The 113,912-nt window shown below is 59.7% G+C and carries 99 protein-coding genes, 1 tRNA gene and 6 pseudogenes (2 of these 106 running past the window's edge); 61 read left to right on the top strand and 45 right to left on the bottom strand.

Annotated features, from left to right (window positions below):
- From urtA to urtE, 5 genes are all read left to right on the top strand, one after another.
- Nucleotides 1–1,252 carry the 3' portion of an urea ABC transporter substrate-binding protein gene (urtA, locus tag LG409_RS17425; protein WP_096921849.1) on the top strand. 101 nt of this gene lie to the left of the window's left edge, so only the last 1,252 of its 1,353 coding nucleotides appear in the window; its start codon lies beyond the left edge, outside the window; its stop codon occupies nt 1,250–1,252.
- 80 nt (nt 1,253–1,332) lie between these two features.
- Nucleotides 1,333–2,940: an urea ABC transporter permease subunit UrtB gene (gene urtB / locus LG409_RS17420; protein WP_227407267.1), complete on the top strand. Its 1,608-nt coding sequence runs from the start codon at nt 1,333–1,335 to the stop codon at nt 2,938–2,940.
- A 6-nt stretch (nt 2,941–2,946) separates the two neighbouring features.
- A complete protein-coding gene (gene urtC, locus LG409_RS17415) occupies nt 2,947–4,089 on the top strand; it encodes an urea ABC transporter permease subunit UrtC (protein WP_016915369.1) in 1,143 nt (380 codons plus the stop codon).
- Complete coding sequence (urtD, locus tag LG409_RS17410; protein WP_016915368.1) at nt 4,086–4,922, top strand: urea ABC transporter ATP-binding protein UrtD; 837 nt, start codon at nt 4,086–4,088, stop codon at nt 4,920–4,922. The genes urtC and urtD overlap by 4 nt, the downstream gene beginning before the upstream one ends.
- Nucleotides 4,922–5,629 (top strand): urea ABC transporter ATP-binding subunit UrtE, encoded by a 708-nt coding sequence (gene urtE / locus LG409_RS17405; protein WP_227407266.1) that lies wholly within the window; start codon nt 4,922–4,924, stop codon nt 5,627–5,629. The genes urtD and urtE overlap by 1 nt, the downstream gene beginning before the upstream one ends.
- A 16-nt stretch (nt 5,630–5,645) precedes the next feature.
- Here urtE and LG409_RS17400 read toward each other — a convergent pair whose 3' ends face one another.
- Both LG409_RS17400 and parS read right to left on the bottom strand, forming a co-directional pair.
- Nucleotides 5,646–6,110: an RES family NAD+ phosphorylase gene (locus LG409_RS17400; RefSeq protein ID WP_227407265.1), complete on the bottom strand. Its 465-nt coding sequence runs from the start codon at nt 6,108–6,110 to the stop codon at nt 5,646–5,648.
- Complete coding sequence (gene parS, locus LG409_RS17395; RefSeq protein WP_039178599.1) at nt 6,107–6,556, bottom strand: type II RES/Xre toxin-antitoxin system antitoxin; 450 nt, start codon at nt 6,554–6,556, stop codon at nt 6,107–6,109. The genes LG409_RS17400 and parS overlap by 4 nt, the downstream gene beginning before the upstream one ends.
- 211 nt (nt 6,557–6,767) lie before the next feature.
- Between parS and LG409_RS17390 the strand changes: the two genes are divergently transcribed.
- Nucleotides 6,768–8,132, top strand: a complete 1,365-nt coding sequence (locus tag LG409_RS17390) for a diguanylate cyclase (protein WP_039178596.1) — start codon at nt 6,768–6,770, stop codon at nt 8,130–8,132.
- Between the two features lie 18 nt (nt 8,133–8,150).
- Complete coding sequence (locus tag LG409_RS17385; RefSeq protein WP_081193388.1) at nt 8,151–8,696, top strand: copper chaperone PCu(A)C; 546 nt, start codon at nt 8,151–8,153, stop codon at nt 8,694–8,696.
- 21 nt (nt 8,697–8,717) lie between these two features.
- On the opposite strand, the gene LG409_RS17380 is transcribed toward LG409_RS17385, so the two are convergent.
- The 3 genes from LG409_RS17380 to LG409_RS17370 form a co-directional block, all read right to left on the bottom strand.
- Entirely contained in the window at nt 8,718–10,082 is a 1,365-nt protein-coding gene (locus LG409_RS17380) for a PepSY-associated TM helix domain-containing protein (protein ID WP_227407264.1), read from the bottom strand.
- Between the two features lie 260 nt (nt 10,083–10,342).
- A complete protein-coding gene (locus tag LG409_RS17375; protein WP_227407263.1) occupies nt 10,343–10,738 on the bottom strand; it encodes a DUF2946 domain-containing protein in 396 nt (131 codons plus the stop codon).
- 192 nt (nt 10,739–10,930) lie between these two features.
- Complete coding sequence (locus LG409_RS17370) at nt 10,931–11,269, bottom strand: hypothetical protein (protein WP_096921856.1); 339 nt, start codon at nt 11,267–11,269, stop codon at nt 10,931–10,933.
- 326 nt (nt 11,270–11,595) lie between these two features.
- Between LG409_RS17370 and LG409_RS17365 the strand changes: the two genes are divergently transcribed.
- The 8 genes from LG409_RS17365 to LG409_RS17330 all read left to right on the top strand — a co-directional run bounded on the left by LG409_RS17365 (nt 11,596) and on the right by LG409_RS17330 (nt 19,110).
- On the top strand, nt 11,596–12,480 hold the full coding sequence (locus LG409_RS17365; RefSeq protein WP_189463599.1) for an urease accessory protein UreD: 885 nt from the start codon (nt 11,596–11,598) through the stop codon (nt 12,478–12,480).
- Nucleotides 12,481–12,513: 33 nt separating this feature from the next.
- A complete protein-coding gene (gene ureA / locus LG409_RS17360; protein WP_016915359.1) occupies nt 12,514–12,816 on the top strand; it encodes an urease subunit gamma in 303 nt (100 codons plus the stop codon).
- A gap of 23 nt (nt 12,817–12,839) precedes the next feature.
- Nucleotides 12,840–13,148: an urease subunit beta gene (locus tag LG409_RS17355; protein WP_189463598.1), complete on the top strand. Its 309-nt coding sequence runs from the start codon at nt 12,840–12,842 to the stop codon at nt 13,146–13,148.
- A gap of 112 nt (nt 13,149–13,260) precedes the next feature.
- A complete protein-coding gene (ureC, locus tag LG409_RS17350; protein ID WP_144981253.1) occupies nt 13,261–14,976 on the top strand; it encodes an urease subunit alpha in 1,716 nt (571 codons plus the stop codon).
- A 158-nt stretch (nt 14,977–15,134) separates the two neighbouring features.
- On the top strand, nt 15,135–15,698 hold the full coding sequence (ureE, locus tag LG409_RS17345; protein WP_227407262.1) for an urease accessory protein UreE: 564 nt from the start codon (nt 15,135–15,137) through the stop codon (nt 15,696–15,698).
- Nucleotides 15,688–16,407 carry an urease accessory protein UreF gene (locus LG409_RS17340; protein ID WP_227407261.1) on the top strand — a complete coding sequence of 240 codons (720 nt, stop codon included), beginning with the start codon at nt 15,688–15,690 and terminating at the stop codon, nt 16,405–16,407. Before ureE ends, LG409_RS17340 begins: the two co-directional genes overlap by 11 nt.
- 23 nt (nt 16,408–16,430) lie before the next feature.
- Nucleotides 16,431–17,063, top strand: coding sequence for an urease accessory protein UreG (ureG, locus tag LG409_RS17335; RefSeq protein WP_227407260.1), 633 nt, complete (start codon nt 16,431–16,433; stop codon nt 17,061–17,063).
- 274 nt (nt 17,064–17,337) lie between these two features.
- The gene (locus LG409_RS17330) at nt 17,338–19,110 is read left to right on the top strand and encodes a methyl-accepting chemotaxis protein (RefSeq protein ID WP_227407259.1); all 1,773 of its coding nucleotides are present in this window, start codon (nt 17,338–17,340) and stop codon (nt 19,108–19,110) included.
- On the opposite strand, the gene LG409_RS17325 is transcribed toward LG409_RS17330, so the two are convergent.
- From LG409_RS17325 to LG409_RS17315, 3 genes are read right to left on the bottom strand one after another with little or no spacing between them, the layout of a single operon-like run.
- The gene (locus LG409_RS17325; RefSeq protein WP_227407258.1) at nt 19,107–21,071 is read right to left on the bottom strand and encodes an aconitate hydratase; all 1,965 of its coding nucleotides are present in this window, start codon (nt 21,069–21,071) and stop codon (nt 19,107–19,109) included. The genes LG409_RS17330 and LG409_RS17325 overlap by 4 nt on opposite strands.
- A gap of 60 nt (nt 21,072–21,131) precedes the next feature.
- Nucleotides 21,132–22,040 (bottom strand): hydroxymethylglutaryl-CoA lyase, encoded by a 909-nt coding sequence (locus LG409_RS17320; protein WP_189463596.1) that lies wholly within the window; start codon nt 22,038–22,040, stop codon nt 21,132–21,134.
- A gap of 12 nt (nt 22,041–22,052) precedes the next feature.
- Nucleotides 22,053–23,249, bottom strand: coding sequence for a CaiB/BaiF CoA transferase family protein (locus tag LG409_RS17315; protein ID WP_016915351.1), 1,197 nt, complete (start codon nt 23,247–23,249; stop codon nt 22,053–22,055).
- A gap of 212 nt (nt 23,250–23,461) precedes the next feature.
- Here LG409_RS17315 and LG409_RS17310 point away from each other — a divergent pair, with 212 nt between their 5' ends.
- The 7 genes from LG409_RS17310 (at nt 23,462) to LG409_RS17280 (ending at nt 30,593) form a co-directional block, all read left to right on the top strand.
- The gene (locus LG409_RS17310; RefSeq protein WP_039178548.1) at nt 23,462–24,370 is read left to right on the top strand and encodes a LysR substrate-binding domain-containing protein; all 909 of its coding nucleotides are present in this window, start codon (nt 23,462–23,464) and stop codon (nt 24,368–24,370) included.
- Nucleotides 24,360–25,094: a haloacid dehalogenase type II gene (locus LG409_RS17305; RefSeq protein WP_227407257.1), complete on the top strand. Its 735-nt coding sequence runs from the start codon at nt 24,360–24,362 to the stop codon at nt 25,092–25,094. Before LG409_RS17310 ends, LG409_RS17305 begins: the two co-directional genes overlap by 11 nt.
- Nucleotides 25,087–25,881, top strand: a complete 795-nt coding sequence (locus LG409_RS17300) for a TAXI family TRAP transporter solute-binding subunit (RefSeq protein WP_227407256.1) — start codon at nt 25,087–25,089, stop codon at nt 25,879–25,881. The genes LG409_RS17305 and LG409_RS17300 overlap by 8 nt, the downstream gene beginning before the upstream one ends.
- A gap of 97 nt (nt 25,882–25,978) precedes the next feature.
- A complete protein-coding gene (locus LG409_RS17295) occupies nt 25,979–27,931 on the top strand; it encodes a TRAP transporter permease (protein WP_227407255.1) in 1,953 nt (650 codons plus the stop codon).
- Nucleotides 27,931–28,332, top strand: coding sequence for a carboxymuconolactone decarboxylase family protein (locus LG409_RS17290; protein WP_227407254.1), 402 nt, complete (start codon nt 27,931–27,933; stop codon nt 28,330–28,332). Before LG409_RS17295 ends, LG409_RS17290 begins: the two co-directional genes overlap by 1 nt.
- 67 nt (nt 28,333–28,399) lie before the next feature.
- The gene (locus tag LG409_RS17285; protein WP_227407253.1) at nt 28,400–29,389 is read left to right on the top strand and encodes a TAXI family TRAP transporter solute-binding subunit; all 990 of its coding nucleotides are present in this window, start codon (nt 28,400–28,402) and stop codon (nt 29,387–29,389) included.
- Nucleotides 29,390–29,639: 250 nt separating this feature from the next.
- Nucleotides 29,640–30,593, top strand: a complete 954-nt coding sequence (locus LG409_RS17280; protein WP_227407252.1) for a D-2-hydroxyacid dehydrogenase family protein — start codon at nt 29,640–29,642, stop codon at nt 30,591–30,593.
- Nucleotides 30,594–30,663: 70 nt separating this feature from the next.
- On the opposite strand, the gene LG409_RS17275 is transcribed toward LG409_RS17280, so the two are convergent.
- From LG409_RS17275 to LG409_RS17265, 3 genes are read right to left on the bottom strand one after another with little or no spacing between them, the layout of a single operon-like run.
- Complete coding sequence (locus LG409_RS17275; protein ID WP_039178519.1) at nt 30,664–31,926, bottom strand: TRAP transporter large permease; 1,263 nt, start codon at nt 31,924–31,926, stop codon at nt 30,664–30,666.
- Entirely contained in the window at nt 31,923–32,444 is a 522-nt protein-coding gene (locus LG409_RS17270) for a TRAP transporter small permease (RefSeq protein ID WP_227407251.1), read from the bottom strand. The genes LG409_RS17275 and LG409_RS17270 overlap by 4 nt, the downstream gene beginning before the upstream one ends.
- Nucleotides 32,444–33,442, bottom strand: coding sequence for a TRAP transporter substrate-binding protein (locus LG409_RS17265; RefSeq protein WP_227407250.1), 999 nt, complete (start codon nt 33,440–33,442; stop codon nt 32,444–32,446). Before LG409_RS17265 ends, LG409_RS17270 begins: the two co-directional genes overlap by 1 nt.
- A gap of 154 nt (nt 33,443–33,596) precedes the next feature.
- On the opposite strand from LG409_RS17265, the gene LG409_RS17260 reads away from it, so the two are divergent.
- Nucleotides 33,597–33,673: transfer RNA gene (locus LG409_RS17260), tRNA-Arg, on the top strand.
- 196 nt (nt 33,674–33,869) lie between these two features.
- Here LG409_RS17260 and LG409_RS17255 read toward each other — a convergent pair.
- The 4 genes from LG409_RS17255 to LG409_RS17240 all read right to left on the bottom strand — a co-directional run bounded on the left by LG409_RS17255 (nt 33,870) and on the right by LG409_RS17240 (nt 39,665).
- The gene (locus LG409_RS17255; protein WP_227407249.1) at nt 33,870–34,826 is read right to left on the bottom strand and encodes a hypothetical protein; all 957 of its coding nucleotides are present in this window, start codon (nt 34,824–34,826) and stop codon (nt 33,870–33,872) included.
- 5 nt (nt 34,827–34,831) lie between these two features.
- On the bottom strand, nt 34,832–35,797 hold the full coding sequence (locus LG409_RS17250; protein WP_227407248.1) for a DGQHR domain-containing protein: 966 nt from the start codon (nt 35,795–35,797) through the stop codon (nt 34,832–34,834).
- Between the two features lie 92 nt (nt 35,798–35,889).
- Nucleotides 35,890–36,687 (bottom strand): DNA adenine methylase, encoded by a 798-nt coding sequence (locus tag LG409_RS17245; RefSeq protein ID WP_227407247.1) that lies wholly within the window; start codon nt 36,685–36,687, stop codon nt 35,890–35,892.
- An 803-nt stretch (nt 36,688–37,490) separates the two neighbouring features.
- Nucleotides 37,491–39,665, bottom strand: coding sequence for a TonB-dependent receptor (locus LG409_RS17240; RefSeq protein WP_227407246.1), 2,175 nt, complete (start codon nt 39,663–39,665; stop codon nt 37,491–37,493).
- Between the two features lie 155 nt (nt 39,666–39,820).
- Here LG409_RS17240 and LG409_RS17235 point away from each other — a divergent pair, with 155 nt between their 5' ends.
- Complete coding sequence (locus LG409_RS17235) at nt 39,821–40,726, top strand: iron-siderophore ABC transporter substrate-binding protein (protein WP_446719087.1); 906 nt, start codon at nt 39,821–39,823, stop codon at nt 40,724–40,726.
- 77 nt (nt 40,727–40,803) lie between these two features.
- Here LG409_RS17235 and LG409_RS17230 read toward each other — a convergent pair whose 3' ends face one another.
- Complete coding sequence (locus LG409_RS17230) at nt 40,804–41,688, bottom strand: LysR substrate-binding domain-containing protein (RefSeq protein ID WP_096921921.1); 885 nt, start codon at nt 41,686–41,688, stop codon at nt 40,804–40,806.
- Between the two features lie 284 nt (nt 41,689–41,972).
- On the opposite strand from LG409_RS17230, the gene hglS reads away from it, so the two are divergent.
- Nucleotides 41,973–43,334 carry a 2-oxoadipate dioxygenase/decarboxylase HglS gene (gene hglS, locus LG409_RS17225; RefSeq protein WP_227407245.1) on the top strand — a complete coding sequence of 454 codons (1,362 nt, stop codon included), beginning with the start codon at nt 41,973–41,975 and terminating at the stop codon, nt 43,332–43,334.
- 98 nt (nt 43,335–43,432) lie between these two features.
- Here hglS and LG409_RS17220 read toward each other — a convergent pair whose 3' ends face one another.
- On the bottom strand, nt 43,433–44,227 hold the full coding sequence (locus LG409_RS17220) for an IclR family transcriptional regulator domain-containing protein (RefSeq protein WP_016915329.1): 795 nt from the start codon (nt 44,225–44,227) through the stop codon (nt 43,433–43,435).
- Nucleotides 44,228–44,293: 66 nt separating this feature from the next.
- A complete protein-coding gene (locus LG409_RS18670) occupies nt 44,294–44,452 on the bottom strand; it encodes a hypothetical protein (protein WP_264477625.1) in 159 nt (52 codons plus the stop codon).
- An 18-nt stretch (nt 44,453–44,470) separates the two neighbouring features.
- On the opposite strand from LG409_RS18670, the gene LG409_RS17210 reads away from it, so the two are divergent.
- From LG409_RS17210 to LG409_RS17200, 3 genes are all read left to right on the top strand, one after another.
- Nucleotides 44,471–44,809, top strand: a complete 339-nt coding sequence (locus LG409_RS17210; protein ID WP_227408147.1) for a hypothetical protein — start codon at nt 44,471–44,473, stop codon at nt 44,807–44,809.
- A complete protein-coding gene (aroQ, locus tag LG409_RS17205; protein WP_227407243.1) occupies nt 44,806–45,252 on the top strand; it encodes a type II 3-dehydroquinate dehydratase in 447 nt (148 codons plus the stop codon). Before LG409_RS17210 ends, aroQ begins: the two co-directional genes overlap by 4 nt.
- Before the next feature lie 393 nt (nt 45,253–45,645).
- Nucleotides 45,646–46,645, top strand: a protein-coding gene (locus LG409_RS17200) for an IS5 family transposase (protein ID WP_227407242.1) whose coding sequence is annotated in 2 segments (ribosomal slippage) — nt 45,646–46,353 and nt 46,355–46,645 — 999 coding nt in all. Because the reading frame shifts where the segments join, the coding sequence is not laid out codon by codon here.
- A 137-nt stretch (nt 46,646–46,782) separates the two neighbouring features.
- On the opposite strand, the pseudogene LG409_RS17195 reads toward LG409_RS17200, so the two are convergent.
- Nucleotides 46,783–47,477 (bottom strand): annotated as a pseudogene (locus tag LG409_RS17195) (IS3 family transposase); the annotation flags it as partial.
- Nucleotides 47,478–47,734: 257 nt separating this feature from the next.
- Between LG409_RS17195 and ltrA the strand changes: the two are divergent.
- The 8 genes and pseudogenes from ltrA to nadC all read left to right on the top strand — a co-directional run bounded on the left by ltrA (nt 47,735) and on the right by nadC (nt 56,835).
- Nucleotides 47,735–49,045 carry a group II intron reverse transcriptase/maturase gene (ltrA, locus tag LG409_RS17190; protein ID WP_227407241.1) on the top strand — a complete coding sequence of 437 codons (1,311 nt, stop codon included), beginning with the start codon at nt 47,735–47,737 and terminating at the stop codon, nt 49,043–49,045.
- Nucleotides 49,046–49,119: 74 nt separating this feature from the next.
- Nucleotides 49,120–49,353 (top strand): annotated as a pseudogene (locus LG409_RS17185) (integrase core domain-containing protein); the annotation flags it as partial.
- Nucleotides 49,354–49,533: 180 nt separating this feature from the next.
- Nucleotides 49,534–50,829 (top strand): Rieske 2Fe-2S domain-containing protein, encoded by a 1,296-nt coding sequence (locus LG409_RS17180; RefSeq protein ID WP_227407240.1) that lies wholly within the window; start codon nt 49,534–49,536, stop codon nt 50,827–50,829.
- A gap of 98 nt (nt 50,830–50,927) precedes the next feature.
- Nucleotides 50,928–51,920, top strand: coding sequence for an ABC transporter substrate-binding protein (locus LG409_RS17175; protein ID WP_227407239.1), 993 nt, complete (start codon nt 50,928–50,930; stop codon nt 51,918–51,920).
- A 103-nt stretch (nt 51,921–52,023) separates the two neighbouring features.
- Nucleotides 52,024–53,022: a TAXI family TRAP transporter solute-binding subunit gene (locus tag LG409_RS17170; RefSeq protein WP_227407238.1), complete on the top strand. Its 999-nt coding sequence runs from the start codon at nt 52,024–52,026 to the stop codon at nt 53,020–53,022.
- A 102-nt stretch (nt 53,023–53,124) separates the two neighbouring features.
- Nucleotides 53,125–54,975 carry a TRAP transporter permease gene (locus LG409_RS17165; protein ID WP_227407237.1) on the top strand — a complete coding sequence of 617 codons (1,851 nt, stop codon included), beginning with the start codon at nt 53,125–53,127 and terminating at the stop codon, nt 54,973–54,975.
- A gap of 84 nt (nt 54,976–55,059) precedes the next feature.
- The gene (locus tag LG409_RS17160) at nt 55,060–55,956 is read left to right on the top strand and encodes a DMT family transporter (RefSeq protein WP_227407236.1); all 897 of its coding nucleotides are present in this window, start codon (nt 55,060–55,062) and stop codon (nt 55,954–55,956) included.
- A gap of 30 nt (nt 55,957–55,986) precedes the next feature.
- On the top strand, nt 55,987–56,835 hold the full coding sequence (gene nadC / locus LG409_RS17155; protein ID WP_227407235.1) for a carboxylating nicotinate-nucleotide diphosphorylase: 849 nt from the start codon (nt 55,987–55,989) through the stop codon (nt 56,833–56,835).
- Between the two features lie 93 nt (nt 56,836–56,928).
- Here nadC and LG409_RS17150 read toward each other — a convergent pair whose 3' ends face one another.
- The 4 genes from LG409_RS17150 to LG409_RS17135 all read right to left on the bottom strand — a co-directional run bounded on the left by LG409_RS17150 (nt 56,929) and on the right by LG409_RS17135 (nt 60,451).
- Nucleotides 56,929–57,693, bottom strand: a complete 765-nt coding sequence (locus tag LG409_RS17150) for a class II aldolase/adducin family protein (protein ID WP_227407234.1) — start codon at nt 57,691–57,693, stop codon at nt 56,929–56,931.
- 46 nt (nt 57,694–57,739) lie between these two features.
- Nucleotides 57,740–58,225 (bottom strand): MarR family winged helix-turn-helix transcriptional regulator, encoded by a 486-nt coding sequence (locus LG409_RS17145; RefSeq protein WP_086508639.1) that lies wholly within the window; start codon nt 58,223–58,225, stop codon nt 57,740–57,742.
- A 65-nt stretch (nt 58,226–58,290) separates the two neighbouring features.
- On the bottom strand, nt 58,291–59,472 hold the full coding sequence (locus LG409_RS17140) for a Gfo/Idh/MocA family oxidoreductase (protein ID WP_227407233.1): 1,182 nt from the start codon (nt 59,470–59,472) through the stop codon (nt 58,291–58,293).
- 28 nt (nt 59,473–59,500) lie between these two features.
- Nucleotides 59,501–60,451, bottom strand: coding sequence for a PDR/VanB family oxidoreductase (locus LG409_RS17135; protein ID WP_227407232.1), 951 nt, complete (start codon nt 60,449–60,451; stop codon nt 59,501–59,503).
- Between the two features lie 468 nt (nt 60,452–60,919).
- On the opposite strand from LG409_RS17135, the gene LG409_RS17130 reads away from it, so the two are divergent.
- Complete coding sequence (locus LG409_RS17130) at nt 60,920–61,363, top strand: hypothetical protein (RefSeq protein WP_227407231.1); 444 nt, start codon at nt 60,920–60,922, stop codon at nt 61,361–61,363.
- A 215-nt stretch (nt 61,364–61,578) separates the two neighbouring features.
- Here LG409_RS17130 and LG409_RS17125 read toward each other — a convergent pair.
- The 5 genes and pseudogenes from LG409_RS17125 to LG409_RS17105 form a co-directional block, all read right to left on the bottom strand.
- Nucleotides 61,579–62,940, bottom strand: a pseudogene (locus tag LG409_RS17125) (IS1380 family transposase).
- 94 nt (nt 62,941–63,034) lie between these two features.
- Nucleotides 63,035–63,508: a MarR family winged helix-turn-helix transcriptional regulator gene (locus LG409_RS17120; protein ID WP_227407230.1), complete on the bottom strand. Its 474-nt coding sequence runs from the start codon at nt 63,506–63,508 to the stop codon at nt 63,035–63,037.
- Nucleotides 63,509–63,596: 88 nt separating this feature from the next.
- Nucleotides 63,597–64,856 carry a TRAP transporter large permease gene (locus LG409_RS17115; protein WP_227407229.1) on the bottom strand — a complete coding sequence of 420 codons (1,260 nt, stop codon included), beginning with the start codon at nt 64,854–64,856 and terminating at the stop codon, nt 63,597–63,599.
- A 4-nt stretch (nt 64,857–64,860) separates the two neighbouring features.
- On the bottom strand, nt 64,861–65,379 hold the full coding sequence (locus LG409_RS17110; protein ID WP_227407228.1) for a TRAP transporter small permease: 519 nt from the start codon (nt 65,377–65,379) through the stop codon (nt 64,861–64,863).
- Between the two features lie 58 nt (nt 65,380–65,437).
- Nucleotides 65,438–66,445, bottom strand: a complete 1,008-nt coding sequence (locus LG409_RS17105) for a TRAP transporter substrate-binding protein (protein ID WP_227407227.1) — start codon at nt 66,443–66,445, stop codon at nt 65,438–65,440.
- Nucleotides 66,446–66,684: 239 nt separating this feature from the next.
- Here LG409_RS17105 and LG409_RS17100 point away from each other — a divergent pair, with 239 nt between their 5' ends.
- From LG409_RS17100 to LG409_RS18745, 3 genes and pseudogenes are all read left to right on the top strand, one after another.
- A complete protein-coding gene (locus LG409_RS17100; protein ID WP_227407226.1) occupies nt 66,685–68,574 on the top strand; it encodes an FAD-dependent monooxygenase in 1,890 nt (629 codons plus the stop codon).
- A gap of 140 nt (nt 68,575–68,714) precedes the next feature.
- Nucleotides 68,715–68,828: pseudogene (locus LG409_RS18750) on the top strand (hypothetical protein); the annotation flags it as partial.
- Entirely contained in the window at nt 68,823–69,005 is a 183-nt protein-coding gene (locus LG409_RS18745) for a transposase family protein (protein ID WP_446719086.1), read from the top strand. The pseudogene LG409_RS18750 and the gene LG409_RS18745, both read left to right, overlap by 6 nt.
- On the opposite strand, the gene LG409_RS17090 is transcribed toward LG409_RS18745, so the two are convergent.
- Entirely contained in the window at nt 68,977–70,074 is a 1,098-nt protein-coding gene (locus LG409_RS17090) for an ISAs1 family transposase (protein ID WP_227407225.1), read from the bottom strand. The two genes, LG409_RS18745 and LG409_RS17090, sit on opposite strands and share 29 nt — an antisense overlap.
- Nucleotides 70,075–70,173: 99 nt before the next feature.
- On the opposite strand from LG409_RS17090, the pseudogene LG409_RS17085 reads away from it, so the two are divergent.
- The 13 genes and pseudogenes from LG409_RS17085 to LG409_RS17025 all read left to right on the top strand — a co-directional run.
- A pseudogene (locus tag LG409_RS17085) lies at nt 70,174–71,010 on the top strand (ISL3 family transposase); the annotation flags it as partial.
- 131 nt (nt 71,011–71,141) lie between these two features.
- Nucleotides 71,142–72,092 (top strand): annotated as a pseudogene (locus LG409_RS17080) (IS3 family transposase).
- Nucleotides 72,093–72,287: 195 nt separating this feature from the next.
- Nucleotides 72,288–73,586, top strand: a complete 1,299-nt coding sequence (locus tag LG409_RS17075) for a class-II fumarase/aspartase family protein (RefSeq protein WP_227407224.1) — start codon at nt 72,288–72,290, stop codon at nt 73,584–73,586.
- 206 nt (nt 73,587–73,792) lie between these two features.
- Nucleotides 73,793–74,626, top strand: coding sequence for a CoA transferase subunit A (locus tag LG409_RS17070; protein ID WP_144981031.1), 834 nt, complete (start codon nt 73,793–73,795; stop codon nt 74,624–74,626).
- The gene (locus LG409_RS17065; RefSeq protein WP_039174906.1) at nt 74,626–75,399 is read left to right on the top strand and encodes a CoA-transferase subunit beta; all 774 of its coding nucleotides are present in this window, start codon (nt 74,626–74,628) and stop codon (nt 75,397–75,399) included. The genes LG409_RS17070 and LG409_RS17065 overlap by 1 nt, the downstream gene beginning before the upstream one ends.
- A gap of 10 nt (nt 75,400–75,409) precedes the next feature.
- Nucleotides 75,410–76,612: a 3-oxoadipyl-CoA thiolase gene (gene pcaF, locus LG409_RS17060; RefSeq protein WP_081194442.1), complete on the top strand. Its 1,203-nt coding sequence runs from the start codon at nt 75,410–75,412 to the stop codon at nt 76,610–76,612.
- Nucleotides 76,613–76,623: 11 nt separating this feature from the next.
- Nucleotides 76,624–77,793 (top strand): alpha/beta fold hydrolase, encoded by a 1,170-nt coding sequence (locus tag LG409_RS17055; protein ID WP_144981025.1) that lies wholly within the window; start codon nt 76,624–76,626, stop codon nt 77,791–77,793.
- Between the two features lie 45 nt (nt 77,794–77,838).
- On the top strand, nt 77,839–78,561 hold the full coding sequence (gene pcaH, locus LG409_RS17050) for a protocatechuate 3,4-dioxygenase subunit beta (protein ID WP_144981023.1): 723 nt from the start codon (nt 77,839–77,841) through the stop codon (nt 78,559–78,561).
- Between the two features lie 16 nt (nt 78,562–78,577).
- Nucleotides 78,578–79,222: a protocatechuate 3,4-dioxygenase subunit alpha gene (gene pcaG / locus LG409_RS17045; protein WP_200885439.1), complete on the top strand. Its 645-nt coding sequence runs from the start codon at nt 78,578–78,580 to the stop codon at nt 79,220–79,222.
- Between the two features lie 310 nt (nt 79,223–79,532).
- Nucleotides 79,533–80,561: a TRAP transporter substrate-binding protein gene (locus LG409_RS17040; RefSeq protein ID WP_144981020.1), complete on the top strand. Its 1,029-nt coding sequence runs from the start codon at nt 79,533–79,535 to the stop codon at nt 80,559–80,561.
- 6 nt (nt 80,562–80,567) lie between these two features.
- The gene (locus tag LG409_RS17035; RefSeq protein ID WP_227407223.1) at nt 80,568–81,113 is read left to right on the top strand and encodes a TRAP transporter small permease; all 546 of its coding nucleotides are present in this window, start codon (nt 80,568–80,570) and stop codon (nt 81,111–81,113) included.
- A complete protein-coding gene (locus LG409_RS17030) occupies nt 81,103–82,392 on the top strand; it encodes a TRAP transporter large permease (protein ID WP_189464131.1) in 1,290 nt (429 codons plus the stop codon). The genes LG409_RS17035 and LG409_RS17030 overlap by 11 nt, the downstream gene beginning before the upstream one ends.
- A 26-nt stretch (nt 82,393–82,418) precedes the next feature.
- The gene (locus LG409_RS17025; RefSeq protein ID WP_144981014.1) at nt 82,419–83,870 is read left to right on the top strand and encodes an aldehyde dehydrogenase; all 1,452 of its coding nucleotides are present in this window, start codon (nt 82,419–82,421) and stop codon (nt 83,868–83,870) included.
- Here LG409_RS17025 and LG409_RS17020 read toward each other — a convergent pair.
- A complete protein-coding gene (locus LG409_RS17020) occupies nt 83,863–84,774 on the bottom strand; it encodes a helix-turn-helix domain-containing protein (RefSeq protein ID WP_039174921.1) in 912 nt (303 codons plus the stop codon). The genes LG409_RS17025 and LG409_RS17020 overlap by 8 nt on opposite strands.
- Nucleotides 84,775–84,939: 165 nt before the next feature.
- On the opposite strand from LG409_RS17020, the gene pobA reads away from it, so the two are divergent.
- Both pobA and LG409_RS17010 read left to right on the top strand, forming a co-directional pair.
- The gene (gene pobA, locus LG409_RS17015) at nt 84,940–86,124 is read left to right on the top strand and encodes a 4-hydroxybenzoate 3-monooxygenase (protein WP_227407222.1); all 1,185 of its coding nucleotides are present in this window, start codon (nt 84,940–84,942) and stop codon (nt 86,122–86,124) included.
- A gap of 345 nt (nt 86,125–86,469) precedes the next feature.
- Nucleotides 86,470–87,393 carry a LysR family transcriptional regulator gene (locus tag LG409_RS17010; RefSeq protein WP_189464127.1) on the top strand — a complete coding sequence of 308 codons (924 nt, stop codon included), beginning with the start codon at nt 86,470–86,472 and terminating at the stop codon, nt 87,391–87,393.
- Here the strand turns inward: LG409_RS17010 and LG409_RS17005 are convergent.
- From LG409_RS17005 to dctP, 4 genes are all read right to left on the bottom strand, one after another.
- Nucleotides 87,390–88,157, bottom strand: a complete 768-nt coding sequence (locus LG409_RS17005) for a M15 family metallopeptidase (RefSeq protein ID WP_186299096.1) — start codon at nt 88,155–88,157, stop codon at nt 87,390–87,392. The two genes, LG409_RS17010 and LG409_RS17005, sit on opposite strands and share 4 nt — an antisense overlap.
- A gap of 5 nt (nt 88,158–88,162) precedes the next feature.
- Nucleotides 88,163–89,440 (bottom strand): TRAP transporter large permease, encoded by a 1,278-nt coding sequence (locus tag LG409_RS17000; protein ID WP_193461709.1) that lies wholly within the window; start codon nt 89,438–89,440, stop codon nt 88,163–88,165.
- Nucleotides 89,437–89,958 (bottom strand): TRAP transporter small permease, encoded by a 522-nt coding sequence (locus LG409_RS16995; protein WP_081135974.1) that lies wholly within the window; start codon nt 89,956–89,958, stop codon nt 89,437–89,439. The genes LG409_RS17000 and LG409_RS16995 overlap by 4 nt, the downstream gene beginning before the upstream one ends.
- A gap of 81 nt (nt 89,959–90,039) precedes the next feature.
- Entirely contained in the window at nt 90,040–91,080 is a 1,041-nt protein-coding gene (dctP, locus tag LG409_RS16990; protein ID WP_227407221.1) for a TRAP transporter substrate-binding protein DctP, read from the bottom strand.
- Nucleotides 91,081–91,320: 240 nt separating this feature from the next.
- On the opposite strand from dctP, the gene LG409_RS16985 reads away from it, so the two are divergent.
- Nucleotides 91,321–92,217: a LysR family transcriptional regulator gene (locus LG409_RS16985; protein WP_039174933.1), complete on the top strand. Its 897-nt coding sequence runs from the start codon at nt 91,321–91,323 to the stop codon at nt 92,215–92,217.
- 2 nt (nt 92,218–92,219) lie between these two features.
- Here LG409_RS16985 and LG409_RS16980 read toward each other — a convergent pair whose 3' ends face one another.
- From LG409_RS16980 to LG409_RS16965, 4 genes are all read right to left on the bottom strand, one after another.
- On the bottom strand, nt 92,220–93,725 hold the full coding sequence (locus LG409_RS16980) for an AbgT family transporter (protein ID WP_039174934.1): 1,506 nt from the start codon (nt 93,723–93,725) through the stop codon (nt 92,220–92,222).
- 51 nt (nt 93,726–93,776) lie between these two features.
- Nucleotides 93,777–94,946: a M20 metallopeptidase family protein gene (locus LG409_RS16975; protein ID WP_227407220.1), complete on the bottom strand. Its 1,170-nt coding sequence runs from the start codon at nt 94,944–94,946 to the stop codon at nt 93,777–93,779.
- A 188-nt stretch (nt 94,947–95,134) separates the two neighbouring features.
- Nucleotides 95,135–97,210 carry a TonB-dependent siderophore receptor gene (locus tag LG409_RS16970; protein WP_227407219.1) on the bottom strand — a complete coding sequence of 692 codons (2,076 nt, stop codon included), beginning with the start codon at nt 97,208–97,210 and terminating at the stop codon, nt 95,135–95,137.
- Between the two features lie 108 nt (nt 97,211–97,318).
- Complete coding sequence (locus LG409_RS16965; RefSeq protein ID WP_227407218.1) at nt 97,319–98,248, bottom strand: helix-turn-helix transcriptional regulator; 930 nt, start codon at nt 98,246–98,248, stop codon at nt 97,319–97,321.
- A gap of 395 nt (nt 98,249–98,643) precedes the next feature.
- On the opposite strand from LG409_RS16965, the gene LG409_RS16960 reads away from it, so the two are divergent.
- Nucleotides 98,644–99,459, top strand: a complete 816-nt coding sequence (locus tag LG409_RS16960) for an alpha/beta fold hydrolase (protein WP_039174943.1) — start codon at nt 98,644–98,646, stop codon at nt 99,457–99,459.
- Between the two features lie 24 nt (nt 99,460–99,483).
- Here the strand turns inward: LG409_RS16960 and speB are convergent, their stop codons facing one another.
- Nucleotides 99,484–100,398, bottom strand: coding sequence for an agmatinase (gene speB, locus LG409_RS16955; protein WP_227408142.1), 915 nt, complete (start codon nt 100,396–100,398; stop codon nt 99,484–99,486).
- Between the two features lie 156 nt (nt 100,399–100,554).
- Between speB and LG409_RS16950 the strand changes: the two genes are divergently transcribed.
- The 3 genes from LG409_RS16950 (at nt 100,555) to LG409_RS16940 (ending at nt 104,709) form a co-directional block, all read left to right on the top strand.
- Entirely contained in the window at nt 100,555–101,478 is a 924-nt protein-coding gene (locus LG409_RS16950) for a LysR family transcriptional regulator (protein ID WP_016915317.1), read from the top strand.
- A 197-nt stretch (nt 101,479–101,675) separates the two neighbouring features.
- Entirely contained in the window at nt 101,676–103,247 is a 1,572-nt protein-coding gene (locus tag LG409_RS16945; protein ID WP_096921937.1) for a Re/Si-specific NAD(P)(+) transhydrogenase subunit alpha, read from the top strand.
- Nucleotides 103,248–103,263: 16 nt separating this feature from the next.
- Nucleotides 103,264–104,709, top strand: a complete 1,446-nt coding sequence (locus LG409_RS16940; protein WP_039174945.1) for an NAD(P)(+) transhydrogenase (Re/Si-specific) subunit beta — start codon at nt 103,264–103,266, stop codon at nt 104,707–104,709.
- Nucleotides 104,710–104,768: 59 nt separating this feature from the next.
- Here the strand turns inward: LG409_RS16940 and LG409_RS16935 are convergent, their stop codons facing one another.
- Genes LG409_RS16935 through LG409_RS16915 form a run of 5 tightly spaced genes read right to left on the bottom strand, consistent with a single transcriptional unit; the run spans nt 104,769 to nt 110,598 of the window.
- The gene (locus LG409_RS16935) at nt 104,769–108,212 is read right to left on the bottom strand and encodes a pilus assembly protein (protein ID WP_227407217.1); all 3,444 of its coding nucleotides are present in this window, start codon (nt 108,210–108,212) and stop codon (nt 104,769–104,771) included.
- The gene (locus LG409_RS16930) at nt 108,209–108,652 is read right to left on the bottom strand and encodes a pilus assembly PilX family protein (RefSeq protein WP_227407216.1); all 444 of its coding nucleotides are present in this window, start codon (nt 108,650–108,652) and stop codon (nt 108,209–108,211) included. Before LG409_RS16930 ends, LG409_RS16935 begins: the two co-directional genes overlap by 4 nt.
- 1 nt (nt 108,653) lies before the next feature.
- Nucleotides 108,654–109,697 carry a PilW family protein gene (locus tag LG409_RS16925; protein WP_144980983.1) on the bottom strand — a complete coding sequence of 348 codons (1,044 nt, stop codon included), beginning with the start codon at nt 109,695–109,697 and terminating at the stop codon, nt 108,654–108,656.
- A 1-nt stretch (nt 109,698) separates the two neighbouring features.
- Nucleotides 109,699–110,106, bottom strand: a complete 408-nt coding sequence (pilV, locus tag LG409_RS16920) for a type IV pilus modification protein PilV (protein ID WP_144980980.1) — start codon at nt 110,104–110,106, stop codon at nt 109,699–109,701.
- Between the two features lie 21 nt (nt 110,107–110,127).
- Nucleotides 110,128–110,598, bottom strand: a complete 471-nt coding sequence (locus LG409_RS16915) for a GspH/FimT family pseudopilin (RefSeq protein WP_227407215.1) — start codon at nt 110,596–110,598, stop codon at nt 110,128–110,130.
- A 362-nt stretch (nt 110,599–110,960) separates the two neighbouring features.
- On the opposite strand from LG409_RS16915, the gene katG reads away from it, so the two are divergent.
- Entirely contained in the window at nt 110,961–113,114 is a 2,154-nt protein-coding gene (katG, locus tag LG409_RS16910; RefSeq protein ID WP_096921942.1) for a catalase/peroxidase HPI, read from the top strand.
- Between the two features lie 126 nt (nt 113,115–113,240).
- Here katG and LG409_RS16905 read toward each other — a convergent pair whose 3' ends face one another.
- Nucleotides 113,241–113,912, bottom strand: the end of a protein-coding gene (locus LG409_RS16905; protein ID WP_227407214.1) for a methyl-accepting chemotaxis protein. The gene runs 1,314 nt beyond the window's last position; 672 of the gene's 1,986 nt are visible here — the last part of the coding sequence; its start codon lies off the right edge, out of view; its stop codon occupies nt 113,241–113,243.

Raw genomic sequence — 113,912 nt, 5'->3', positions numbered from 1 at the left:
CCAGGACAACGACCCGATCAAGGTAGGTATTCTGCACTCCCTCTCCGGCACCATGGCGATCAGCGAATCGACTCTGAAAGACACCGTCGAAATGCTCATCGACCAGCAGAACGAAGCCGGTGGCCTGTTGGGGCGTCAGTTGGAAGCCGTGGTGGTCGACCCCGCTTCCAACTGGCCGCTGTTTGCCGAGCGTGCCCGCGAGCTGCTGGCCCAGCATGAGGTAGACGTGGTGTTCGGTAACTGGACCTCGGTATCCCGCAAGGCGGTACTGCCGGTGTTCGAAGAGCTGAACGGCCTGCTGTTCTACCCGGTACAGTACGAAGGGGAAGAGTCTTCCGAGAACGTCTTCTACACCGGCGCGGCACCCAACCAGCAGGCCATTCCTGCGGTGGAGTACCTGATCAACGAAGTCGGGATCGAGCGTTTCGCGCTGATCGGCACCGACTACGTCTACCCGCGTACCACCAACCGGATTCTGGAAGCCTTCCTGAAGGATGAGCACGGGGTGGCCGAAGAAGACATCATGGTCAACTACACCCCGTTCGGCCATTCGGACTGGCAGAACATCGTCTCTGAAATCCGTCGTTTCGGTGAAGAGGGCAAACCCACGGCGGTGGTCTCCACCATCAACGGCGATGCCAACGTGCCGTTCTATCGTGAGCTGGCCAACCAGGGGATCGATGCTGCGGATATTCCCGTCATCGCCTTCTCGGTGGGTGAGCAGGAGCTGTCCGGTATCGATACCGGGCCGCTGGTGGGCCACCTGGCCGCCTGGAACTACTTCATGAGCGTGGACACCGACGCCAACTACGACTTCATCGACGCCTGGATCGACTGGACGGGCGATGAAGAAGCGGTCACCAACGACCCCATGGAAGCCCACTACATCGGCTTCAACATGTGGGCCGAAGCGGTGCGCAAGGCAGGCACCACCGATGTGGACGCGGTGAAAGATGCGATCATCGGCGTGACCGTGCCTAACCTTTCCGGTGGCTATGCCGCCATGATGCCCAACCACCACATCACCAAGCCGGTGTTGATCGGTGAAGTGCAGGACAACGGTCAGTTCGATATCGTCTGGCAAACGCCGTCCACCGTGGCAGGCGATGCCTGGTCGGACTTCCTGCCGGGTTCTCGCGACCTGATTGCTGACTGGCGTGCACCGATGCGCTGCGGCAACTTCAACGTCGCCAACGGTTCGTGCGGTGGCAGCACCGCAGCAGAAGAAGCCGAAGCGGCACTCGCCGAGTAACACTCTTCCCTTGCCGCGACCCGTCGCGGCAAGGGAGCACGCTACCTCTCCCCATTGATGATGACCAAAGGAAGAACCCCATGAGGCGTTTCCTTTCTGGGGTGTTGTGTCTGTTGCTGCTCAGCATGGCGACGTTGTCGCAGGCACAAACCCCCACCACACCTTCTGATGACGACGCGGCACTGGCGCTGCTGGAAGCGCTGGACGTGGAGAACTTCCGCGCCAAAGGCGACGCGATTACGGCCATTTTGCAAAGCGACGACGAGCGCGCCAGAGATTGGCTGCAAGCCTTGCTCGATGGCCGCCTGCAGCGTACCAGCGAGGGTCGCTTCGTCGTGGTGTTGAACAACACCGGGCGTGACTGGCCCGTGGCCGATGCCTTGACCGAAGCGCCGCTGGGTGAGATGTCCCGCCGCGACCTCAACCGCATCGGCATCAACAACGCCCTGCGCAACCAACTGCGTAGCGCCATCGCCGTGGTCGATCTCTACTCCCCCAACGTGGAACGCCGCCGTACCTCCGCCGAGCGCCTGTTGGGCGAAGTGGACGAGACGCTGGCCGAGCCTCTGGAAGCGCTGATTGCCGAAGAAGAGGATAGCCAGGTGCAGCGCCGGTTAGCGCAGGCACTGGCCATTTATCAAACCGAAGCGGGCCAGATGGAAGGCGTGGAAGCGCTGCGTGGCAGTCTGCATCCGCGTGCCCGTGTGGCGCTCAATCGCGCGGCCAATGGCGATGACCCGGTGGTTGCCGACGCGGCCAGAGAGGCGCTCCTCAGTATCGAACAAAACCTCAAGATCAATCGTGGCCTCGAAACGCTCTACTTTGGCCTGAGCCTGGGGTCGGTACTGGTGCTGGCGGCCATCGGCCTGGCCATCACCTTTGGCGTCATGGGTGTGATCAACATGGCCCACGGCGAGCTGATGATGCTGGGCGCCTATACCACCTGGATGATGCAGCAACTGCTGCCGGGCCAGCCGGGGCTGGCGCTGATTCTTTCCATTCCGGCGGGCTTCATGGTGGCCGCCCTGGTGGGCATTGCCATCGAACGGGGCGTGATCCAGTTCCTCAAGGGCCGCCCGCTGGAAACGCTGCTGGCCACGTTCGGCATCAGCCTGATTCTGCAGCAGCTGGTGCGCACGGTGATCTCTCCGCTCAACCGCACCGTGGTGACGCCCGAGTGGATGAGCGGCTCGCTGGTGATCAACGATGCGCTCTCGCTGACCCTCAACCGCATGTTCGTGCTCGGCTTTGCGCTGGTGGTGTTTGCCGGGCTGATGCTGATCATGCGCCGCACGCGGCTGGGGCTCGAAGTGCGCGCCGTGACCCAGAACCGCGCCATGGCACGCTCCATGGGCATCCGGGCCACTCGGGTGGACATCATGACCTTCGCGCTGGGTTCCGGCGTGGCGGGGCTGGCCGGTGTGGCGCTGTCGCAGCTCACCAACGTCGGCCCCAACCTGGGCCAGAACTACATCATCGACTCGTTCATGGTGGTGGTGTTCGGTGGCGTGGGTAACCTGTGGGGCACGCTGGTGGCGGGGCTTTCACTGGGTATCATCAACCAGGTGCTGGAGCCCTGGGCGGGTGCCGTGCTGGCCAAGATCATCGTGCTGGTGTTCATCATCCTGTTCATTCAAAAACGCCCGCGTGGACTCTTCCCGCAGAAGGGCCGGGCTGCGGAGGGCTAACCCATCATGATGACATCATCTTCTCAACGGTTCTGGCTGCTCCGCCCGTTCGGCGAACGGGCCACTCAGCTCTTTCTCGGCGTGCTGCTGGCCGCCCTGGTGCTGGTCACCGTACTGCACGTGGCAGTGCCGCAAGGGCATCCGCTGCATGTCAACGCCTACACCGTGAACCTGTTCGGCAAGTACCTGAGCTATGCGCTGCTGGCCGTGGCGGTGGACCTGGTGTGGGGCTATCTGGGCATTCTGAGCCTGGGCCACGGGGCGTTCTTCGCCATTGGCGGCTACGCCATGGGCATGTACCTGATGCGCCAGATTGGCGACCGTGGCACCTATGGCCATCCGGTTCTGCCCGACTTCATGGTGTTTCTGAACTGGGACAGCCTGCCCTGGTACTGGCTGGGCTTCGATATGGCCTGGTTCGCCTTTGCCATGGTGCTGCTGGCCCCTGGCCTGCTGGCGCTGGTGTTCGGCTTCCTGGCGTTCCGTTCGCGGGTGACCGGGGTGTATCTGTCGATCATCACCCAGGCGCTGACGTTTGCCCTGATGCTGGCTTTCTTCCGCAACGAGATGGGCTTCGGCGGCAACAATGGCCTCACCGATTTCCGTGAGCTGCTGGGCTTCAACCTGCGCAGCAACGACACGCGGCTGGGGCTGTTCATTGCCACTGGGGTGGCGCTGGCGCTGGGCTACATCCTGTGCCGTGCCATTGTCACCAGCAAGCTGGGCCGCGTGTGCGTGGCCACCCGCGATGCCGAAGCGCGTACGCGTTTCATCGGCTACCGGGTCGAACGCTTCCAGCTGTTCGTGTTCGTGGTCTCGGCCATGCTGGCGGGCCTGGCGGGGGCGCTTTATGTGCCTCAGGTAGGCATCATCAACCCCAGCGAATTCTCGCCGCTGTTCTCCATCGAAATCGTGCTCTGGGTAGCACTGGGTGGGCGAGCCACGCTGTACGGTGCCGTCATTGGGGCGATTCTGGTCAACTACGCCAAAACCGTGTTTACCGGGGTCATGCCGGACGCCTGGCTGTTTGCCCTGGGCGCGCTGTTCGTACTGGTCACGGTCTTCCTGCCCAAGGGCGTCGCGGGCCTTTTGAGCCACGTGAAGCGCCGTCGCAAAGCCGAACAACCGCCTACGGAGGCTGCAGCATGAGCCTGATACAATCGCTGAAAGCACGCGACCGAGTGTTCGACTTCATGGCGGGGGAAGCCTCGCCGGTGGACGTTCGCCACGGCCCGATTCTGTACATGGAAGACGTGACGGTGAGCTTCGATGGCTTCAAGGCCATCAATAACCTCAACCTGACCATCGACGACGGCGAGCTGCGCTGCATCATCGGCCCCAACGGGGCCGGTAAAACCACCATGATGGACATCATCACCGGCAAGACCCGCCCCAACCAGGGCAGCGTCTGGTTCGGCAGCCGCCATAACCTGCTGCAAATGAACGAGCCGGAAATCGCCAGCCTCGGCATTGGCCGCAAGTTCCAGAAGCCCACGGTGTTCGAAGCGCTCAGCGTGTTCGACAATCTGGAGCTGGCCATGGCCGCCGACAAGCGCATCTTTCCCACGCTGACCGCCCGCATGACCAGCGAGATCAGCGACCGCATCGACGACGTGCTGGACACCATCGGCCTGACCGCGCTGCGCTTCCAGCCCGCCGGGATTCTCTCCCACGGCCAGAAGCAGTGGCTGGAGATCGGCATGCTGCTGATGCAGCGCCCGCGCCTGCTGCTGGTGGACGAGCCGGTGGCCGGGATGACCGAGCAGGAGATGGAGCGCACCGCCGAGCTGCTTACGGGGCTGGCTGGCAAACAGTCGGTGGTGGTGGTGGAGCACGACATGGGCTTTGTACGCTCGATTGCGCGCAAGGTGACCGTGCTGCACCAGGGCAGCGTGCTGGCCGAAGGCAGCATGGATCAGGTCTCCAATGACCCGAAAGTGGTCGAAGTGTACCTGGGCGCGGACGAGGAGGAGATGGCCTGATGCTGACCGTCGACAAGTTGAACCAGTTCTACGGCGAAAGCCACACCCTGTGGGATCTGGACCTGGAGGTACCCGCCGGGCAGTGCACCTGCGTGATGGGCCGCAACGGGGTGGGTAAAACCACCCTGATGAAAGCCATCATGGGGGAAGTGGTGGTGAAGAGCGGCCAGCTGCGCTACCAGGGCAATGATGGCGAGATCGAACTCACCAAAAAAGCCGTGGAGGCGCGCTCGCGCCTGGGCATCGGTTTCGTGCCCCAGGGGCGGCAGATTTTCCCGCTGCTGACGGTGGAGGAGAACCTGCGCACAGGGCTTGCCGCCCGAGGTGACGGGCTGAAGAAAATTCCCGAGCGCATTTACGAGCTGTTTCCGGTGCTCAAGGAGATGAAACACCGCCGTGGCGGCGATTTGTCCGGTGGGCAACAGCAGCAGCTCGCCATTGGCCGCGCGTTGGTGATCGAACCGAAACTGCTGATTCTGGACGAGCCCGGCGAGGGCATTCAGCCCAATATCGTCGCCCAGATTGGTCAGGTGATTCGCCAACTGATCAAAGAGGACGGCCTGACGGTGCTGCTGGTCGAGCAGAAGCTACCCTTTGCTCGCAAATACGCCGACCGCTTCGTGATCATGGACCGCGGCCGCCCGGTGGCCAAAGGCGATATCAGCGAACTCTCCAACGAGCTGATCAAACAGCATTTGACGGTTTGAGTTATCCACACCCGGTTTACAGCCGTGGATCGGGTTGAAACGGCAGTTCCTCGGCGCTGGCAACGGCTTGCTCGAACAAGGGGTGGGCCGGGTTGAGCATGTAATTAAGCTCTCTCGGCACCACCACGCTGGGCAGGGCCAGCGCCAGGCTCTGGCCGGAGGCTAGCCAGCCATCGCCCAGGTCGGCGGTTTCCGCAGGTGCTGGCGCTTCCCGCCAGTTTTCGGGTAAATCTTCCGTTCCAACGCTCAAAATGCTCTGTTTGGGCAGCGTCAGTCGCAGCAGCGCATAGGCATTGAGCAGCCGATAGCTTTCCAGATGCACCATGATTTCCAGCAGCGCCAACGACTCTGAGCTGGCTACGTACACACAGGCATTGCCTGGGCTGTTCCAGCGCCCGCCGTAAAGCCGTGCGCCATCGCCATCAAACGCTGTCTCCTGAAACTTGCGCTTCACCAGCCGGAAAGCGGTGACTTCGCTCATACCGACACCCCGTGCTCCAACCGTCCAATCAGGTTTAGTACCGTCTGGTACTCCGCCGAGGTGGCGCTCATTTCGACGGGGCGACGTCCGCCTAGCCCGGCATTGGGTTTGAGCAGCCAGGCGCGGGCACCCTCCGCGTCACCCTCGAACAGGTCCAGCGCTGCTTTGAAAAGCTCGGCAAAGCGATACAGCCGGTCGCTTTCCGCCATCTTGAAGCGGCCTGACTTGGCGCGGCGGCTCAGTGTGGCAGAAGGGATATCCACATAGCGCGCCAGCGCCTTCTGCTCGATACCTGACACCTTGGCAAGCCTTGGGTAGACCCGGTACTCCACCCCCTCATGCAGCAGCTCATGCAGTTTACGCCCTCGCGCAGGCAGGCCAATTTGCTGCCAATAGCCGGAGGCCACGGCTTTGGTGGGTTGATATTGGGAGAAGGTAGCGGCCATCGGGAGTTCCTGTTGATATGTTGCCTCTATATCAAATGGTATATTCGAGGTTGGGCTCCGCGTCAAGGCAGCGCTTGACTCTGGGTGAGTGAACGATGAAGTTAGCGCCACAAACCGCACCAAAAGGCCCAAAATCCTGCTTTGGGTGCGTATTGACTCACCTTGTTTATGTGTAACATGGTCGTTTTCCGCAAAGGTCATCGGGTGGGGTATGCGCTACAAGGATAAACATCAGCTGGCTGCCGAGTGGCTGACGCTGCTGGAGCGTACGCCGGTGGCGCTGCGCCAAGCCGTCGAGCAGCTGGCCCATGCCCACCAGGCGCCGTTTGCCGAACACTTTTACCGGGTCATGCTGGATGACCCCCATGCCTCGCTGTTTCTCTCCAACGAGCAGGTCGAAAAACGCCTGCATCCTTCCATGCAGCGTTGGCTCAGTGCCATGTTTGCCGTCGAGCACGCGGATCTCGAGGCGCTGGTAGAGCACCAGGAGAAAATAGGCCAGATACATGCGCGCATCGACATCCCGGTAAACCTGGTGCTGAGCGGTGCCCGGCAGCTGAAGCAGGTGTTTTACGAACAGATCAATCGCTCGATCCATGCGCCGCTGTCGGCGGGCGAGGCGGCCGTGTACGTTTCTGACCATATCGACATGGCCATGGAGATCATGAGCCATGCCTATTCGGTGGCCAATAATCGCCATGCGCGCACCGAAGAAGCCTACAAGCTTTTTTCGCTCACCCAGAGTATCGGCGATGAGCGCGAACGGCAGCGGGCGGCGCTGCTCAACTGGGAAAATGCGCTGATGTTTGCCGTGGCGGCGCAGCAGGAGACCAGCGCCTTGCCCCGCTTGGCCAGCTCCGAATTTGGCCTGTGGTATTTGCACAAGGCGTGCCATGCTTTCGAAGGCGCGCCGGAGATTGCCGTCATTTCGCGACATATCCATCTGGTGGACGACCAATGGATGGCGCAGTTGACGGATGCCGACAGCGCACTGCGCCTGGCCGCGCTGAGCCATATTCGGGACGCGGCGCGCACGATCCTGATGCTGCTGGACGATATTCTGGACCGTGCCTCGGGGCTCGAAGCGGGCCGCGATAGCCTCACTCGCTTGCTGAACCGTAAATTTCTGTCGGTGGTGCTGAACCGTGAAATCGAGTTGGCCCGGCGCTCGGAGAAGTGTTTTGCCTTGCTCATGGTGGACATCGATCACTTCAAGTCGATCAACGATACCCACGGCCATGATGCGGGCGATAACGTGCTGCAACAGGTCGCCAGCATTCTGGATCGCTCTACCCGAGGCGGCGATTACGTGTTTCGGATGGGCGGTGAAGAGTTCTTGATTGTTCTGGTGGATACGGACCCGGACGGAAGCCGCCTGTTCGCCGAGCGGCTACGCCAGGCCGTGGCCAAAGAGCCGATGCTGGCGACGGCGGATACACTGCTGAGCGTTACCGTGAGCGTAGGGCTCACGTTGCACGACGGCCATCCGGATTACCAGTATTCCATGCAGCGCGCCGACCAGGCGCTCTATCAGGCAAAACGCAGTGGACGTAACCGTGTGGTATGCGTCAATTGAAAACAGGGAGTTCATCCAATGATACGCCGTTTGACCTTGGGTACCGCGTTGGCGAGTGCCATGATCATGCTGCAAGCCCCTCTGCTTGCGGCGCACCACGGTGGTGAACACCACGAAGTGGCTCCTGGGCATGCACCGGATATGGTGGTCAGCCAGCCATGGAGTCGGGCAACGCCGCCAGGGGCGGGGGCTGGGGGAGGTTTCGTGACGATCACCAATCAGGGCAATGCCGACGATACTCTGGTAAGTGCTTCCAGCCCGCTGACCGAGCGGGTGGAAATACACACCATGGAGATGGATGGCGATGTCATGCGCATGGCACAACTGCCTGGTGGTATTGAAATTCCGGCCGGTGAAACCGTCACCCTGGCGCCGGGTGGTCTGCACCTGATGTTCATGGAACTCGCGTCACCCATCGTCGAAGGGCAGGCGATTCCTGTGACACTGGAGTTTCGCCATGCCGAGCCAGTGGACATCACGCTCGAGGTGTTCCCGGCAGGTGAATCGCCGGAAGGTGGCCACCACGGGGATGGCCACACACACTCGCATTCCCACACCCACTAGGTGCTGGAAACGGGCGTCTCGCTAGCCAGCGCCAGCGAGACGCCGGGCCTGCAACGGCCGCACGATGCACCAGTCGATGACCAGCATCACCAGCAGCGACGCGCCAACCAGCGGAAACAGCAGCCCGCCGATGACCAGCAGGGCGATGAGCCCGCGGAATACCCGCGTGTCGGCAGGCAGGGGCGGTACGCCCATGGCGCCCGAGGGGCGGCGTTTCCACCACATCACACCTGCCGCCACGCACATCACGATGATGGCCAGACAGACGGCCAGCAGGAGCAGCTGATTGGCCAGGCCAAACTCCTGACCCAGGTGGACGTTGATGCCGAACTCCAGCCAGCGGCCCAAGGGGCCGTAATCGGCGTAGCTCATGTCGATCAGCGGCTCGCCGCTGTACTGGTCGAGATGGATTACCCGCTGTTGGGCCAGGTCATCCGGATAGATGGAGCCGGTGTAGACCCCTGCTGCCGTCGTGGGCAGGTTGACGACATAGCCCTGCTGCAGCCCCAGCTCATCCAGAATGGCCACGATGCTGTTCAGCCCAAGGCGGGGAGTGGGCGCCGCCGGTGGGTTGGACTCCGGCACCTGGGCCTGCTCCAGCGACCAGCTGGTGATGCCTTGATCGCTCAGGTAAGCATTGGACATGGGCACTTCCACGCGCACCCCCGAGGGGTAGCCGAAGTTGTTGCCATTGGCCCACTGGTTGACCTGCCCACCCCAGACGCCCGACCACGGCATGCCGGTAATGGCCAGAAACACGATAAACCCACCGATAAAGATCCCCAGCACCGCATGCAGGTCACGCCAGAACACCCGGCTTTTGGGTTTGCCGCGCACGCTCACCACGCCGCCGCTGCCCTGGCGCGGCCACCAGAGGTAAATCCCGGTAGCGACCAGCAGGATCGACCAGCCCGCCGCTATCTCGATCAGCTTGCGCGGGGTTTGTCCGAAGAACTTGAAGCTATGCAGGTAGCGCACGGTCCACATCACCGTGCCCCGGTCGTCCAGCGAGCCCAGTACCTCGGCGGTATAAGGGTTCACATAGACCGCCAGGCGTTCGCCAGACAGCGTGTTGACGGTGATCTCTGCCGAGCTGTCGGGCGTGGCGGGGGACGTGTATTTCACCGCCGTGCCTGGGTACTCCTGCAGTGCCGCACTGACCTGCGCGGCGGGGGGCTGGGCGGCCTCCTGTACTGCTACGCGTTTGAGGTCGGCGTGAATCACGGCATCCAGCTCATCACGAAACAGGTACAGGGCGCCTGTCAGGGAGAGGGTGATCAGAAAGGGCAGTACCAGCAGCCCGGCATAGAAGTGCCATCGCCAGACGGCGCGATACAGATCCAGCGCGGCTTTGCGCGCCGGGGGAGATGCGGAAATAGTCGACATGTGAGTGCTCCAGAGCCGCTGCATAGCGGCGAGCAGCGACACCTCCCGGAGGAGGCGTTGCCACTGGGTAACAGGTAGGCAAGGCACTAAGAGGGTGTCTACAAACTACTGCGCTAGGCCATGCGGCGTTGAAATCAGCCTCAAAATGCTCATTTACACCTCGTAAACTCCGCTTTTTCGGCTGATTTCGCCTTGCCTGACCGTCGCTCGTGACATTTGTAAACACCCTCTAAGCGTGCCTACCCCGCGCAGTCATGGGGTTAACTGGCCTGCAGCAAGGGGGGAGCACGAGGGCACGCGTGGGGGTAATCGAGCCACACCACCGTCCGTTGGGAGAACGTGCTTGGCAATGGCGACGCATCGATAAACGCCCTGCTGCCAATGGCGGGAAGGTGGTTGGGTGCCGAGGGTGACTGCTGCCAGACACCGCAGTAATCACACTGGTGGTGCCAGTGCTTCAGTGCGTGTGAAGAGGAGGGGGTAGGGTCGGAGTGGCTGAGACACAAGGCATGCTCGTCATGGTGGGCATGACCTGACGCGTGAGATGCCTGCAGTTGGGAGAGCAGCGGCCCGGCAAACAGCAGGTAGATCGCGACGAACGCCAGATAAAGCGCTGCGCGATACCAAAAAGAGTCTGCTGAGCGGAAGTAATGCATCTACTGGTTACGCATGGTGGGCTTCATGGTCGTTTTGACGAAACAAGGGCGTCATCGTATCGGAAGTCATCGTATCGGGGATCATAGTATCGGAAAGAGTCCCGTGGTTGACGGACCCTTATGCGGTGAATTGACGCGTCATCCTGTATGTTTCCTGGCGCCAAAAGCTCTACACCACTGCCAAACCCACCGTTACTCAATCGTGTAGTTGGCTGCCCCAAGCCCTGCCTCACTAAAGCGGATTTCGACAGGAAATTCCGAATGGCAGCCCTGAACCACCCACAGCTCTCGCCAATACCGAGCACCCTCACTCCCTTGAGGCATCGCCAGCACGTAAGGTTGAAACGACTCAGGCTGCTGGCAACCCAGCGTGGCCACTTTGGCCGCCACGCCCAGCATCGCATCCTGGATCAACTGCTGGTTAGAGAGAGTGCCCTCCTGAAGCGCGCCACTAGGTAACGATTGTGCGGCGACATGAGTGCTCAGCAGGCCGAATAAAAACGCGGCAGATAGACGAGCGCATAGGGTCATGGTTGTTGTTCTCGAGGGCGCGTAATGGCGAATTAGCTGACTTTACCTCAGCCTTTTATTTTTAAGCAAAGCATGATGGGTATTTTAAGCAAAGAACGATGGGTGACGGGAGGAGCACCTCCAGGCACTTTATTTATCGTCGTGTTGTTCTAATTTGGTGCAAGTCGATCTTTTTGTGATCTCTTTTGGTGCTTTGAGAGGCCGAGTCTCTCCGCAATGTGACGAGCGGGTACCCGCAGCGACTAGGAAGTATCGCTTTTCACCATTTTGGCGCATTCCTTGCATTTGTAAGCCAATGATTTATCCACAAGGAAGCGACAGCGCCCATGATATTGAGCGAACTCGCCCTGCCCGCTGCTGGTTCCGGCCACCGCTTTGACGCCGAGCGCCGCTGGGCCGCCTCGCTGGCCCTGAGCTTTGCCAACCGCGATGGCGTGACCCGATTAGTGCAGGCGCGCCACCAAGGGCCGCTACGCGTGCAGCGCCCCTTCTACCCGGAAGGCAGCCAGGAAGCGTGCCACGTTTACGTGTTGCACCCGCCCGGCGGGCTGGTGAGCGGTGATGCGCTGACCATCCGTGCCCATGTAGAGCGCGGCGCCCACGCGCTGCTCACCACGCCCGCTGCCAACAAGCTTTACAAAGCCGACAGCCAAGGGGTCGCCTGGACCCAGCTCACCGAACTCACGGTGGAGGCGGGCGCTACCCTGGAGTGGCTGCCTCAGGAGACCATCGCTTTTGACGGCTCAAAGGGCCACCAGCGCACCCATATCGCGCTGCACGGTGATGCCCGCTGCCTGGGCTGGGAAGTGATGGCGCTTGGCCGCCCGGCCAGCGATTTACCCTACGTTTCCGGGCAGATCGAGCAGCACTTCCGCCTGACCCTGGACGGCAAGCCGCTATGGCTGGAGCGCCAGCCGCTGGACCCTGCACACCCGCGCTTCGTGGGCCGCTGGGGGCAGGGCGGCGCGACGGTGCAGGCCACGCTGTGGGCCGTGGGGCTCGATGATGCCCCAGCGGCCATCGAAGCACTGCGCGAGGCGCTGCCGGATAACCCCCGCTGGGCAGTGACGGAACGCCATGGCGTACTGCTGATGCGCTATTTAGGTGCATCCCGAAACGAAGCCTGGGCCCTGTGTGAACATGCCTGGCAGCTACTACGCCCGCGCTGGATCGAACGCGATGCGCATACCCCGCGTATTTGGCTAACCTGATTGGCAACACCTCGATGATGCTGGAGACACTCCATGGAACTGACCCCAAGAGATAAAGACAAGCTGATGCTGTTCACGGCCGCCCAGCTCGCCGAGCGGCGCAAGGCGCGCGGCCTGAAACTCAACTACCCCGAGGCGGTGGCGCTGATTAGTTTTGAAATCATGGAAGGCGCACGAGACGGCCGCAGCGTCGCCGACCTGATGAGTTACGGGCGCGAGATCCTCACCCGTGACGATGTCATGGAAGGCGTGGCCGAGATGGTCGATGAAGTGCAGGTAGAAGCCACCTTCCCCGATGGCACCAAGTTGGTCACCGTCCACACCCCTATCAACTAACCGTCCACCGCTAGGAGAGCGCCATGATTCCCGGTGAGTATCAGTTGCACGAAGCGGATATCGAGCTGTGTGCGGGCCGCGAACGCATCACCGTAGAGGTGGCCAACACCGGCGACCGCCCCATTCAGCTAGGTTCCCACTACCACTTTGCCGAAGCCAATCCGGCGCTGGTGTTTGACCGCGATAAAACCCGTGGCTACCGGCTGGACGTCGCCGCAGGCACCGCCATCCGCTTCGAACCCGGCCAAACCCGCGAAGTCACGCTGATTCCGTTCGTCGGCAAGCGGGAAATCTACGGCTTCCGTGGCGATGTGATGGGGCCGCTCGATTAGCCAACGGATTAATAAAGAACAACCGACGGTAGGGCGGTCATCGTCTGGGTGACTGGTCACACAGACGATGACCGCCCAGCACTGGACTCAACGCTTGAGGCAGAGGCAATACATGAAACCGGTAAACAAGATCAGTCGGCGCGCCTACGCCGATATGTACGGCCCCACGGTAGGCGACCGCGTGCGCCTGGGCGACACCGAGCTATGGATTCAAGTCGAAAAAGACGCCACCCACTACGGTGAAGAAGTGAAGTTCGGCGGCGGCAAGGTGATCCGCGATGGCATGGGCCAAAGCCAGCGCCAGGATGCCTCGGTGATGGACACCGTGATCACCAACGCGCTGATTCTCGACTGGTGGGGCATCGTCAAAGCCGATGTGGGGCTGCAAAATGGCCGCATCGCCGCCATTGGCAAGGCGGGCAACCCCGACACCCAGCCCGATGTCGAGATCGTCATTGGCCCCGGCACCGAAGTGATTGCCGGTGAAGGCAAAATCCTCACCGCTGGTGGCATCGACGCCCATATCCACTTCATCTGCCCCCAGCAGGTGGAAGAAGCGCTGATGAGCGGTGTCACCACCATGCTCGGCGGTGGTACTGGCCCCGCCACGGGCTCCAACGCCACCACCTGCACCCCCGGCGAGTGGCACATTGGCAAGATGCTCCAGGCCGTGGACGACCTGCCCATGAACATCGGCCTGCTCGGCAAAGGCAACGCCAGCCTGCCGGAAGGCCTCGAAGCGCAGCTGGAAGCGGGCGCGATGGGCCTCAAGCTGCATGAAGACTGGGGCACCACCCCCGCCTCCATCGATACCTGCCTGAGCGTGGCGGAAAAGTATGATGTGCAGATCGCCATCCACACCGATACGCTCAACGAATCCGGCTTCGTGGAGGACACCCTGGCGGCCTTCAAAGAGCGCGGCATCCACACCTACCACACCGAAGGTGCAGGCGGCGGCCACGCCCCGGACATTCTCACTGCCTGCTCCAAGGAGTACGTGCTGCCGTCCTCCACCAACCCCACGCGGCCCTACACGGTAAACACCATCGACGAGCATCTCGACATGCTCATGGTCTGCCACCACCTGGACCCCAATATTCCCGAAGACGTGGCCTTTGCCGATTCACGTATTCGTCGCGAAACCATCGCCGCCGAGGATATCCTCCACGACCTGGGCGTGATCTCGATGATCGCCTCCGACTCCCAGGCCATGGGCCGCGTGGGTGAAGTGGTCTGCCGCACCTGGCAAACGGCCCATAAAATGAAGGTGCAGCGCGGCCTGTTGCCGGAAGATGAAGCGCTGGGGGCCGACAACCTGCGCGCCAAGCGCTATATCGCCAAATACACCATCAACCCCGCCATTACTCACGGCATCGCCCATGAAGTTGGCTCCATTGAAGTGGGCAAACTGGCCGATTTGGTGCTGTGGAAGCCCGCTTTCTTCGGCGTCAAACCGGCGCTGATTTTGAAAGGCGGCATGATTGCCGGAGCGCCCATGGGCGACCCCAACGCCTCGATTCCCACGCCGCAGCCGGTGCACTACCGCCCCATGTTCGGCACCTTTGGCCGGGCGGCCAGCCAGGTAAGGCTCAACTTCGTCAGCCAGGCCGCCATCGATGCGGGCATCAAGGAGCGGCTGGGCCTGCAAAGTACGCTGTCGGCCTGCAAGAACGTGCGCGGCGTGCGCAAAAAGGACATGAAACTCAACGACGCCTGCCCAGAGCTCACCGTCGACCCGCAAACCTACGAAGTGCGCTGCGACGGCGAACTGCTCACCTGTGAGCCCGCGACTGAACTGCCGCTGGCGCAGCGGTATCACTTGTTTTGAATGTAAGACATATCCTAGGCGACACGAGAGCCGGGGGCAGCCCGTAGAGAGGGTCTTTTGCCATGGATGGCAAAAGTAGCGTACAGGGAGGTATTTACAGCGCCCTCTCGTAGGGCTGCTCCCGGCGAGCCCCCCAAGGCTATAACAGGACGATATCGATGTTGAAACTGATTGAACGCCTCGGCCCCGTAGATGAGGACACCGCCAGCGACACGCTGACACTGCCCTTCGAGCTGCGCATTCGTGGCCGCTTGAAAGCCGAAAGCGACAGCGGCCAGCCGCTGGGCCTGTTTCTGGATCGCGGCCCGGTATTGCGCGATGGTGAAGGCCTGAAAGCCGAAAATGGTGAGATCGTGCGCATTTGTGCCGCCATCGAGCCCGTGGTGACCGCGCGAGTGAGTACTGGCTTACCCCTGGCACGGCTGGCGTACCACCTCGGCAATCGCCATGTGCAGCTGGCGCTGGGAGAAGACCAGCAGGGCGGCTGGGTGCGTTTCCCACCCGACCACGTTCTCGAAGAGCTGGCCGAGCTGCTGGGCGCGACGCTCGAGCACCACAACGCCACCTTCGACCCCGAGCCGGGCGCCTATAACCAGGTGGGGGGTGGGCATTCGCACGGCCATGGTCATAGCCATGGCCACGGGCATTCCCATGCTCACGACCACGACCACGACCACGACCACGACCACGACCATGGACATGGACACAGCCATGCCCACTAAGCCAAACACCTCGCCAGACCTGGCGCTGCTGGGCTTGCTGCAACTGGTGAGCCCAGCGCTGCCCATCGGCGCCTTCGCCTTTTCCCAAGGGCTGGAAAGCGCCTTCGAGCTGGGCTGGGTCCGCGATGAAGAGAGCCTGAGCGAGTGGCTGTCCGGGGTACTGGAAGATGGCCTGACCCGCTGTGAACTGCCCGTCATCGACCGGCTATACGGCGCCTTTGCCGCCCAGCAAGGGGGCGACGTTGCCGAGTGGGACCACTGGCTGGCCGCTACCCGTGAAACCGCCGAACTGGCCGCAGAAGATAGCCGCCTGGGCGCGTCACTCACACGGCTGCTGGGCAGCCTGGGCCTGTTACCAAACGATGAACTGCTGAAAAGTGAAGACTCACTGACGCCGCTTTTGCCACCGCAGGCGGGTTACGTCACGATGTTCAGCTGGGCAGCTTATCAACGGGGCATTCCCGTTCACCAGGCGCAGCTGGGGTTTGCCTGGACCTGGCTGGAAAACCAGCTGGCCGTAGCCTGCAAGGCACTGCCGCTGGGGCATACGGCGGCACAACGTATCATCGAGCGGCTACGCAGCGAACTGGTCGTGGCCGTCGACCGGGCGAAGCACCTGGACGACGATGCGCTGGGCCCCGTGCTGCCCGGCGTGGCACTGGCCAGCGCCCTGCATGAAACCCAATACTCCCGTTTATTTAGAAGTTAACTGGCATCATTCAGGAGAAGACAATGACTCACTGTTTACGCGTTGGCGTGGGTGGCCCGGTAGGTTCCGGCAAAACCGCGCTGCTCAAGCAGCTCTGTTCGGCGCTGCGCGATCATTATGATATTGCCGTGGTCACCAACGACATCTACACCCGCGAAGACGCCGATTTCCTGCTGCGCCACGAAGCGCTGCCCGCCGACCGCATTCTGGGGGTGGAAACCGGCGGCTGCCCGCACACGGCGATTCGGGAAGATGCCTCGATGAACCTGGCGGCCATTGACGAGCTGCACGCCCGCCACCCCAGACTGGAACTGGTGCTGGTAGAGTCCGGTGGCGACAACCTCTCCGCCACCTTCAGCCCCGAGCTTTCCGATCTCACCCTGTACGTGATCGACGTCTCCGCAGGCGACAAGATTCCACGCAAGGGTGGCCCAGGCATCACCAAGTCGGACCTGCTGATCATCAACAAGATCGATATCGCCGAGCAGGTACACGCGTCGCTGGAAGTGATGGAGCGAGATTCGAAGAAAATGCGCGGCGAACGCCCGTTCGTGTTCACCAACCTCTACGATGGCGTTGGCCTCGAAGAGATCATTCGCTTCATTCTCGACAAAGGCATGCTGGAAGAGCGGCGCCCTGCGGCAGCAAGCGCCTGATAAAAAGCTGCCCTGACCAGGCGGTAAGCGGTCAGGGCAGCGGAAGAGTGTGGTCAGCGTCGTGCCAAAACGGGCCGTCCCTGGCCACCACTCAGCTACATTGAACTGATAAGTCCCTGATAACCTTAACCTAGGTTATGAAGTTGCCAATCGGCCGTTAATTATTTGTTCGCAAAGTAAAAAAGCGCCGAAAAGTGGCTAAAGATGGCACATTCCAGGTCGATATTGATTGAATAAAAAGATCCAACCTTCCTCGGTCTCAAGGGATGCCTTCATGCCAACCCACGCTGCTCCTCCGTCTCGCTCCTTTGGCTTGCAAACCAAAGTCCTGACACTCGTACTGCTCCCCCTGCTGTTGGTGACCATCGCGCTGGTCAGCTTCGATGCTTACAGCCGTATTCAAGATACCCGCACTTCCTTGGCAGAGCAGCGCGAGCTGCTGATTACCGAACGGCGCAACGCCGTACGCGACATCGTCCAGATGGCCGCGACCGCCATTGCGCCGATTTATGACGCCGCGGGTGCCAACGATGCCGAGGCCAAGGCACAGGCAGCCGAGATGCTTCGGGCCATGCGTTTTGAAGGCAACAACTATGTGTTCGTCTACGAATATGATGGCACCAATATCGTGCTGCCTTTTTCTCCTGAGCGTCAGGGCACCAACCTGATCGACCTCCAGACACCTTCGGGTGACTACATGATTCGCGACATGATTCGTATCGCTCAGTCGGGAGGCGGCTTCTACGAGTATCCGTGGGAATATCCGGGCACCAGCGATGTGGAACCCAAGCACTCCTATATCGACCGCCTCGAAAAATGGGGCTGGATGATCGGGGCAGGCGTTTATGTGGTGGATGTCGATGTGTCGGTGGCCGAGCTGGAAGCGGCTGCCAATGCCAATCTGCGCGACTCGATTCTGTTTGCCTCACTGCTGGGCGCCGGGCTGTTTGCCGGGGTTGCCCTGTTGGCGTTTGGATTCGTGCGTCGCCTGGTAGGGCCCATCAAACGCACGGCCAGCGCCATGCATGATATTGCCCAGGGGCGCGGCGACCTGACGCGTCGCCTGGAAGTCGAAAGCCGCGATGAAATCGGCAATCTGGCGGTGCAGTTCAATGCATTCGTAGCGCGCATGCAGGAAACACTGCGCGACGTGCGTCGCAGCACCGTGAGCGTCTACCACTCGGCGGGAGAGATTGCGCGCAGCTCCGAAGAGCTGGCTACCCGCACAGAACAGGCTGCCGCCAACCTGCAGCAGACGTCTGCCTCCATGGAAGAAATCACCTCCACCGTGAACCATAGCGCCGACAATGCGCAGCAGGCCAACAAGCTGGTGCAGTCGACGTCGGAAGTCGCCCAGCAGGGCGAGCGGGCCATGGGGCAGGTAGAGAGCACCATGCGCGATATCAATGACTCTGCCACGCGGATCAGCGACATCATCACCATGATCGATGCCATTGCCTTCCAAACCAACATCCTGGCGCTCAATGCCTCGGTGGAGGCCGCCCGTGCGGGTGAGCATGGCCGTGGCTTTGCGGTGGTTGCCGAAGAAGTGCGCACCTTGGCCAGCCGTTCCAGCAGCGCCTCGAAAGAGATTCGGGCGCTGATCGATACGTCCGTGCAGCATACCCACTCGGGTGCCGAGCTGGTACGCAGCGCCGGCGCCACCATGCGTGAGATCGTCGAGAGCGTGTCCAAGGTGACCGACGTGATCGGGGAAATCAGCGCGGGTGCAAAAGAGCAGAGCAGCGGGATTGGCCAGATCAACACCGCCGTGGCCGAAATGGACACCATGACGCAGCAGAACGCGTCCATGGTGGAAGAGGCCACCACCGCCGCGGCGGATATGCGCCGTCACGCCGAGCATTTGAACGAGCTGATCAACTCGTTCGTGCTGGGAGAAGACAGCGCCTCGGCGCCGTCACGCAGCGGGGCGCGCCAAGCGTTGCCCGCCAACGGCACGGGGGCAGCCCAGGAACTCAAGCGCCCAGCACTGGCCGCCAAGCCGTCGTCTGCCGCACATGGCGCAGACGACTGGGAAGAGTTCTAGGCGTGACGCTGGCGCAGGTGGTTGATCACACCACCTTGCGCTATCAGCTCCCGCTGGCGGGGGCTGAGCCCATGATGCAGCGTCAGCTCGCCCTTGCCGGGGATATGCGCGGTCAGCGTGTCCCCGCGTTCCAGCTGCGCATAGAGCCCCTCGATCACCAGGCAGTCGCCCTGGGTTAGCCGAGCGCTGTCTTCCTCGCGGGTAAAGGTGAGGGGCAGAGCACCAAAGCAGATCAGGTTTTGCCAGTGAATCCGCGCAAAACTCTTCGCGACCACCACCTGTAGCCCCAAATAGCGCGGCACCAGTGCGGCATTCTCGCGGCTGGAGCCCTGGCCGTAATTCGTTCCTCCGATGATCGCGTGCCCACCCTGGGTGCGAGTGCTTTCTGCGCGCTCGGCATAGTGTGGGTCGACTGCCTCGAAGGTGAAGGGGGCCGAGGCATACACGCTGCTCCAGTAGGGCAGCACCCGCTGCCCGGCAGGCATGATGTCATCGGTGGAGATATTGTCGCCCGTGACCAGGAGCACCGGCACTTCCAGGCGGTCCGGCAATGGGGCGAGCTCTGGCAGCGCCGGGGTGTTGTCGGTCTTCTGCAGCGCTTTCAGCTTTGCTTCATGGGGAGGCAGCGGCGCGTTGAACAGGGCGCGGTTCACCTCGATTCGGGCGGGCTCCTGGGGGCGGGGGTAGGGCATGTCGAGGGTGCGTGGGTCGGTGATCACCCCGGCCACCGCCGAGGCGGCGGCGGTTTCCGGGCTGCACAAAAACACGCTGTCTTCCCGCGTGCCGGAGCGCCCGGGAAAATTGCGCGGCACGGTACGCAGGCTGTTGAGCCCCACGGCGGGCGCTTGCCCCATCCCGATACAGCCATTACAGCCCGCCTGGTGCAGCCGAGCGCCGCTGGCGACCAGGTCGGCCAGGTAGCCCTGCTCGATGAGCGAGGTCAGCACCTGGCGGGAAGAGGGGTTGATATCCAGCGAAACGCCGTCGGCCACCTGCTTGCCGCGCACGATCTCGGCCACCACGGCAAAATCGCGAAAGCCGGGGTTGCCCGATGAGCCGACGTACGCCTGATGCAGCGGCTGGCCCGCCGCCTCGCGCACGGTGACGACGTTATCCGGGCTGGAGGGCAGCGCAATCATGGGTTCCAGCTGGCTGAGGTCGAGCGTCTCGTGCAGGTCGTAGTGGCAGCCGGGCTCGGCAGCCAGCGGGCTCCAGTCGGCTTCTCGGCCTCGGGAGGCCAAAAAGCGCCGGGTCTCGTCATCGCTGGGGAACACCGTGGCCGTGGCTCCCATCTCGGTGCCCATGTTGGCCAGCACATGGCGGTCCATGGCGGAAAGGTGGGCAAGCCCTGGCCCGTAATACTCGATGATGGTGTTCTTGCCGCCCGCCACGCCGTGGCGGCGCAGCAGCTCCAGTACGATGTCCTTCGCCGAGACCCAGTCGGGCAGCTGGCCTTCCAGCTTGATGCCCCAAATCTTCGGCATGGTGATGTACAGCGGCTCGCCTGCCATGGCCATGGCCACTTCGATGCCGCCCGCACCAATCGCCAGCATGCCGAGGGCACCCGCCGCCGTGGTGTGGCTGTCGCAACCGACGATGGACTCGCCGGGCACACCGAAGTTTTCCATGTGCACCGGATGGCTGATGCCGTTACCGGGGCCTGAATACCACACGCCAAAGCGTTCGCAGGCACTTTTCAGAAACAGGTAGGTTTCGGCGTTCAGGTTGTCGGCCTGGACGAGGCCGTGGTCGATGTACTGCACGCTGGGCTCGGTGTGTACACGGTCGAGCCCCATGGCTTCCAGCTCCAGCATCACCAGCGTGCCCAGCACGTCCTGCAGCAGGGCCTGGTTGATGCGCAGGGCGATTTCACTGCCAGGGGTCAACTCGCCGCTGACCAAGTGACGTTGAAGCAACTGTTGGGCAAGGTTTGACGGCGGAACAGGGGAGGATGCGGTCATGGTCATTCACCAGGTTGTCGTTGTTATCGATGGCACAGAGGATGCAGGGAGAAAACGTGTTCAGGGCAGGGCGTAGCAGCGGTCCGCGCTGCCGGCTTTCACCACCTGGCCGGGCGTGTCGTGGCCGATCAGCGCTGGCAAGGTGGCGGAAATATCCAGTAGCGCAGGCAGGTTGACGCCGGTGGCGACGCCCATCTGCTCGAACATGTGCACCAGGTCTTCGGTGCAGACATTGCCCGTGGCGCCGGGGGCAAACGGGCAGCCGCCCAGACCACCCAGCGAGGCATCGAACCGCAGGATGCCCGCTTGCCACGCCGCCAGGGCGTTGGCCAGCCCCATGCCCCGGGTGTTGTGGAAATGCAGCGTGAACGGCACGCCGGGAAAACGCTCCAGCACCTGGCGGCATAGCGCGCCGACCTGGGCGGGGTTGGCCACGCCGGTGGTATCGCACAGCGTGATGCCTTCCACGCCTAGCGCCAGCTGCTGTTCGATCAGGCTGAGCACGCGGGCTTCGGGCACCTTGCCTTCGAAGGGGCAGCCAAAGGTGGTGGAGAGCGAGGCGTTGATGAACACGCCGCTTCCCTGTGCCAGCTGAATGATCGAGGCGAACTGTTCGAGCGACGCCTCTGGCGTCATGCGCAGGTTGGCGCGGCCATGGGCGTCACTGGCCGACATTACCAGGTTGATTTCATCCACGCCGCAGGCCAGCGCCCGCTCGGCTCCCTTGACGTTGGGCACCAGCACGGTGACCTCCACGCCGTCGCGGCGCTGAATGGCATTCACCACGTCGGCGGCATCGCGCAGGTTGGGAATGGCCTTGGGCGAGACGAAGGAGGTGGCCTCGATGCGCGCAATGCCGGTGGCGGTGAGAGCGTCGATCAGCGCGACTTTCTGTTCGGTGGGGATAAAGCGCTCTTCGCTCTGAAAGCCATCGCGGGGGGCCACTTCGTTGATTTGCAGGGTGGTCATGGGGGTCTCCGGTTAGATGATGCCCGCTTGGCGCAGCTTGTCGCGGGTGGCGGCATCGATGCCCAGCTCTTCCAGTACGTCATCGGTATGGGCGCCCAGCGTCGGCCCGCCTTGCCCCAGCCTGCCGGGGGTGGCGCTCAGCTTGGGCAGCACGCCCGGCACCTTGAGTGGGCGGCCATCGGCGCGGGTGACGCTCTGGATCATCTCCCGGGCGAGGTAGTGGGGGTCGTTGGCGATATCGGCGGCGGTATAGGGGAAGCCTGCCGGTACGCGGGCGTCGTCCAGGGCGCTGAGAATATCGTCGCGGCGGCGGGTCTGGGTCCAGGCTTCGATGGCCGCATCGATCTCGCTGGCGTGCTGGCTGCGGCCATCGTTGTGGGCCATGGCGGGGTGGTTGGCGAGATCCTCACGGCCAATCACACCCATCAAGCGCTTGAAGATGCTGTCGCCGTTACCGGCAATCAGCACGTATTCGCCTTCGCAGGTGCGGTAGGCGTTGGATGGCGTAATGCCGGGCAGCGCGCTGCCGCTGGGTTCCCGCACCTGGCCGGTGGCATCGAACTCCGGCAGCAGGCTCTCCATCATGGCAAACACGGATTCGTACAGGGCCACATCGATCTCTTGCCCCAGGCCGCTGCGCTGACGCTCCTGCAGGGCCAACAGGGTGCCGATCACCGCGTAGAGCGCCGAGAGCGAGTCGCCGATGCTGACCCCCACCCGCACCGAAGGCTCACCGGGGTGGCCGGTCAAGTAGCGTAGCCCGCCCATGGCTTCGCCAATCACCCCAAAGCCTGGCTTGTTGCGGTAGGGGCCGGTCTGGCCAAAGCCGGAAACTCGCACCATGATCAATCCTGGGTTCTGGGCGGCCAGCGTGTCGTAGCCCAGCCCCCAGCTTTCCAGCGTGCCGGGGCGAAAATTCTCGACGATCACATCGGCTTCGGCGGCCAGGCGGCGCACCACCTCCTGGCCCTGTTCACTGCGCAGGTCCAGCGTCACCGAACGCTTGGTACGGCTCTGGACGTGCCACCAAAGCGAGGTGCCCTCTTCGAGAATACGCCATTTGCGAAGGGGGTCGCCGGTGCCGGGAGGCTCGATCTTGATCACGTCCGCCCCGAACTCCCCCAGCAGCTTGGTGGCAAACGGACCAGCGATGAGCTGGCCAAGCTCTACGACTTTAAGTCCATCGAGAGGAAGCTGTCGCGTCGTCATAATAGAGACTCCTGGTAACGCTTGAGCGAGCAAGCGAGTCTGGATGCAGACTCGACTGTTGTTGTCCATCAAGCATCTGCGAGCCTGCCGAGCATCACAATTAGGCAATCAGGAAACGGGCGTTCGTCACTGGCGAACCCTGACGTGGACGCGCGGTACTTTTTCCAACGATGTTTTCGACCACGTTTCCAACCACTGACCGGGTAGATGCCATGCTGCGATTCGATTTTGTCACGCTCAGACTGTTCGTCGCGATTGCCGATGAAGGGCGCCTGACCGCTGCGGCGGAGCGTGAGCACCTGGCGCTGGCGGCGGTCAGCAAGCGGGTCAGCGACCTGGAGACGCTGGTGGGCACCGAGCTTCTGTATCGGCGGCCACGCGGCGTGGAGCTGACCCCCGCGGGCAGGGCCTTCCTGCACCACGCCCGGCGCATTCTGGAAGATGTGGCCCGGCTGCAGGCCGAGCTGAGCGAGTACGGCGAAGGCGTGCGGGGCCACGTGCGCATTCATTCCAATACCTCGGCGATCATTGCTTTTCTGCCCCAGGACCTCAGCGCCTTTGCCCGGGAGTACCCGCAGATCAAGATCGACCTGCAGGAGCGCACCAGCAGCGAAGCGATTGCGGCAGTGCGCGACGGCGTGGCCGATATCGGCATCTTTGCCAGCCATGTGGCCGCCGATGAGCTGGAGGTGCGCCCCTATCGGCGGGACCAGCTGGTGCTGGTCACCCCGCAGGACCACCCGCTGGCGGAGCACGACAAGCTCTATTTGCACCAGGCGGCGGAGTACGATTTCGTGGGGCTGCAGCAGGATGCCTCGCTGCAATCGCTGCTGCATGAGCAGGCCAGCCAGGCCGGTAGAAACCTGCGCATGCGCATACAGGTGCGCAGCTTCGATGCCATCTGCCGCATGATTCACTACGGCCTGGGCGTGGGGGTACTGCCCCAGCGCACGCTCTATCGAGACCTGAAAGACCTCAAGCTACGCATGATTCCGCTGGCCGACGAATGGGCTACCCGGGAGCTGGTGATTGGCATGCGCCATCACGCGGGCCTTCCGGTGGTGGCGCGTCATCTGGTCGACCATCTGCTATCCCCTCAGGAGACACCCCATGACCACTGATTTCGTTGATGACATCAAGGCGCTCACCTTCGATGTGTTTGGCACCGTGGTGGACTGGCGCGGCAGCGTCATTCGCGAAGGCGAACAGCTCAACGCCGCCAAGGGCCTGGCCATCGACTGGCCGGCGTTTGCCGACCGCTGGCGGGCAGGCTACGCCCCGGCCATGAACCGCGTACGCCAGGGGGAGCTGCCCTGGACTAAGCTGGATGCGCTGCACCGCATGACGCTGGATACCCTGCTGGAAGAGTTCGGCGTGGCCGACCAGCTGAGCGAGGCCGACAAGCAGCACCTGAACCGCGTATGGCATCGCCTCACGCCCTGGCCGGATAGCGTCGCAGGGCTGCAGACGCTAAAGCAGCGCTTCACCCTGGCCACGCTCTCCAACGGCAACGTGTCGCTGCTGGTGAACATGGCCCGCCACGCGGGGCTACCCTGGGACTGCGTGCTCTCCTCCGAGCTGGCCGGGCACTACAAGCGCGACCCCGAGGTGTACCACATGGCGGCCAATCTCCTCGACCTGAAACCCTCGCAGATTCTGATGGTGGCCGCCCACCAGGACGACCTGCAGGCCGCCCACCGGGAAGGCATGCGCACGGCGTTCGTGAAGCGCCCGCTGGAGTTTGGCCCCGCGGCCACGCCGGACCTGAGCATCGACCCCTGCTTCGACCTGGTGGCCGAGGACTTCCTCGATCTGGCACGGCAACTACGAAATCACCGTGCGTGAAACAGGCGGCACCCGCGAGAACGCCATCCGCCTGACCCGTGGCGAGCTTGACCTGGCCTTCACCGAAGCGCTGGTAGGTTACGAGATGTACAACGGCACCGGCCGCTTCGAAGACACGCCCAACCCTGACGCCCGCCTGATCTACTGGATTGCCCCCTCTACCATGCACTGGGCAGTGCGCGAAGACTCCGGCATCGAGAGTTTCGAAGGCCTCGACGGGGCGCGCTTCAACCCTAGCAGCATCGGCGGCGGCGGCGAGTACATCACCGAGCTGGTGTTCGACATCCTGAACATAAAACCCGACTTCCAGCGCATGCGTATCGATGATGCCGCCGAAGGTGTGATCGACGGACGCCTGGTCGGCTTCAGTTACAATGGCGTGCCGCCCATTCCCGCGTTCACCGAAGTGCACTCCTCTCGCACGCTGCGCCTGCTGTCGCTGACGGACGAGCAGGTCGAGGCAGTCACCGAAGAGCTGCCCTTCCTGGCCAGCACCGTGATTCCTGCCGACACCTATCGCGGCATGCCGGATACCACATCGCTGGGCATCTACATGGGCGTGGCCGCTAACGCCAGCCTCAGTGAAGACACCGTCTATGAAATCACCAAGGCTTACTGGGAGAACCACGAGCAGGTTGCTAACTCCTTCCAGCCCGCCCAAGGGGTGACGCCGCAGGTCGTGCTCGACAATGCAACGTTCCCGCTGCACGTCGGTGCTCTGCGCTACTACCGGGACGACCTGGCGCTCGATATCCCCGAGGAAATCATCCCTCCTGAAGCGCAGTAACCCTTTACTTCTGCGGGCCCATCGCCCGCAGAAGCTTCTGATGCCCTTATCCTGACGCGCCGCCATCCTATCGTGCTGCGGTGCGGGAGCTATTCCAATGGACACACCTGCAAACCCCAACGTCGTTGAGAAATATTCGGAGGACTCGGGCAAGCGTCAGCTGTCCGGCTTCTGGTTCATGGTCACGCGCCTGGCGGCGGTCTCCATGGCGCTGTTTCATCTCTATACGGCCCTCACCGGCCCCATGAACACTCAGAACGCGATCCACTTGCTGTTCGCTCTGCCGCTGATTTTTCTGGCCTACAGCTGCCGTAGCCGCGATGCCAACCGCATTCCCTGGTATGACCTGGTGCCGATCAGCCTCGGCGCGGTGGTCAGCATCTACTACGTGATCCACTTTGACCGAATCATCTATCAGCTGGGCTATTTGATGCCCACCCAACTGGATATCATTTTTGGTGTCTCGGCCATCCTGCTGCTGCTGGAAGCCTGCCGCCGAGCCATCGGCCTCGCCTTCCCCATCCTTGTGCTCATCGCGCTCTCCTATGCCGCCTTCGGCCAGCACCTGCCGGGCGTTTGGGGGCATGGTGGCTTCCGCTGGGATGACCTGGTAGCGACCTTCTACCTGAGCCCTACCGGCGTCTACGGTAGCCTGATGCGCACCTCCTCCACGGTGATCGTCATCTTCATCATGTTCGGCGCCCTGCTGGTCACCACCGGCGGCGGCGACAGCTTCATGCGCCTCTCCAACGCTGCCACCGGGCGCATGTCCGGAGGTCCGGCCAAGGCCGCCACCCTGTGCAGCGCCATGTTCGGCAGTATCAGCGGCAGCACCGCCGCCAACGTCGCCACCACCGGTGTCTTCACCATCCCGATGATGAAGAAGAACGGCTACAGCCCGCGCTTCGCTGCCGCCACCGAGGCCTCCGCCTCCACCGGCGGGCAGATCCTGCCCCCCATCATGGGCGCGGCCGCCTTCGTCATGGCCGACGTCATCTCGACGAGCTACCTGGAGATCATCAGTGCCGCGCTGATCCCGGCCCTGCTCTTCTACCTCGCTATCTGGATGAGCGTGCACTTCGAGGCCAAGCGCCTGGGCCTGGCGCCGATTCCTAAGTCCCAGCGCCCCAGCCTGCGCGAGGGTCTGTTCAACATCGAGACCTTGTTGATTCCTCTGATCGTGCTGATCACCCTGTTGGTGATGCGCTATACCCCCACCACGGCGGCGGTGGCCGCCTACTTCACCGCCATGGTGCTTTACCTGTTCTCCTGGCGCAGCCCGGGCACCTTCGTGGAGCGCCTCAAGTCGCTGCCCGCAGCGCTGGAGGCCGGCGCCATGACCGCTGCCATGATCGCGGTCATCATCGGCAGCGTGGCGATCATCGCTTCGGTGATCAGCCTGACCGGCCTGGGGCTGAAGGTCTCCTCGGTCATTCTGGTGGTCAGCGGTGGTGATGTACTGGTGACGCTGGTGCTGGCCATGGTCGTGGCGATCATCCTCGGTATGGGGTTGCCCACGGTGGCGGCTTACATGCTGGCCGCCTCGGTGGTGGCAGGGGCCTTCATCGAGGCCGGGCTGCCGAGCCTCTCGGCGCACCTCTTCATTCTCTATTTCGCGATTCTCTCCGGGGTCACGCCACCGGTGGCGCTGGCTGCCTATATCGGCGGCGCCATCGCGGGTTCCCACTGGTTCCGCACCGCGCTGACCGCCACCAAGATCTCGCTGGGCGGCTTCCTGATTCCCTACATGTTCATCTACCACCCGCCGCTGCTCGGCAACGGCACGGCGCTGGAGATTGCCCTGGCGGTGGGCTCCGGGGTGATCGGCATCACGGCGCTGGCCGCCTCCACCATCGGCTACTTCCTGCGCCCCTGCTCCTGGCTGGAACGCGGCCTGCTGCTTGCGGCCGCGTTGATGCTGATCAGCGGCCAACTGATCACCGACGTGGCGGGTATTGCCGTGATCGGAGGGTTGTTCGTTTGGCAGTACCTTAAAAATCAGCGCTCAGAGGTAGCTCTGACGCCCCCCACCCCCAAGGAGCCCGCCTGATGAGTGATCGACAGGACACGCTGGACCCGAACGGCCTGGCCACCCGCCGCGAAGTGCTGGGCGATGCCTACGTGGATGCCGCGCTTTCCCAGGTGGATGAGTTCAGCTGGCCCATGCAGGAGCTGGTGACCCGCAACTGCTGGAACGACATCTGGAACCGCCCGGGCCTTGCACGGCCCACTCGCAGCCTGATCAACATCGGCATGCTGGTGGCATTGAACCGCCCCCATGAACTCAAGGTGCACCTGCGTGGCGCGCTGAACAACGGCTGCACCGAGGAAGAGATTCGCGAGGTGCTGCTGCAGTGCGTGCCCTACTGCGGCTTTCCGGCGGCCATCGACGGGCTGCGCACCGCCCGCGAGGTGTTGGCCGCCTGGCGAGAGGAGCAGGAAGGCCGCTGAGGCCGTGTTCCGACGACCCGGCCGCCACCGGGCGAACGACAACAATAACCGAGTATGGAGAACTGCCATGATGCTATCCCCCAAACGCCTGCTCGCCCCGCTGGCCACGGCGGTGCTGACCGCCGGTGTCGCCTCGGGTGTGGCTACCCAGGCCGTGGCCAACGAGGCCCTTGGCATCGGCGTGGCACCGGCCGCTTCTGGCTGGTACTTCGGCTTTTCGGAACTCTCGCGGCTGGTGAGCGGCGATTCACCCTTGGAAGTCTCGGTGCGCGAAACCGGCGGCTCCAGGGAGAACGCCATCCGCCTGAGCCGTGGCGAGATTGACCTGGGGCTGATAGACGCCCCGGGCGCCTACGAGGCCTACAACGGTGAGGGCCGCTACGAAAACGACGCCATCGAGCAGATGCGCGTCGTGCTGTGGGTGGCACCTTCCACCATGCACTGGGCCGTGCGCCAGGACAGTGGCATCGAGACTTTCGAGGATCTGGAGGGCGCGCGCTTCAACCCCAGCAGCATCGGTGGGGGCGGCGAGTACATCACCGAGCTGGTGTTCGATGCGCTGGGAATCTCGCCTGACTTCCAGCGCATGAGCATGTCGGATGCCGCCGATGCCGTGGTGGATGGGCGCATCGTCGGCTTCAGCTACAACGGCATTCCGCCTATCCCGGCGTTCACCGAAGTGCACTCCGCGCGCCCGCTGCGGGTGCTCTCGATGAGCGAGGAGCAGGTGTCCACCGTCACCGAGACGTTGCCCTTCCTGGCCGCCACCGAGATTCCTGAGAACGCCTACCGAGACATGCCCGCCGCCACCACGCTCGGCACCTACATCGGCATCGCCGCCACCCATGAACTCTCTGAAGAGGCAGGCTACGCATTCACCCGCGCTTACTGGGAGAACATCGAGCGGCTGGGCGAGACGTTCGCCCCCGCCCGTGGAATGACGCCGGAGATCTCGGTGGAGAACACCACCACGCCGCTGCACGCCGGTTCGCTGCGCTACTACCGCGAGATCGGTATCGAGGTGCCCAGCGACCTCGTGCCGCCGGAGGCGGAATAAATCCAACAATCCCGTGCCTGTGGCGTCATGGTATTGCGGCAGCGTGACCTCGAATGCCGCCACGAAAATGTCCTAGGGCGGCTTGCTGATTGCGTTTATTGTTGACGAGCGGGCAGGCCCTCAGCGCCCAGGAGGGCAGGGCGCTGGCCTTGAGGTATGAGCGTGAGGTATCTGCCTGACAGCGTTATGTTAGCCATGCCGTGAAACAGGGCACTTCCCTAAAGCAGGCAGCAAGCAAGGAGCCGCTTTGATGAACATTGTCATTCCCGATGATTACCAGGATTGTGTGCGCGACCTGGATGCCTTTGCCAAGCTGGCAGGCCACCAGGTGACGATTTATAACGACACCGTCACCGATGAGGATGCGCTGGTCGAGCGCTTCAAGGAGGCCGACGCGCTGGTGCTGATTCGTGAGCGCACGCCGATCACCGCGTCCCTGCTGGCGCGGCTGCCCAAGCTTAAGCTGATCAGCCAAACCGGCGGCGGCGCGGCCCACGTGGATATGGCCGCCTGCCGAGCGCACGGCGTGATGGTGCTGGCAGGCACCGGCTCGCCCTACGCTGCCGCGGAGCTTACCTGGGGGCTGGTGCTTTCGGCCATGCGGCGCATTCCCGACGAGGTGGCCAACCTCAAGGCAGGCCGCTGGCAGCGCACCCTGGGCATGGGCTTGAAAGGGCGCACCCTGGGCGTGTTTGGCTACGGCAAGATTGGCCAACTGGTGGCCCGCTACGGCCAGGCGTTCGAGATGAACGTGCTGGTATGGGGCCGCGAGGGCACCCGCCAGCGGGCCGCCGAGGCGGGGCTGGAGGTCGCCACCTCGCAGGAAGCATTCTTCGAACGCAGCGATGTGCTGAGCCTGCACCTGCGCCTGAACCCGGAAACCCGCGGGATCGTCACCGCCGCCAACCTGGCTAGCATGAAGCCGACCGCCGTGCTGGTGAACACCAGCCGTGCCCTGCTGATCGAAGCGGGCGCACTGGAAGCGGCGCTGAAGGCTGGCCGCCCCGGCATGGCCGCCGTGGACGTGTTCGATGAAGAGCCGGTGATCGAGCATCCGCTGCTGGCGCTGCCCAACTTCCTGGCCACGCCGCACCTGGGTTATGTAGAGAAAGACAGCTACGAGCTCTACTTTGGCGATGCGTTCGAGAACGTGCTGGCATTCGAAGCAGGCACGCCAGGGCGTAATCTGGCAGAAGAGGGCTAAGCCTCTGCCGCACACTCCGCGAGCGGTGAAAGGTCACCGCTCGCGAGGTGATAGAGGCCGAGGTGTCGGTTCAGTGGCCCGACCAGCCCAGCAGGATGGGCACGTAAACTACCAGCAGCAGCACGCCGATCAGCCCTAGCAGGTACGGCAGGATGGCTTGCGTAATGCGTTCCAGCGGCAGCTGGGTCACCGACGAGGCCACGTAAAGGTTGATGGCCACGGGCGGGGTAATCATGCCAATCGAGAGCCCCACCACGATGATCAGCCCGAAGTGGATCGGGTCGATGCCCAGCTGCAGCACCAGCGGCAGCAGCACCGGGGTTAGGATGATCAAGGCGCTGGCCGTCTCGATGAATACCCCGGTCAGCAGAATCACCGCCACCACCAGCAGCATGATCACGTAGGGGTTGGTGGAGAGCGACAGCACCGACTGGGCAATTGCGCCGGGCACCTGCCAGCTGGAGAGCGTCCAGCTCAGCACCGCCGACATGGCAATCACCAGCATGATCACGGCGGTGGTCATCGCCGAACGGATCAACAGCTTGTACACCTGGGGCAGGGTCAAGTCCCGGTACACGAACAGCGACACCAGCAGCGCGTAGTTCACCGCCACCACCGCCGCTTCCGACGGCGTGAAAATCCCCGAGAAGATACCCCCCAGAATGATCACCGGCGTCATCAGCCCCCAGCTGGCCGATTTCAACGTGCGCCAAATGGTGGCCAGTGAGAGCGGCGTGCCTTTCGGGTACTGGCGCTTGTACGCCTGGGTGATGGCAATGGCCATCAGCGCCAGGCCCATGGCCAGCCCCGGCAAGAAGCCGTTCAGGAACAGCTTGGAGACCGACTGTTGGGCGATCACCGCGTAGATGATCATCGGCACCGAAGGCGGGATCACCACGCCGATGGTGCCGCTGGCGGCGATCAGGCTGGCCGCCGAGGCGGGGTCGTAGCCCTTGCGCTTCAGCTCCGGCACCAGGCTAGACCCCACCGCCGCCGTGGTGGCCGCCCCCGAGCCGGAAATGGCCGCGAAAAACATGCCGGCCATCACCGAGACCACCGAGAGCCCGCCGCGCATGAAGCCCACCAGCGAATCGGCAAAGCTCACCAGCCGCTCGCTGACCTTGCCCTGGGCCATCAAATCCCCGGCCAGGATAAACATGGGAATGGCCACCAGGGCGAACGAGTTGATGCCTTGGAACATCTGCTGGGTGACCACCATCAGCGGCACCCCCGACTGATGCAGGGCGTAGAGCGTGCTGGCGCCAATGGCAAAGGCAATCGGTACGCCCAGCAGCATGAACAGGAAGAACAGCCCGAACAGCACCAGCGTCATAGCACTTCCTCCTGGGCGGTGATGTGCTGCCCGTGCACCAGCACCTCGATCATGTCTACCAGCGCATACCACGCCATGATGCCCGCCGAGAGCGGAATGACGGCGTAGACGTAGGTCATCGAGAGGCGCAGCGCGGCCGACTTCTGAAAGCTTTGTACCTGCATGTAGCGATGGCCGATGACCACCAGCGTGATCATGAAGGCCAGCACGATGGCCAGCGCGGCCAACCTGGCCAGCTTGCGCAGTGGCAGGGGCAGGGCGTCCACCGCAAAAGTGACCGCAATGTGCCGCCCACGCTGGAAGGCCAGCGTACCCGCGAGAAAGGTGATCCATACCAGCAGAAACCGCGCGACCTCTTCGGTCCAGCCCACGGCACTGAAAAACACCCGGGACACGATTTGTAGCGTGATCACACCGATCAAAGCTGCCATGCCCGCAAACACGACGGGCTGGATGATGGCATCCAGCCCGCGTTCAATGCGTTGCAGCAGCGTCAACAGAGGCTGTGCAAAGGGCATCACTGATTCAGCGCCTCCTGAATGCGCGGCAGGTAGTCACCGAACTGCTGGCCGTACTTCTCGTACACTGGCGCAACGGCGGCCTGGAAGGCTTCCATATCGGGGGAGTCGTTGATTTCCATGCCCGCTTCGCGCAGGGCGGCCAGCTGTTCGGCTTCCATATCGGCGTTCACCTGACGCTCATGCTCGGCGGCTTCCTGGGCGGCCTGGCGGATGACGTCCTGGGCGGCTTCAGGCAGCTGGTTCCAGGCAGGCATGCCCATCACGAAAATCGCCGGGGCGTAGGTGTGGCGTGACAGGGTCATGTAGTTCTGGGTTTCATCCAGCTTGAACGAGTGAATCACGTTCACCGGGTTTTCCTGGCCGTCGATGGTGCCCTGTTGCATGGCGGTCAACGCTTCGGTCCAGGCCATCGGGATAGCGTTGGCCCCCAGCTCGCGGAAGGTATCGGTGTACACCGGGTTTTCCATCACGCGAATGCGCAGGCCATCCAGGTCTTCCGGGGAGTTCACCGCCCGCTCGCTGTTGGTCAGGTTACGGAAACCACGCTCGGCGTAGGCCAAGCCTTTCAGGTTCACGTCCGCCAGCTTATCCAACAGCTCCTGGCCGATGGGGCCATCCAACACGCTATAAGCGGCTTCCGGGGAGGGGAACAGGAACGGCAGTTCAAACACCGCCATCTCTTCCACGAAGTTGGCCACCGGCCCGTTGGTGATCACGCCCATGTCCACGGTGCCGATCTGCATGCCTTCCAGCAGCGTGCGCTCATCGCCCAGCGAGGCGTTGGGGAAAATCTCGATGTTCACCTTGCCTTCGGTGCGCTCTTCCACCAGCTCTTCGAACTTGGTGGCGGCAATATGGAAGCCATCCTGCTCGTTCACCACGTGGGCCAGGCGAAGGGTCACGGGGTTCATGTCGGCAAATTCGTTGGCGTTCGCGGCGCCCACCAGCGCCAGTGAGATGCCCAGTGCCAGCGTACTACGTGCAAATGTTTTCATTTATTATGTTCCCAAACGGATCAGGGTAGGTGCGAGGTGCAAAAGTGCCCCCAGAGCATGCACCACCGCAGGGAAAACGGTCAATCATCTACGCACCGAAAACCGCCAAGCGGCTGGACACCACGCCCCCACACGGGTACGATACGCACCCAGAGCGCCCGTAGCTCAGTTGGATAGAGTGTCGGCCTCCGAAGCCGAAGGTCGCAGGTTCAATTCCTGCCGGGCGCGCCAGAATTTGTGTGAAAAAAGGCCTGCGAGAAATCGTGGGCTTTTTCTTTGCTTACGCATACAAAAATATTGAGAAGCCTGATTAGGCATAAAGTTTTTAGTTAAAAGAAGATGCATTGTATTAGTTTTAATTGATTCCATTGGGCTTGGTAGTGAGTTGTTGGCTTGAAAATACTAAAAGTTTATTAAATATGTATGTTCAAGTTCCTTCTATCTGATTAATCAGGCGTATAGGCGCATGCTTCAAGAAGATGTCACTATTTATATTTTTTAAGTCAGCTAGAAGTGAGCGGCATAAAGAAATAATGGAAACGCACGTGCCAATATATAGCAGGTGATCAGATTTATCGATATGTTTCTCTATTAGATGCTCTGTAGGCGGTGATTTCCACTGCTTAACTAATCGAAACATTTCTTCATGGTCAGTTAGCTTCTTTTGGTACGGATACCAAGCTCCCATAGAATGAGAGTAATTTACTTCGTTCCTTATTTTAGAAAGCCAGTTTCCTCCATTTAAAGTGTTCTTATGTGAGAGGCCTTCCCTTAGTTTGAATAAGTATCGTAAGACTAAATCCCTGTCTGCCTGCCGAAAGTCAGAAGTTGCTATTTTTGTAGCCATGTCATTAAGGAAGTCATAAAATAATTTCCACACATCCTGATGAGTGTTGTTTAGCTTGGTGCAGGTTATGGTTGAGTTTGAGTGGTTGTAAATGCATTTGTAATAGCCGTTTGAAATAGTAATGTCATTTTTCAATGAGTATAGTTGGGCTACATCGGTTATTGCTCTGGTTTCATTTGAGTCTAGTTGACTACAGCTTATGCCAAATAGTCTTAATATTGCATGAGCAGAAAAATATGCGCTATAGTATGCTCGAATAATTAACCAGCCTACAGATCTTGGTAGGCTTTCATCCGGTGATATTCCATGTATGCTTTCGAATGAAGAAGCAGCCATCCGATTTATATCGTAGGCATAAGGGAGCAAAAGTTCATCGTGGCTATACACATTTAGGATAAAATCTTTGCTATTGATTTGCGATGTGATTTTAAATCTTTCTTTAGCAATCCAACCTCTAAATGTAAGTTGAGGAGTTTTGTGTATGCCTATAATTCCAGGCAAAACATGGGCTCTTAAAACTTCGTTGATGATTTGCATGGTGGTTATAATGTAAAGTTGCTTTTCATTGAGTTGGAGAAATGGTTGGCAAGTGATTTGTAAGAGTTGCCCGGTTTTTTTATTTTTTGCAAGCTTATCTTTCCGAACATGTCACTCATCACATAGATGTAATTATCTACGCTATATTCAGGGCCAAATTTATCTTTAACCTTTGATGCAATTTCAGGGAAAACGGAGAATAAAGCCCTAAATACAATAGAGTTACAAAGTTGCTCTTCAATGTCATTTTCTTTGAAAAAGCCATAAGTAAACGCTTTGATGTAGCTATTAAGTATGATGTATAGCTCGTCGATGTCTCGGTCACCGAAAAACTGAGCAACAGGAGAAACTGAGTTATTGAATGTAACTCTACTGATCTTGTTTTTCGACTTAGAGGCAGGACTTAATTTGCCAATCAGAGCGCTATTTGGATCGCTATGAAACAAGTCGAAAATTGATCTCAATGATTCTTCAGTTGAATTTTCATATTCGGCCATTCTCTTGATGTCGAGTAGAAGTTCTGATGGAACCCCTTTTTGCTTAGAGTTTATATCAATAAATAATCGTGACTCTTCTTTTCGTGATAAGCCAACATAAATAATCACAGGTACTCTAAGAGTAGACTTTGATTTGGAGAATCCAAATACCCTGTGTTGGCCGTCTAAAATTAAAAAAGCTTTAGGATGTGGCATGAACTCTAATGTTCTGCCTCTACCAATCATCTCTACACCAGCTACCTCTTGTGCAGAAAGTATTATTGCTGAAGGTATTGTTCCTTGCTCTTTGTCAATATAATTTGCGATTTCTAAAGCACGCTTTTCATCGAGCGTGCGCTGGAATCCCATAATAGGGTCTTCATCACGGCTTGATACGAAACAGCACTTTGTCAAAATGTCACTAGGCATTGTTAGGGAATAAAATTTTGTTTTATTCTGGAGGACGTTACTTGCTGTAAATCTTATTTTTTCCATTTGATTCTCTCCTCGGTTATGGTGATGAGAAGTGTTAGTATGTTTTAAAAAGACATTGTGATTCTTCTAACGCCTACTTTTTTCTTTATTTTTTAATCTATGTAATTTCTGACAAGGATCTCATCTGTTGTATTCCAATTGCTTTTGAATCCTGATATGTGCCTGTTTACTGATATTGTACTTATTTGATAGCTGTCGGATAAGACCTCGACTGTTTCCTTACATGCTCTATATGAAAAGAGGAATTTTATCCCTTTGCTGTTCATTTTGTCTAGGAATGTATAGAATTCAGGAAGCTCAGCTGAGTCAAAGCTTCCTACCCCATACTCTCCAGTAAAACGTCCGGATTTAGAGTAGGGTGGGTCTATGTAGACAAAATCACCATCTTCGAGCTTATTTAATGTTGTTTTGTAATCTGCAACTATTAGCTCTGTGTTGGATAGCCTTTCTCTAGCATAATCAAACGTTTCTTGCTTAGGGAAGCCTCCGGTTTTAGTACCAAACGGAACGTTGAATTTTCCGTTCTTATTGGTTCTATAAACACCGTTGAAGCAATATCTGTTTAGATATAAAAATCTAATTGCTCGTTTAGAGCTTGTAAGGCTGTCAGGGTTTACGTCTCTTATTCTATAGTATTCTTCCTTAGTGGCTGGGATTTTTAAAAGCTGATCTCTAAGGGATGGATTTTCTTTTATTTCTCGCAGCGCGTTTATCAAGTCTGAGTTGATGTCAGACAATAATGCATTAGATGAAGTTAGCTCAAAGAAAAGGCTTGCAGAGCCACAGAATGGCTCAACGTATCTATTGTACGAGAGTGGTGATTTTTCTTTAAGTAATGGCAGAAGCTTTCTTTTACTGCCTGCCCATCGTATTAAAGGCTTACTACGCACTCTACATTATCCTTTTTCAGAAAGAAACATGGGGTCAAGTTTATAGGAATTTATAAGATTAGCATAGTTTGGTTCTGGCCAGAATTTCTAAAAAGGCATAAGGGAAAGCTGTAATGCTCCCTTTTGGTTTTTGAACACCCTACGCTGCTAATGCTGGGCGCGCACTGGAGCCATATATGCCAATGAGTGCTATGGCCGATCCTCCTTGTATGTCGGGTCCAACGGCCAGTGATCGTTCTGGCCTGATCCTGCGACTCGAACCGGTGCAGACGAATATTTCCCTTATTCAAGGAGCGACAGAAGCTCTACACTAGGCCTCCCGCTCAGGCGTGTAGGGCGTTGTAAACTCTTGGTTCAGATAGGCCTTTGATGTGATCGTGTAGTGCCGACTGCTGAAAACCATGCAGCTGTCGGATAATAGCCAGCCTAAGATCTCGCATGTGCAGTAGTCAATAATGAGCGCTAGGTTAGCCTGAAGATTCTTGCCACACCACACCACACCACACCTGAAGCAAGCAGGGGCTCGTAAGTTTTTTCAACGCTCATCAGTGGACTGCTGCTGAGGAGTCGTAGCATTGCCTGGCCTTGGCAGGTGTGCAGCCGTTGTAGGCTTCGTGAGATAGGATCTGATGAGCAGAGCCAAAAATGCAGAGAAAATAATAACTACCAGGCAGTTGATGAACGCCAGGAGTGTGAAGGTGAGCTGGTGGCCATCACGCTTTCAGCCGTTATACCCAGCCGCATAAAAGCAAGGGCGCTTCACAGGAAGCGCCCTCATGGTCACGTTAGAGAGAATGCGTGCCTTAAAACTCGACGGTCGCGGACAGCTTGAAGGTGCGCGGTTCGCCTTGGACCAGGTAGTTCGCAAAGGAGGTCGAGGCGCCGGACCAGTAGTTTTCGTCGGTCACGTTGTCGATGCCTGCGCGCCATACCCAATCAGCGCCACCCAGCGGGGTGGTGTAGCGCAGGCCAAGGTCGAGGCGTGTCCAGGAGTCCAGCTGCAGGTCGTTGGCGACATCGGCGTACTGGGAGCCCGTGTGCAGGACGCGACCCGTGGCCGTGAGGCGTTCGATGAAGGGCGTGTCCCATTCGCCACCGAATACAAACCGGTACTCAGGCACGCCCGTGGCGTCGTTTCCTTCGTTGCCATCCTGTGTCTTGGTGAGTTTGGCGTCTATCCAGGTCGCGCTGCTGAACAGGCGCACTCCGGGGGTCGGCTCGCCGTAAAGGCTTAGTTCCAGGCCGCGATTGCGCTGCTCGTTATCCAGATTGCCGACGCCATCGACGACCGCAGCCGAGGGCAGCTCGATCTGGAACAGGCTGATGCCACCGCCCAGGTTGCCGTAGTCGAACTTGGCGCCCACTTCGTGCTGCTCGGCACGGGCAATGCCCAGGTGCTGGCCAAAGTTCATCGCGGTGGTATCGGTGACCGTGCCGCCATCCTGCAAGGCTTCGACGTAGTTGGCGTAGAGCGAGACATTCTCCGTGGTCTTGAACACCGCGCCCACGGCGGGAGTGACCCGACGGTCGGCATAGCGGTTGCTGCTATCGGCATTGGGGCGTTCGTCGATTTCGAGCTCCTGATAGCGTGCGCCCAGTGTCAGCAGCAGCCGGTCATCGATGAAGCCCAGCGTATCGCTCAGCGTGACCCCTTGGGAGCGGGTGCGCGTCACGCTTCCCCCCACGAACGGGGTGCCTTCCGGGCGGGATAACTCGACCGGGTTGTAGATGTTGGTGGTGCCTGCCGCGAGGAAGCTCCAGTCGGTGTCGAACTTGCGATAGGCGCTGGAGTAGCCAACGGTGATGTCGTGGCTGACCGGGCCGGTCAGCACGTAGCCACGCAGCCCCGCCTGGCTGGCGAAGTTGTCGATGTGGTTGCTGGTTTCGAAGTCGTTGACGCTGGCGTTGCCCGCGTCATCGGTTAGGCGCGGAGTTGCCGATACGATGCCTTCGAGCGTGCGGTTACCGCCTATGGCCGCGAACGCGGTCCAGGCGTCGGTGAGGTCATATTCGCCCCGGACCATGCCGAAATTGGTTTCTAGCGCAGTTCCACCGAACGAGGGGGTGTAGTTCAACGAGGCGTCCGGCGCAGCGGGCACCTGGGTGGCCGCGCCGGTGTTGACGCTTGAGCGGCCATTATCCAGGGTAAGCTTTTGATGGCCGACATCGAGCAGTATCCGGCCTTGTTCGCCACGGTAGTCGAGCCCCACGACGGCGGAGGTATCGCGCTGGTTTTCGTCATCGATGGCGGTGTCACCCCGGCCGCGCGTGGCGCTTACCCGCGCGCCCCATTGCTGTTGATCACCATAACGCTGGCTGGCATCGACGCCCACTTCGCCGTAGCCATCGGAGCGATAGCCACTGGAGAGGTTGAGCATCGGGTCATTTCCTGCTCGCTTGGGCTCGATGTTGACGGTGCCGCCAATGCCGCCGTTCCCGCCGATGGGAATGCCCGAGGTAAAGGCACTGGCGCCTTTGAAGACTTCGACGCGCTCGGCCAGGTCGCTGTTGATGATCTGCCGTGGCAGAACACCGTAGAGGCCGCCATAGGCCACGTCGTCACCGGTCAGGTTGAAGCCGCGCACCTTGTACGCTTCGCCGTAGATGCCAAAGCCCAGCCCTACCGATACCGAGGCATCGTTTTGCAGCGTATCGCCCAGCGTCTGGGATTGCTGGTTCTCCATCAGCTCGCTGGTATAGCTGATGACGTTGAAAGGCACGTCCATCGCGTCCCTTTCACCGATCAGACCCACGCGGCCCCCCGCCGCGATTTGGCCACCGGCGAAGGCTGGCGGCGGCGTATCGCCGTAGGTCGGTATGGTGCCCGTGACAGTGACGGTATCCAGGGATTGGGTGTCGGCGCTCGTTTGTGCCCAGGTGGCCACGGGCGTCATGCCCATTGCGAGCAGTGTCATCGCGCGCAACAGCCGTGCTTTGCGGCGTTGGGCCGCTGTGTTGGAGGTGTTCCCGAGAGGCATGGTATCGATCCAGTTTTGTGTATGGCAGCGCCTGGCGTTGGCGCCACGGCCACCTGCCCGATGTGGATCTATATGATAAACAAAATGAGAGGTATTAGCATATACGGGTGTGATTTTTTCGTGATGCCTTGCAAAAAGTGCCTATTGACGTCTAAATGTGGTCTCTCTTTTCTAATGCTTTCGCTGCCATGTGCCACTGGTCGATGCTCTCTTTCCTGGCTCGCTGCTGTTTGATGGCCGCCTGCTGGCTGCCCTTGTCGAGTGCCCACGCGCAGTGGGCCACCCTCAACTGGACCATTGCTGAAACGCTGCTGGCCATCGACGCGCCGCTGAGCGGTACCGCTCAACACAAGGGTTACCATGAGTGGGTAGGGGAGCCAGGAATCCCCAACGGCGTTGCAGACCTGGGCCTGCGGTCGCAGCCCAACCTCGAACTCATGGCCCAGTCGCCCCCGGCGCACACCTTCATTTCACCGATGTTCGCCGGTTTGACGGAGCGGCTGGAGCGAGTGGCCCCGGTCACGTCGTTTTACCCCTATTCCCCCGGCACCCATACCTGGCAAGAGATACACACCCTCACCCGCCAGTTGGGTGAGTTGACCAGCCGCCAAGAGCAGGCCGCGCAGCTCATCAGCGAAACGCAGGCACTGCTGGAAACGCTTCGCCAACAGCGCCCCGATGCGCCGCCGCTGCTGATGGTGCAGTTCATGGACGCCCGTCATGTCAGGGTGTTTGGCGACAACAGCCTCTATCACGCCGTGCTGGAGCAGATCGACTTGGCCAATGCCTGGGACCGGCCCACTAACGCCTGGGGATTTTCACTGGTGGGGATCGAAGCACTTTACGACTACCCGGAGGCCACGCTGGTCGTGGTCGAGCCGCTGCCCGCCGGAGTCGAAGCATCACTTTCGCAAAGTGGTTTATGGCAGCACTTACCCAGCGTTAAAAACGCCACGCTATTGCGCTTACCGCCGGTATGGAGTTTTGGCGCACTGCCTGCTGCGCAACGCTTCGCGCGGGAGCTGGTGGCTGCCCTGACGTTACGCAGTTCCTTGGAGTAAGGGGTTGTGCGGTTAATGTTATTTTTGGGGCGGGCTGGAGGCTGTTCTCTATGTATCTGCCCAACCTCATCAAGGCCTTATCCCTCCCCAAACTGCACCACATGCTCAACAAAGCGGCGCACCTTGGCGAGCTCTCCCAGGTGTTCGGGGTAGACGAGGTAGTAGGCGTTGCGGCTGAGCAGTTGGTACGGCCATGCCAGGGCGAGCCGTTGGCTCTCCAGCTCTTCATCCACGGTAAAGTGGGGCACCAGTGCCACGCCGCCGCCTGCCATGGCGGTTCTGACCAGCATGGGGAAGGTTTCGAAACGGGTGCCGTGGTAGCTGCGCTCGGTCATGACGTGCTGGCTGGCAAACCAGTGGTGCCAGGCATCCGGGCGGGTCGAAAGGTGCAGCAGCGGGCGCTGGGTCAAATCGTCGAGTGAATGAATGGGGTGCTGGGCCAGCCAGGTCGGGGAGGCGACGGCGACCATGAGGTCGTCGGCCAGCTTGTGGCAGGCCAGGTTGGGCCAGCTGCCGTGCCCATACAAGAGGGCAATGTCGATATTCTCCTGCTCCAGGTCGAAATCCTCGACGCGGTCGTGAAACGCCAGGCTGATACCAGGATGCGCCGCCATGAACGAGGGCAGTTTGTTGGCCAGCCAGCGGCTGCCGAAGCTGGGCAGGGTGGCGATGTTGAGCACTTCGCTGTGGCCGCTGTACGTCATGATGGCTTGGGTGGACATCTCGATCTGGGTCAGCACCTTGCGTACATCGCTCAGGAAAATCGCCCCTTCAGGGGTCAGCAGCAGGCTGCGCCGTACCCGGCGGAACAGCTTGTGCTCCAGGGTGGTTTCCAGCTGTGCCACCTGTTTGCTGACCGCGCTCTGGGTCAGGTTCAGCTCATCGGCGGCCCGGGTGAAGCTCATGTGGCGGGCGGCCGCTTCGAAGCACTGCATGGCGGTGATGGAAGGAAGATTGCGCATGGTGAACGCGGGCACTCCTGGGCAAGCGTCACTCGGCGGAATGACGGTAAGGAATCCCACCCTACCAAAGGGCTCCCTTGGGCGCCATGCTGTTGGGTACCCGGTGCTCGCCGCTCTTTATAAAAGCCTTTAAGCATTCCTTTTTGGCATGCATTGAGTGCTTTTTTTCGTTTGTGGTTCGCTCCTTGAGTCGGTTTGATAGAGCGTAGCGCAAGCACGTGTCATAAAGAGGCCATGAGGCTGGCGACGCGTGCCGTTCTTTATCGACCCCAGAGAGCCACAACATGTCCTTTATCACTACTGATGCAATACGCGACCGTTTTTCCAAGGCGATGTCGGCCATGTATCAAGCGGAAGTGCCGCAGTACGGTGCGCTGCTGGAACTGGTCGAGCGGGTAAACCAGGAAACCCTTCAACAGCAGCCCGAGCTGCACCGCCGCCTGGAGGCGCAGGGCGAGATGGCCCGGCTGAGCGTTGAGCGCCACGGGGCGATCCGGGTGGGCACCGAGGCCGAGCTTGCCATGTTGCGCCGGTTGTTTGCGGTCATGGGCATGTACCCGGTGGGGTATTACGACCTCTCGGAGGCGGGCGTGCCGGTGCACTCTACGGCGTTTCGGCCCATCGAGGACGAGGCCCTCGCGCTGAACCCTTTCCGAGTCTTTACCTCTTTATTGCGCCTGGAGCTGATCGAGAGCGAGGCGCTGCGCCGTCGCGCCGAGGAGATTCTGGCCCAGCGGGATATCTTTACCCCCACGGTGCGGGCGCTCATCCAGCGCCACGAAACCCAGGGCGGGTTGAGCAGTGAAGAGGCCGACCAGTTCGTCAGCGAGGCGCTGGAAACCTTCCGCTGGCATCAGGAAGCGACCGTCGACCTGGAAACCTATCAGGCGCTGCACGACGAGCATCGCCTGATTGCTGATGTGGTGTGTTTCAAGGGGCCGCACATCAACCACCTGACGCCCAGAACCCTGGATATCGATGAAGCGCAGCGTCGTATGCCGAGCATGGGCATGAACCCCAAAGCCGTGATCGAAGGGCCGCCCCGTCGGGAGTGCCCCATGTTGCTGCGCCAAACCAGCTTTCGGGCGCTGGAGGAGTCGATTCGTTTCGCCGGAGAGGTCCAGGGCACGCATACGGCGCGCTTTGGTGAAATCGAGCAGCGCGGCATGGCGCTGACCCCCAAAGGGCGGGCGCTTTATGATGAGCTGCTGAACCAGGGGCGTGCCCAGACCGCTGGCCTGGACAATGACGCCCATCAGGCCATCATGGAGCGCGTGTTCGCCGCGTTTCCGGATCACCACGAGGCGATTCGCACCGAGCAGCTGGCCTACTTCCACTATCACCTGACCGACGCCGGGCGGGCAGCCAAGGGCCGCGCCGAGCACACCGACCTGGAAACGCTGCTGGCCCAGGGGTGGGTCGAGGCCCAGCCCATCACCTACGAAGATTTTCTACCCGTCAGTGCCGCCGGTATTTTCCAATCTAACCTGGGCGGCAGTGAAAACGGCGCCTACGCCGGTAACGCAAACCGCGACGCCTTCGAAGCCGCCCTGGGCGCCCCGGTGCAGGATGAGCTGGCGCTGTATGCCGAACGTGAACAGCGCTCGAAAGAGGCCGTGCTGGCGTGGCTGGGTGGGGAGGGCTGACAGGGAGAAGCTTATTCCAGGAAATAAATGAAAGGTTTAAAGATAGCTGGCTTTGTGCGCCTTTTTCTCGACGGCTTCGAGACGCTTGAAGTTCAATGCTAGGCACTGATCGTCGAGCGGATCAAACGCCCTTTTTCCTGCAGGAGCGGCAGGTGGTGTTTAAGCAGCGTCTCCATGTCGACTCTGGCCGCGTTGGTGCTGATATTGATGGCGCCCAGCAGCTTTCCATTCATATCAAATGCAGGGACGGCCAACGATCTCAAGCCTGGGTCCAGCTCCTGGTCAGAGATGGCATAGCCTTGCTGACGAACCTTGTTGATGCATTTTTTAAGGTACTCTTTATCGGTAATCGTTTTCTCAGTATGGCGCTCGAGTACAATTCTCGATAAATAGGCATCCAGAGCCGGTTCGGAGAGCTGAGCAAGTAGCACACGGCCCATGGAGGTGTGGGCCGCAGGCAGGCGTGTGCCCACAGAGAGCGAAATAGACATCAACCGATGGGGGGCTGCGGAGCGTGCGACATAAATCACCTCATCGCCATCCAGAATGCCTAGTGATGACGATTCCCCGCACTGCGCAGTAATATCCTCCAGATACTGCTGGATCACACTGCGATAATTGTTGGCAGAGAGAAAAGAGTAACCGAGCTGTAATACTTTGGGAGACAGCTCAAAGTAACGCTGCTGTTTTCTAACGTATCCCAGCGCATGGAGCGTCAGCAAGAATCGACGTGCTTTGGCGCGGTTCATGCCGGTGCGCGCAGCTACTTCGCTGAGGGTCATTCTGGGGTGTGAATCGTCAAACGCCATGATGACTTCCAGGCCGCTGGCCAGGGCGGTAACGAAGTCTCTGTCATCAGGCTGCAGGGCATCTGCCTGTAGAATATCTGCCATGTTGCATTCTCATTGGTGGATGCTTGGTCAGGCAACAATGTAGCATATTGTTCGAATGCCGAACAATTATTCCAGGCTCAGCAGTGCCTCTTCCAGTTGACTCAGGTCATTGATGACCACTGTATCTGAGGGGAAAGGGGATTGGTGGGGCTCTGCAGCCACGCCAATGAATCGCGTGCCATTGGAGCGAGCCGCGCGGTAGTCATTGTAAGAGTCGCCAATCATGACGGTGTGCTTTGCGGCATGGCCTTGTCTGACGAGCAGTTGCCCCCAACCAGTGGCTTTATCAGGCGGTGCCCCCACCGTCTCAATAAAGAATTGCACAAGCTGCCCGCCGAGTTGGTAGAGGCATGCCATTGGATCTTTGACGCGGTGTACGTGCCCGCCGTCACCGAGTTTGTTGCGGCGGCGAAGCAGGTCGGTGCTGCGGTGGTGAGCGGTGTCAGCCTGTTCGTCTTTCAAGGCGTCGACGCCTTCAAGTTTTTTTGTGAAGATGACGCCAAACGCGAGGCAGCAGCGCAGCAATCGGCCACGCTATTTGCCCACTATCGCCGCCAATTGCTGAAGGAGAATGATGCATGAGCCAGGCTAAAGTGCTTGTCCTGCATGGGCCCAACCTGAATTTGCTGGGCACCCGGCAGCCGGAAATCTACGGCTACGAGACGCTGGAAGACGTTAATAACGCGCTGCGTGAAAAAGCCGTGATGGCGGGATGGACGCTGGACTGCCTGCAGAGCAATCACGAGGGCGCCCTGATCGATGCCATCCACGCTGCACGTCTCGATGGCACCCAGGCGATCATTATCAATCCTGCCGCTTACACCCATACCTCTGTGGCTATCCTGGATGCCTTGAATGCCTTCGAGGGCACGGTGATTGAAGTGCACATTTCCAATGTGCACAAGCGTGAACGCTTTCGCCACCACTCCTATGTCTCGCTGCGGGCCGATGGTGTGATTGCCGGGCTGGGTACCCAAGGCTACCAGGCGGCCCTGGACGCGGTGATGAAAGCCGCCGACCAGTAACACTCGCGGGAGCCATATCGCGCTTTGATGACGAGCCGCTTCCTGCAAGGGCGGCTCTGACCTTCACGAAGAGCAATTCATTGGCACTCTCAAAAAGCCAGCCAGGGGGTAAGGCTGACCAGCCAGAGAATGAGGCTAAGGGTAAAAAAAGGAAGCCACCGTGGCTACCAGCATGGCCGCAGTGCTGCCCCCCCTAGGCACTGCCTGAAAAGTCGGCGATCGAAGAACAGACAAGGCGAAAATCGGTGAAAAAACGGAGTTTACACGCTGTAAATGAGTACTTTGATCCGATTTTTAAGGAAACGCTGCATAAATCCCGTCGGAGCTGCCTCATAGCCACCGACGAGGTAAAATCTGACCTGTCGTCCAACACCCGCTGACAGAGCCACTCCGATGAAACAGATCTCATTCGCCCAGGCTGAGCACCAGAACAAGAAGAAGGTCACCCGCCGCGAGCGGTTTCTTGCCAGGATGGAGAAGCTGGTGCCGTGGCAACGGCTGATCGCAGCACTGTCGCCGTCCTACTTCCCGAATTCAGTGGGCAAGCGAGGCCGACCACCCATTGGCCTGGAGCGCATGCTACGCATCTACTTTCTGCAGCAGTGGTATGCCCTGGCCGATGAAGCGCTGGAGGATGCCATCTACGACAGCCAGGCGATGCGTGACTTCATCGGTATCGATCTGGCCATTGAGAGTGTGCCGGACGCGACCACGCTGCTGCGCTTCCGTCACCTGCTGGAGCAGCATGCCCTGACCCAGCGGATCTTCGAGGAAATCAACGCCCACCTGGCCGAGCAGGGCCTGTTCATGCGCGAGGGCACCATCGTCGACGCGACCATTGTGGCGGCGGCCCCCTCCACCAGGAACAAGGCCAAGCAGCGCGATCCGGAGATGAAGCAGACCCGGAAGGGCAAGCAGTATTACTTCGGCATGAAGGCCCATATCGGTGTCGATGCGGTCACCGGACTGACCCACAGTGTCGCCGCCACGTCGGCCAACGTCGCCGATGTCACCATGGCCGGCGCTCTGGTCCGGGAGGATGACAAGCGGGTATACGGCGACGCGGGCTACACCGGCATGTGGAAGTACCTGGACGAAGAGTAAGGATGCCCCGGACTCCCGCTGCTGTGTTGCCGCCAAGCGCGGCCCCATCAAGAAGATGGAAGACAGTCCCATGAAAGCGCTGCTGCTGGCGATCGAGAAGGCCAAGGCCAGCAGCAGCGCCAAGGTCGAGCACCCGTTTCATGTCATCAAGAACCTCTTCGGCTACCGGAAGGTGCGCTACAAGGGGCTGGCCAGGAACCAGGCGCAGCTGTTCACCCTGTTCGCCCTCGGCAATTTGGTGCTGGCTGGACGATGCCAGGGCCATGCTGACGGGGCCAGTGTGTCTTGAATCTGGCCTGGCAGCCGGATAACCCGGCTGCCAGGGTAAAAAGGCCACCTTCCGTGGCCAGAAAGTGACCGTTGACGGCGGTGAATGTGTCGCCCTGAGCGCTTCAGTCGCTCAGAGACGAATTGATCAGCGGTTCCATAAGTGATGTCACCACACCAGACCTGATTGGGCTGGTCTGGTGTAAATTTGCGGCCAAGATGATTCGCAATATCAGGCCGCTCAACCGTCGCCTGCTTGTAAGCATGAGGGCCTGGCTGCTTGCAGATCAACCCCATTTCGCTCATCAAACGCCGAACCTTGAAGCGGCCGATGGTGATGCCTTCTTCGCTGAGCAGCCTCTTGACTGAGCGGCTGCCCGCTGAGCAGCGACTCTTTTTGAAAAGGCGGCTTACCTGAGCTTTTAAGGCCAGACGCTCAACATCCACACGGTGCCGCCGCTGGCGGTACTCGTAGTAACTGGAGCGGCTAATATCAAACGCGTTACAGACCATTTCAACAGGCATTTGCTCACTCAACTGGTCTATCAGCGCGTACGATTCATGTCGTCCGACATCAAGAGAGCGGTAGCCTTTTTTAGTATCTCTTTCTCCATTTCAAGCCGTTTGCAACGGGCTTCCAGTTCCTGAATCCGGCGCTGCTCGGGGGTTAAGGCTTTGCCCTTTGGGGTGATGCCTTCACGTTCATCTTTCAGCTGTTGTACCCAGCGTCGTAGAGCTGTCTCACCCACACCGAGCGACCGGCATGCTTCGAGAGTGGTGTAGCCTTGGTCCAACACCAGGCAAGCTGCTTCCTGCTTGAATTCAGGAGAAAAAGTACGTCGTTTCTTGGTCATCAGACACCTCGCTTCTGGTGGCAATATTACCACCTACGTTGGTGTCCGGTTTTATTGAACCACTACAGTCGTGCCTGGCGGCGTCGGAAGCGAACAGCAGGCACTCAGGGGGGTACGGTCAGGTGACCACCAGGAGCCGACCGGAAGGAAAGGCGGGAGTCGGAGTCGTTCATAGTACCGAGGAAGGCGGGGAACCGGCTCGACGGGACCCGTTGGAGGGAAGGGGCGATCAATCATCAGAACCGCAAGAGGGAAACATGGCAGGTGCACAGGAACCTGAGGTCATGTCCACGAAACAATTGCGGATAGCAGCGCTGGCAGAACGCTTCCCGCAGCGTGCCTTCACGTCACTGGCGCACTATATCGATGCCCAGTGGCTGAAGACGGCCTACCTGATGACGCGCCATGACGGTGCGCTCGGGATTGATGGCCAGACGGCGGACGACTTCGTGCGCAACTTCGAGGCCAACATCCAGCGGTTGCTGGAGGAAGCCAGGCACGGTCGCTACAAGGCACCGCCGGTACGGCGCGTCCATATTCCCAAGGGAGATGGTCGCACCACGCGGCCGATCGGCATCCCCACCTTCGAAGACAAGGTCCTGCAGCGTGTTGTGGTGGCTTTTCTGGAACCCCTCTACGAGCATGACTTTCTGGATTGCTCATATGGTTTCCGGCCGGGCCGCTCAGCGCATCAGGCCGTCAAGGCGGTGTGGGAAGGGCTATCGTCGATGAGAGGTGGCTGGGTCATTGACCTGGACATCAAAGCCTTCTTCGACACGATCGACCATCAGCACCTGCGAGACTTTCTGCAGCAACGAGTGAAGGACGGTGTGGTCCTCCGCCTGATCGGCAAGTGGCTCAAGGCCGGGGTATTGGAAGCCGGACAATGGCAGAAAGGGGAGATGGGAAGTCCACAAGGGGGTGTGGTATCCCCGTTGCTGGCGAATATCTACCTGCACTATGTGCTGGACGAGTGGTTCGAGAAGGGCGTCAAGCCACGACTTCAAGGGCGAGCATTCCAGGTGCGGTTTGCCGATGATGCTGTCCTGGCGTTCAATACAGAAGCCGACGCCCGCAAGGTGCTGGAGGTGCTGCCCAAGCGTTTCGCCCGCTACGGACTCACCCTGCACCCGACCAGGACCCGGTTGGTGCGGTTCCGGCCGCAATCGGGGCAGCGCGCTGAGACCTTCGACTTCCTGGGCTTTACCCACTATTGGGGAAAGTCACGTCGCGGACGCCTGATTATCAAGCGTAAGACGGCGAAGGACAGGTTTCGGCGAGGACTCAAGCGGATTGCTCTTTGGTGTCGCTGGAGTCGACACCTGCCGACCCGAGAGCAGCACAGGCTGCTGAGGCGGAAAGTACAGGGGCACTACGCCTACTACGGCATCAGGGGGCAACATTCGATCCCTCCAGCTGTTTCTCTACCGAGTGCGGCTGGTGTGGGTGAAGTGGCTGAGACGCCGATCCCAACGAGCGTACTTCTCGTGGGCAAAAGCGGACCAGCTGTTTCAGCTGCTGCCCCTACCTGCTGCGCGGATCATGCAGCAGTGCTGAGCCTTCAGTGAAACTGGTGATTGAGGAGCCGAGTGCGCTAATCGTGCATGCTCGGATCTGTGGGGGGCCGGGTCGAGCAATCGCCCGGTCTACCCGACTAAGTCCACGCACCAATGGCAAGGCAGAGCGGTTCATCCAGACGGTGCTACGTGAGTGGGCCTACGCTCGCTCCTACGGCAGCTCGGAAGAACGAGGCAGGCACCTGCCTGCCTGGCTTCATCAGTACAACTGGCATCGGCCGCATGCCAGACTGGACTATCACCCTCCGGTTAGCCGGCTTGGCCTTTCCGTGAACAACCTGATGGGTTTACACAGCTAGGTGCAGCTGGAGGGAGGGGCTACGTGAGCATCGCGGTGTCCGATCCACGAGGATGCGACTTTAGTTTGTTTGACATGGCCGATCGAGGCGCTATGGTTAGGCATGTAAGTTAGATATCTAAATTTATCGGCGAGAGCTGCTCATGTAGCTCACTACCCTTGAAAACGGAGACCGTGCCTTATGCTGACACAAGAAGAGAACGACCTGCTGTGCCGTGTTGAAGGTGATGCGCCCATGGGGCAGATTATGCGTCGTCACTGGCTGCCTGCTTGCCTATCCGAGGAAATCGAGGAGCCGGACGGTGATCCGGTGCGGGTTCGGCTGCTCGGTGAGGATCTGGTGGCTTTCCGCGATACCGAAGGGCGCGTAGGGGTGCTGGACGAGATGTGCCCGCATCGGCGCGCGTCGTTGGTGCTGGGTCGTAACGAGGAGTGTGGTCTTCGCTGCCTGTACCATGGCTGGAAGATGGATGTCGAGGGCAATGTCCTGGAGATGGCTTCCGAACCACCCGAATCGAAGATGACCGAGAAGGTCAAGCACAAGGCGTACCCCACCCATGAGGCGGCTGGTTTTGTCTGGGTCTATATGGGGCCTCCCGAGGAGCAGCCGGAGTTCATGCCGCCAGTGTTCCAGCCGACGCCGGAAACCAAGGTGTCCATCTCTAAGGTGATTGTCGATTGCAACTGGGCCCAGATCCTCGAGGGCGCCATCGACTCGGCCCACTCCTCGAGCCTGCATTCCACCGACATGGTGCCGGCCCGCAAGGATGGTGCCGAGGCCACCGACAAGCTCTGGCTACGCCCGTCCACGGACAAAGCACCGCGTCTGCAGGTGCAGCCCACGCCATTCGGTTTTCGCTATGCCGCGATACGTCGTCCGATCAAGGACGCCAAGACGCATGATTACGTGCGCACCACGCTGTTCATCGCCCCCTACACCGTACAGATTCCACCCAACAACCTCTACGATATCGCGATCCTGCACGTGCCGATCGATGACACCCATACAGCGTTCCACTTCATCGCATGGGGCGACGCGAGTACCACGCCTGATACAGAGTCCTGGCGTAAGTTCCTCGGCACGCAGATCGGGATCGATGTCGACGAGCACTTCCGCAAGTTCCGCACCCGCGAAAACAACTATTGGCAGGATCGCCGCATCATGCAACTCGGTACAAGTTTCACCGGGATCAAGGGCATCCCCAATCAGGACATCGCGATGTGGGAAACCATGGGCCCGATTGCTGATCGTACCCATGATCGTCTCGGTGCGAGTGACCTGGCGATCGTCGAATTCCGTCGCCAGATGGTGCAGGCTGCCAAGACCATGCAGCAAGGAGGGCCAGCCATTGGCACTAAGGAGCCGCGGATTCCGCATTATAAGCTCAAGTCCTTCCAGGGTATCGTACCCAAAGAAGAGGATTGGCGTCAATTGGGTACCGCTCCGGAAGAGGCAGAGTATTACGTAGAAGAATGAGTTCATGACACCCGCTCAGCGGTACGGTCATAACTTTGCGTGGGAGGCGTGCTCGCCTCCCAGCATGGCGACTCTCTGATCACAACACAGGAACCCTGATGAACAAGCTCGAACTTTCCATTGCGGTGGGTAATTATGACCGCATGCGCCCCTTGATCGACGGTGAGGTACAGATCGATGGTGTGGACCCGGTGTTCATGCTGCATGATCCGGAAGAGATCTTCTTTCGTGCCTTCCGACATGCCGACTTCGACATCACCGAGTTGTCGCTAAGCAGTTACACGGTGAAGACGGCGGCGGGGAGTTGCCCCTATATCGGCGTGCCGGTGTTCCCCTCACGCGCCTTCCGCCATACCTCGATCTATATTCGTACCGATCGCGGCATCGAATCGCCGGCCGACCTGCGGGGCAAGCGCATTGGAGTCCCCGAGTATCAGTTGACTGCCAATGTCTGGGCCCGTTTGTTCCTCGAGGAGGATCATGGCCTCCAGCCCCGTGATGTGACCTGGATGCGTGGCGGTTACGAGGAGCCAGGCCGGGTCGAGAAAATCAACCTCGATCTCCCCGAAGGAGTTAGAGTGGAGAATATTCCCGAAGGGGAAACGCTCTCAGGTATGCTGGCCTCCGGCGAGTTGGATGCGGTAATGGGGCCTCGAGCGCCGTCCTGTTTCATGCAGGGGCATCCTCATGTGGGGTACCTCTACCGTGATCCTCAACAGGCAGCCTCGGACTGGTATCGGCGAACCGGCATCTTCCCCATCATGCATCTGCTGGGTATTCGTAAGACGCTTGTAGAGCGCCATCCCTGGCTACCGTTCTCCGTCTACAAAGCATTCGAGCAATCCAAGGCTAACGCACTGGCGAAGCTCAGTGATACCTCAGCAACCAAGGTGACACTTCCGTTCGTCGAGGACCAGCTCCAAGCCGCTCGGCGCCTGATGGGTGAGGATTTCTGGTCCTATGGATTTTCTCCCAATCGACAAACGCTGGAGAGGTTTCTTGAGCAACACCATGCGGAGGGACTTTCCCGGCGGCTCATGAAGCCGGAGGAACTGTTCCATCCCGCCACGCTGGAAAGCTTCAAGATCTAAAATCCGTTTATACGAAGATTGTTTTCGTTGCACAGCGACATATTTAAAAAAACAAGCAATTCCCTGTGGAAACAATGACGACACCAGTACAAAAGGTAAGCAAATGAAAAAAACAATCAAGAAGTCTTTGATGGCTATGGCCCTTGTTGCTCCTGGGCTGATGATGAATGTCGCTTCAGCTCAAAGCTATAACATGACTGTCTCTGGCGCATCCCCAGGTGGACTGTGGTCGTTACTCGGTGCGGGTCTAGACAGTGCCCTGAAAGAAAACTTTCCGGGCTCGACTGTTACTTACCAAACATCAGGCGGAGGTGTTGCCAACGTTGCTATCCTGCAGCGCGATGATGCAAACCTTGCCATTATTGAGGATTCTGTATTGCAACTGGCTCGTGATGGTGAATCACCGTTTCGTGAGCCAGTAAATGACGACATCAGAGTGCTTGCTTATCTCTATACTTGGTCTCCTATGCAAGCTGTCATAAGGGAGTCTGTCGCTGAGAGGTATGGGATTAAAAGCTTTGAGGATATTTCTGAAGTCGAGGCGCCACTTACCATAGCCATAAATAGGCGAGGAAATATCGCATCTAATGTTGCCGAAGTCATGTTGGAAACCATTGGGGCTGGGCCGGATGAACTCAAGAGCTGGGGAGGTGATATCATCTATGCAGCATCAGGTGAGCAGACTAGCCTGATCCAGGATCGCCGGATTGATATGTTCTTGAACAGCCTTTTCGTCGGGCAGGCTTCCATCATGCAGGCTGCGTCAAGCGTTGATTTGAAACTGTTGTCACTGGCTGATGAAACTATCAATACTGTAGCGGAGAGGACCGGCACTAACCCATTCGTTATCCCTGGTGGCGCTTATGAATGGGCGCCAGGCGACACCCAGACTGTGACGGTTAGTGCTGCCTTGGCTGTGCGAAGCGACATGGATGAGGAAATGGCATATGATTTAACAAAAGCATTTTATGAAAACTATGAAAAGATTGCTCGTGTTCACTCTGCAATGAGACCTTTGACACCGGAAATCATGGCTTCTGTTGAAGTTGTGCCGTATCATGATGGCGCCGCACGTTATCTAAGCGAAGCAGGGTTACGATAAATTATTAAAATAATGATTCACCCAAGAGGCTTAATTATGAGTCATGTCTTATTTCTGCTAACGGGGACCGGCTCCAGGAGGAACCTGACAGGGATGTTGGGTATGGCAGTGCATGGATGCGCTGCCCTTGTGGCGCTAGCGGTCATTTATACGACGACTATCACATACATTGATCTTTATGTCATGATGGTCGTCTTTCTATCCGCTATGTTGGCTCTTTTGTTTATCAATGTTAGTGCTGGGCCCAAGGGGCGACAGGATCGCCCCAGCCTGATCGACTGGTGCTTTGTCGTAGCCAGCATCATCGTCGGTGCCTATTTCTTTATGGAAAGCCAGAGGATAGCCGAGCGGATCACCCTATTCGATCCACTGGAGACGCCGGACTTGCTAGCGGCTAGTGTGCTTTTGGCGCTGACTATTGAAGCGACTCGTCGCACCGTGGGTTTTGGTCTTACCAGTGTAGTGTTGGTCTTTGTCGCCTACAATCTTTGGGGTCACTCCCTCCCGGGTGCATTTGGCTTCAGGGAGGTCAGCTACAATCACTTCCTTGATATTATGATGTTTACCTCGGATGGATTGTTCGGGGTGCCGCTTAGGGTGGCGGCGACTTATGCCTTCCTGTTCGTGATGTTCGGAACCTTTCTGTCAAAAGCGGGTGGGGCCGAGTTTTTCTATAATTTGTCGTCGGCTATTGCTGGCAGAAAGCCTGGAGGCCCGGCTAAGATCGCCGTCATTTCATCTGGCCTTTATGGTACCATGTCAGGTAGTCCTACCTCCGATGTGGTCACAACGGGCTCCGTTACCATCCCTATCATGCAGCGTCTTGGATACAGCAAGCCGCTATCGGGCAGTGTTGAAGTAGCTGCATCAACGGGGGGAAGCCTTTTGCCTCCAGTGATGGGGTCAGCAGCATTTATCATGGCGGAATATACTGGAATCGAATATCGCGATATCGTAATTGCCGGCATTGTTCCGGCGCTACTTTATTTCCTTTGCGTTTATTTTCAGGTGCATTTGCGGTCACAGAAACTCGGCCTGAGAGGGCTCTCGGAGGATGAAACGCCGCGCCTCCAAGAAACGCTTAAGAACGGCGGCTTGTTTATTCTTCCATTGGTAACCTTGTCAGTGGCTCTGGTGATGGGTTACTCTCCGACTTATGTGGCGGTGATTGCTACTGTCTCGGTTCTACTTGTATCTGCAATTCGACCTTCGACTCGGATGAGTCTCAAAGCGATCTGGGACGCCTTGGCTGTTACCACGCTGCGTATGGTGTCCGTCGTGGCAGCCTGCGCGGCGGCTGGACTGGTGATAGGCGGAATTTCCATGACAGGGCTGGGAGGAAAATTTGCCGAACTCGTCTTTATGTTCGCTGGTGATAGCGCGTTTATTGCGCTGATCATTTCTGCCATGATCGCTATCATTCTGGGAATGGGAATGCCGACACCCTCAGCCTTCATCTTGGCGGCTGTACTGGTCGGGCCCACTCTGCTGAGCATGGATTTAAGTGTCCTCCAGGCGAACATGTTCATCCTGTATTTTGCCGTGCTCTCAGCCATGACGCCACCAGTTGCCGTAGCGGCATTCGCTGCCTCGGCGATCGCCGATGCCAAGCCCCTGGAAATTGCTACTGGGGCAGTGAGGCTGGCCATTACGGCCTTCATCGTGCCGTTTGCATTCGTGCATGGTGAGGGCTTGCTGCTGGAAGGTAGCTGGATAGACATCGCCATTTCTTGCATTTCTGCAGTGGTGGGCGTGCTATTGCTTAGTGTCGCGGTAGAAGGCTTCTGGCGCCAGAAGCTGACTAAGGTTCTTCCGAGAGTTGGCTTTGGCCTGGCCGGTCTGCTTTTTATCATGCCAAGTTGGTGGGCTATAGTGATCGCCACCATATGTGTTGCCTTGGCCATAATGGCAACACCTCACCTACGACTACATAAAAAAAGGGTGGCCGTATGATGATGTAAAGTTCGCTTTTGGGTTTATCGGCTCATGGAGACAGGGTTTCAATATTCACCCTGTCTCTTTTTATGTGAGGTCAAAATGACGAGTTCGCAAGCCATCCCTATCTTGTTTTCTTTAGCGTCGTCGCTGATGTTTGCTGTCACATTTATTCTCGTCAAGATGGCTGGCAAGAGCGCATCATCCCTTGCTGCCTTATGGGTAACCCTCACCACCAACGTGGTATTTCTCTGGGCATGGAGTTTGCTGAGGGAGAAAGGTAGTATTTCGCCTTCAGAGGAGTGGAAATATTTCGCGCTCGCTGGTATGTTTGCACCTTTGCTTGGGCGGCTTTTTCAGTTTCAGGGCATGGCCAGGTTGGGTGCTAATATCACCACCCCTATTACATTGACACATCCGGTTTTCACTGTATTACTGGCAGCTATTTTCCTGGGTGAAATACTGGATGTGCAAATCTTTTTCGGAATTATACTGGTGCTCGCTGGAAGTATGCTTCTTGGCTTACAGAGCGGGCAGGGCTCCATGAGTTGTGCTATAGCTCCGAAATCATATCTTTTGTTTCCATTGGCTGCATCACTAGCTTACGGTGTATCAGTCTTGTTCAGAAAGATCGGTATTGATATTGGCACGGACGCAGTCACTGCAGCAGCGGTAACAACATCCACTTCTTGGCTGTTGTTTGCTCTCTATCTGGTGATTTACAGGCCTGCTGGTGCATTCGGGTGTAGGCCTGCAGAACTTTTAATATTTATAGTCGCTGGTGTTTTTTCTAGCCTTGGTCCTGTGCTTCTGTATATGGCGCTACAAGTAGGTAGGGTTTCCATTGTCGCCCCCTTGGCCTCGACGACCCCTTTTTTTGTGTTGCTTATTACAGGGCTGTTCATGCGAAACGAAGAGGTCTTCAATAGGTGGGTTGTACTCGGTACCATTTTTACCGTTTTAGGTGTTGGCTTGATACTGTATTTTGGGGTATCTTGAATAAATAAACTTCATAGATGAGCGTGAAACATGTATCAACTGGATAGGAAAAAACTTCATACTGACATGCGGCGGAGCGTTGCTGCTGCATTAATGGAAGATATTGGTAGCGGAGACGTCACTGCTAAATTAGTGCCAGCTGATTGCATTGGCAAGGCTGCCATTACAGTAAAGGAGCAAGCTGTAGTTTGTGGTGCTGACTGGGTTGATGAGGTTTTTAATCAAATTGACCCGCAGGTAAGTGTCAACTGGAGCGTCATGGATGGTGACCGGGTAGAGGATGGTCAACAGATCTGCCAAATTATTGGAAATGCTAGATCGCTTCTGGCAGGGGAGCGAACGGCACTCAACTATCTGCAGACTCTCTCGGGCACAGCAACTCGTAGCTGGTTTTATTATAAATTGATCGAGGGGACATCGGTTAAGCTTCTGGATACCAGGAAGACGCTGCCAGGATTACGTTTAGCTCAGAAATATGCGGTGGGTTGCGGAGGCTGCCATAGTCACCGCATGGGCTTGTACGATGCGTATCTTATCAAGGAGAATCATATTGCAGCTTGTGGGGGTATCGCGATGGCGATAGACGAAGCAAGGCGTCTGGCGCCCGACAAGCCGATCGAAATAGAAGTCGAGAACCTGGAGGAATTTGAGCAAGCACTCGAGGCGAGGCCCGATATTATCATGTTGGATAACTTTGGGATAGAGGACATGCGTACGGCAGTCCGCTTAGCAGCAGGGCGCGTGGTGCTTGAGGCCTCTGGAGGCATCACGGAGGCCGCCTTGATCGATATCGCAAGGACAGGAGTGGACTACATCTCCCTTGGCACCCTGACCAAGGACCTCAAGGCGATCGATCTGTCGATGCATCTATCGATGTGAAAGGAAAGGGCGAGAGGCCTACGGGACTGCCGACGTCACTCGAATATCAAGCATGGTGTCGGCAGTTGGAGGTATCTCCGATGTACCAAGGCCTCAAACTCCTCCAAGGTAGGCTTGAGCCTGGCGTGCCCGCATTTTCCAAAGTTGCCAGGGCCTTTCCACCTGCCCCTCGGTCGTCTCCCTGGCTGAGCGTGCCTCCTCGAGGGTAAGGTACTCGATGGGGCCAAGTCGCAGTGCATCAGCTTGAAGCCGTGCATTCACTTCGACATAGATGGCTCGGTAGACCGCTTGCTTCAAGGTTGGCCCGGCGACCGTCGCGCCATGCCCACGCATCAGTACGACATTGTCGTTTCCCAGGGAGTCGGCAAGTGAAGCCCCCAGCGAACGATCCCGGATCAGCAGGTCAGTCGCCGTGCCTGCTGTGTCCCGGATCTCGAAGATCGGCGCACCAGCACCCAAGAAGCCGCTCATATGGCACATTGGCCGCAAAGGAGTTGACTTGACGGCACTGAAGGGGACGACGGAAGGAGAATGGCTATGTACAACCGCCATGACATCCGGTCGTGCACGGTAGATCTCTCCATGAATGAAGCGCTCAAGATAGACGGGCCGGCCATCGGCATCGATGGGGGTGCCATCGAGATCGAATGTCAGGATATCGTCCAACGTGACGAGCCCGGGTGCCATGTTCCGCGCCAGCAGAAACCGTTCGGTATTTTCCGGGTGCCGGATGCTGACATGTCCGAAGGCATCGAGTACGCCTTCATTAAAAAGGATATGGTTAGCATCTACGAGGTCCCTCAATAGATCTTCTGTGCTTTGGGTGGCCGTAACTGAGGTCGAATTATTGGTATTCATCGCTATTCCATAGGGTGGTGAGTGTGTAAGTGGTCGTGATCAGAAATTATTCGTTAGCCTCGGCCAGGTTGCTGATGATCTTGAGCAAGGTGCGCCGCGTCACTCGGAGATCTTCACATTCGACACCTTGCACGGCAATATCATTGACTTCCTCAGCAAGTGGGATCAGGGTTTTCTTGAGATTACGCCCTTTTTCCGTAAGATAGATATGTATGTTCTTGCGGTTACCATTGAGTTGTCGGCGTTCGATCAGGCCTTTGGCCTCCATTGCTTTCAGGGCGGTAAAGGTCGTGGGCTCCATCAGTCCAGCCTGTTCACTGAGCTCGCGTTGCGTCAATCCTTCCGTTACCCAGAGGATGCGCAGAAACGACCAGTGACCGAAGCTTACCGAGTGCTCTGCCAAGCGTGTCTGTAGGCTCTTTGTCAGAACTCGGCCTGCATCGCGTATCAAGTGGGCCAGGCGATCGTCCGGTACATCCTCTTGCCAATGACGAAGAACCGTTTGCGTTTCCCGATTGTTGGTACGGGGCATCGTGACGTCCTCCAAGAAAGCAATATTGCCCTATTCCAACGTTTTATTATAACACACCAGTTCAGTCATGCCTGCTGGTGAGATAGCGTGACTTCATGTCCATGTCGTGCGGATTCAAGCAGTGCCAAACAGACTTCCATCGTGGCCATGCCCCATTCGCCGGTGTGAATGGGGGGGCGGTCATGGCGTATGGCACCTATCAGTTCATCCAGGACTTCACGCCTCGGGATCTCCGGTGACGGCAATGTTTCCAGATAGCGGCGAGTATGAGCATAGACCTGTACCCCGTGCGGTAGGGGACGAAGGTCGGCACCATCGCAGGAAACGAGGATGAAGCCAAAATGATTGTGTGCCGAGTCTTGTGGTTGGCTATTGGCCAGGGACAGGCCGGCGCCATAGGTGCGCGTATTCTTGAGAGCGGCCTCCTCTTCGGGGCCTTGAATCTTCGCCAGCTTCGCCCTGGCAGTGCCGTACTGGTCGGGATCTCGCGGCTGGCCTAGTTCGCCTGACCATCCGCAGAGTTCATCGCTATCGAAATGCGCGAATCCGCTGTAGGTCATGTTGGCAAAGACACCGTTATTGAAGGTGAGTAGCGCACTATAGGCGCCTTCCGTGGGGCGTGCAGGATCCCAGCCTCCAGTGGCGGCCCGCACGCTCTTGACATTCCCGCCGCCGAGCAGGCGCACGATATCGACCTGATGAGCAGCCTGGCTGAACACCACACCGCCACCCTGCGAGGTATCCAGCTCTTCCGGACGGCGGGGGCGATAGAGGAAGTCGGTGTAGTTGAGTGCGCTGATCATGCGCACCGCGCCGAAGTCTTGGCTGTCGATCATCTCGCGAGTGCGTAGATAGGGCGCATCAAAGCTATGGCTGTGTCCGACGACCAGCCAGCGCCCGGCACGGCGCATGGCATCGATCATGGCCTGGCAATCCTCAAGGGAGAGTGCCATCGGCTTCTCGACCAATACATGCTTGCCATGTGTCGCCGCCAGTTCGACATGCTCGCGATGAAATTGGTGGGGAGTAGCGACATATACCGCTTCCACGTCAGGATCGGCGCACAGGTCGCTGACCTCGGCATAGGTTCTCGCGTCGAAATCGGCTCTAAACTGCCGACGAGCCTCCTCTCGCGGATCGGCCGCAGCCACTAAGCGAATACCAGGATGGGCCGCGAGGGTAGGCAAGAGCAGCATGAAGCCACGTCCTAGACCGGCAATGCCGAGTTTCAAGCGGGGTACTGGCATCGTGAGCACTCCGTGGTTAAGCAACAGATTATTCCGTTAGGTCGATGATCAGTTCCTTCGAGCGTGCACGTGACACACAGACCATGATGTGGTCCTGTCTCTCGGCTTCTGACAAAACCAGATCACGATGCTCGGCCTCGCCTTCCAGTAGCCGTGTTCGACAGGAGCCGCAGGTGCCACTTTCGCAGGAATAGGGCACATGATGGCCGTTCACTCTCAATGCCTCGAGGATCGATACGCCTGCCGGCACCGGAATCGCCTCACCGGTCTTGTGGAGGCGTACGGTGAAGGGGGTGTCCTCTGTTGTGCTGGCCGATTGGCTCCCGCCGAAGTCCTCGAAGTGCACGCTGGAGGGTGTCCAATGACCGGTCATGTCGCGAACCGCCTCCATCAGTCCCCGGGGGCCGCAACAGTAGATGTGGGCTCCCTTGGGCTGCTCAAGGACTGGCCACAGGTCATAGGAATTATCGGGATCGCCATGATCATGATGGATCACCACCTTGCCTCGGTACTCGGGGGCGCTGAGTTCCTCAAGAAAGGCGGTTTGCGACGGCTCGCGCGTCAAATAATAGAGCTTGAAGGGTTTCCCCCCCGTTGCCTGCAGGTGATGAATCATCGAGAGAATCGGGGTGATGCCGATTCCGCCGGCGATGAAGATGTAGCGAGCGGGGTTGCCTGTCAGCTCGAAGTCGTTGCGCGGCGCCGATACCTTCAGGCGATCGCCCACACGGGTTTCGTCAACCAGGCTCCTCGATCCGCCGGTGCCTTCCTCCTCGCGCTTGACCGCAATGACATACCGATCCTGCTCGTCGGGATCGTTGCACAGCGAGTAATGTCTCACCTGGCCGCTGGGAGTTTCGATGCACACATGAGCGCCAGGTGTGAATTCGGGAAGATCGTCGCCATTGGGATCAACGAGCTCTATGCGGTAGATACCATCTGCGATCGCGTCCAGTGCGGAGACGAGCAGTTCGCTCATGGGGAGTTCGTTGGAGGGGCTGGCCATTGGATACCCACCTTTCTTGTCATGTGGCTGAATATACTTCTAAATCTAAGCATTTTCCTGGCGACAATGCAAGGCATGGGGTTGCGACTTTGGTCGTATAGGGTGGGTGCCGCCTGTTGTGGCTCGGTACGCTGTCAACCTGACTGTGGAGAGGGCTGGCATGGCCGGGAGGAGATGGAGGCGAGGAGGGCGTAGGTCCGCTGGGTTGTGTGCCGCCGGTCCAGTATGTCAACGAAGTATAAATCCCGTGTTGAGCGTGGGTTGCTGTCAATGGCTATCTGAGGAGAGGTCACCGGGTTGAAGTCGTCGGTTATTCCTTGAGAGAGAAAATGACCTGTGTCAAAGAAAATATCTCGTGTCGCCCTATGATAGTTAGATGTGAAAGCATTTTGCAGCGTGCGTTTTTTTGCACTGATTTACCAACCTGGAGGATGGGACATCATGAATATCCGTATCGATTGTTTGGTGGCTGGCATGCAAAGGGTTTCGGATTTTTTCTATAAAAGTTCTCTCTCGAAAGTGGTCCTCGATATACAGGAGGGATCTACTGAAACCTATCGGAAGCTGATTCAGGATGCTGGCTTCGAACTTGAAGCCGATTTCGAGCAAGAAGTGGCGAGGCAGCTGAGCAGTGGTGGCCGCTGGGGTTTGATACCAGCCGAAACGCTGATGCCGGTGATGATGAGTCGGTTTGGGGTGTCGAGGAATGACTTTTCAAACACAGAGCCGTCTCAGCTTGAAGCCTTGGAAGAAGCTTGCAATAACTGTCCGGTAGTTGGTATCTGCTGGAAGTCCATGCGTTCAGGAGCTTCTGTCGCGGAGGCTCGAAATTTCTGTCCCAGTACCAAATTTTTTGAAAGGTTAGGTAAGGTCCTGATTCCGTGAAGTCAGCGCCGACACTTCCCCTATCACCGCCAGCGAGCACTTTTTGACCTCCGATTCCGTCTCAACCGCTGAACGCATACCGGGGAGGGCCAACCATGGCGACGCCGACCGGCGAGAGCAGCCCATTTTGACATGCATTTCTACCCGCCGGACACGGTGATACTGGCTGCCGGTATCCGTCAGCCCTCTGCGTGGTGCCTTTGTCCGACAGGCAATCAGCATGGCGTTCCTTGCGGATAGCGCAGTCGGCTCCGCAGCGTCTTGAGCACCGTCATGCGCCCGATATCCTGCCCGAAGTCGAGGACGATCTAGCGCGCCTTGTGAATCACGAGCGCCGCACGGTGCACCAACTCTTGTAGCACGGTGCGCAGCCGGCGCCGCTTGGCCGGGTGGCGAACCGGGCTCAGCTCGCCGGTCATGCCCAGCTGTCCCATCAGGCGCAGGATGTTGTAGGCCAACTGGGCGAGATGCAGGATCAGATCGTTGGTGGCGAACTTGCCGGACGGCAAGCGCTCCAGGTCGAGATCGGTCTTGATCTCGCTGTGAAACTGCTCATGGGTGGCATGCGCCTGGTAGCGCTTGATCACCGCCTCCGGCGCCTCGTCCAGGCTGGTCCACCAGCCTTCCAACTCATAGTCCGGTTCGAGCAGCAACTGGCCATCGCGATCGGCGGTGCGCTCTACCAGGCGCATCACGCGTTGGACGACGTATTCGGTCTTGTTGTCGTCGTGGATCGAGACGGTCTGCGGCCACAGCGCCTGGCGCTTGCCAGGACGCAGCTCTTCCCAGTAGTCCGCCGCCACCGCCAGCCAGGTATCTCGATCAGCCGTGGCCGAGCCCCGCGGGTTCCATTTGACGACATAGTCGAGCCGGCGCCCCTCGTCGGCAAAGACCTGGCGTTGCTGTTCGAGAAGCGCCAGGTGCGCCTGGCTGTCGAAGCCGCTGTCCTCGCGTAACAGGATCGGTTGCCTGGTCAGGCATTGGGCGCGAGGCAGTACCCGCTCCAGGAAGACGTTGCTCTCCTTCATGGTGTGCTGCTTGCCAGGCCGCAGTTCCAGACCCAGGCACCACCCTTCGTTGCCCAGATAGGCGGCGATCGGGGTGTAGCCATCGACCTTCTGGTAGGTCCGCGAGACGCCTTCCTTCTTCGAGTTGCTGTTGTCCATGACGAAGGTGTCGATGTCCAGGCAGACGTGCGTCGTCTCGGCGGTGATCGGTGCTTCGATCAGTGACAGCAGGGTCGTGGACCAGGTGGCGGTGCGCGCCTGCAGGTCGTTGGCGGCAAGTTTCTCCAGCCGCTGTCGCAGCGTCGCCGCGCTCGGCACCTTCTGCAGGGTCAGCAGTTGTTGGAAGGGCTTGTCGCGGCGGAAGTTCTCGACAGCGTCATAGTCGCTCATGCCCAGACACAGCAGGCCCAGGTAGCTCTTGATCACGTCACTGGTGCGCATGCCCAGCGTGGTGGGGAAGCGGCTGTCGATGCTGTCGACGCCAGCGATCTCGAAGCATTGCCCGATGATGGACAGCCCGGCGTGGCTGGTGAGGGTGCGGCGACTGGCGCGGAACTTTATGTTGGGCATGGCACTGTCTGGGTGAATGGCGATATCCGCTATATTGCCATGCGGATCAGTTGGTTAGAAACATTTCTGGGGGCTGGTCTCACGGATTCAGGATTTATTGTACCGCCTGGCGCACCGGCACTCGGCTCAGGTGGTTGTTCTCGTCGGCCAGGGTCTGCAGCAGCCGGCACAGGGTGTCGCGCTCATCCGCCTCCAGAGGGGCAAGGATCTCTTCCTGCACCTCGGCGACGGAGGGTTCGGCGGCGTGGCGCAGGCGCTCCCCTTCCCTAGTCAGGGTCACCAGCATGGCGCGGCGATCCTCGGGGTTACGCTGGCGAGTCACTAGGCCACGCTCTTCCAGCTTGCGGACCACCACGGCCACGGTGTTGCGGTCCAGGGCCGTATGGCCGCCCAGGGTGATCTGGTCGATGGAGCTATGCTCCTCCAGCGCACAGAGGATGATGTACTGCAGCTGAGTCAGCTGATGGATCTCGCACTTGCGCAGGAAGATCGCCACGCTGATCTGATGGCAGCGCCGGAGCAGGTTGCCGGGAAACTGGCTGGCTTCCGAGAAGGGGGCTGCGGTCATGGTCAGGTTCTACTCGAGGGTGGACAGGGCGCTAACTTAGCAGAGTCAGGGAGTTCGGGCACCCGCCGGGCCAGGCCGGCGGGTGGCATCAGCGGAAGACGCTGACCAGCCAAGGGTTGAAGATGGTCACCAGGATCACCAGGCAGGCCGCCAGCACGAAGGGCATGATCCATCTGGTGATGCGCGGCAGACTGACATCGCTGATCGCCGAGGCGACGTAGAGGCCGGCGCCCACCGGCGGCGTCAGCAGCCCCAGGCTCAGGGTCATGCAGGTGACGATGCCGAAGTGGATGGGGTCGATGCCGTAGCTCTGCTGGGCCACCGGCAGCAGGATCGGTACCAGGATGATCAGGGCGGCGATGCCGTCGAGCACCATGCCCACCACGATCAGCATCACGAAGACCAGCAGCATGAAGACCAGCGGGCTCTCGGTGGCACCCTGCATCAGCCCCGCCACCTGCTGGGGAATCTGGTTGTAGACCAGCACCCAGCCGAAGGCCTTGGCCGCGGCGATCAGGAACAGCACGATGGCGGTGTTGCGCGCCGTCCGCTGGAGCACCCCGGGGAGCTGCCCCCACTTCAGCTCGCGGAACACCAGGCCGCCGATGATCAGCGCCATCAGGGTCGCCGCCGCCGCCGACTCGGTGGGAGTGACGACGCCGAAGGCGATGCCGCCGACGATGACCACAGGGATGGCTAGGGTCAGCAGGGCGCCCCGGGTGGCACCCCACAGCGGGATCCGCTGCTTGTTGCCGGTGTCCCGCCTCTTCGCCCGCCCGGCCATCAGCGCGATCAGGCCGCTGATCAGCAGGAAGAGCACCAGGCCGGGAAGGATACCGCCCAGGAACATAGCCCCGATCGAGACCTGGGCGATCACGCCGTAGATGATGAAGACCATGGAGGGCGGGATGATCGGTCCCAGCAGGCCGCTGCCTGCGGTGAGGGCGGCGGCGAAGCCCTTGTCGTAGCCATCGCGCTCCATCTCCGGGGTCATGACCCGGCTCATGATGGCGATCTGCGCCGTGGCCGAGCCCATGATGGAGGCCAGCATCAGGTTCGAGGTGAGGGAGACATAGGCGATGCTGTGGGGGATCCAAGCGAACCAGGCGCGAGCCGCGAGGATGATCCGGCGGGTAATGCCCCCCTCGTTCATGATCTCCCCCAGAAGAATGAAGAGCGGGATCGCCAGCAGGTCGAACACCTCCAGGGAGCCGAAGATCACCTGGGGCAGGTTGTCGAGCAGGCGGTAGTTGCCGGAGGTGAAGATGAAGGTGAAGGTCGAGGCCAGCAGCACGAAGGCGATGGGCATGCCGAGCAGCATGAAGAGCAGAAAGGCGGCCAGGGTCACGGGGTCACTCCTCGTCGTTGGCCAGGGTGAAGACCGTGCGTGAGCGGTCCGGCAGCCTGGAGATGAGGTGGAAAATGGAGGTGGCACAGAAGATCGGCACTATCAGGTAGAAGTGCCACTTGGGCCAGTCGAGTGTGATGGCGATATCGAAGGCGACCGAGGGCGAGCGCAGCCAGCCGATGGAGTACCAGAGCATCACCGCCAGGATCGCTAGGCAGACCAATTCGGTCAGTCGGTAGCAGACCCGCTGAGCCGGTGCGGGCAGCAGGCCCACCAGCATGGTCAGGCGCACGTGCTGGTCGTGATGGATCGCGATGGAGGTGGCCAGAAAGGCCATCCAGATCAGGATGTAGACCGCCAGCTCGTTGGCGAAGTAGAGCGGGCTGTTGAGCACGTAGCGGGCGAAGATATTGGCGATCAGCACCGCGCCGAAGGCGGTAATCAGCAGGCTGCAGAGAAACTGCTCGACCCGGGCCAGCCCGTGGCTGGCCCGGCTCAGCCAGGTGTCGTGTCGGGTGTTCATGGGGAGTCTCTTCCGGTACGGGCTTCTGGTACGGGGCGCCTGGGCGCCCCGACAGGCCTTATTCGGCGTCAAGCAGCTCGGCGGACTGCTGCTGGAAGGCCTGGATCAGCGGATGGTCGCCGAAGCGCTCCGCGAAGGCCTGGTTGGCCGGGGCGAAGACGCTCTCGGCATCCTCGAGAATGAAGACATCGATGGCCTCCTGGAGAGTGGCGAGGTTGCGCTGCTCGGCCTCGATCTGAGCCTCGATGCCCCAGGCCAGGGCCTCTTCCATGGCCTCGTCGATGATCTGACGCTGCTCGTCGGAGAGGGAGGCTCGCGTCGCCTGGCTCATCACCGAGACGGCGGGGAAGGCCATATGGCTGGTCAGTGTCAGGTGCTCGGCGACCTCGTAGAAGCCGGAGCCCACTAGGGCGTCCAGATCGATATCCACGCCGTCGAGCATGCGGTTCTGCAGCGCCTGGTAGACGTCCGGCAGGCTGATGGGGGTAGGGCGGGCATCCATGGCTCGCCACCAGGCGTTCATCGCGGCGAAGGGGATGATGCGCATGTTCTTGCGGGCGACATCGTCCACGCCTTCGACGCGGGTGTCGCGCATCAGGATGTGGCGCATGCCGGCGAAGGCGTAGCCGAAGGCGTGCAGCCCCTTGCTCTCCAGGTTGGCCAGCATCTGCCGGGCGGCCTCGGTCTCGGTGGCCTTGGCCGCCTCTTCCACGCTGCTGAACAGGAAGGGGGTGAACCAGCCGACCATGGAGGGTTCGCGCTGGCTGGTCAGCGCCGCGGTCATGATGCCCATGTCGAGCAGGCCGGTCTCCATCTGGGAGAACATCGCGGACTCGTCACCCAGCTGGCCGGCGGGGAAGAGGGCGATGGTCAGCTCGCCGTCGCTGCGCTCGGCCACGGCCTCGGCAAACTGCTCGGCGCTCTGGCTCCAGATGTGCTGGGGCGGGGTGATCATCCCCAGGCGCAGCTCCTTGGCCAGCGCCGGCGCGCTGGCGGCCAGCAGGGAGGCCGAGAACAGCGTCAGGGCTAGGGGGCGACGAACGGTTTGGCGTGCGGTGGTTGTCATTGTCGGCTCGCTTGTCGATGGTCAGGGATCGGTTGACAGAGGGGTGGTCGCTTTTTGATATGCGTCAGTATTGTGATCATCACACAGATGATCAATTATCCGAAAGTCGGGTTGTTCGCCGCGAAACCAATCACAATACTGACGAATGTCGCAATGGCAGATGGCTGCCGCCGAAAGCCTCGATCCCCTGATCGACCCCCAACAACGATGACCCGTAGCGCACGGGATGGAGCGAAACGATGCAGTACTTCCTCGACGGTTACCGCAGCGGCGACCCGCGAATTCAACCCCTGGCCGAAGGGCGCAGCGAGGAGCAGGGTCCGCTGCCGGAAGAGGTGGACGTGCTCATCGTCGGCACCGGCCCCGCCGGGCTGTTGCTGGCCGCCCAGCTGTCGACCTTTCCGGGGATCGTCACCCGCGTGGTGGAGAAGGCCGACGGGCCCCTCGAGGTCGGGCGCGCCGACGGGATCGCCTGCCGCACGGTGGAGATGTTCGAGGCCTTTGGCCTGGCCGAGCGGATGACCACCGAGGCCTACTGGGTCAACGAGACCCACTTCTGGGGCCCGGCCCCCGGCGACACGTCATGGATCACCCGGCTCGGCCGCGTGCAGGATGTGCGCGACGGCCTCTCCGAGTTCCCCCATGTGATCGTCAACCAGGCGCGCCTGCTCGACTTCCTGCTGGAGTACATGTACAACTCCCCGAGCCGCCTGAAGGTCGACTACGACCACGAGACCCTCAGCGTGGAGGTGTCCGAGGCCCCCGGCGAGCGCGTCGCGGTGACCCTCAGGACGGCGGAGGGTGAGAAGACCGTGCGCGCCCGCTACGTGGTCGGCTGCGACGGCGCCCATAGCGTGGTGCGCGACTCCATCGGCCGCGTGCCCCAGGGCCACGGCGAGGACAAGGCGTGGGGTGTGATGGATGTCCTGGCGGTGACCGACTTCCCGGACATCCGCTTCAAGTGCACCATCCAGTCCGCCGAGGCGGGCAACATCCTGCTGATCCCCCGCGAGGGCGGCTACATGGTCCGGCTCTACGTCGACATGGGCAACATCGCCCCGGAGGCCTGGCTGACCAAGGAGGAGGTGCTGGCCAAGGCCCAGGCGGTGCTGGCGCCCTACACCTTCGAGGTGAAGGAGACCGCCTGGTTCTCCGTCTACCGGGTCGGCCACCGGGTCACCGACAAGTTCGATGACGTCGACGACGAGCAGATGGAGAGCCGCACGCCGCGGGTCTTCATCGCCGGCGACGCCTGCCACACCCACACGGCCAAGGCCGGCCAGGGCATGAACGTGTCGATGCAGGACACCTTCAACCTCGGCTGGAAGCTGATCTCGGTGCTCGAGGGGCGCAGCCCGGCCAGCCTGCTGCACACCTACAACGCCGAGCGCCATGTCATCGCGGAAAACCTGATCGAGATGGATACCCGCTGGTCCCGGGCGATCGGCGCCGCTCAGGACGTCGACGACCCCGAGGCCGCCATGAAGGGGCTGGCCGAGGTGCAGCGCCAGTTCGTCACCAACAGCGAGTTCACCGCCGGGTTCGCCACCCACTACACGCCGGCCTTGCTCACCGGTGACGACAGCCACCTCGAGCTGGCCACCGGTTTCCCGCCCGGGCGCCGCTTCCATTCCGCCGAGGTCATCCGGCTCGGCGATGCCAAGCAGATCCACCTCGGCCACGTCCATCGCGCCGACGGCCGCTGGCGGCTCTACGCCTTCGCGGACATGGTCGACCCGAGAAGCCCGGGCTCGCGCTTCAAGGCGCTGATGGACTTCCTGGCCAGCGACGCCTCGCCGATCCGTCGCTTCACCCCGAAAGGAGCCGATCCGGACGCGGTCTTCGATCTCCACGGCATCATCCAGCAGTCCTACCTCAAGGTGGACTGGGCCGACATGCACGACGTCCTCAAGCCCCACAAGGGGGCCCTGGGGCTCCAGGACTACCAGAAAGTCCATGCGCCGGTGCCGGGCACCGATCGAGACATCTTCGATCAGCGCGGCATCGACCGCGGTGTCGGCGCTCTGGTGGTGGTGCGGCCCGACCAGTACGTCTCCCTGGTGCTGCCGCTGGACGGCTTCGAGGCGCTGACTGAGTTCTTCTCCCGCTTCATGGTAGAAGCCGACTGAGCCGCGGGGCGGCATCGCCGCCTGGTGGTCTGCTTGTCAGCCCGGAGCACGCCCCGCATGCTCCGGACTTTTTTTATCCGCCTGTCCGATTCTCGGTGCCTGGTTGAGCTCGCTGCTGATCCGGAGCGCCTGCCCGCTGCTCGAAGTGCGGCGCATCCTGCGAACAGATTCATGACACGACCATACGGGCGATCAGGGACCGGGACCTGTTTGAGTTTCAGGTCTGGCTGAGCGTCCCGTTACGTCGAGTGCGCTGCCACCGCTGTGGCGTGGCTCGGGAGTCGCTGACCTGGCTGGCGCCACACGCTCGAATGACAAAGCGTCTACAGCAACACCTGGAAGTGTTGCTCTCTCTACTGCCCGTCAAGCATGTGGCGCAACTGACAGGCCTGCACTGCAGGGCTATCGCAGTTGAGCGAACTGACGAATGAGGCTCAGCAGGTAGTCGTCATTCCAGCCAGCTTGCTTGCGCTTGCCTTTCATGGACCCTTTGGAAGGCTCCAGCTTGGCCACGTTGAGCGCCAGTCGGCGCAGCAGGGCCAGGTTCTCAAGGCCATGGCCCCGGCGGTTGCGGCTCTGGTATTCCTGCATGGTGATGTCCAGCACCCAGTGGAGACGATTCTCGATGCCCCAATGCTGGCGGGTCACTTCAACAAGCCGCTCCGGGGACACTACGTCACTCAGGAGATAGTAAGCGACATCTTCACTGACCTTGTCAGCCAGCTCCCGACGGCGAGTGATGCGCCCCACGGCCTTCAGGCCCGGCCACTGATGGGCGCCTTGCAGCCAGTCAATATCGGTGATCACCGTTGCCTGGCGTGACTCGACACGGCCATGGCCACTGTCAACGTGGGTCTCACCGGCGCCTGCTGTCTCCATCATGAACCGAACGTCATCGAACAACACCCTCTGATTGTCCTTGACCGCCAGAGCATAGTGTCCGCCTTCCTCCGTAATCTGCTGGGACAGGGCCCGCTGGCAGTGCATGGCATCGGCGGTCACTGTGACGCCAGAGAGCGATAACAGCTTGAGCAGCTCTGGTACCGCTGTGATCTCGTTGGATTTTTCATCGACGGCGCGCTGACCCAGCACCTGGCGCTGGTCAGCCGCCCACAGGTTGACCAGGTGGAGAGGTGACTGGGCGTCAGCGCGGTCATAGGAGCGCCGCAGCGTCTTGCCGTCGACGGCCACGACCCCTTCCACCTGCTCGGCAAAACGAGACATGAAGGTGAGGAAATGATCATGGAAGGCACCAGGGTCCAGGTGGCGGAAGATCCGGCTGAAGGTGTCATGGCTGGGGATGCCATGAGGCAGCGTCAGGAAGCGGCGCAGGAAAGGTTCTTTGGACCGCCCGAACAGCGCCATATCTGAGCAGTCCTCAGCCCCACAGAGCACCGCGCATAGGGCGATGAGCAGGACTTCATCCAGCTTGTGACGAGCGTTGGAGTCCCTGGGGTCGGGCAGATCAGAAAAGCAGCTGGTGACAGGTACAGGTGCCATATCGCTCCTTGGGCCGGCTCAGAAGAGATGCCCGCCAGAATGCCTATAATGCTGCGGAGTGTCTATGAACGACGGCCCATCTAACTGCGATAGCCCTGCCTGCACTGGCATACCTTGAAGACAATCGACAAAGCCCGCCTGGCTCGCGAGCTGCCCGAGCCAGACCTGAGTCTGGTGCGCTACCTGGTGATGGGTGAGTTCGCGTTATACAAGGGCCACCGCTATGCCAGCGTGGTCATGGATGCGGAGCGCAGACAGGTATTGTGGGTGGGGGAAGGCCGCTCCCGTGAGGCCATACGGCCCTTCTTCGAGTGGCTTGGCAAGCAGCACTGCAAGCATATCGAAGCAGTGGCCATGGAAATGAGCACTGCGATGGATCTTGAAGTTAAGGCCTACTGCCCGAATGCTCACGTGGTCTATGACTTGTTCCATGTCGTAGCCAAGTTCGGCCGGGAAGTGGTCGACCGTGTTCGAGTCGATCAGGCCAACCTGTTACGTGATGACAGGCCCGCGCGCAGAGAGATAAAGCGCTCTCGATGGTTGTTACTGCGAAATCGGAATAATCTCAAAGCCGATCAGGTGGCGCATCTGAAGGCCTTACTGGCCCTGAACGAGCCGTTGATGCTGGTCTACATTATGAAAGACCTGCTCAAGGAACTCTGGTATGCCAAGAGCGTCCACGCTGCCCGTTGGCGATTCAGCCGCTGGATAAACCAAGCGCTGGCGAGCGGCTTAAAGCCCTTGATGCACTTTGCACGCTGCCTGAGGCCTTATGCAGAGGGCATCATTGCCAGCTCCCAATACCCCCTCAATACCAGTGTTCTGGAAGGAGTAAACAACCGGATCAAGGTCATCAAGCGCATGGCTTATGGCTTCCGGGATAGCGACTACTTCTTTCTGAAGATCAAAGCCGCGTTTCCCGGCAAAGTGCGATGAACCTTTTTTATTCAGGTGAGGCTTCGGTGTGCTGGCGCAGGCAGAAATCCCGCGGCGAGAGCCTGGTATGAAGTGGTCCAATTGGAGCGGGCACCCCGATAAGCCTCATAATGGAGGCCATGGAGGTGGTCATGACCAAGAAGACTCGACGTCGGTTTTCCGATGAATTCAAGGCGGATGCGGTGAGCCTGGTGATCAATCAGGGGTATTCCGTCTCCGAGGCCGCCCGGCGTTTGAGCGTGGAGCGCAGCGTGCTGGACCGCTGGTGTCGCAAGTACCGTCAGCAGGTATCCGGCATCTCGGGGCGGCAGGAGGACGGTCGCGACGCCGAGATCAAGAAGCTCCGCGAAGAAGTTCGTAAGCTTCAGGTTGAAAAGGATATTGTAAAAAGGAGGCGGCCTTCTTCGCCAAAGAGTCGAGTTGAGATACCCGTTCATCGAGTCGGAGAAGGCCGCCTATCCTGTGGCCGTGCTGTGTCGGGTTATGCAGGTCAGCCGGAGTGGTTTCCATGACTGGCGACGACGTGACCCTGATGAACCGTGCTAGGCCCTGCTACACGAAGTCAGAGAGATTCACCTCCAGAAGCGTGGCGGCTATGGCAGCCGCCGCATGGCCAGAGAACTGCAACGCCGAGGTTGCGATGTCGGCCGTTACCGGGCTCGCAGCCTGATGCGGGAAGCCGGTGTAGAGGCACGTCAGCGGCGCCGTTGGCGTCATACAACCGACAGTGAGCACAGCCTACCGGTAGCGCCTGACTTGCTGAACCGCCAATTCATGGTGGCGGAACCGAACCGGGCTTGGGTGGCCGATATCACCGCGATCTAGACGCTGGAAAAATGGCTCTATCTGGCGGTGGTGCTCGACCTCCACGACCGGCAGCTGGTGGGCTGGACAATGCCGTCATGTAGCGCTTCTTCGGCTCACTGAAAAGCGAGTGCCTAGCTGGCCAGCGATACGGAAGCCGACAGGCCGCACGGCGGGACGTGATCGAATACATCGAGATGGGGTACAACAGCTGCCGACTCCACTCGACCCTGGGCTACCAAACGCCGCGGGAAATCGAACTGGCGGTTGCAGCTTGAAAATGTGTCCGCTCTGACTTGACCAGAACAGATCTCGGATTGGCGGTCAGTGAAAGAATGAGCATTGCCCTACTTATCAGACCAATTTAGCATGGCGTTCGAATTGCGAACAATTGTACGTTTTTTTATTGCACGCTACCTACCGTTTCAAACAGCGAGGTTGATATGCCTGCCGCATTTCTAAAGCATCCGTTTATGAGCCAGCACGGCCTCCGTGCCTGCGATGACTCGGCCATGTTACAGGCCATGTTGGCCTTTGAGCTTACGTTAGCCAGGGTGCAAGAGGAGAGCGGCGCCATCCCGCCTGGGGTGAGCCAGAAAATGCGCGAGGCGTTAGCAAACGCGACGTTTGATCTGGATGAGCTGGCTGCGGGTATCGCGAGTGGCGGCAATGCGGCGATACCTTTCGTCAAGCAGGGGCGAAAGCGTTTATCCGATGATCTTAAGCGTTACTGGCATGTAGGCGCCACGAGTCAGGATGTGGTCGATTCAGCCATCATGCTCCTGCTGAAGCCTCGGCTAGCGGCCATGGATACGCTACTGCTGCGGTGCCGTGCAGCGGCGCTGGCGCTGATGGAGACCCACGCACAAACGCCAATGGTCGGTCGAACGTTAATGCAGCAGGCACTGCCCATGACCTTTGGGGTAAAAGTCGCGCATTGGGCCGTCGGCCTGGAGCGGTCCCGGCGTCGTTTGGGTGCCATCGAGCTTCCTGTGCAGTTTGGGGGTGCCGTGGGAGTGCACTCTGGCTGGGATGCCCAGGGCCTTGGGTGGATGGATTCGTTGGCAACGCATCTCGGTTTGGCAGCTCCAACGCTGCCTTGGCATACCGATCGTTACCCTGTTCACGCGCTTGGTACGGCCCTGGATGCCGTGGTCGGCGCTGCAGAAAAGGTAGCGCTGGATGTCTCCCTGCTGACCCAAACGGAAGTGGGCGAAGTCGCTGAGCCCTCTGCCCCCGGCATGGGAGAGTCCTCTTCCATGCCCCATAAACGCAACCCCGTACGCAGTGCCTTGATCCGCGGGGCTGCACGCCAGGTACATGGTCACGCCTCGGTGCTGTTGAATGCTGCCGCGCATCCATTGGAGAGGGGGCTGGGGGAGTGGCATGCCGAATGGGCGCCGCTCATCGAAAGCGCGCTGCTCACGGAAGGTGCGCTGGAGCAGCTGGTGGTGTTGCTCGAAGGGCTGGAGGTGTATCCAGAGCGTATGCAGCGCAACTTGCTGGCGACGGGCGGCGGCATCATGGCAGAGCCTGTGGCGAAGTTACTGACGGCTTGTCTCGGGCCTGAGCGCGCGAAGGCTTTGAGTGCTGAAGCGGCAGAAACCTCCCGTCTTCAGTCGCGGCCCTACGCGGAAGTCCTGCTCGAATATCCTGACGTTAACCATCACCTGAAGCCTGAAGAGCTGAGTAGGGTGTGTGACCCAGCTTTATACCTTGGTAGCAGCGAGGAGCAGGTAGTGCGGGCGAGAGGTTGGCTTTTGTCTCAATAAGATACTGTTATTAATTATGTTTTTTTGAATTTTCAGGTGCGGCCTCGGTCATGCTCGTGCGTTATTCATTGAAGAAGCCATTTGACCCCATTATCGTTCGACAGTAACTTGTTCGTATGTAGAATCTATGTTCGTTTGACGAACACGGCGGGTCAGTACGCCAATACGAATAAGTACGCCAACGTCCAGTGAAGAGGCAACCAACAATGGCCGAGTTTCTCAGCTTGCATGACGCGGTAGCGCGCTACGTCCAGGACGGCGCTACCGTGGCCATGGAAGGGTTTACCCATCTGATTCCTTTTGCGGCAGGACACGAAGTGATCCGCCAGAAAAAGCGCGACCTGACGCTGATTCGGATGACCCCAGATATCATCTACGACCAGCTGATCGGGGCGGGTTGCGCCAAGAAAGTGATCTTTTCCTGGGGCGGTAATCCGGGCGTGGGTTCCTTGCATCGCCTGCGCGATGCCGTTGAGAAAGGCTGGCCGCATCAGGTCGAGATTCTGGAGCATAGCCACGCCGCCATGGCCTGCGCCTTCGAAGCAGGGGCCGCTGGCCTGCCGCTGGCCGTGCTGCGTGGCTACGTGGGGAGCGAGCTACCCAGCGTCAATGAGCAGATCAAGTTCATCGAATGCCCCTTTACCGGCGAGCGCTTGGCCGCCGTGCCCTCCGTGCGCCCCGATGTTTCCATCATCCACGCGCAACGGGCCGATCGGCAGGGGAATGTACTGGTGGAAGGAATCGTCGGCGTGCAGAAAGAAGCCGTGTTGGCGGCCAGGCAGAGCATCGTCACGGTGGAAGAGATCGTCGATGACCTGAACGCCCATCCGAATGCCTGTGTGATCCCCAGTTGGGCGATCAGCGCGATTGCCGTCGCCGAAAAAGGGGCGCTGCCCTCTTATACCCACGGCTACTACGGGCGTAGTAACCGTTTCTATAAAGAGTGGGATGCCATTGCCCGTGACCGGGATACCTTTACCCAGTGGCTCGATGACAACGTTTACCGTACTGCCAGCAATCCCGCAGGAGGCCAAGCCTGATGAGTCTGGAATATACCTCTTCTGAAATGATGTCGGTGACCGCCGCGCGGGCGCTGGAAAATGGCATGACCTGTTTTGTGGGCATTGGGCTCCCCTCGGAGGCGGCCAACCTGGCGCGCCTGACCCATGCCCCCGATGTCGTACTGATCTACGAATCCGGCACGCTGCAAACCAAGCCCAACGTGCTGCCTCTCTCCATCGGGGATGGTGAACTGGCCGAGACGGCGCTGACCACCGTGGCCGTGCCTGAGATGTTTCGCTACTGGCTGCAGGGCGGCAAGATCGACGTGGGCTTTCTGGGCACCGCGCAAATCGACCGCTACTGCAACCTGAACACCACCTTGATTGGTGATTATCGTGAGCCCAAAGTGCGCCTGCCGGGCGGCGGCGGTGCCCCGGAAATTGCCACCAATGCAGGCGAGGTGTTCATCACCCTCAAGCACTCTCGGCGTGCCTTCGTGGAGCGCGTGGATTTTGTGACGACGCTCGGGTTTGGCCGTGATGGCAAGGGGCGCGATAACGTGCCCAATATCGGCAAGGGCCCCACCCGTGTGATCACCGACCTGTGCGTGATGAAGCCCGACCCGGACACCAAAGAGTTGGTGGTGGTCTCGCTGCATCCGGGCGTGACCCGTGACGATGTAATTGAGGCTACCGGCTGGGAGATTCGCTTTGCCGAACAGCTCGAGATCACGCCGGTGCCCAGCGAACACGAATTAACCATCTTGCGTGAGCTAAAAGCGCGCACCGAGCGGGCCCACGCGGGCGCATGAGGAGTTTGCCATGAGTGACGTTTATCTTTGTCATCCCCGTCGCACCGCCATTGGTCGCTTTGGCGGCACCCTGGCCAGCGTGCGCCCCGACGACTTTGCCGCCGCGATTTTCAAGGCAGTACTGGCTGACGCGCCGAACCTGGACCCGGCGGCCATCGAAGAAGTCTTTATGGGCTGCGCCAACCAGGCGGGAGAAGACAACCGCAACGTGGCGCGCATGGCGTCGCTGCTGGCGGGAATGCCCACCTCGGTTCCCGGCACGACCATGAACCGCCTGTGTGGTTCGGGGATGGATGCCGTGGGCACTGCTTTCCGTGCCATCAAGGCGGGCGAAATGGAGCTGGCGTTGGCGGGCGGTGTGGAGTCCATGTCTCGGGCGCCCTACGTCATGGGCAAGGCCGACAGTGCCTTTGCCCGCAGCCAGACCATCGAAGACACCACCATCGGCTGGCGCTTTATCAATCCTGCGATGAAGAAGGCCTATGGGGTGGACTCCATGCCGGAAACCGCAGAAAACGTCGCTGAGCAGTTCAATATCTCCCGGGAAGACCAGGACGCCTTTGCGCTGCGCTCCCAGCAAAAGGCGGCCGCGGCCCAAAAGGCCGGGCGCTTTGCCCAGGAGATCACCGCCATCGAGATTCCGCGTCGCAAGCAGGCAGCGCTGCTTTTCGACCAGGACGAACACCTGCGGGAAACCACGCTGGAGAAGCTTGCGGGCCTGCCGACGCCTTTTCGTGATGGGGGCAGCGTCACGGCGGGCAACGCTTCGGGCGTCAACGACGGAGCGGCGGCCATGCTGGTGGCCAGCGAAGCCGCGGTAAAACGCCATGGCCTGACCCCGATGGCCAAAATCATCGGCATGGCCACCGCCGGTGTCGAACCACGCATCATGGGTTACGGGCCGGTGCCCGCCGTGCAGAAGTTGCTCGAGCGCACGGGGATCGCCATGGACGATATCGATGTGTTCGAATTCAACGAGGCCTTTGCTGCCCAGGCCTTGGCCTGTATGCGCGACCTGGGGCTTGCCGACGATGACCCACGCGTCAACCCGAACGGCGGTGCCATCGCTTTGGGGCACCCGCTGGGGATGTCGGGTGCGCGGCTACTGCTGACGGCGGCCCACGAACTGCAAAACAGTGGCAAGCGCTATGCGCTGTGCACCATGTGTGTCGGCGTGGGGCAGGGCATTGCGACGCTGATCGAACGCGTTTAACGGAGGCAAGCATGGCTTTTCATACCCTCAATGGCCGCAGCGTCGCCTATCGCCTGATGGGGTCAGAAGTGAACCCGCTGATCGTGCTGGCGCACCCGCTGGGCATGAGCCAGGCCGTATGGGATGACGTGATCCCCGCGCTGCTGCCCCGCTACCGCGTGCTGACCTGGGATCTGCCTGGCCACGGTGCCAGCCAGGCGGTGAGCGGCCGCCAGGTGACACCGGCGGCGCTGGCCGACGAGGTGCTGGCCCTGACTGCGCTGGCGGGTGCTCAGCGTTTTCACTTCGTGGGCACCTCGATTGGGGGTGTGGTGGGCCAGCAGTTGATCGCCGCGCATGCCGAGCGATTATTGACGGCCACCCTGACCAATACTGGCGCAGTGATTGGTCATCCTGATTTATGGAATACGCGGGCCGAGCGCGTTCGTCAGGAAGGCCTGGCGGCGATGTCTCAAGAGATCGTGCCGCGCTGGTTCGCCCCGGCAGCGTTCGAGGCAAGCCCCGCACTTAAAGCAGGCTGGTGTACCCAGATGGGGCGTGGCGACGACGAGTCCTATGCCCAGCTTTGCGAGATGCTGGGGCGTGATACCTTCACCGGCAAGCTCTCGGGGCAAAAGGTCAAGGTACAGCTATTGGGCGGCAGTGAAGACATGGCCACCCCGCCTGCGACACTAAAAGCGCTGGCCACGGAACTCGAGGGTGCGCCTTTGGAGATTCTGGACGGCGTTGGCCACGTGCCCTCGGTAGAGGCCCCAGTGCTGTTCGCGCAAAAGCTTCTTGCTCTGCTGGCTACGGACCTGGGCGATGTGGCGAACCAGGGCGTGGCATACGCCACGGGGCTGGAAACCCGCAAACAGGTATTGGGAGAAGAGCATGTAGCGCGCTCTACCGCCAACGCCAATAGCCTCGATACGCCTTTCCAGCAAATGATTACCCGCTTTGCCTGGGGAGAGCTGTGGAGCAACGATGACTTGACCCGCCGCGAGCGCAGCATGATTACCACCGGCATTCTCGCTGCCCTCGGCCGTGAAGAGCTGTCGCTGCACTTGAAGACTGCCAAACGCATTGGGCTGACAGAAGCCGAGCTGCGCCAGGTGTTGATGCACGTGGCGATTTACGGTGGCGTGCCGGCAGCCAATCACGCTTTTGCCCTCGCTAAAGAGCTGGGCTGGGGCGAGTAGCCTAGTGACGATGAGAAACATCGATTCAAACAAGAGGTAAAGGCGATGACCCACGACAATAAACGCTTTGTGGCCCGCGACCGCAGCTGGCATCCACCCGCTTACGCGCCGGGTTACAAGACTTCCGTTGCCCGCTCCCCCCAGCAAGCGCTGGTGAGCATGCAGCAGCCTACCGTCTCCGAGCTGACCGGCCCCGATTTTAGTCACTTGCGTATGGGGCCCCACGATAACGACCTGCTGATGAACTTTAGCCACGGTCAGGGGCTGCCCCAGGGCGAACGGATCATGTTGTTTGGTCGCGTCGTCGATCAGTTTGGCAAGCCCGTGCCCCACACGTTGGTCGAAATGTGGCAGGCCAATGCCGGTGGTCGTTATCGCCATAAAAACGATAAGTATCTGGCACCGCTGGATCCTCATTTTGGAGGGGTAGGGCGCTGCTTGACCGATGAACAGGGTATTTATCGGTTCCGCACCATCAAACCCGGCCCCTACCCTTGGCCGAATGATATGAATAGCTGGCGGCCTGCGCATATCCATGTGTCGGTCACGGGGCCTGCGATCTCCACCCGGTTGATTACCCAGATGTACTTTGAGGGTGACCCACTGATTCCGCTGTGTCCCATCGTCCACACATTGAAAGATCCTGACGCCGTGGAAACCATGATTGGGCGGCTCGACATGGCCCACAGCAAACCCATGGACTGTCTCGCCTACCGCTTTGATATTGTGGTACGCGGCGAGCTGCAAACCTTCTTTGAAAATCAATAAGGTCAGGGGACGAAGGATGAAGCAACCTGTGATTCAACCCAATAGTCAGCCGACCAGTGCACTCATGCTGCGCGAAACCGCCTCGCAAACCGCTGGCCCCTACGTGCATATCGGCCTTGCCCTCGCGGCTGCCGGTAACCCGACGCGGGACGAAGAGATCTGGAACGAGATGGCCAGGCCTGACGCCCAGGGTGAACATATCGAGGTGGTGGGCACCGTCATTGACGGTAACGGCGATCTGGTGCGCGATGCGTTTTTAGAAGCGTGGCAGGCCGATGCGAACGGCGATTACCAGGCCGACTATGACCTGAGCAAGCCGTTCAACAGCTTTGGCCGCACGGCCACCACCTTTGATCGTGGCAGCGAGTGGTCGTTGACCACCATCAAACCCGGCGCGGTAAAGCACCCCAGCGGCCAGCGCATGGCGCCGCATATCAACCTGGCGATCTTTGCGCGGGGGGTGAATATCCACCTGCAGACCCGGCTCTATTTCGATGACGAAGGGGCCGCGAACGACCAGTGTCCGGTGCTATCGCGCATTGAATCACCGGCGCGCCGCCAAACGCTGATCGCCAAGCGCGAAGAGGTGGACGGCAAGGTGCGTTACCGGCTGGATATCCGCCTGCAGGGTGAGGGGGAGACAGTGTTTTTTGATTTTTAAATCACCTCGTTGACTGGTCTTTTAACGAAAAAGCGCTGCGGGTTGTTACGCAGCGCTTTTTTTGATGTTGATAACAACTCGGAAATATTTGAAAAGTCCAATTTTGTTTGCTCAAAGTGCTTTTTATATCCGTTTCTTTAAGGAGTATTCAGGGCGCCGGTTTTGTTCATGAAATGGCACCGTTGTGCCGCATTTGACATAGACGAATGTCGATTGGCTTCACGTGGGATAGTGGACTAATGTGTGGGTTGTGGCGAACTTGAATTCGCTATGCGAACCACAAATAGTCCAATAATAAGCCGGAGCCCCCATGAACAAACATTTTTCCAAATGCCTCCTTGTGGCTGCTATTACAGGCCTTGTTGCAAGCTCTGTTCAGGCCAGCACGTTACGTATGGCCCACTTCTGGCCCGGTGCTTCGGGAGTGAATGAAGATGTTCTGCAAGCATGGGCGGATACGATTGCCGAAGAGTCCAACGGCGAACTCACTATCCAGATGTTTCCTGCTGGCACTTTGGCCAAGCCCGATTCCATTTATGAAGCGGCAGCCAATGGTATCGCAGATATTGGGGCCACTGCCCAGGGGTACACTGCAGGGCGCTTTCCTCTCTCCCAAATTGTCGAGCTGCCAGGGATAGCCTCGACGGCTACTCAGGGGGCTTGCGTCTTGCAGACGCTTTACGATGAGGGGCATCTGGATGCCGAGTACGAAGATACGCGTCCCCTCTTCATGTTTACCACCGGCCCAGGCGGTATCCACACTATTGATACCGACGTGCAGACGCCCGCTGACCTGCAAGGGCTGCGCATTCGGCGTCCCACCGCCGTGGCGGGAGAAATGCTCGAAAACATGGGGGCGAGCCCGGTGGGGATGCCTGCCCCAGATATTTATACTTCCATGCAGCGCGGGGTCATTGATGGCCTGAGCTTCCCTTGGGAAGGTCTAAAAGGATTCCGCGTGAATGAGCTGGTCAGTTATCACACCGAAGTACCGTTTTATACGCTGATTTTTGTCGCCACCATGAACCAGAGGACCTATGACAGTCTCTCTGCAGAGCAGCAAGCCGTCATCGACAACAACTCAGGCATGAAGTGGGCCGAAAAGGCCGGTGAAGTGTTTGATCGCCTTGACGTAGAAGGTAAGCAGGAAGCCGTCGACGCTGGTCACACGATCCGCGAAATCGAGAATCCCCTTGAGCACCCGGATTGGCAAGCGCCGCTGCAAACGGGCATTGAAAGCTATTTGACTCAACTGGAAGAACGCGGTTTGAGCCAAGCCCGTGAGGTGTATGAAGCTGCTCTGGCGGCCAGCGAATCTTGTGGTGCCCAACAGGGATAAGGTCTCATGACGTCTACTCTTCACTTGCAGCACGTTCTCGACAGGGCCAGCCATTGGCTGGCCCTTGTTTGCCGCTTGGTTGCCGGTATCGCGCTGATTGGTTTGCTGGCAGTCACGATTGCCGACGTAAGTACTCGCTATCTTGCTCGTGTGACCGAAGGCGCGATTTCGTTGCGGGTCTCCGGAAGCGTCGAGTTAGTCAGCTATTTAATGCTGTTTGCGCTATTAGCGGCGATGGCCGCCAATGTCGAGAAAAGCCAGGTAGTGGTAGAAGCTTTTTCACACCGCTTGCCTCAAACCATCAAGAACCGCCTGCAAGGCCTCTATTTTCTTGGTTTCATGGCGCTCGGGTTGATCCTGTTCGTAGGTCTGCTGGACTCGGCTTCGGCGGCGGCCCGTCATGGCACCACCACGCAAGACCTGCGACTGCCCATGGGCCCCATTTATCAAATGGCTGCTGCGCTAAGTCTGTTGTTAGGGGTGCGCAGCTTCCTTCATGCTCTGCTAGGCATCGTTTATGGCCGGGGTGAGGAGGCGACTCATGGGGAGTGAAGCGATCGGTGCGATTGGCCTTGGTTGTTTGCTGGTCCTGATGATCTTGCGCGTGCCGGTCGCGTTGACCATGTTAGTGGTTGGCGTGGTCGGGTTTGCCAGCATCATTAGCTGGGATGCCGCGATTGCGCAGCTTAAAACGGTGCCGGTCGAAGTGCTCTCCAACTACAGTTTCAGCGCTGTACCGATGTTCATTCTGATGGGGGTTCTGGCTGCTCACTCCGGCATGGCCGGTAAGCTATTTGATTCGACGCGAACCATTTGCGGCGGTTGGAAGGGCGGATTGGCGATTTCGGCGATTGGTTCGTGCGGGATTTTTTCGGCGATTTCCGGGTCATCGCTGGCGACCGCCAGCACCATGACTCGGGTCGCGTTGCCAGAAATGGAGCGTTACGGCTATCACCGTGGTTTGGCGACAGGCGCGCTCGCTGCGGGCGGCACGCTGGGGATCATGATTCCGCCCAGTATTGCACTGCTGATCTACGCCATTCTGACCGAGCAGTCGGTGGGCGATATGTTTATGGCAGGCTTGATTCCAGGCTTGATGGGCCTGGTCATGTACGCGTTGACGGTCTCGGTCGTAATGCGCTTGCGTCCCTCTCTAGCGGTCGCAGGGGAGCCCACGCCCTGGAAAGAGAAGCTGGTGTCTCTCACTGGCCTGGTACCCTTTTTTGGCGTTTTCCTGGTCATGATTCTAGGGATCTATTTTGGTGCCTTTACGCCCACCGAAGGGGCCAGTGTGGGGGCATTCGCGACCTTGATCTATGCGCTCGTAAAAGGCATGCGCAGCGCTCAGCTGTGGCGCAGCGTGCAGGAGACGCTGGCGCTATCTGCTGTCGTGTTCTTCATGCTGGTAGGGGCTGAAACGCTGGGTTACTTCATTTCGGTGTCGCGTATTTCATTTTCCATTACGGACATGCTTTACGGGCTGGATCTTTCCCCGCTCGTGGTAGTGCTCATCATTCTGGCGCTCTACTTCGTGTTGGGCATGTTTATGGATTCTATCGCCATGCTGGTGATCACGGTTCCGGTGGTGTACCCGATCATTCAGGCCATGGGCATCGACCCGGTTTGGTTCGGTATTCTGACCGTACTGACCGTGGAGCTGGGGCTGATGACCCCGCCCGTGGGAATGAACGTCTTTGTGATCAAAGCCATGGCTCCACATGTGCGCTTAGGAGAAATCTTCAAAGGCGTCGCGCCGTTTGTGGTCTCAGACTTGATACGTCTGGCGCTGTTAATCGCTTTCCCCATCTTGAGCACGGTATTTCTGCTGTAGGACTTTGCTGACAAGGAGCCAATACCATGATGACCATCCAGCTACTGCTCGCAGGCGAAGCAACGGCCGCAGAGCACGAAGCCACGTTTACCCGAACGAACCCTTTGAGTGGTGAGGTTGTCACCACGGCGGCGGCAGCAAGTGCAGGCGATGCGCAGAGGGCTGCTGACGTGGCGAGCCAGGCGTTTGATGCATGGTCGCAAACAGGCCCTGGCGAGCGTCGTGCCAAACTGCTGAAAGCAGCCGAGCTCATGGAGGCCCGTCAAGGTGACTTCATCGATCGCATGGTAGAAGAGACCGGTGCTACCGTGGGTTGGGCTGGGTTCAACGTCAAAGTGGCCGCCGATGTATTGCGCGAAGCAGCAGCGCTAACGACCCAGATTCAGGGCGATATCATCCCCTCTAACGTGCCGGACAGCATGGCCATGGGCGTGCGCACGCCCTGTGGTGTGGTGGTGGGCATCGCACCCTGGAATGCCCCGATCATCCTGGGTACACGCGCCCTCGCCACCCCCTTGGCCTGCGGCAATAGCGTGATCTTGAAAGCCTCGGAGCAGTGCCCCGCGACCCATCATCTTATCGGCGAAGTGCTTCAAGAAGCGGGGTTTGGCGACGGTATCGTCAATGTGATTACCAACGCGCCGGATAACGCGGCGGAGGTCGTGAGTGCGCTGATTGCCCACCCCGCCGTGCGGCGGATCAATTTCACTGGTTCGACCAGTGTGGGCAAAATCATCGCCGAGCAAGCGTCCAGATACTTGAAGCCAGTACTGCTGGAATTGGGCGGAAAGGCTCCGTTGCTGGTACTGGAGGATGCGGATATCGAGGCTGCCGTGGATGCCGCGATCTTTGGTGCGTTCTTCAATCAAGGCCAGATTTGCATGTCCACCGAGCGTGTGGTGGTCGATCACCGCATCGCGGATGCGTTTGTGGACAAGTTTGCCGCTCGTGCGCAGGCCTTGAAAGCAGGCAATCCGCGTGATGAACGCAATGCTCTGGGCACATTGATCAACGCGCAGTCCGGTGAGAAATTGAATGGCCTGCTGGATGATGCCGTGTCAAAAGGTGCTCGTGTCGCGGCAGGTGGTAAGGCCGAGGGCGTCGTGATGCAGGCTACCGTGGTCGATGGTGTCACCCGCGACATGCGGTTATATAGCGAAGAATCGTTTGGCCCTGTCGTGGCGGTGATGCGTGTCAGCGGCGACGAAGAGGCCATTCGCATCGCCAATGACAGTGAGTACGGCCTTTCATCGGCGGTATTCAGCCGAGACAGTGCCCGTGCCATGAAAGTGGCCAGCCGCTTGCAAACGGGTATCTGCCATATCAATGCCTCCACGGTACACGATGAGCCGCAGATGCCGTTTGGTGGCACGAAGTCCAGTGGTTACGGCCGTTTTGGCGGCAAGGCGGGTATCGAAGAGTTCACCGAGCTGCGCTGGATGACGATGCAGCTGGGGCCGCGTCACTACCCTATTTAGGCGTCTCGTCACTCGCTGTTTGGCGCAGCCGAAACTCGCGCGGTGACAGTGCCGTATTTCGCTTAAAAAAGCGCGTGAAGTAAGCCGGTTCAGAGAAGCCCAGGCTGTCAGACACTTGGCCAATCGTCATGTTGGTATAGGTGAGCTGGCGCTTGGCTTCTAACAGTATGCGTTCGTGAAGCAGCTGCAGCGCGCTGCGGCCAGCGATCTGTCGGCACAACATGTTCAGGTGCGCATTACTCACCCCGATCCGCTCTGCCAAATGCTCGATATTGGGTTGGCTGCGGTAGTGCGACTCGATCAGCGCCTGATAACGCTCCAGATGCTGCTGCCCTTTATCGCTTTGCCGAAGAGCGGGGCGCTTCGTCGTATTGGCAGGGGGGCATAGGCGTGAAAGCTCGACCGTCAACGCTTGAATGAGGGCTTCTAGCAGCCTGTGGCGGGAGGGTGCGGGGTGCTGGTACTCCTCGTCGATCTGATTGACCAGCGTGGTAATGCGTTGCGCCTGGTGTGAGGACGACAAAGGGTAGAAATCTGCTTTTCTGAGCGCGCTATGCTCACCCATGAGTGCGTGTAAATGGTCTGCCAAGGGTTTGGCCAGCGTGATGATGTGCCCCTGAACAGTGGGCGAAAAGTGAAAGCCGTGGATGGACATGGCGGGCACGATAATCACCGTGCCGCTTTGTAATGAGTGACTCGTGCCTTCCAGTTCCAGCGTAACGGACCCCTCGCGCACCCATAGAATATGAACAAGATCCACGTGTCGGTGAGGGCGTATGTGCCAGTCATGTAGCTGGCTACGCTCCGCGATGGACTCGCAGTGCAGCAGGTCCGGCGTGGGCCAGTGCTGTGTCTCACCATAAAGCTTGAAGACTGGTACCGGTGGAGTAGAAGAGGCCGTCATCCTGAATCCCTTGCTCGTTTCGTAAAGCGATATTTACTACTAAGGTTGGGTAATAATATTGTAAAAGTCCAATAATTGATATTTAAGATGCCTTATATTAGCTTTTGTTTCATTGAAAAATACAAGTCATAGGTATCAGGATAACGATAACGAAGAGGCATCCCCATGAAGACGCAAGTGGCCATCATTGGCGCAGGACCTTCTGGCTTACTGCTTGGGCAGCTATTACACCGTCAAGGCATTGACAACGTCATTGTGGAGCGCCGTAGCGGTGAGTACGTGCTGAGCCGTATCCGCGCCGGCGTGCTGGAACAAGGCATGGTAGACCTGTTGGAGGAAGCCGGGGTAGACCAGCGAATGAAGGCAGAGGGATACCCACACGACGGCTTCGAGCTGGCTTTCGATGGCCGCCGTGTGCGCATTGCGCTTGATGAATTGACAGGTGGCAAGAAGGTCATGGTTTACGGCCAGACGGAAGTGACCCGTGATCTGATGGAAGCCCGGGAAAAAGCTGGCGCAAGAACCATCTACGAAGCGGAAAACGTCCAACCCCATGACCTGGAAAGCGACCAGCCGTACATCACCTTTGAGAAAAATGGGGAAACGGTCCGGCTCGATTGTGACTACATTGCAGGTTGTGACGGTTACCATGGCGTCTCGCGGCAGTCGATACCTCAGGACCGCCTCAAAACGTTTGAAAAGGTATACCCATTTGGCTGGTTGGGCGTGTTGTCTGATACCCCCCCGGTATCTGAAGAGCTGATCTACGCTCGGCACCCGCGTGGCTTCAGCCTGTGCAGCATGCGCTCCGCCACTCGCAGCCGCTACTACCTGCAGGTCTCCTCGGACGAACAAGTGGAGAACTGGTCTGACGAGCGATTCTGGGAAGAGCTAAAACGTCGCTTACCCCAAGAGGTCGCTGACCAACTGGTAACGGGGCCATCCATCGAAAAGAGCATTGCGCCACTGCGCAGCTTCGTTGTCGAGCCCATGCAGTATGGGCGGCTCTTCCTCGTTGGTGATGCGGCGCATATTGTGCCCCCCACCGGGGCGAAAGGTCTCAATCTGGCCGCCAGCGATGTCCATACACTTTATCGGTTAATGGTGAAGGTGTATCAGGAAGGCAGAACGGACTTGCTCGAACGTTATTCGCAGACGTGTTTGAAGCGTATCTGGAAGGCAGAGCGTTTTTCGTGGTGGATGACTTCGATGCTGCACAATTTTTCGGATGAAGAAGACTTCAACAGCCGTATGCAGCTCGCTGAGTTGGAGTACGTGACAAGCTCTGACGCGGGCCTTGTTACCATTGCGGAAAATTACGTTGGACTACCCTATGAGTCGTTAGAGTAACGCAACGCCGTATATCCTCCTTGCCCAGGCGCTTGCCTGGGCTTTTTTAAGAGCAGCCACCATCACTGAAGTCTCTTGCCACTCCACATCCCGGTGAACTGCCCACGGCTTACCTAGGCTGCAAGACCGATCATGGTGGCGAGATTATCACGGCCTCGGCTCAGGCAAAGGTAGAGCCTTGAGCGTCTTTGCAGGTTCATGACCTCCCCAACCTTTAGCACATGAAGATGCGGTTTCCTTGATATCGAATCCATTGAGCTGGTGCTGAGAGGTGGGCATGATGGATTGTGCTACGGCGCGATCAATGCACCAGTTCTTGCTGAATTTTATATTCAAGGATTACACATGCTTAGCCAGCGTGCGCTGTTATATCTAAACGAGGTGGTACGCCGTGGCTCATTGCGGAGGGCCGCCGCGCATATCAATGTAGACGCCTCTGCACTCAGCCGACAGTTGAAAGCCCTGGAGGAGGAGCTGGGTGTGCAGCTATGCGAGCGTCACGGTGGCGGCATGCGGGCTACCGAGGCAGGGCGGCTGCTCATTCAACACTATCATGCTCAGCGGTTGTCGGAAGAGGCCGTGCTGTCCCAATTGATGGCCATTCAGGAAATGGCTCGAGGTGAGGTGCGCATTGCCGTCGGTGAAGGGTTTATTGCTGACCTGATTGCGGCGCCCCTGGGGGCGTTCATGTCGCGTTTTTCGGGTATCAAGGTGGAAATTCGCATGGCGGGCGTCAATGAAGCCATGACCCTGGTGAAGGAGATGGAGGTCGACCTGGCGTTACTCTATGCGCCCCCCGTAGACCCGCAGATACATTGCCATGTGGAAACGCGGCAACCGCTGGACCTGATCGTGCCACCAGAGCACCCCCTTGGGCGCCTGTCACGGGCTGCCCACTTGAGCGATATCGAGCCTTGGCCGTTGGCCCTGATGGATAACCCGTTTGGTATGCGTCAGATGGTCAACATGGTAGCCCATCAGGAGCGCCGTTATCTGGATGCTCGCCTGCACACCAACTCAGTGTCGGTTCTCAAGAACTTCGTGCGTTCAGGCATCGGGGTGACCTTCATGCCTGAATTGACGGTTGCCGATGAAATAGCCAGAGGCGAGATCACTGCACTGCCCATGGCCTATCCGATCATGAGCGGTGCGCGGGCACAGATCGTGAGTCTGGAAGGCCGCCAGCTGACCGTCGCCGCGACTACCTGTGTCGAGCACCTGCGTCGGGGCATGCGTTTTTTCTCTGCCGATGCCCCTCGCTTGTGTTAACGGATGTGGCGTCGCCAGCGGTTTTCGATGGTATCGAGCTCTGCCGGACCGTAACGGGCGTGCGGGTGACCTCCATAATGAGCCCATAGCTGGTCACCCAGATCGAAGTGCCACCATTCGCTGGGCAAATTGGTGAAGCCTTGTTGGCGCATGGCATGGTAAAGCAGCCGACGGTTGTCGCGTACGTGCCTTTGCTCTGTGGATGACGTGTCGAGGTGCTCGTAGTGGTCGGTATGTGACGCGGGCACTGCTTCGTCGAACAGCGTTCCCATGTCCAACGGGATGCCATCGTCATCGCAGAGCGTGACATCCACCGCGCCTCCGGTGAGGTGGGGGCTAGGCGCAGCAGGGTCACGACTGGGCAAGGAAACGAATTCACGTGTTCGGGTCAGTAGCTCTGCCTCTTCTGCCTGAGGGTGCTGATGCCGAATCGCTTCATGCAGCGTATCGAACAGGTATTGCTGAACACGCCAGGGTCGCCATCCATCGAGCACCAGTAGCTTGATGCCCTCAGGGAGAGAGCGCGCCACGGCTAGCAAGGCTCGATATACCCCTTCACGTACGAAGCACTCAGGAATGGCGCCGGGAATGCCCAAACGGGCGTAGGCGGGAAATACCACGATAGGGGAAGGTGCCAGGCTCATGGGAAGCAGCCGTTCGTGACACTCCTGAATAGCAATACGGCTGACGGTGCTCCAGTCGGGTGAGGGCTGACCGGGAATGGCCGTCAAGGCCGTCGAAGCAGTGGCTGAAGCAGTGGGCATCTCGGTTATCCAAGTAGTCTAGGCAGAAGTAACGTCAACGATGGGAAAAAAATCAGTAGCAGCAATACGGCAATGGCAGTGAGCACGAAGGGCCAGATGGTTTTAAACAGCGAGACGATTTCCAGTCGGCTCACAGCGGCTGCCACAAAGACGCAGGCACCCATGGGTGGGGTGATGAGCGCAATCGTGATGTTCAGCGTGATGATGACCCCAAGGTGCACCGGATCGATACCGGCCATCATGGCGACGGGGGCAAAAATGGGTGTCAGCAACATGAGGGCAGACACTTCTTCCATGAACATGCCCGTCATGAAGGTGATGGCGCTGAGCAGCAGCAAGATGATGACTGGGCTCTCCGCATAGGGGGCGAGCAGCATGACGAACTGCTGAGGCACCTGGGCGTAGGACAATAACCAACTGATCGTGGCCGAGGCGGCCATGATCAGGAAAATAGCCGAGGTCAAACGGGCGGTATCCTTGATGGCTTGCCAGCACTGAGTGATGTTCAGCCCGCCTAGCACGACACCGCACAGCGCCACGTAGAGCGCAGTGAGTGCTCCAGACTCCGTTGGAGTGACGATCCCCAGGACGATACCCGCCACAATGATCACCGGTGCGATGAGCGCTGGCAGCGCGACGAGCGTGGCCAGACCAATCGCTTTGACGCTGGGCAGTTTGCCGCTTTTCGGCAGGCCCACTTGCCAGGCGTACCAGGCGTTCATGCCCATGAAGGCGGCGCCGAGCAGCAGGCCTGGAATAATGCCCGCCAGGAATAGATCACCGACAGAAGTATTCGTTAGCGACGCATACAGGATCATGAAAATACTCGGAGGGATGATCGGCCCTATGAGCGAACTACCGGCGGTGAGGCCTGCGGCAAAGGCGCGTGAGTAGCCCTCTTTTTCCATGGCGGGCACCAACAGTGAACCAAGTGCCGAGGTATCCGCGACCGCAGAGCCATTGACGCCTGCAAAAAAGACGCTGGACACCACGTTGACATGCCCCATGCCTCCGCGTAGGTGGCCGACCAGCAAGCGGGCCAGCCCCATCAACCGCTCGGTCAGGCCGCTGGCATTCATCAGGTTGCCGGCCAGGATGAAAAGGGGAATGGCCATGAGAGAAAAGGCATTGATACCGCCAAAGAATTGCTGCGGCATCATGCGCGGGATCATGGTCGGGTCAACGAATAAAAAGCCGACCAGTGCCGTCGTGAGCAGCGCGATGAACAGCGGTAGCCCGAGCAGCACGTGTACCAGAAAGACGCCCAACATGGCCAGAATCATGACGGTTCCCCTGCATCGGTTTGCTCTTGGGGAGTGGGCTCCAGAAGGCCTGGCAGCGGCGCGGGCCCATACCAAAAGACGTGCCAGGCCAACAGCGAAAACCCAATCGGCATGGACATGAGCGGCAGGGTGCGGCTTACGCCTAACCCTGACGTCGTAAACATGCTGACCGACTGCGCATAGCGATAGCTTACCCAGGCAGCCCCCACGGCCACGCCCAGGGTCAACAGCCATTGATAGAGGTTGAGCAAACGTGCCAGTGGTGCAGGCAGCAGGCGCTCCATCAATGCGACACGCATATGGCTGCCTTCGACCCACACGGCCCCGGCAGCGATGAGTACCGTACCAATGATGAGAAAGCGGGAAAGTTCGTCAGTCCAGATGGGGGCTCCACCGACGAAGTAGCGCATGATGACGCCATAAATGATGACCCCCAGGTTGGTGAGCAGCAGCAGGGCAGCCACCGTCAGGGAAAGCGGGCGGGTCACCGCCAGCATGCGAGTTCGAAGCGCGTGCATGAGAGTCTTGTCCGCAAGGTGAAGTCAGCGAGGACGGCTTGACCATTGTCCCCGCTGAGTGGATGAGCGCAGTACGAGCGGCTAGTCGAGCAGCTCTTCTTGCCCGGCATCTTCCAGAGCCAGTGCTATCCAGTGCTGGTCAATGCCGCGTTCGCTGAGCCATTCGAGGTAAGCGGGCTGACCAATTTCCCGAAAGGCCAGCAGCTCTTCCTCCGAGGGGCGAATGACTTCCATGCCTTGCTCTTCCAGGTAGGCAATGCGTTCTTCGACCTGGGCCTCATTATGCTCGCGAGCCTGCTGGTTGGCTTCCGCGACGGCTTCCAGGAAAGCGTTGCGCGTCTCTTCCTCCCAGCCCTCGATCATCTGACCGTTACCCACCAGAAACTGATTGGAGTACTGGATGTTGGCCAGCGTGAGGTAGGTTTGTACCTCATGCAGGCTGCCCAGAATGATGTACATGGGGGGATTCATTTGGCCATCGGCGACGCCCGTACGCAGCGCCATATACACTTCAGTCCACGGGATGGGGGTGCCGGATGCGCCAAAGGCTTCGTACAGGGCGACCTGGCTGGGGTCCATGGCTCTAAAGCGCAGACCTGCGAAGTCATCAGGGTGAGAGATAGGCGTCTTGTTGTTGGTAAAAGCTAAAAAGCCGCCCTCTTCAACGACCGCCAACATGTCGATGCCTGAACGCTCCTTGACGACTTTCTCGACTTCCTGCCAATAGCTGCCTTCATCGAAGAAGTCGCGTGCAGCATCGAAGTCATCGAATAGAAACGGGATGGCACTGACAAAAATTTCATCGGCAATCGGCGACACGCCTGCAAAGGACGCGATATTCAGCATGGGCGAGCTCATGGTCTGCTCCATGCGCTCCTGCTCTTCACCCAACATGCTATTGGGGTAAAGGCGAAGCTGGATCTCGCCATTGGTTTTCTCTTCGACCAGTGATTGCAGGTTGGTGGCAAACACATGCACCGCATTTTTATCGGGGTCCGGTGCGCCGTTGTAACCCAGGTTGATGGTGGTTTGCGCCATGGCCTGTGTGGCCATCATGGCGCTACCCACCAGGCAGGCAGTGGCTAGTGTTTTGATCGACTTGCGAGATGCATCAAACATCATGTTCGTCTCCTGTGTTCCCGTGCGAGATGACGACGGGAAAGTTGTTGTGACGCTGTTTTTTTAATAAGTCATGAGCCGAGTAAACTGCTGTGAGTTGTCAGTTAAACGAATAGGCTGGCAGTCACGGGCCTCTCAAGCAGCGTAGAGGTTGTCGTGTTGACTATGCAATCCTGAAAGTGTTGTTTTAATTGCAACGAAAGAGTGCCCTTTCCACGCCTGGAGACGATTCTGGTGACGCCTATGACCCTTCTCGATAAACGGGCCTTCTACCTGCTGGAAGTCAGTAGCTGTGGGGGGATTCGCGCGGCGGCCGAGCATCTTCAGCTGAACCCTTCCGTGGTGAGTCGGCAGGTGCGCTCGCTGGAGCAGGCGCTGGGCATGGCGCTGCTGGAGCGCCAGGGGCGTCATGTGATGCTTACCGAGGCTGGCCAGTTGGTCGTGGAAGGCTTTCTGGCCCAGCGGCGCTTGAATGCCGAGCTGACCGATACGCTGGCGCGGCTGCGCAATTTGCAGGCGGGCAAGGTCGTGGTGTCGGTGGGGGATGGGTTCGTGGACAGTTTCATCAATCACGTGATGCGGCGCGTTGCCGAGCACTACCCTGAGGTGCTGATCGAGATCAAGACCGGCATCTACTACCCGCGTGAACCCCATGACATGGTGGCGAACGATGAAGTGGACATCGCTATTACCTATGGCCCTATTTCGGACCCTCGGCTGGTGGTGCACTCGTTCGAGCGGGGGCCGCTGTGTGCGCTGGTGGCGCCGTTTCACCCTTTGGCCAGGCAGTCCAGCGTGAGCGTGGCAGAGCTGTTGCAGCAGAAGTTGATCTTCCTGCCGGAGGTGTCCGGGTCGCAGCAGTTCGTGAATGCCCTGTTTGCAGCAGCGGGGCAGCCAGCCACACCCGCGTATCGCTGCAATTTGCACTCGGTGGCCCGGCGCATGGCCAGTGCAGGGGTGGGGGTCGCGTTCATGACGGCGGCAGCGGCGCGCAGCGAGATCGAGGCGGGGTTGCTGCAGGCGGTGCCCATCGATCACCCCATGGCCGCCCGTAGCCAGGGCAATCTGGTACGTCGCGTCGGCAGAAGGCTGTCGCCCGCTGCCGACTATTTGTGGAAGCTGATGAAAGCGATGCAGTAAGGCTAGTTCGCCATCATGTAGACCCCTGGGCCGATGGGCCATCCCATCATCAACCAGAACATCAGAAACGCCGACCAGGCCAGTAAAAAGCCCATGGCCAAGGGCAGCATGGTGGCGATCAAGGTGCCTAGCCCCATGTCCGGTTTGTAACGCTGCATGTACACCAGTGCCACCGAAAAGTAGGGGCTCATGGGCGAGATGATGTTGGTGCTGGAGTCACCGATGCGGAACATCGCCAGCACGAAGGCCGGGTCGAAGTCGATCATCATCAGCATGGGCACAAACACCGGTGCCATCAACGCCCACTGGGCCGAGCCGCTGGTCATGAAGATGTTGAGGGTGGCGCTCATGACGATGAACGCGCCCACCAGCGGCAGCCCGGTGAAGCCCGTGTTCTGGAGAATGTTGGAGCCCTCGATGGCGATATACTGCCCCAGTGCCGACCAGCCGAAATAGGCGATGAACTGGGAAATGGCAAAGAACAGCACCAGGGTGGGGGCCAGGTCGCTGGCAGATTCGGCCATGCGCTGCGGGACGTCGCGACTGCTGGTGATCTTGCCCGTGGTGATGCCATACACCAGGCCAATCGTCACGAAGTAGAGAAACATCAGCGGAACGAGAGAGCTCAAAAACGGCGAGGGAATCAAACCGCCGTCATCGTTGCGCAGCGGTGAGGCCTCCGGCAGCACGGCCAGTAACACCAGCGCGATGTACGCCAGCGTTGCCAGCCCCACGCGCTTGAGGCCTCGGCGTTCCGAAGCGGTCAGCTCAGGGGTTACCACGTCGGTCTTGAAGTCCTTGCTCATGGGCAGCGTGCGCTGCAGACGGGGCTCCACGACCTTGTCGATCAGCAAGGTGCCGACCATCGCCAGCACGAAGACCGAACAGGCAACGAAGTAGTAGTTGTCGACGGGCGAGACATACGCCTCTGGGTCGACCAGCCGCGCTGCTTCCGTGGTGATGCCCGCGAACAGCGCATCCCCGACGGTGATGAACAGGCTGGCATCGAAGCCAGCCCCGGCGGCGGCATAGGCCGCCGCGGCTCCGGCCACCGGGTGGCGGCCAACGGAGTAATAGACCATGGCCGCCAGGGGAATCAAAATCAGGTAGTTGGCATCTGATGCAATGCTGCCGCAAATGCCTGCCATGAAGACGCAAAACGTCAGCAGCGACGGGGGAGCCTTGGCCACGCTGACCTGCATGAGCGTCGACATCAAGCCCACCTTGTCGGCCAGGCCGATACCGAACATCACCACCAGAATCAGCCCCAGCGGCGGAAAGTTCACGAAGTTGCTGACCACGCTGGTCAGCATGAACTCGACCCCCTCGGCCGATAGCAGGCTGCGCACGACGACCTCGTCGCCGGTTTGGGGGTTGATGGCCGAGACGCCCAGTGCCGACAGCAGGGCCGAGACAACGACCACCAGGGCGGCGAGCACAGTAAACAGAATAAAGGGGTGCGGCAGCTTGTTGCCCACCCGTTCAATGGAAGTCAGAACACCTTGCATGAGTGAATCCTTGTTGAGACGTTGTTATTGCAATCGTGTTGGAGGTGTCGCTCAACGGCGCTGGAGCAGTGAACGGGCCAGCGCCACGAACATCCCGGCGGCCACCGGCAAGATGGCATCGTTGAAGTCGTAATGTTCGTTGTGGAGGTACGCGCTGTCGCCATTGCCCACGAAGAAGAAGCAGCCAGGCACCTCTTGCAGGTAGAAGGCAAAATCTTCGGCGCCCATGGTGGGCATGTAATCCAGCTGTTGGATGTCTGGGCTGACCCCCTGCTCGGTAGCGATGGCCAGCACCTGCCGTGACCATTCGGCGTCGTTGACCAGCGGCGGAATCTGGTGCTGATGCTCCATCGAGAAGTGGGCGCCGTGGGCGGCACACACCCCGGCCACCACTTGTTCCAGTTTGCCCACCAGGGCGTTGCGTGAGCTTTCACGGTCGCTGCGAATATTGACCAGCAGCTCTGCCGTGCCCGGAATGACATTGGCGGCATCGCCCGCATGAAAGGCGGCCACGGTGATCACGCCAGCTTCCAACGGTGATTTGTGGCGGCCCACCAGCCCTTGCAACTGCTGCACCAGCGACGCCCCCACATAAATGGGGTCGACCGCCAGATGCGGCATGGCAGCGTGGCCCGATACGCCCGACAAGGTGATCTTGAAGGTATCGTTACCGCCCATGGCCGGGCCGGGTTTGACGAACAGTTGCCCTACGGGAAAGCCCGGGCGGTTGTGGTAGCCAAAAATGGCCTCTACCTGCGGGTGCTGGAGCACGCCGGCCTTGACCATTTTATCCGCACCGTTGCCGCCCTCTTCACCGGGTTGAAACAGCAGCTTGATGTAGCCGCAAAGCTGGTCGCGCTGGGCGATGATGGCTTCTGCGGCCAGCAGCAGCGTGGCGGTGTGCCCGTCGTGGCCGCAGGCATGCATCAGCCCGTCGCGCTGGGAGCGGTGCTCGAACGCGTTGGCTTCCCTGATGGGCAGGGCATCCATATCGGCCCGAAAGGCGATCACGGGGCCGGGGCGGCCGGTGTCCAGCTCGGCCATGACGCCGGTGGTCGCCAAACCTTCGGTCACGTGATACCCCAGGTCGCGCAAGCGCTGGGCCACGAGGCGGGCGGTCTGCGTCTCCTCGAACTTCAGCTCTGGGTGTTGGTGCAGCTGGTGCCGAATGGCAACCGCTGTTTCGACCTGTGCGTCATTGAAAAAAGGGGTATAAGGCATTTCCTGTCCTCTGGTGCCGTTGTCTGTGTCGTTATGGGCTTCTATAACGCTAAGCGACTTGACGGGCAGGAACGAGTGCCTGGCAGGGTGAGTTTGTTGCCTTGAAAGCAACACTCGATGATAGCGAGCGGCTGGATGTCTGACTGTCAGTCAGCCGCTCATGTCATGAGGCTGCGGGAGTGGGTCGTTCAGAACGAGTAGTGGAACGAGGCTGTGACGCTGCGCTCGGCACCGAAATAGCAGAAATTCAGGTCGTAGCAGGAGGCCACGTACTCTTTATCCAGCAGATTGGTGGCATTGAGCCGCGCTGACATGTTGTCGAGGCCCACGCGACTCAGGTCATAGCCCAAGGTGGCATCGACCAGGGTGTAGTTGGGCACTTTTTCGGTGTTGGCATCATCGGCCTGGATATCTGCGTGGTAGCGAAAGCCAAGACCTGTGTCCACACCCGCCAGGGCACCTGACTGGAAGGTATAGTTGCCCCACACGGCCAACTGGTGGCGGGGAACCTGATTACTGCGGTTGCCTTCATTGGCATCGTCGGTCTTGGCTAACGTGACATCGGTGTGGCTGTAAGCAGCCTGCACGGAGAGGGCGTCGGTGAACCGATGGTGCGCCTCTAGCTCGACGCCACGGGACTCGATTCTGCCGGTGGCGCGATGGAAGGTTTCATTGGGCAGTTTGGTGGCCACATTCTCTTGGGTGATATCAAAGAGGGCAATGCTGTACTGGTCGCGAGTGCCAGGAGGTTGATACTTCACCCCCAGCTCCACCTGCTCGCCTTCGGACGGGGCCAGCAGGTCACCGTTCTGGTCGGTAGTGCTGTTGGGGCTGAACGATGTGGTATAGCTAAGATAAGGCGCGACCCCGCTGTCGAAGCGATACAGCAGCCCGGCGCGGCCACTCGACTGGGTATCATTGAGTGAACTGGTGTCACCGCTGTCCTGGTCGGTATTGGTGATGTCGACCCAGTCGTGGCGCAGGCCCAGGTTGGCGTGCCAGTGGCCGTAGGACATCTGATCTTGTAGATAAACGCCGGTTTGCTCCAGCGCACGGTGCTGGCGCACCTCTGGGTACATGACGCTGGGGCCTGCGCCGTAGGTTGGGTTGAACGCATCGATGGTCGGGAAGGCGCCTGAGGTCCAGGTCACGTCGTTGTCGCGTTGCTGATAGTCCAGGCCGAACAAGAGCGTATGGTTCAAAGCACCGGTGGACAGCCTGGCTTCCAGCTGGTTGTCGACGGTGAGGGCATCAAGCGACTCGTCGCCACCAGAGTAGTAGCGCGCGAGTTCGGTGGCCGAGGCCCAGCCAAAGGCATATACCTGATCCAGCTCGACATCGGTTTCGGTGTAGCGCAGCCGTTGGCGGGCGCTGAGTGCATCGTTGAAACGGTGCTCGAATTCGTAACCGACCATGGTTTGATCGCGACGGAATTTTTCAAAGGTATCCTCGCCTTCGAAGAAGGCATTAGAGATACGTCGTCCGTTGCGGTCTACCACCGTGCCTTCGTAAGGAAGCCCAGAGTGATAGCCTCCTTCAGGGTCTCGCTGCAAGTAGGCATGGAGGTTCAGGCTGGTATCGTCGCTGATATCCCAGCTCAACTGCGGAGCAATGGCATAACGCTGCTCTTCGACAGGGCCGAACTGCGTGTCGGAAGCCCCCGCCAACCCCGTCAGGCGGAAAGCGACACGCCGTTCGGCATCCAGTGGGCCAGTCACGTCAAATGCGGCGCTGCGCTGGGCGTTATTGCCCACGCGCAGTCGTAGCTCGCCACCTGGTTCGAATTCGGGTCGACGACTGGTCTGGGCCACCAATCCCCCAGGCGAGGCGCGTCCGTAAAGCACGGAGGCAGGTCCCTTGACGACTTCGATGGCCTCTAGAAACCAAGGGTCGATGGAGAGTGAGCTATAGGAGCCCCCATCGCTCATGACCTTCAATCCATCCAGGAACGTGTTGTTGATACTGCCGTCGGCGAAACCACGCAGCACCAGGTAGTCGTAGCGGTTGGAAGCACCGATCTGGTTGGTGAAGACGCCAGAAGTGTAGTCGGCTGCTCGCTGAACGGTTTCTGCGCCACGGGCCTCCCAATCGTCACGCTCGACCCGCGAAACCGCTTGGGGCGTCTCGATGAAAGGTGTGTCTGTCTTCGTGGCAGCGCTGGCGGTCACGGTGAGGGTTTCCAGCGATGTATCGGCCTGAAGCGGCATGGAAAGTGTGACGGAGGCCATGGCGACGGCTAGGGAAAGGCGATTTAACGGGGGCATGGATAATTCTCGACGTGAATTATTTTGGTAATGAGAATTATTCCATTTAAACGTCCCGTTGGGTTATGCAAGCTGAGCAATTCGTTATGCATAGCCAGCAGGCGGCGCTCAAGGTGAGGGTTTCGTCAGAGCGCTTGGTGAAACGCCAAAAGCGCGCCGAAACGCGGTCGTAAAGTTGCTGGTATGACGATAACCGCTCAAGTGTGCTGCCTGCTGGATGGTGTGCCCATCGAGCAACAGTTTGCGGGCTCGGTTCAGGCGCAATCGGCGCAGGTAGTCGGTGGGTGAACAGCCATAAGCCAGCTTGAAGTGACGCACTAATGTACTGGGGCTCATGGCCGCCCTGGCGGCTAATACCTCTAGTCGATGCTCGTGTTCGGGGGATTCCTCCAGCAGGCGCCGAATAGCCGCTAAGCGGCCAGGAGAAGCCGTGGCCTGAAGCGGCGCTTGGTGGGGGCGGGAGAGCCCCTGAGCCATTAGCTGTAGGGCCAGCCCTTGGAAGAATAGGCGTCGGGCATGGCCCGTCAAGGGCGACTGAACGCCATGCTCCAACGACAGGTGCAGGGCAGGCGGCAGAGACCAGGTGATGGACTGGGTGGGCAGCGGCTCGCCGCACCACTGCTGCAAAGCAGTGGCATCAAGGGAGAGCGAGAGGGTGCGAAGCCTTTGCCCTTCTGGCTGGTAGGCGTCGAGAAAATGTTGGTCGCTCAGGCAGACAGTATGGGCTTGTCCTGCGGTCAGCCAGTGCCGTTCATTGTCGGTTCCCAGGCGTACACGCCCTTCGATCACGACGATGACCAGACATGCCGCCGTGCCCAGAGAGTGCGAGGCATAGGGGTGCACGACCTCGATGTCAGAGAGCACCAGCTTGACGCCAGGAAACAGCAGGCTTTCCTCGACTCGCCCTTGGGCGACAGGCAGCTGGCTGGCTCGCTCCAGTGGGTATGCCAACGCAGGAAAGCGGTATTCGATACAGTAGCGCTGGCCGTAATCGAGAAAATCTGCAACGGTGATCCGATCAATGGCAGCCCGGGTCATCTCGCTGTCTCCTGTCGGGGGCGATGCTTACCTTGGTCGAGAGGGCCAATGACGACAGTCTGGTCGGCACGTGTCATGGTGGGCAACGGATGAGGGCCACGCCCACGAAGCGATGGGAACGCATCGCTCGTAATGGTTCACCGATATTAATATTAATGCCAATCATTAACAATAACGACTGTTTTGCTTGTGCGGTGGGCCGAGGATATTTTCTCGTGGCAGGTGGTGGCTCGTGAGAAACAATCGTTCACGATTTCGGAGTGTCCATCGCCATTTCGTTATGTAACGATGGCACAGACGAGAGTATGAACGATGGCGGGCATGACCGGCAGGAAGGTGGATCAGGCCCTGGAGTGACCTTTGGTATGGCACGGTGTGCCACCAAGTGAGGACCTATGCTGACCAAAGAGCGGGTGATGTTTCGTAATAACGTCAAGATCCTGGGAAGCGGCGACACCACGCTGATCCTGGCCCATGGGTTTGGCTGCGATCAGAACATGTGGCAGTACCTGGTACCCAGGTTGAAAGATACCTATACCCTGGTGCTGTTCGACTACGTAGGGTCGGGGGATTCGCTGAAATCCGACTTCAACGAGGTTCGCTACAGTACGCTGGATGGCTATGCCCGAGATGTCATCGAAGTGTGTGAAGCGCTGGAATTGACCAACACCGTCTTTATTGGCCACTCCGTCAGCAGCAATATCGGTTTGCTGGCCGCCGCGCAGGCGCCTGAACGCATTACCCGGCAAGTGATGGTGTGCCCTTCGCCGTGCTTTTTGAACATGCCCCCCGACTATTTCGGTGGGTTCGAAAAGGCCGACCTGGATGCGCTGATCGACTTGATGGAGAGCAGCCATACCGGCTGGGCCGAGTACCTGGCGCCTATCGTGGTGGGGGAAGAGGGCACTGAAGACCTCGTCGGCGAGCTGTCGGAGAGTTTCTGCTCCACCGATCCGACCGTGGCCAAGACCTTTGCCGTGGCAACGTTCTTTTCCGATTATCGTTACCTGTTGCCCATCTCGGAACACCCGACGCTGATCCTGCAAAGCGAAGATGACAAGCTGGCCAGCGTGGCCGTGGGCGAGTTCGTGCATCAGCTGATGCCCAACAGCCAGCTTTGCGTCATGCCGACCAAAGGGCATTGTATTCACATGACCCACCCGGACGCCGTCGCCGAGCAGGTCATTCGCTGGCTGAACAAAGCTGCCTGAGCGATGGCCCAGGCGGCTTTGCCATCACTTGACGGGCTTGGAAGCCGCCAGCGTGTAGAGGAATTCCAGCCCTAACGTGGCGGCGGCCAGCGAGGTAATGTCGCCGTGATCATAGGCCGGATTGACTTCCACCAGGTCCATGCCCACCAGCTCCATGCCGACCATGCCGACCATGCCGCGAACCACCTTGAGCATCAGGTCCGTGGAGAGACCACCGCACACGGGGGTGCCGGTGCCGGGCGCAAAGGCCGGGTCGAGGCCGTCGATATCCAGCGTCACGTAGGCGGGGTGATGACCTACCCGCGCGCGAATGCGCTCCAGCACTGCCGCCGGGCCGTGGTCGTTCACCCAGTCGGCGTCCAGCACCTCGTAAGGGTGGTTGTGGCGGTCATAGCTGGTACGAATACCAATCTGCAGTGAATGCTCCGGGACGACCAGGCCTTCCTTCAGTGCATGATGGAAGATGGTGCCGTGATCATAGCGTGTGCCTTGCTCGTAGGTATCGGTGTGAGCATCGAAATGAATCAGCGCCAGCGGGCCGTGTTCACGGGCATGGGCACGCAGCAGCGGCAGGCTGATGTAGTGGTCGCCGCCCAGCGTCAGCATCTTTTTACCCGCTTTCAGCCAGCGCATGGCGTGGCTTTCCAGGTTGTCGATCAGGCTTTCTGGTTCGCCATAAGCGTAGTCCAGGTTGCCGGCATCGCACACCCGCAGGCGCTCTTCCAACGCAAAATCCCACGGCCAGCGCTTGCCTTCCCAAATCAGGTTGGCCGTGCTTTGGCGAATCGCATTAGGCCCCATGCGCGTGCCCGAGCGGCCGGAGCAGGCCAGATCAAACGGCACACCGCTGACCACGACCTCGGCGTCGGTAGCGCTTGGGTCGGTGGCTTTGGGTACCCCCATGAAGGTGGAGATGACGTCACCAAACAGGCTCGGCATGATCTGCGATGGGTTCACCTAATGTGTTCTCCTATCAGCGTGCAGCGGGGGAAACGTGGTTCGCGAGGCGAGAAAGCGCGACGATAAGGAATTTTTGGCGATGAATGAAATGAATGTTTAGAATGAAATCATTCATCTTATGGATAGTGAGCCCTCATGCGTTCGTTACGCCATTTTGACCTGAATTTGCTGCTCGTCTTCGAGATGCTGATGCGCGAGCGCCATGTCACCCGTGCGGCGGAAAAGCTCCATTTGAGCCAGCCTGCCCTGAGTCATGCGCTCAAGCGCCTGCGTGAAGCGTTGGATGACCCGCTGCTGGTGCGTTCCGGGCAAGGGCTGCAGCCGACCCCCCGTGCCTTGGCACTGTTGCCGGTCGTGCAGCAATCCCTGGCCGCCCTGCAGGCGGGGCTGGCGCCCCCCGCGACCTTTGCAGCCGCCACCAGTACGCGGCGCTTCACCCTGGCCACCACGGATTATTTCGAGGAGGTCATGTACCCGGCGTTTTTGAGCCAGCTGCTGCGCAGTGCGCCCGGTCTCAGTTTTTCGATAGAGCTGATTACCCCCGACGTGCTGAACGAGGCGCTGGAGCAGCGTCAGGTGGATATGGTGGTGGGGCTGGATCGCCAATCGTCGCTGCCCAGTGGCGTGGTGCAAACCCCCTGGCTGCATGAGGAGCTGGTGTGCCTGGTGGCGCAGCACAACCCCCACGTGGGGGATGCGCTGGCGCTGGAGGCGTTTGCTCAGCTGGCGCACGTCGAGTTGGCCGACATCAGCGGCTTGCTGCCCAGCCCCATCGAGAACTGCCTGGCTCAGCACGGGTTGACGCGCCGTGTCATCTCCAAGAACTTGAACTACATTGCCGCTGCCCGCGTGGTTGCCCTCACCGATGCCATCATGACCCTGCCACGCCAGATGGCCGAGCGCTTCGTGGCCATGCTGCCGGTACGCATGGTGACGCCGCCCGCCGCGCTGCCCGCCCTCACCATGACGCTGATCCAGCATCAGCTTTACCTCAATGCCCCAGCCAACGTGTGGCTCACCGATCAACTGATGGCCTTTGCCAGCAGCAGCACCCGCTAGCAGTGCCCCAGGATGTCGTCGCTCTACAACCGGGTTGAATCGAAGGTTGAATGGCCACTGGCGGGCCTGGCGTTAGATCCTAAACTGCTAACGAGCAACGCCATGACGTTGCCATGACACGACGGCGTACCCGCTTCTGAGGTTGGCAATACACGGGGAGAGGCGTGCGCAGGGCGGGCTAACCAGGGAGAACGCGTGTGAAAATAGGCGCACCAAAAGAGAGTGCTAAAGGCGAGGCGCGGGTCGCGCTGACGCCGGACAGCGCACAGCAGCTCCACAAGCTGGGCCATGAGTGCCTGGTAGAAGCGGGTGCGGGGGCCGGGGCTGGGTTCAGTGATGAGGCGTACCGGGCGGCTGGCGTCACCGTGGTCGAACATGCCGAGGCGCTATGGCAAGAAGCCGACGTGGTCGTCAAGGTACGGGAGCCCTCCGAGCAAGAAGCGCAGCGGCTGCGCGAAGGCCAAACGCTGATCGCGTTCTTCTGGCCAGCCCAACACGCAGCGCTGCTGGAAACCTGCAAAGCCCAAGGCGCCACCGTGATTGCCATGGACATGGTGCCGCGTATCTCCCGGGCCCAGAAGATGGATGCGCTCTCTTCCATGGCCAACATTGCGGGCTATCGGGCGGTGATCGAGGCGGGCAACAATTTTGGCCGCTTCTTTACTGGCCAGGTGACCGCCGCGGGCAAGGTGCCCCCTGCCAAGGTGCTGGTGATCGGGGCGGGCGTGGCGGGGTTGGCGGCAATCGGTACCGCTACCAGCCTGGGGGCTGTGGTGCGCGCCTTCGATGTGCGCCCGGAAGTTTCCGAGCAGATCGAGTCCATGGGCGCCGAGTTTTTGTTCCTCGATTTCGAAGACGCCCAGGACGGCGCGGAAAGCGGTGGCTATGCCTCGCCCTCCAGCCCTGAGTTTCGGGAAAAGCAGCTGGCATGTTTCCGCGCGCAGGCGCCCGAGGTGGACATCGTCATCACCACGGCGCTGATTCCTGGCAAACCCGCGCCCAAACTGTGGTTGGACGACATGGTGGCGGCCATGAAACCCGGCTCGGTGATCGTCGATCTGGCCGCCGAAAAGGGCGGCAACTGCGACCTCACCCAGCCCGATGCGCGCGTGGTGAGCGATAACGGCGTAGTGGTGATTGGCTATACCGACTTCCCCTCACGCATGGCCACCCAGGCGTCGTTGCTGTATGCCACCAACATTCGCCATATGCTCAGTGACTTGACGCCGGAGAAGGATGGCGTGCTCCACCACAATATGGATGACGACGTGATTCGTGGGGCCACGGTGACCCATCAGGGGGAAATCACCTTTCCGCCACCCCCGCCCAAGGTCAAAGCCATTGGCGCGGCCAAGCCGAAGAAGAAAGAGAAGCAGCCCTCGCCGGAAGAGAAGAAGGCCACCGAACAGGCGGCCTTCAAAGCACAGACCAAACGCCAAGTCGGCCTGTTGGCGGCAGGCGGTGCCGTGATGCTGCTGCTGGGGCAAGTCGCGCCAGCGTCGTTCATGCAGCATTTCATCGTCTTCGTGCTGGCCTGCTTCATTGGCTTCCAGGTGATCTGGAACGTGAGCCACTCGCTGCATACGCCTCTCATGGCGGTGACCAATGCCATTTCCGGGATCATCATCCTGGGGGCCATCCTGCAGATGGGGTCGGGGAGCGGTGTGGTGAGCGTACTGGCGGCGATTTCGGTACTGATCGCGTCTATCAATATCGTGGGTGGCTTCCAGGTGACACGCCGGATGCTGGCCATGTTCCAGAAATCCTGAGCGGCGGAGAAACGATATGCTAGGACAAGGGTTCGTATCTGCCGCGGCCATTGCGGCCAGCGTGCTGTTCATTCTTTCGCTGGGTGGGCTGAGCAACCAGGAAAAGGCCAAACGTGCCGTATGGTACGGCATCGTCGGGATGGCGGTGGCGGTGCTGTTCACCGCCTTCGGCCCCGGTATTGGCGGCTACGGGTGGCTGATCCCGATGATGGTGATCGGCGCCGGGATAGGGATTTACGTGGCGGGCAAGGTCGAGATGACCGAAATGCCTCAGCTGGTCGCGGCGCTGCACAGCTTTGTCGGGTTGGCGGCGGTGTTCGTGGCCTGGAGTGCCGACCTGGAGCGTCGCCGGGTGATGGCCGCGCGGGCTGCCGATGGCGTGATGCAGGAGTTTTCTGCGTTTGCTGCGCTGGTGGCCACCAAGGCACCGGACGAGCTGACCTTTCTGCAGATCGAGGTCGTGTTCGCCATCTTCATCGGCGCGGTGACCTTTACCGGCTCCGTGGTGGCCTTTGGCAAACTGGCTGGCAAGGTAGATGGCAAACCTCGCCAACTGCCCGGTGGGCATAGGCTCAATGCCGGGGCGGCGGCGCTGTCGCTCTTGCTGGCGATCCTGTACCTCAATGGCGCGGGCTTCTGGACACTGCTCCTGCTGGCGGCACTGGCGTTCTTCATTGGCTACCACCTGATCATGGGCATCGGCGGGGCGGACATGCCCGTGGTGGTGTCGATGCTCAACAGCTACTCCGGCTGGGCGGCGGCGGCAGTGGGCTTCACCCTCTCCAATGACCTGTTGATCGTGACCGGCGCCCTGGTGGGCTCCTCCGGGGCCATTCTCTCCTACATCATGTGCAAGGCGATGAACCGCAACTTCATCAGCGTGATTCTGGGGGGCTTTGGGGGCACTCAGGGGCCTGCCGCCGAGATCGAAGGCGAGCAGGTGGCCATCGATGCCAGCGGCGTTGCCTCGGCCTTGAACGACGCCGATAGTGTCATCATCGTGCCCGGGTACGGTATGGCCGTGGCGCAGGCGCAGGCGGCGGTCAGCGACCTGGTACGCAAGCTGCGCGCTGCGGGTAAAACCGTGCGCTTTGCGATTCATCCGGTGGCTGGGCGTTTGCCGGGGCACATGAACGTGCTGCTGGCGGAAGCCAAGGTGCCCTACGATATCGTGCTGGAAATGGACGAAATCAACGACGACTTCGCCACCACCGACGTGGTCATCGTCATCGGCTCCAACGACATCGTGAACCCCGCCGCCGAAGAGGACCCCAATAGCCCCATCGCGGGCATGCCGGTACTCAAGGTGTGGGAAGCCAAGCAGGTGTTCGTCAGCAAGCGTGGCCAGGGCACCGGCTACTCGGGCATCGAGAACCCGCTGTTCTTCAAGGAGAACACGCGAATGTTCTACGGCGATGCACGGGATAGCGTGAATGCCCTGCTACCGCTGGTCGAAGGATGAGTGACGCTGGAAGATGAAATCGGGGAGCCCATGGGCTCCCCGATTTGTTGGCAGGTTGGTCAGCCGTCGGTCTCTTCGTCGGTGAGCTGCCGCCAGGCGCGACGGCCCAGGTGGTCGGCGTTGAAGCCGATGGTGATGGAACCATCGCCATTGGGAGACGCGCTGGGATCGTCGGGGTTACCCACGAACAGGCGCTCTACCTGGCCATCGTTGACTCCGACCAGCCGCTCACCGGTACCTGCCTGAAGGCCTGTGATGGCATCGCCGTTGATGGTGGCGTCGCTGTCTGGCTGACCATCGCCGTTGAAGTCGAAGGTGGTCATGCCACCACTGCCGCCGGTATCGGCCAGCAAGGACATGAAGAAGCCTTCCCGGCCGCCGCCGCAGGGGTCGGATTCATCGGGGAGCAGCGTCGAGAAGCGAACACGGCGCGGCAGGCTGCTCGAGATCGAGGGGGCGGCAATCACCCGCTCGCCGGCAGGCAGTTCGATGCGCCAGCCGCGCTGGTTACTGGAAGGCGCAAGGTTGGTGCTCGCCCGCAGGTTGAAGCCATCTCGCGACGCATTGCCGCTAATGCGCTGGGTCAACAGGTCCGATGTGCCATAGGTCGTCGTGCGGCCGACACGGTCCTGAATGCCCAGAAACTGCTGCGTGGCATTGTTGCCAATGTCGCCCGAGCGGAAATAGCTGCCGGTGCCGAACATGACCATCAGCGTATCGGGGGAGCCGCTGCTCAGCGTCACCGCTGGGGCAGAGGTAATGGGCTGGCTGGCGCTGCCCTGGTAAAGCCGATTGACGCTGCTGCCTGCCGTGAGCGGGAAGCGCCACATATTGCCTGCCAGGTCGCCAGCGTAAGCAAAGCGTGCACCGTTGTAGCTGGGCCAGGCCGTGACGGTGGGCGTTGCCAAACCGTTGGGGGCCGCTTCGCTACCGGTGTTGGTTTTGAGATGCGCAATGAGGCGCCCGGTCGTGAGGTTGACCACAAACAGCGAGGCCTGATAGCCAACGCTGTTGTAGCCATTGCCGAAGATGGCCGCCCAGGTGCCGTCGGTGAGCTGGGTGATGGTGGGCTGGCTGACCCCCGTACCCAGTTCCGGATGGCGGAACTCCCAGAGCACGCTGTTGGCTCCCATGTTGGCGGGGTTGCTCACATCCAGTGCAAACACCGTACGGCCACCTGCACCCATGGTGCCGACGGCAACGGCTGAAGGCCCACCGGAAATGTTGACGTCGCGAACGGCTGGGGTGCCGTCGACGAAGTAGCGGTGGTTATAGTCGGTACGCGTCAGGGAGCGGATGGGCGGCGCTTCCCCTTGTGTCAACTCTGACGGCAGATACGCGAATAGCTCCTGTCCCGTGTTGGCATGAAAACCATGCAGCATGCCGTCGTTGGCGGCCACCATCAGCAGCGGCGGGCGGCTGCCAGCCCCTTGCAGAAGCACCGGATTGGCGTTGATGATATCGCCCAGCAACGACTGCCGGGTGCGTAACCCCTGCACGTTTTCGCCCTGCAGCCAGCGCACCTCGGCGCTGGTCAGGCCGCTGGTCTCTGCGCTGAGCAGGGCGCCTGCGCGGCTGCCGTTTTCCAGCCGCCGAGTCGTCAGCAAGCGGCGGTTGCCTGCCTGCTGTGCAAGCTGCGTTTCGGCATTCCAGCGGCTGCTCCTGCTGCCATCTGCTTGAACGGCAAAAGCCGCCAGGCGGCCTGACCAGTCCTCGCTTCTAAACCCCGCCGTATAGAGCAGATTGCCGTCTTCCACGCCGAATTCGTCGCTGTTGACTGCCGCCGAGGTATTGGATTGAGACGCGGCGATGATGCTACCCAGCACCTGCTGCATCACCTGATTCAACGAGGCTTCGTCGTTGGCAAAGTAGGCGCGCTCGGTGCCTCCGGCGCGGGCCAGGTCGCCCAGCGGGTCGTCCGAGACATTGGGGAGGTTGGCGATGTCCGGCGGCAGGTTGAAGCCGACCACGTAGGTGCGCACAGGGTTTGTGAGCCGAGCCCCGGTATCGTCATAAAGCCGTTTGATGGCTGCCTCGGCGCTGGCCAATGCGCCACTGACGTTGTTGCCTAACGAGTTGCCGGAGCGATCTACCGAGGGTAAGCCATCGGTCAGCCAGATATTGGCATTCACCAAACACTGCTGCGCATCGGGGTTATTGAGGTTGGGAATCGAGATGCCCGCACGGCGCCCCTGGTTGGTGCCAAACGAACTGCCCCTATCTGTATTGTTCAAAAAATAATCACGCGCGGTGTACATGGTGCCTTCGATAGGCGTCAGGCCGGTTGCCAGCAGTGGCCAGCTGGGGTCGGTCATGGGGTTGCCGCTACCGTTCCACTCGTGGCGCTGGGTGCCCAGCTTGGTCTCGATTGCTTCCCAATGGGCTGCGTTTACCGTGCCGTCGTTATTGAGCCCACCAATGGGCACGTGCAGGTAGCCTAGCCCTGGGGACGAGGTCGTCCGCCACTCCCACTGGTTGAGCTGCATGGAGGCCGTGTGTGCCCCCCAGTTGGGGATGCCCCGCTGACGCAGGCTGTCGACCAGCGGCAGGGTGAAATTCGAGTTCACCGGGTTGCTGTAGGAAACGCCGTCACCAATGGTGGGCGAGTTCGAACCGCCCGTGGTCAAACCACGGTAGCGCTCGGACAATTGATCGGACGTGGCCGTCGGGTTGGAGATACGCCGCCAGTACTCGGTCACATCATTGCGCGGTAGGCCGGTCGAGAAATTTTCCTCGAACATGTAGCCAGGCACGCCCACGTTGAAGAACGCATAGATATTGGTGCCAGGCAGTCTGGCCCGATAGCGCTTGGTCGTGGCATTCCATGCCCCGTCAAAGTTCGGGTCGTACCAGCTGGGGTTGGCATTGCTGGAGTAACGTGCCGCCAGGCCGCGCTCGGTGAGTCGCCATACGACGGTGCTGCCACTAAAGGCTGCGTCGCGCGTACGCGAGGCGGGGTTTTGCTGGTAGGCCATCAGCCCCAGGTTCAAGTCGCCACGGTAACGCTCGATCAGGTCGCGGCCTACGCGCTTCATGATGCTCGACTTGCTCAGCGGCGAGCGTGCGCCAGCGGGGCACGCGGAAGCATTGAACGTATTGGGTTGGCAGGCCGCCAGGTTTTCACGATCGCCAGACTGGTTGCCCACGGCGACTCGGCCATCCAAGCCCTCCTGGCCACTTTCCGAGTTGTCCAGGATCAGCAGAACGTTGGGGGGAACGCGGCTCACCACGTTCAAAGGTGCCGGAGAAACACCGACCCGGTCATTGGGAATATCGAAATTTTCATCGATAGGGTCGTCGCCACCGCCACCAATGGGGGGCTCTGGTTCCGGTGGTGGGGGTGGCTCAGGTTCAGGCTCAGGCGTTGGTTCGGGCTCGGTGGGGGGCGTCGGCGTTGGGTCGGTAGGCGGAGGAAAGGTACCCGCACCAAAGGCAGGCTGCCCCAGTGCGCCGAAGGTAAGCGCCGTGGTGAGCATGAATACAGCAAAGGATCTTTGGGTCATGGAACTGCCACCTCCACCTGCTGCTGACGAACGAACAAGGATTCCAGCCAGACACTCGTGTCTTCACCACGACCAAACCCCTGTGCCTCGACGCGGTATAGAATTTCGATGATTTCACCACTCTCATTGCTGGAGCGTGAGCCGATGGGTGCGAGCATGCGTACGCGGTAGCGTGGGTTGCGGTTGAGCTCAGCCATGTTCATTGCATGGGTCGTCCATGCTGCCGAAGGATCGTTGCCGTTTTGCAAGCGTGTCTCGGCTTCTCGCAAGGCAGCCTCGGCTGCCTGAAAGGCAGTGCTGTGGTCGCGTTGGCTGGAGGCCATGCGGTCCTGTGTCATGGCCCCTTGCATGGACGAAAGGCTCAGTATCGTCACGATGGCCAGGAAAATCAGGCTGAGCACCAGCGCCATGCCTTGCTGTGGGTGGCCTCGCGTCGACATGTCAGCGGTTCCTCAAGGCGATGGTGGTGGTGAACGCCTGATACAGTCGCCCTTCACCGCCGATAAAGGCGTTGGCGCCTCGGAAGTTGCCTACGGCCAGGGTGGTGTCGGCATTGCGCAGGTTGGGCCGGTCGCTTTGCACGATCAGGGTAATGCGTACCGCCCGTACGGCGGGCCATTGGGCATCGTCGATGTCATCCGCTGCGAGATAGTCATCGTCCACCAGAAACGCTGTCCGCATGGCCACCACATGGCTGGCCAAGATTTCATTGCGTGGCGTGGCTTGACTGATATCCAGCCGCATCAGCGCTGGAGTATCATTGTTGTCCGGGTCAAGGCCCAGGTAGTAGATGGCACTGCCCAGCGCGCTCAGCGATACGTCTTGCCCTGACTGATAGCCGAGCCCGCTGGCAGCACCCCAAAGGCTGGTATTGGCCGCTACGTTACTCTGCCAACCCGAGGTGCTGGCTTTTCGCAGTACGCTAGTATCATTAGCATTATTGGAGGTGTTATAGAAAATATCGCAGTTCAACAGGCCCTGCAGCAGCACCAGCCGTTGATTGAACACGGCACCTGTTTGCGCGTTCAAGGTGATCTGTTGATTGCTGTCGACGCTGGCGATCTCCAAGGAGTCATCGGCAAAGCCAGTGCGGGCAATCAGGCCGCCTCGAAACGCCAGCACGTCCTGGTTGGCCAGCGGGCTATTCAAGCTGTCGGCAAAATCGGCGTTGGAGATATCCCGCCATGCCTGTAGCGGCAGGGGCGCGCTGCTGGCATCGGCAATGTTGCGTACGTGCACGGTGGTTTGCGGCAAGGCGCAGCCGCCGCTGTAGTCGGTTTGGCGCAATTCGCGTGACAGCGTATCCAGGGCAAATCGGCCTGTGTCCTGCATATCGGCCAGGGCCGTCTGGAAGCGAAAGCTCTGCTGCGACGAAATGAACAGCTGCGTCGCCCCCGCCATGACCAGAAGGCCAATGACCATGGCCACCAGCAGCTCGACCAGCGTAAAACCCGCCTGGGTTTGAGGGGGAGTGACATGGCTCACGCTAGAGCTCCGATACCAGTTGGATTTGCCGAACGTCGTCGGGGGCGGAGGTATCGTCCCAGCGCACCGTGACACTGACGCGACGATTGGCCACCTCGATGCCGCCTTCGCCACCGGGCAGTGCTGCGGCCAGGTCCTCTACCCACTGTGTCTGGTCACGGCCGGGAAGGCCGCTCCCTCCGGGGGCGCTGCCTAATCCCAGCGTGTAGGAGGGGGCTTGTTCGCGATTGGCACGCACTCTGTCCAGCATGTCTTGTGCCATGTTGGTGGCCTGGGTTTCGAAATAAGCGGCGCGGTTATGCACCAGGGATTGGGTTTGTAGCCCCAGTACACCCAACAGGCCGATCGACAGCACCAGCAGGGCAATCAACGATTCCAGCAGTGAAATACCGCTTTGGGCCTTGGGCATCAGGTCATACTCGACGTTGAGTTAGTCACAGGCTTGCCGCTGGGTCAGCACCCGGGAGATTCCGCTAGGCTCCACACGCACGCAGCGGCCGATATCACCCAGCGTTAGCGAGACATTCTGAGAGGTAAAGTCGGCACCCACCAACCGCCCCAGGCTGTTGAACCTGAAATTCGCTGGCGCATCTTCGATCGTCAGGTCCGCCGCAGAGGGCTCCCAGCGGCGCAGGCTTTCACCGTTGGCGATCACTTCCCAACCCGTGCTCCACCCTCCGGCGGTAGGCTGCAGGCGAACTGTCTGATTACGTCGTACGGCCTCGCTGCGCGCAAAGCTCAGCGCTATCTTGTAATCGTTGGTCGTCGTGATGACCCGATTCTCCTGGATGTTTCTGGCGAAGCTGGGAACCGCGATGGTGGCCAGCGTGGCAAACAGGGCAAGCGCGACCAGCAATTCCAGCAAGGTAAAGCCGGTGGAGAGACGTTTTGTCGTCAGCATGCAGTGCTACTCTGATAGTCGAAAGGCCGAGTACCACCTGACCAGATTCATCATATCGTTGTTTGATTTTACGTCATGAAAGTATAGCGTTAATAGGGGGACGGGCACGAACCCTGAACGTGGGTATCGGTCATCCTCGTCAACGCTCGTATAAGGGGTATCGACGTAAAGGCCAAAATATTCAATAGTCGAGAGCTATTGAATTGGTCAGAAAATGCAAATTGTGGCTATCGGCAAGGTGCTATAAAACTGTGACACATCAATAATGCATCCGAGGCGCCAGCAATCATCGCCTTCAGCGCAGATGCACTGTACTTGTTCCCTTGGTCATTCCAAGGCATAGAGCAATAAGGGAGAGAGCTATGAGCGGTAAATGTCCTGTCATGCATGGCGGCAACACATCGACTGGTACTTCCAACAAGGACTGGTGGCCAGAAGGGTTGAACCTGGATATCTTGCATCAGCAAGATCATAAATCAGACCCGATGGGCGCAGACTTCAACTACCGTGAAGAAGTGCGCAAGCTCGACTTCGACGCATTGAAAAAAGACGTTCATGCGCTGATGACCGATAGCCAGGAGTGGTGGCCAGCCGACTGGGGCCACTATGGTGGCTTGATGATTCGTATGGCGTGGCACTCCGCAGGCACCTACCGTATCGCCGATGGCCGTGGGGGCGGTGGCACTGGCAGCCAGCGCTTTGCGCCGCTCAACTCCTGGCCGGACAACGTCAGCCTGGACAAGGCTCGTCGTCTGCTGTGGCCGATCAAGAAAAAGTACGGCAACAAGATCAGCTGGGCCGACCTGATGATCCTGGCAGGTACCGTGGCCTATGAGTCCATGGGTCTGCCCTCCTACGGCTTCTCGTTTGGCCGTGCGGACATCTGGGAGCCGGAAAAAGACATCTATTGGGGCGACGAGAAAGAGTGGCTGGCGCCCTCCGACGAGCGCTACGGCGATGTCGAAAAGCCCGAGACCATGGAAAACCCGCTGGCGGCCGTCCAGATGGGGCTTATCTATGTAAACCCGGAAGGCGTGAATGGCCAGCCCGACCCGCTGAAGACCGCCCAGCAAGTGCGCGAAACCTTCGCTCGCATGGCGATGAACGACGAAGAAACGGCCGCGCTGACGGCGGGTGGCCATACGGTGGGCAAGGCCCACGGTAATGGCGATGCCGGTGCGCTGAGTGCCGAGCCCGAAGCGTCCGACGTCGAAAACCAGGGCTTTGGCTGGAACAACCCGCACATGGACGGTAAAGCCAGCAAGGCGGTCACGTCGGGCATCGAAGGGGCGTGGACCACTCACCCGACGAAATTCGACATGGGTTACTTCGACCTGCTGTTTGGCTACGAGTGGGAGCTGAGAAAGAGCCCCGCCGGTGCCCATCAGTGGGAGCCGATCGATATCAAAGAAGAAGACAAGCCGGTCGACGCCACCGACCCCTCCATTCGCCATAACCCGATCATGACCGATGCGGACATGGCGATGAAGATGGACCCGACGTATCGCGCCATCTGTGAAAAATTCATGGCGGACCCGGAGTACTTCAAGCAGACCTTCGCGAAGGCCTGGTTCAAGCTGACCCACCGCGACCTGGGCCCGAAAGCGCGCTACATCGGCCCGGAAGTACCGGCGGAAGACCTGATCTGGCAAGACCCGGTGCCCGCAGGCAGCACCGACTACTGTGAAGAAGTCGTCAAGCAGAAGATTGCGGCCAGCGGTTTGTCCATCGGCGAGATGGTCGCGACGGCCTGGGACAGTGCCCGTACCTACCGTGGTTCCGACATGCGCGGTGGCGCCAACGGCGCGCGTATTCGTCTGGCACCGCAAAAGGATTGGCAAGGCAACGAGCCCGAGCGTTTGGCCAAAGTGCTCAGCGTTTACGAGCAGATTTCAGCCGACACCGGTGCCAGCGTGGCGGATATCATCGTGCTGGCGGGTAGCGTCGGTATCGAGCAAGCTGCCAAGGCGGCGGGCTACGATATCCGTGTGCCCTTCCTGAAAGGCCGTGGCGACACCACTGACGAGCTGACCGATGCGGACTCCTTCGCACCGCTGGAGCCGCTGGCCGATGGCTTCCGCAACTGGCAGAAGAAAGAGTACATCGTGAAGCCGGAAGAGATGTTGCTCGACCGTGCGCAGCTGATGGGCCTGACAGGCCCGGAAATGACCGTGCTGCTGGGTGGCATGCGTGTGCTGGGCACCAACTACGGTGGCACCAAACACGGCGTATTCACGGACCGTGAAGGCCAGTTGACCAACGACTTCTTCGTCAACCTGACCGACATGGCCAACACCTGGAAGCCGGTGGGCAGCAACGCCTATGAAATTCGCGACCGCAAGACCGGTGCCGTGAAATGGACCGCTTCGCGGGTGGACCTGGTGTTTGGCTCCAACTCGCTGCTGCGCTCCTACGCCGAAGTGTATGCCCAGGACGATAACGCCGAGAAATTCGTCAAGGATTTCGTGGCCGCCTGGACGAAGGTGATGAATGCGGATCGCTTTGACGTCGCGTAATCACTATTAGTGCCAGCAAAAACCCCGCATCTAAAGATGCGGGGTTTTTGCTATCTGCAGCCCTCGAGTCTTTACGTGCCAAAGTCCTTTCTGAGGTGCTTTCCAATCGTCGCTAGCACAGAGGGATCAGAACTCCTCCCATTCCGCGACTGCATGTTTCTGCCTAGTTTTTGAGGGGTGGCGATCAGGGGTAGGAAGAAAGGCTGAATCTGTCGCTGAGTGGGCCTTAGTGGCATAAGGGGCAGGAGAGGCGGGCATGCCTCCTTCATGAAGTACGAATTCATGCATCAGTTGATCAAGCCTTTGGGCGTTATCTCGCATGTTAGAGGCCAGCGTGGCGCTTTGGCTCACCATGGCAGCATTCTGCTGAGTCATCATATCCATCTCGGCCACGGCTGTATTGACCTGCTGTATCCCCGCCGTTTGTTCGCGGGCTCCTGCGGCTATCTCGGCGATGACATCTGTCACTTGAGTAACGCTGAGTCGAATCTCTTTCATGCGCTCAGCCGCTGCTTTGACGATTTCACCGCCCTCTTTCGAGTGGCTCACGGACATATCAATCAGCTCGCGAATATCATGCGCCGCTGAAGCCGAGCGACTGGCCAAGGTACGAACTTCGCTAGCTACCACAGCGAACCCGCGACCTTGCTCTCCAGCGCGTGCCGCTTCGACCGATGCATTAAGTGCCAATATATTGGTCTGGAAGGCAATCGAGTCAATCAAGCCAATAATGTTGCTGATTTTATTGGCAGAGTCACTGATGGCTTCCATTTTGGCTTCCATCTGATTCATGGACTC

The sequence above is a fragment of the Halomonas sp. NyZ770 genome (assembly GCF_020616575.1).
Taxonomy (GTDB): Bacteria; Pseudomonadota; Gammaproteobacteria; order Pseudomonadales; family Halomonadaceae; genus Vreelandella; species Vreelandella hamiltonii.
Note: the sequence above shows the minus strand (reverse complement) of the source record. Positions and strands in the feature narration are given on the sequence as shown.

What these genes read in the sequence shown, in the direction of transcription:
- LG409_RS17320 (WP_189463596.1), bottom strand. Translation starts at nt 22,040, where the DNA reads ATGACCACCCTGCAAATCAACGAAGTGGCCCCCCGCGATGGCTTTCAG.
- ureC (WP_144981253.1), top strand. Translation starts at nt 13,261, where the DNA reads ATGAAACCGGTAAACAAGATCAGTCGGCGCGCCTACGCCGATATGTAC.
- LG409_RS17100 (WP_227407226.1), top strand. Translation starts at nt 66,685, where the DNA reads ATGCAGTACTTCCTCGACGGTTACCGCAGCGGCGACCCGCGAATTCAA.
- LG409_RS16995 (WP_081135974.1), bottom strand. Translation starts at nt 89,958, where the DNA reads ATGCACGCGCTTCGAACTCGCATGCTGGCGGTGACCCGCCCGCTTTCC.
- LG409_RS16960 (WP_039174943.1), top strand. Translation starts at nt 98,644, where the DNA reads ATGCTGACCAAAGAGCGGGTGATGTTTCGTAATAACGTCAAGATCCTG.
- LG409_RS17000 (WP_193461709.1), bottom strand. Translation starts at nt 89,440, where the DNA reads ATGATTCTGGCCATGTTGGGCGTCTTTCTGGTACACGTGCTGCTCGGG.
- LG409_RS17355 (WP_189463598.1), top strand. Translation starts at nt 12,840, where the DNA reads ATGATTCCCGGTGAGTATCAGTTGCACGAAGCGGATATCGAGCTGTGT.
- pcaG (WP_200885439.1), top strand. Translation starts at nt 78,578, where the DNA reads ATGAAGCAACCTGTGATTCAACCCAATAGTCAGCCGACCAGTGCACTC.
- urtB (WP_227407267.1), top strand. Translation starts at nt 1,333, where the DNA reads ATGAGGCGTTTCCTTTCTGGGGTGTTGTGTCTGTTGCTGCTCAGCATG.
- LG409_RS17270 (WP_227407251.1), bottom strand. Translation starts at nt 32,444, where the DNA reads ATGCCCTTTGCACAGCCTCTGTTGACGCTGCTGCAACGCATTGAACGC.
- LG409_RS17240 (WP_227407246.1), bottom strand. Translation starts at nt 39,665, where the DNA reads ATGCCTCTCGGGAACACCTCCAACACAGCGGCCCAACGCCGCAAAGCA.
- LG409_RS17400 (WP_227407265.1), bottom strand. Translation starts at nt 6,110, where the DNA reads ATGAGCGAAGTCACCGCTTTCCGGCTGGTGAAGCGCAAGTTTCAGGAG.
- LG409_RS16980 (WP_039174934.1), bottom strand. Translation starts at nt 93,725, where the DNA reads ATGCAAGGTGTTCTGACTTCCATTGAACGGGTGGGCAACAAGCTGCCG.
- LG409_RS17235 (WP_446719087.1), top strand. Translation starts at nt 39,821, where the DNA reads ATGTGGTCTCTCTTTTCTAATGCTTTCGCTGCCATGTGCCACTGGTCG.
- LG409_RS17340 (WP_227407261.1), top strand. Translation starts at nt 15,688, where the DNA reads ATGCCCACTAAGCCAAACACCTCGCCAGACCTGGCGCTGCTGGGCTTG.
- speB (WP_227408142.1), bottom strand. Translation starts at nt 100,398, where the DNA reads ATGCCGAGCCTGTTTGGTGACGTCATCTCCACCTTCATGGGGGTACCC.
- LG409_RS17250 (WP_227407248.1), bottom strand. Translation starts at nt 35,797, where the DNA reads ATGGAAAAAATAAGATTTACAGCAAGTAACGTCCTCCAGAATAAAACA.
- LG409_RS17230 (WP_096921921.1), bottom strand. Translation starts at nt 41,688, where the DNA reads ATGCGCAATCTTCCTTCCATCACCGCCATGCAGTGCTTCGAAGCGGCC.
- LG409_RS17365 (WP_189463599.1), top strand. Translation starts at nt 11,596, where the DNA reads ATGATATTGAGCGAACTCGCCCTGCCCGCTGCTGGTTCCGGCCACCGC.
- LG409_RS17065 (WP_039174906.1), top strand. Translation starts at nt 74,626, where the DNA reads ATGAGTCTGGAATATACCTCTTCTGAAATGATGTCGGTGACCGCCGCG.
- urtD (WP_016915368.1), top strand. Translation starts at nt 4,086, where the DNA reads ATGAGCCTGATACAATCGCTGAAAGCACGCGACCGAGTGTTCGACTTC.
- LG409_RS17175 (WP_227407239.1), top strand. Translation starts at nt 50,928, where the DNA reads ATGAACAAGCTCGAACTTTCCATTGCGGTGGGTAATTATGACCGCATG.
- LG409_RS17375 (WP_227407263.1), bottom strand. Translation starts at nt 10,738, where the DNA reads ATGCATTACTTCCGCTCAGCAGACTCTTTTTGGTATCGCGCAGCGCTT.
- ureE (WP_227407262.1), top strand. Translation starts at nt 15,135, where the DNA reads ATGTTGAAACTGATTGAACGCCTCGGCCCCGTAGATGAGGACACCGCC.
- LG409_RS17170 (WP_227407238.1), top strand. Translation starts at nt 52,024, where the DNA reads ATGAAAAAAACAATCAAGAAGTCTTTGATGGCTATGGCCCTTGTTGCT.
- LG409_RS17020 (WP_039174921.1), bottom strand. Translation starts at nt 84,774, where the DNA reads ATGACGGCCTCTTCTACTCCACCGGTACCAGTCTTCAAGCTTTATGGT.
- LG409_RS16975 (WP_227407220.1), bottom strand. Translation starts at nt 94,946, where the DNA reads ATGCCTTATACCCCTTTTTTCAATGACGCACAGGTCGAAACAGCGGTT.
- LG409_RS17140 (WP_227407233.1), bottom strand. Translation starts at nt 59,472, where the DNA reads ATGCCAGTACCCCGCTTGAAACTCGGCATTGCCGGTCTAGGACGTGGC.
- LG409_RS17325 (WP_227407258.1), bottom strand. Translation starts at nt 21,071, where the DNA reads ATGACCGCATCCTCCCCTGTTCCGCCGTCAAACCTTGCCCAACAGTTG.
- pilV (WP_144980980.1), bottom strand. Translation starts at nt 110,106, where the DNA reads ATGCCCAAGGCCCAAAGCGGTATTTCACTGCTGGAATCGTTGATTGCC.
- LG409_RS17390 (WP_039178596.1), top strand. Translation starts at nt 6,768, where the DNA reads ATGCGCTACAAGGATAAACATCAGCTGGCTGCCGAGTGGCTGACGCTG.
- urtE (WP_227407266.1), top strand. Translation starts at nt 4,922, where the DNA reads ATGCTGACCGTCGACAAGTTGAACCAGTTCTACGGCGAAAGCCACACC.
- LG409_RS17025 (WP_144981014.1), top strand. Translation starts at nt 82,419, where the DNA reads ATGATGACCATCCAGCTACTGCTCGCAGGCGAAGCAACGGCCGCAGAG.
- pcaF (WP_081194442.1), top strand. Translation starts at nt 75,410, where the DNA reads ATGAGTGACGTTTATCTTTGTCATCCCCGTCGCACCGCCATTGGTCGC.
- LG409_RS17385 (WP_081193388.1), top strand. Translation starts at nt 8,151, where the DNA reads ATGATACGCCGTTTGACCTTGGGTACCGCGTTGGCGAGTGCCATGATC.
- LG409_RS16930 (WP_227407216.1), bottom strand. Translation starts at nt 108,652, where the DNA reads ATGTCGACGCGAGGCCACCCACAGCAAGGCATGGCGCTGGTGCTCAGC.
- katG (WP_096921942.1), top strand. Translation starts at nt 110,961, where the DNA reads ATGAGCGGTAAATGTCCTGTCATGCATGGCGGCAACACATCGACTGGT.
- LG409_RS17210 (WP_227408147.1), top strand. Translation starts at nt 44,471, where the DNA reads ATGGCCTTGTCTGACGAGCAGTTGCCCCCAACCAGTGGCTTTATCAGG.
- LG409_RS17105 (WP_227407227.1), bottom strand. Translation starts at nt 66,445, where the DNA reads ATGACAACCACCGCACGCCAAACCGTTCGTCGCCCCCTAGCCCTGACG.
- LG409_RS18670 (WP_264477625.1), bottom strand. Translation starts at nt 44,452, where the DNA reads ATGATTGGCGACTCTTACAATGACTACCGCGCGGCTCGCTCCAATGGC.
- LG409_RS17090 (WP_227407225.1), bottom strand. Translation starts at nt 70,074, where the DNA reads ATGGCACCTGTACCTGTCACCAGCTGCTTTTCTGATCTGCCCGACCCC.
- ureG (WP_227407260.1), top strand. Translation starts at nt 16,431, where the DNA reads ATGACTCACTGTTTACGCGTTGGCGTGGGTGGCCCGGTAGGTTCCGGC.
- LG409_RS17160 (WP_227407236.1), top strand. Translation starts at nt 55,060, where the DNA reads ATGACGAGTTCGCAAGCCATCCCTATCTTGTTTTCTTTAGCGTCGTCG.
- LG409_RS17145 (WP_086508639.1), bottom strand. Translation starts at nt 58,225, where the DNA reads ATGCCCCGTACCAACAATCGGGAAACGCAAACGGTTCTTCGTCATTGG.
- LG409_RS17370 (WP_096921856.1), bottom strand. Translation starts at nt 11,269, where the DNA reads ATGACCCTATGCGCTCGTCTATCTGCCGCGTTTTTATTCGGCCTGCTG.
- LG409_RS17055 (WP_144981025.1), top strand. Translation starts at nt 76,624, where the DNA reads ATGGCTTTTCATACCCTCAATGGCCGCAGCGTCGCCTATCGCCTGATG.
- LG409_RS17135 (WP_227407232.1), bottom strand. Translation starts at nt 60,451, where the DNA reads ATGAGCGAACTGCTCGTCTCCGCACTGGACGCGATCGCAGATGGTATC.
- LG409_RS17165 (WP_227407237.1), top strand. Translation starts at nt 53,125, where the DNA reads ATGGCAGTGCATGGATGCGCTGCCCTTGTGGCGCTAGCGGTCATTTAT.
- LG409_RS16970 (WP_227407219.1), bottom strand. Translation starts at nt 97,210, where the DNA reads ATGCCCCCGTTAAATCGCCTTTCCCTAGCCGTCGCCATGGCCTCCGTC.
- LG409_RS17150 (WP_227407234.1), bottom strand. Translation starts at nt 57,693, where the DNA reads ATGAATACCAATAATTCGACCTCAGTTACGGCCACCCAAAGCACAGAA.
- LG409_RS17315 (WP_016915351.1), bottom strand. Translation starts at nt 23,249, where the DNA reads ATGACGACGCGACAGCTTCCTCTCGATGGACTTAAAGTCGTAGAGCTT.
- pobA (WP_227407222.1), top strand. Translation starts at nt 84,940, where the DNA reads ATGAAGACGCAAGTGGCCATCATTGGCGCAGGACCTTCTGGCTTACTG.
- LG409_RS17265 (WP_227407250.1), bottom strand. Translation starts at nt 33,442, where the DNA reads ATGAAAACATTTGCACGTAGTACGCTGGCACTGGGCATCTCACTGGCG.
- LG409_RS17330 (WP_227407259.1), top strand. Translation starts at nt 17,338, where the DNA reads ATGCCAACCCACGCTGCTCCTCCGTCTCGCTCCTTTGGCTTGCAAACC.
- hglS (WP_227407245.1), top strand. Translation starts at nt 41,973, where the DNA reads ATGTCCTTTATCACTACTGATGCAATACGCGACCGTTTTTCCAAGGCG.
- LG409_RS16950 (WP_016915317.1), top strand. Translation starts at nt 100,555, where the DNA reads ATGCGTTCGTTACGCCATTTTGACCTGAATTTGCTGCTCGTCTTCGAG.
- LG409_RS17180 (WP_227407240.1), top strand. Translation starts at nt 49,534, where the DNA reads ATGCTGACACAAGAAGAGAACGACCTGCTGTGCCGTGTTGAAGGTGAT.
- LG409_RS17005 (WP_186299096.1), bottom strand. Translation starts at nt 88,157, where the DNA reads ATGCCCACTGCTTCAGCCACTGCTTCGACGGCCTTGACGGCCATTCCC.
- LG409_RS17035 (WP_227407223.1), top strand. Translation starts at nt 80,568, where the DNA reads ATGACGTCTACTCTTCACTTGCAGCACGTTCTCGACAGGGCCAGCCAT.
- LG409_RS17310 (WP_039178548.1), top strand. Translation starts at nt 23,462, where the DNA reads ATGCTGCGATTCGATTTTGTCACGCTCAGACTGTTCGTCGCGATTGCC.
- LG409_RS17130 (WP_227407231.1), top strand. Translation starts at nt 60,920, where the DNA reads ATGAATATCCGTATCGATTGTTTGGTGGCTGGCATGCAAAGGGTTTCG.
- LG409_RS17030 (WP_189464131.1), top strand. Translation starts at nt 81,103, where the DNA reads ATGGGGAGTGAAGCGATCGGTGCGATTGGCCTTGGTTGTTTGCTGGTC.
- LG409_RS17295 (WP_227407255.1), top strand. Translation starts at nt 25,979, where the DNA reads ATGGACACACCTGCAAACCCCAACGTCGTTGAGAAATATTCGGAGGAC.
- LG409_RS17285 (WP_227407253.1), top strand. Translation starts at nt 28,400, where the DNA reads ATGATGCTATCCCCCAAACGCCTGCTCGCCCCGCTGGCCACGGCGGTG.
- LG409_RS17010 (WP_189464127.1), top strand. Translation starts at nt 86,470, where the DNA reads ATGCTTAGCCAGCGTGCGCTGTTATATCTAAACGAGGTGGTACGCCGT.
- LG409_RS16985 (WP_039174933.1), top strand. Translation starts at nt 91,321, where the DNA reads ATGACCCTTCTCGATAAACGGGCCTTCTACCTGCTGGAAGTCAGTAGC.
- LG409_RS17380 (WP_227407264.1), bottom strand. Translation starts at nt 10,082, where the DNA reads ATGTCGACTATTTCCGCATCTCCCCCGGCGCGCAAAGCCGCGCTGGAT.
- LG409_RS17275 (WP_039178519.1), bottom strand. Translation starts at nt 31,926, where the DNA reads ATGACGCTGGTGCTGTTCGGGCTGTTCTTCCTGTTCATGCTGCTGGGC.
- nadC (WP_227407235.1), top strand. Translation starts at nt 55,987, where the DNA reads ATGTATCAACTGGATAGGAAAAAACTTCATACTGACATGCGGCGGAGC.
- LG409_RS17255 (WP_227407249.1), bottom strand. Translation starts at nt 34,826, where the DNA reads ATGCAAATCATCAACGAAGTTTTAAGAGCCCATGTTTTGCCTGGAATT.
- urtC (WP_016915369.1), top strand. Translation starts at nt 2,947, where the DNA reads ATGATGACATCATCTTCTCAACGGTTCTGGCTGCTCCGCCCGTTCGGC.
- LG409_RS16915 (WP_227407215.1), bottom strand. Translation starts at nt 110,598, where the DNA reads ATGCTGACGACAAAACGTCTCTCCACCGGCTTTACCTTGCTGGAATTG.
- LG409_RS17305 (WP_227407257.1), top strand. Translation starts at nt 24,360, where the DNA reads ATGACCACTGATTTCGTTGATGACATCAAGGCGCTCACCTTCGATGTG.
- LG409_RS16940 (WP_039174945.1), top strand. Translation starts at nt 103,264, where the DNA reads ATGCTAGGACAAGGGTTCGTATCTGCCGCGGCCATTGCGGCCAGCGTG.
- aroQ (WP_227407243.1), top strand. Translation starts at nt 44,806, where the DNA reads ATGAGCCAGGCTAAAGTGCTTGTCCTGCATGGGCCCAACCTGAATTTG.
- LG409_RS17290 (WP_227407254.1), top strand. Translation starts at nt 27,931, where the DNA reads ATGAGTGATCGACAGGACACGCTGGACCCGAACGGCCTGGCCACCCGC.
- LG409_RS16965 (WP_227407218.1), bottom strand. Translation starts at nt 98,248, where the DNA reads ATGACCCGGGCTGCCATTGATCGGATCACCGTTGCAGATTTTCTCGAT.
- LG409_RS17110 (WP_227407228.1), bottom strand. Translation starts at nt 65,379, where the DNA reads ATGAACACCCGACACGACACCTGGCTGAGCCGGGCCAGCCACGGGCTG.
- LG409_RS17220 (WP_016915329.1), bottom strand. Translation starts at nt 44,227, where the DNA reads ATGGCAGATATTCTACAGGCAGATGCCCTGCAGCCTGATGACAGAGAC.
- ltrA (WP_227407241.1), top strand. Translation starts at nt 47,735, where the DNA reads ATGGCAGGTGCACAGGAACCTGAGGTCATGTCCACGAAACAATTGCGG.
- LG409_RS17120 (WP_227407230.1), bottom strand. Translation starts at nt 63,508, where the DNA reads ATGACCGCAGCCCCCTTCTCGGAAGCCAGCCAGTTTCCCGGCAACCTG.
- LG409_RS17070 (WP_144981031.1), top strand. Translation starts at nt 73,793, where the DNA reads ATGGCCGAGTTTCTCAGCTTGCATGACGCGGTAGCGCGCTACGTCCAG.
- LG409_RS16935 (WP_227407217.1), bottom strand. Translation starts at nt 108,212, where the DNA reads ATGACCCAAAGATCCTTTGCTGTATTCATGCTCACCACGGCGCTTACC.
- ureA (WP_016915359.1), top strand. Translation starts at nt 12,514, where the DNA reads ATGGAACTGACCCCAAGAGATAAAGACAAGCTGATGCTGTTCACGGCC.
- dctP (WP_227407221.1), bottom strand. Translation starts at nt 91,080, where the DNA reads ATGATGTTTGATGCATCTCGCAAGTCGATCAAAACACTAGCCACTGCC.
- parS (WP_039178599.1), bottom strand. Translation starts at nt 6,556, where the DNA reads ATGGCCGCTACCTTCTCCCAATATCAACCCACCAAAGCCGTGGCCTCC.
- LG409_RS17075 (WP_227407224.1), top strand. Translation starts at nt 72,288, where the DNA reads ATGAGCCAGCACGGCCTCCGTGCCTGCGATGACTCGGCCATGTTACAG.
- LG409_RS17280 (WP_227407252.1), top strand. Translation starts at nt 29,640, where the DNA reads ATGAACATTGTCATTCCCGATGATTACCAGGATTGTGTGCGCGACCTG.
- pcaH (WP_144981023.1), top strand. Translation starts at nt 77,839, where the DNA reads ATGACCCACGACAATAAACGCTTTGTGGCCCGCGACCGCAGCTGGCAT.
- LG409_RS17040 (WP_144981020.1), top strand. Translation starts at nt 79,533, where the DNA reads ATGAACAAACATTTTTCCAAATGCCTCCTTGTGGCTGCTATTACAGGC.